Source organism: Martelella sp. HB161492 (genome assembly GCF_013184775.1).
In the GTDB taxonomy this organism is placed as follows: Bacteria; Pseudomonadota; Alphaproteobacteria; order Rhizobiales; family Rhizobiaceae; genus Martelella.
Genome location: NZ_JAATVV010000002.1, coordinates 263,129 through 377,922, shown reverse-complemented (window position 1 = coordinate 377,922; position 114,794 = coordinate 263,129). Strand labels below are relative to the sequence as shown.

Genomic DNA, 114,794 nt, shown 5'->3' with positions numbered 1-114,794 from the left:
CAAGGCGCGCGGCGAGGCCGAGCTTTCGACGCCGGACTTCATCCGCAAGGTCAAGGCCGGTGCCGCCGAACTGAAGATCGATTTCGACATGCTGAAGCGTCCGCTCAACGTCGGCTTTTCCGGCGGCGAGAAGAAGCGCGCCGAAATCCTGCAGATGGCGCTTCTGGAGCCGAAGCTCTGCGTGCTTGACGAAACCGATTCGGGCCTTGATATCGACGCGCTGAAGATCGTCGCTGACGGCGTGAATGCCCTGCGCTCGCCGACCCGCTCGACCATGGTGATCACCCACTATCAGCGCCTGCTCGATTACATCGTGCCGGACACGGTCCATGTTCTCTACAAGGGCCAGATCATCAAGACCGGCGACAAGAACCTGGCGCTGGAACTTGAAGCCAATGGCTATGCCGATATCATCGGCGCTGCGGCCTGAGCCGGGAGAGCGTGATGAACGTGCAAAAAAATATCGTACTGACAGCGGCCGAACAGGCGCTGATCGCCTCCTTCGGCGCAAAGCTTGGTGAATTGCCGGGCGATGCGGACGTGACAACTGCGCGTGACCGTCTTGTCAGTGCGCTTTCCACCACCGGTCTGCCGACACGCCGTGTCGAGGCCTGGCATTACACGGATCTCAAGAGCCTGCTGCGCGCCATCCCCGAAGCCGATGGCGAGAGCGTCGGCGGTGTTGCGCCGCTGCTGGAAGGGGCTTCCGTGCTGAAGCTCAATAACGGCGCCGCCCGCGACACAGCCCTTGAGGGCGGTGTCTCGGTGAGGACGCTTGCCCATGTTATCGGCGAGGGCGGCTATGCCGAGGCGCTTGCGGTGTCGCGTCGCGATGATGCGATTGCGGTGATCAACGGCGCGCTGGTCAGCGACGGCTATGTCGTCGACGTGCCGGCAGGCGCGGCGCTTTCCATGCCGGTGGAAATTCAGGCGGTGCACAGCGGCGGCCAGGCCCATACCCGCAATGCGGTGACCATTGGTGACGGCGCTTCTGCAACGCTGGTGGAACAGCATGTTGCACCAGGTGATGCGCCGGCGCTTGTGAGCGCCGTAACCGCGCTCACCCTCGGCAAGGACACCGAGGTGACCTATATCATCCTGCAGCGTCAGGGCGCTGCCGATACGCATCTTGGCAAGCTGACGATTTCGCTTGGCGAGAACGCGAAGCTGAAGCTTCTGGTGGTCAATGCCGGCGGCAAGCTGGTGCGCCAGGAGATTGATTGCGATGTGGTGGGCGAGGGTGCCGATCTGATGCTGCGCGGCGTCAATCTGCTCGGTGGCGATACCCACACCGACATCACCTTCACGCTCGGCCACAACGTGCCCAACACGACCTCGACAGAGACGATCCGCAATGTGGTGTTCGACCGCGCCCGCGGTGTGTTCCAGGGCATGATCCGGGTGGCGCCCGATGCGCAGAAAGTTGATGCCAAGATGGCCTGCAACACGCTGCTGATGACCGATGACGGTTCCTTCTCTGCCAAGCCGGAGCTGGAAATCTTTGCCGATGACGTGCAGTGCGGCCATGGGGCGACCGTCACCGATCTGGATCCCGTTCACCTCTATTACATGATGGCGCGCGGTATCCCGGAAAAGGTGGCCCGTGGCCTGCTGATCAATGCCTTCGTGGCTGAGATCGTCGAGGAACTGGAAAGCGAAGAGATCTCCGGCGCTGTCGAGGCGATCATCGCGGATTGGCTGGAGCGTCATGAATGAGGCTGTTTTAAAGACGGGGTCACCCGCCTATGATGTTGAGGCGATCCGGGCGGATTTTCCGATCCTTGCCCGCGAGGTCTATGGCAAGCCGCTGGTCTATCTCGACAATGGTGCATCCGCACAGAAGCCGCAGACTGTCATTGACGCGGTGTCCAATGCCTATGCCCACGAATATGCCAATGTGCATCGCGGCCTGCATTTTCTTTCCAATGCGGCAACCGATGCCTATGAGGCGGCGCGCGAGAAGGTGCGCCGTTTCCTCAATGCGCCATCCGTTGACGAGATCGTCTTCACCAAATCCTCCACCGAAGCGATCAACACGGTCGCCTATGGCTGGGCGATGGACAATATCGGAGAGGGCGACGAGATCGTCATCTCGATCATGGAGCATCACGCCAATATCGTGCCGTGGCATTTCGTGCGCGAGCGCAAGGGTGCCAAGCTCGTATGGGCGCCGGTCGATGATGACGGCGTGTTCCATATCGAGGACTTCGAGAAGTGCCTGACGGAGCGGACCAAGCTCGTCGCGCTGACGCATATGTCGAACGCGCTCGGTACGGTCGTCGATGTCAAGGAAGTCTGCCGTATTGCCCATGAACGCGGCATTCCGGTGCTGATCGACGGGTCGCAGGGCGCGGTTCACATGCCGGTCGATGTTCAGGATATCGACTGTGACTGGTATGCGGTCACCGGCCACAAGCTTTATGGTCCCTCCGGCATTGGCGTGCTTTACGGCAAGGCCGAGCGGCTGGCATCGATGCGTCCGTTTCAGGGCGGCGGCGAGATGATCGGTGAGGTCTCGCTTGAGCGGATCACCTATGCCGAGCCGCCGCATCGTTTCGAGGCCGGTACACCGCCGATCGTGCAGGCGATCGGGCTTGGCGTTGCGCTTGATTATATGGAAGGCGTTGGCCGGGCGGCGATCGCTGAACATGAGGCTTCGCTGACCGCCTATGCGCGCGAGCAGCTGTCGCATGTGAACGCGCTGAAGGTTTTCGGCAATGCGCCGGACAAGGGCAGCATCTTCTCTTTTGCCATTGAAGGCGTGCATGCGCACGACATTTCGACGATTATTGACCGGCGCGGCGTTGCTGTCAGGGCCGGTACCCATTGCGCCCAGCCGTTGCTCACCCGTTTCGGTGTGACCTCGACATGCCGCGCATCTTTCGGCATGTATAATACAAAGGCTGAAGTCGATGCATTGGTCGAGGCTCTCGACTATGCGCGATCCTTCTTCGCCTGAGGAGCATTTCATGGCACTTGAAGACCCCGATCATCGGGAAGAGCTAAAGCTTGAAGACAATGGATCGGCAATCCCGGCCGAGGAACTGGCCCGGCTTGGCGATGATATCGTCTCGGCGCTGAAGACGGTTTATGATCCGGAAATTCCGGCCGATATTTTCGAGCTCGGTCTGATCTACAAGATCGATATCGAAGATGACCGGATGGTGAAGATCGCCATGACGCTGACGGCGCCCGGCTGCCCGGTTGCAGGTGAAATGCCGGCCTGGGTGGAAAATGCTGTCGGCGCTGTTGAAGGCGTGTCCGGCGTCGAGGTCGAAATGACCTTTGATCCGCCGTGGACGCCCGACCGCATGTCGGAAGAAGCCAAGGTTGCCGTCGGCTGGTATTGACCGGCCGGCCTTCAGCACACACATTGAACCTGGGCGCCGGGCCTTGAACCCGGATGTTGAAGGAGAAGAAAATGGGCTTTCAGGTCATTACCCTTACCGATGCCGCCGCCGGTCGCGTGCGCGAAATCATTGCCGCCTCGGGCCCTGATGCAAAGGGCATCCGGGTTTCGATCAAGAAGGGCGGTTGTGCCGGGATGGAATATGAAGTCGGTCTTGTGAGCGAGCCGAACCCGCGCGATGACCTTACCGAGCGCGATGGCGCTTGCGTCTGGGTCGATCCGGCTGCCTCGCTCTATCTGCTCGGTACCGAAATGGATTTCGAAGTCACCAAGCTGAAAACCGGCTTTGTCTTCAACAATCCGAACCAGACATCTGCCTGCGGCTGCGGCGAATCCGTCGAACTCAAGGCCGCCGATCTGGCGGAACTGGCCAAGGCGCGCGAAGCGGCGCATTGAGCCTTCGGGCGCGCCTGACGTCTGCTCCGAAGCCAGTTTCTTTGATCATGCCGCAAATTCAGCGGTCAGACATGTGAAAGACCGCAAAATTTGCGGTCTTTTTGTATTCTGCCGGCTGAATTTCTTGTCATTGACGCTGGGGCGTGTCAGTGCTCGTGCTATTGGGTGGAACGGATCATCATGGACCGCACAGACCGCAAGATCATCAACCTGCTTGGCGCCGATGCGCGCCGTTCGCTTGCCGATATCGGGACGGCGGTCGGTCTGTCGCAATCGGCGGTCAACGAGCGTATTCGCAGGCTGCAGGCGACCGGCGTGATTCGGCGCTTTACCGTCGAGGTCAGCCATCGCGCGCTTGATGAAAGCGTATTGGTCTTCATCCAGCTCCTGCTGGCTGCTGATGCCGATGAGGAGGCGTTCCGCAGGGCGATGGCACGCCATTGCGATGTGCTGGAATGCCATCATGTGTCGGGTCGCTGGTCTTATCTTCTGAAACTGCGCTTCGCCGTGCTCGGCGATGTCGAGGCCTTTCTGGGCGAACTCAAAAGGGCTGGCTACATTGCCGCCAGCGAGACAATCATCACGCTCTCCACCGTACGAGAACGTTCATTTCGAGATGATGGAGATCCGTCATGATGCTGATGCCGCTGCTCATCAAATCCCTGGTCATCGGCCTTGCCATCGCCGCGCCGCTCGGGCCGATCGGCGCGCTCTGCATCAACCGGACGCTCAGGCGCGGATTTTTTGCGGGCTTTTCCGGCGGGTTCGGGACCGCTCTTGCGGATGCCACCTATGGTGCGCTGGCGGCCTTCGGCTTCTCGGCCTTTTCCTCCGTGCTGGCGGTGATTTCGATGCCGCTCGCGGTTGCAGGCGGGGCGTTTCTGATCTTTCTAGGCTGGCGCGACATGCGGCGCAGCGGCGCCGAGGCTGCACCGGAGACGGCGGGCAATGATCTCGTCAAGACCTTCGCCACCACCTATCTGCTGACCATCGCCAATCCGGCGACGATCCTGTCCTTTGCCGCGATCTTTGCCGGCTTCGGTCTTGCCGATGTCGGGCGCGGCCAGGCGGCACTGGTCGTCGTTTTCGGCATTTTCTGCGGTTCGCTCATGTGGTGGCTGTTCCTGTCCGGCCTCGTCGCCATCGTCCGGCACCGCCTGCCGGAAAGCTTCGCCCACTGGGTCGCGCGCGTCTCCGGAGGCATTCTGATCGGTTTCGGCATGGTCGCGGTGGCAGCGGCGCTGAAGGTGTGAGGGCATAAAAAATCCCGGCCGTTTCCGGCCGGGATCATCATGTCACAAAGAAAGCGTGGGCCGATCAGTGCGGCGCAATCATCAGCTCCGGACGGACCAGCTCGTCATAGTCAGCTTCGGTGACGAGTCCCGTTGCAAGGGCTTCCTCACGCAGCGTGGTGTTGTTCTTGTGCGCGGTCTTGGCGATCTTGGCGGCAGCGTCGTAGCCGATTTTCGGCGCGAGCGCGGTCACCAGCATCAGCGAGCGTTCCAGACCTGCCTTGATGTTGTCTTCGCGGGCCTTGATGCCAACGACGCAATTGTCGGTGAAGGAGAGGGCGGCGTCGCCCAAGAGCTGCACCGACTGCAGGAAGTTGTAGGCCATCATCGGATTGTAGACATTGAGCTCGAACTGGCCCTGGCTGCCGGCAAAGGTGAGTGCTGCCTGATTGCCGAAGATATGGGCGCAGACCTGGGTCATGGCTTCGTTCTGGGTCGGGTTGACCTTGCCCGGCATGATCGATGAGCCCGGCTCGTTTTCCGGCAGCGCCAGTTCGCCGAGGCCGGAACGCGGGCCGGAGGCGAGGTAGCGGATGTCGTTGGCGATCTTGAAGCAGGCGGCCGCCGCTGCATTGATGGCGCCGTGGGCAAAGACCATGGCGTCGTGAGCGGCAAGTGCCTCAAACTTGTTCGGTGCGGTGACGAAGGGCAGGCCGGTGATCTTGGCTGCTTCCTCGGCAACCTTTTCGGCAAAGCCGATCGGTGCGTTCAGGCCGGTGCCGACAGCGGTTCCGCCCTGGGCGAGCTCGTAAAGCCCGGTCATCGACAGCTCGATGCGCTTGATGGCGGAGGCAACCTGCGCGGCATAGCCGGAGAATTCCTGGCCGAGCGTCAGCGGCGTGGCGTCCTGGGTATGGGTGCGGCCGATCTTGATGATCGCGGCGAATTCCTTTTCCTTGGCAGCCAGGGCCTGCTGCAGGTGCTTCAGGTTCGGCAGCAGGTGGTGAACGATCTGCTCGGCGCAGGCAATATGCATGGCCGTCGGATAGGTATCGTTGGACGACTGGCTCATATTGACATGGTCATTGGGATGGACCGGCTTCTTCGATCCCATCTCGCCGCCAAGCATTTCAATCGCGCGGTTGGAAATGACTTCGTTGGCATTCATGTTCGACTGGGTGCCGGAACCGGTCTGCCACACAACGAGCGGGAAATGGTCGTTGAGCTTGCCGTCGATGACTTCCTGAGCGGCGGCAATGATGGCTTCGCCAATCTTCGGGTCGAGGCGGCCGAGTGCCATATTGGCGCGGGCGGCCGATTGCTTGACCACGCCAAGCGCACGCACGATCGACAGCGGCTGCTTTTCCCAGCCGATCTTGAAGTTGCCGAGCGAGCGCTGGGCCTGTGCACCCCAGTAGCGATCGCTTGCGACCTCGATCGGGCCAAAGGTGTCGGTTTCGATACGGGTTGAAGTCATGTTTCCTCTACCTCTCTCGGGAATGGCGGAATGCGCCATGCAGTTCTTCAGAAATCCGGTCAAATGACGTTGCAACATGCAATCGCGCGCCAATGTGTGATCTGTCAATAATCCTGCCGAACTTATTCGGTTTAAGGGGGAAGAAAGCCGGTCACGGCGGCGGCCGGTCTCGCAAATGTCGGCTTTTGGCGGCCGGGATCACGGTTTCTGGCGCTTTGCAACGTATGCCATGGCGCGATCGCCGATGTTTTTGTTGCATTTTGGCAGGCTGACGATCGTCAGTGACCCCGCCGGGCAGCGATGGACGATCATCGCATCGCCGGCATTGCGGACGACAGGCTGCGACCTTTTGTCCGCCGCTGATCGGTAATGGCGCATTGTGCGGCTTTTTTCCTGAGGCTGATGAGATTTCGCAGCGGAATTCGATTGAGATCAAAGTGAATTAGTGATGATGTACGTAAATCAAAAATCCGATCGGCACACCCCGTTCCGGTCAGGTCTTTGATCCATGTCCGGGGAGGGCGTGGCGTTTCGGGAGAGTAGAATGAATGAACGTGTGAGTCGCGCTGCGGCCGAATTCGTGGGGACTGCCGCGCTGCTGGCAACGGTGATCGGTTCCGGCATCATGGCCGACACATTGTCGGTTGGTGCTGCGGGTACGGCATTGTTCGGCAATGTCATCCCGACGGCGGCGATCCTCTACGTTCTCATTCTCGCATTGGGGCCGGTGTCTGGCGCCCATTTCAATCCCGTCGTGACCAGCGTTTTCCTCAAGCGCGGTGAGATCGGCTTTGTCGACGCCACCATCTATGTCGTCATGCAATGCGCCGGCGCCGTTTTCGGCGTCTGGATTGCCCATGCCATGTTCGACCTGCCTATCCTTCAGGTCTCCGATCACATCCGCAGCGGACCCGGGCAGTGGCTTGGCGAATGGGTGGCGACCTTCGGGCTGATGCTGACCATTCTCTGCGTGCGTGTCAGCAAGCCTGATTCGGTGGCGGCAGCCGTGGCTCTCTATATCGCCTCTGCCTGCTGGTTCACGGCGTCAACCTCCTTCGCAAATCCGGCAGTTACCTTTGCCAGAGCCTTTTCAGATACCTATGCGGGCATCCGTCTGCAGGATGTCCTGCCCTTCATTCTGTTTCAGTTTGTCGGTGGCTTTGCCGGTCATTACTGCAGCGCAATATTCCTGGCCGCGCGCAAGAGGTGATTAACAGGCTGTTAATTGCACTTGGTTAAAATCCGCTGAAATACCATATCGCCCATTCGCCCTCAGGTGTTGTCAAAGTTCAACACAACCCACGATATGATTGACAGGTAGCAGAAATGTTATTGGAGGCTATAGGGGCGACGGGGTAAGGTGACCTATCATTGTTTCCTTCAACTACGGGGAAGAAAATTGCGCATTCATCTGGCTACTCGCGTATCATCGCTCGCACTGGCGCTCGCTGTATCGGCCGCTTTCGTGCCGTCCAGCGCCAACGCATTGACGTTGATGGATATCATACGCGGGCGCAGCAAGGAGGCCGAACGGCCCGTGGTCAACCCGACTGTTCCGGTAATCACCGAAGAGAAAAAGCCGGTCTATGTTCCCAAGGTCCAGGCTCCCAAATACTTTACCTATAAGCCGGAACCGCTCACCCAGGTGGCGATCAAGGATATTCGCGATCCGGTGGTGACGGGATCCATCTCTGCTGATGACCAGATGATCGGCCCGCAGCCGCAGGCCGAAGTTGCGTCGATCTCGACCGATACGCCGGTTCAGAGCGATGCTGGCAATGCGGTGGAACAGACCGTTGCCATCCCTGCGGATGACCCGCGTCAGGCTCTGACCACCGCAAAGGTCCGGGCGACAAAGGATGTGGCCAGCGCCCTGGAAGACTATTACGGCAATGGTGGCGCGCTGCTCTGGGTCAAGGACGGCGCGGTCACGGATCAGGCGAAGGCTGTTCTCGATCTCTTTACGAAGGCGCAGGCGGTCGGTCTGGATCCTGCCGATTACGCTGTTGCCCTGCCGGAGCTTTCCGATCTGCCCGAGGATGGTGATGCCAACAATCAGGCGCTGATGCAGTTCGAGCTGGCCCTGTCGGCCCGCGCACTCGACTATGCCTCCGATGCCTATCGTGGCCGGATCATCCCGGACAATATTTCCGACTATCATGATATGGACCGCAAGAAGATCGATTTCGTTGCCAAGCTCGATGCGCTTTCGACGAGTGACGATCAGGCGGCTTTCCTGCTGGACCAGAATCCGCATGATGCCCAGTTTGCAGCGCTTCAGCGCGAACTGAAAAAGCTGCGTCATACCGAAGATGGTGTCGAGCCGATCGTTTTCGCACCGGGGACGATGATCTATCCGGGCAAGACCGATGATCAGGTATCCAAGCTGGTCAAGGCGATCTGGCGCAAGAGCCCGACCGAGTTCCGCAACGACCATGCCGATGTTTTCGCGCAATATGCCGATGAGCCGGTCTATTCCCCCGAGCTCGTTGCGTTGGTGAAGGATTTCCAGTCGGCCAATCATCTGTCGGCCGATGGCGTGGTTGGTCCGGCAACCATTCGCGCGCTTGATGTCGAAACCAATGTTGAAAAGATCGACAAGGTCGTCGATGCCATGGAGCGTCGCCGCTGGCTGCCCGACGATCTGGGTGCGCGTTATGTGTTCATCAACCAGCCGGCCTTCCGGGTCTACTATCATGATGATCACGGCCAGAATTTCGACATGGGCGTGGTTGTCGGCAGCCCGACTCATCAGACCAACTTCTTCATGGACAAGATCGAGACGGTCGAATTCAACCCTTACTGGGGGATTCCGCGGTCGATCATCATCAACGAATATCTGCCGAAGCTGCGGGCCAATCCGGCCTACTTCGATCAGATCGGCTATGAAGTCAGCATTGGCGGCAAGCGGATTTCCTCTGCCTCGGTCAACTGGGCTGCCGCGCCGATGGTCGATGTCCGCCAGCCGCCGGGCGAACGCAATGCACTCGGTGATCTGAAGATCCTGTTCCCCAACAGCCATGCGATCTACATGCATGATACGCCGCAGAAGGAATTCTTCTCGCGTGACATGCGTGCGCTCAGCCATGGCTGCGTGCGCTTGTCGGATCCGAACAAGATGGCCGCTGCCGTTCTGGGCGTTCCGGTGAGCGATATCGAGGCGAATATCGCCGGGGGCGAGAACCATCAGGTCGATGTTCCGCACCAGTTCCCGGTCTATCTGACCTATTTCACCGCCTGGCCGGATGCCAATGGCGAGGTTCAGTATTACAACGACGTCTATGACCGCGACATGTATCTCGGCCGCGCCATCTCGGCGACGACGGATGTGCGCGAGACCAGCTGATCCTTTGATCATCCTTTACTGTTAAAAAGGCGCGTTCCCTGCGGAGCGCGCCTTTTTTGTTGCTGATCAGGTTGCCCGGTCGCAGCGCCGAAAATGTGTCAGCCGACAAGGCTGGTGATCAGATCGGCGGTCAGTTCATCATAGTGATCGATGATCCGGTCGGGGCCATATTCGCTCACGGGCTTGTCGGTATAGCCGAAGCTGACCGCGATGGTGGCTACGCCTGCAGCCTTTGCCGCACCGATATCATTGGCGCTGTCGCCGATCATGACACTGTTGGCCTTTGCCGCACCGGCCTTTTCGATCGTTGCCAGGACATGGCGGGGATCGGGTTTTCGGTTGGGAAAATCGCCGCCGATAATGGTGCTGAAACGGTTTTTCAGCGCGAGGCCCGACAGCAGGCGGTCCGTCAACCCGTCGCGCTTGTTGGTGCAGACCGCGAGATCAAACCCGGCGGCATCAAGCCGGTCGAGCGCTGCCTCCAGGCCGGGATAGGGCCGGCTCTGACCTGGCATATTGGCAATGTAATGCTCGGTGAAGCGGTTGAAGCAGAGCTCGAACATTTCCGGATCGAGCTGTTTTTGATGAAAGGCAAAAGCGCGTTCAATCATCACGCGGACGCCGCGTCCGACAAGGATATTGACCTGTTCAAGGGAAAAGGGCGGCAGATCAGCGACTTCAATGGCGTGATTGAGACTTTCGATAAGATCCGGCGCTGTGTCGACCAGCGTCCCGTCGAGGTCGAATATGACCAGTGTCGATGGCATTGTATTTCCTTTTTGCTCCGGCTTTTCGGCGTGAATGCCGTTCAGGTCGTCTGATGGCCGAGGATATCGCCGGACACGCTGCTGAGGGAAGAGCGTTCGGCAGCGAATTTCGGCAAGAAAATTCCTCCCGCAGGGCGTACCGCCGACGGGTGCCTCCGCGACAGCATTCTCTCTAGCGTGGTCTCTGTTGTGACGTTGTGGCCTGGATCAAACGGCGCAGGCAAATCTACTTATCTCCGATAACTTTAGCAGGCGATTGCGCAAATGGGCGCCCCGGTCCGAGCGTTTCAGGTAACGCCCATCGACAAGAGGGTAAGTCTTGAAGATGCAATTCGGTCGCACCTGTGCGAATTGCGAGAGAAGTCGCCGGGTGTCACCGGCGAAACTGACTTCCGGAAAAATGAAATGTGATCGCGCAAGCTGCGCCGACAGGGCGGTGAGCTTGGGCAGCAGGGTCACAAGGGAATGCGCATAGTCGCGGGCCAGTCCGGCGATCACCTATTCCTGCGGTCTGTCCTGAGTGATCGGTGAGGTTTCCGGTGGCTCTTGCAAAGCTTGATTCGACAAGCCTGCTCTCCTTCATGGCTGACAAAATACGTTCTGTTCCGCGGCACAAAGGGGCCGGCGGGCGCATTTCAAAGTATAGTATGTTTTATTTTCATCAAACAAATTATAAGTAAGAATTATGTTTGTGTAAATTACACATGAAATATAAACGTAATATATATTGAAAATAATCGTATGGAAATATATTTCAAAATAAGTTAGGACTGTGTGTCCCGACTTTGTTTTGGATTTATGTTTCTATATTCAAGAGTATACTAGGGGGGCAGATTGCTCGAGAAAGTCTGTAAACAACGAGGGGGGCAGGATTCGATTCATGTTGGCAAGGGGCCGGAGCTTGTGATCGCCGGACTGGCCCGGGATTGCGCGCATTCGCTGACTTCACTCCTGCCAAAGCTCGCTGCGTTGGCCGCCCGGTTTGAGCGATCACACTTCATTTTTCTGGAAAACAGTTCTGTCGATGACACCAAGCGAATTCTCTCGCAATTCGCACAGGTGCAGCCGCATTGCATCTTCAAGAGCTTCCGTCTCATCGAGGTGCGGCATTGGAAACGATGTGACCGGCTTGCCTTTCTGCGCAATCACCTTGTTTCGCTGGCGGAAAAGGCTGTCGAGCTCCCGGAGAGTGCCTATTACCTGCTGCTTGATCTCGACGATGTGAATTCAGAAATCGACATTGACTACCTTACGCATCTGATCGAGACCGATGACGGCAGCTGGGCTGGCCTGTTTGCCAATCAGCCCGATGCCTATTACGATTTATGGGCTCTGAGGCATCCCACCATCTGCCCGACCGATGTCTGGAAGAATCGGGCTTCCGCGGTGCCGGGAAAAGGAAGCAAGCAGGCTGCCATGCCGAATATCGATAGCATCTGCTTTTCTCTGCCCCGTGATCATGGGCGTCTCGAAGTTGAAAGTGCTTTCGGTGGTCTGGCGTTGTATCGCTTTTCGGCAATCCGCGGCTGCCTATATATCGGCATGGATGAGGATAATGACCAGATCTGCGAGCATGTGGCCTTCAACAAAATGATCTGCGCAAATGGTGGCCGGCTGTTTATCGACAGCGCTTTGGTCAATCACAGCAGCCTGGCCGAGCATGCGCCACCGCACACAGAAAGGCAGCGCCGAACGCTGCGCTGGCGCAAGAAATATATGCGGTTATTGCGTTTATTCTACAGGCTGATGGCCTGATATCGGACGGTCTTTTTTCTGCAATCTGTGATCGGATTCCTGCCATTTTGAAAGAAGGCCTAAATCTCTTGCGATCAGGCGACCTATCCGGTCGCTCGCAGGTGGCGCTAAGCCGCCAGTGTGGCAGGCCAGCAGCACCTGTGCCCGGCCTGCGCAGCTGTTCGCAAGATAAGAGATCAATGGGAATTGGTGCAAAGGGTCTTTTGTTTGTCGTTCTTGGCGTGTACTAAGCCAGATACGAAAAAGAGGAGCACTGGACGCATGGACGCGCGTCAGTTGAAAGTGAAAGCTGCCGAAACGGCTCTTGGCTATGTTGAGAACGGAATGCGGCTTGGTATCGGGACGGGAAGTACCGCACGGGAATTCGTCGCCCTGCTTGGTGAAAAGGTTGCCGAAGGTTTCGAGATCATCGGCGTGCCGACATCGGAGAGTACGGCGCGGCAGTGCCTGGAACTCGGTATCCCGCTCAAATCACTCGACGAAGTGCTTGAGCTTGATCTGACCATTGACGGCGCTGACGAAATCGATCCGGCGCTGACGCTGATCAAAGGCGGCGGGGGCGCCCTTCTGCGCGAGAAGATCGTTGCCTCCTCTTCGCATCGCATGATTGTCATTGCCGATGAAACCAAGGTCGTTGAAACGCTCGGAGCCTTTCCGCTGCCGATCGAAATCAACCCGTTTGGCTCGGGCGCGACGCGCCTTGCCATCGAAAAGGCTGCCACGCGACTCGGACTTTCCGGGCATATGGACCTGCGGCGTTCGGGCGATGGAGCCTTCATGACCGATGGCGGACACTATATCCTCGATGCATCATTTGGCCGCATTCCCGATGCACAGGCATTGTCTGATGCCTTACACGCGATTCCGGGAGTCGTGGAGCATGGTCTATTTATCAATATTGCAACGCTGGCCATCGTCGCGGGAGCGGATGGCGTGCGCACACTCGAAGCAAGCCAGTAACAGGAGTTTTTGAATGCTTGTCAAAGCGAAGGTCGGTCGTTCCATCGCGGTTGCTGTTGCCGCGCTCGGCATTGGATTTTGCTCGGTCGCCTCCGCCCAGGAGGTTTCGCCCGAACAGCTGCAGGCCGCACGTGGCGCGCTTGATGCGCTCGGCATTACGGCTCAGTTCAACTCGATTTTGCCGGATCAGGCCGAGCTTGTGCAGTCGCAGCTGCTGCAGGTCTATCCGAATTACGCCGACGAGATTAACGATGTCGTGACCAGCGTGGCGATTTCGCTCGCCTCGCGCCGTAACGATCTGGAGCAGGAAGCCGCTCAGATCTACGCCAAGGTCTTCACGGTTGACGAGCTGAAGCAGTTGACGGCCTTCTACGCGTCCGACGTCGGAAAGAAGTTCATTCAGTATGGCCCGATTGCCTCGCGCGAGCTTTCCCAGGCCGGCGATACCTGGGCACAGGGCATTGCCCGCGATCTCAACCAGCAGGCCATGGCCGAGCTGACCAAGAAGATCGGCACTGCCGGTGGTGCTCCGGCGCCGCAGCCCGCCCAGTAAACTGTCCTCGGGCAGGGGGATTGTTATTTGTCATCTGAAGCCCGGCTCGCCGGGCTTTATTTTTATGCGTGCAATCGCCATATGGCGGAAGACCTACAGATTGATGCATTGCAGCAAGGAGCGGATGGATGGACACCTATGATTATGACCTGTTTGTGATTGGCGGCGGTTCCGGCGGTGTCAGAGCCGGCCGGCTTGCAGCCTCAATGGGCAAAAAGGTCGCCATCGCCGAGGAATATCGCTTCGGCGGCACCTGTGTCATCCGCGGCTGCGTGCCGAAAAAGCTGTTCGTCTATGCCTCGCAATATCCGGAGCATTTTGACGATGCCAAAGGCTATGGCTGGCATGTTGGCGAGAGCCGCTTTGACTGGTCGAGCCTGATGGCGGCCAAGGACAAGGAAATTGCCCGGCTTGAGGGGCTCTATCGCAAGGGCCTGGAAAACAACGGCGCCGACATTCTGGAGACGCGCGCGGTCCTGACAGGTCCGCACACGGTCAAGCTGATGTCGACCGGGCGCGAGGTCACGGCGGAGAAGATCCTGATTGCCGTTGGCGGTGCGCCGAACCATCACGGCGAATTGCCGGGTGCCGAGTTCGCCATCTCCTCCAATGAGGCCTTCCATCTCGCGCAGCTGCCGGAAAAGATCGTCATTGCCGGCGGTGGCTATATTGCCGTTGAATTTGCCAATATCTTTCATGGGCTGGGTGTCGAGACCACGCTGATCTATCGCGGGACGGAAATCCTGCGCGGCTTCGACATGGATCTGCGCACTGCGCTGCACGAGGCAATGGAAGAAAAGGGTATCCGCATCATCCTTGGAGATGTGATCACCGGTATCTCCAGGTCTGAGGACGGCACTTTGCATGCGCAGACAGGCAAGAACGGCACGCTTGAGGCCGGCCAGGTGATGCTGGCGCTGGGCCGTGTTCCCAATACGTCCGGTCTTGGCCTTGAAGCCGCCGGTGTCGCTGTCAACACCAAGGGCGCCATTCTGGTCGACGACTATTCGCGCACCAATGTGCCGGGTATTTTCGCGCTGGGCGACGTCACCGACCGGATCCAGCTGACTCCGGTGGCGATCCATGAGGCGATGTGCTTCATCGAGACCGAATACAAGAACAATCCGACCGTGCCCGATCATGACCTGATCGCAACGGCGGTGTTCTCTCAGCCGGAAATCGGCACTGTCGGTCTGCCGGAAGACGAGGCGGCGAAGAAATATGCGGAGCTGGAGGTCTACCTCGCCAAGTTCCGGCCGATGAAGGCGACGCTTTCGGGGCGCGCCGAACGTACGGTGATGAAGCTGATCGTCAATGCTGCAGACCGCACGGTCGTCGGCGCCCATATTCTGGGGCATGATGCCGGCGAGATGGCGCAGCTGCTCGGGATTGCGCTGAAGAGCGGCGCCACCAAGGATGATTTCGACCGCACCATGGCTGTTCATCCGACGGCTTCGGAAGAACTGGTGACGATGTACAGCCCGAGCTATCGGGTGAAGAACGGCGCACGCGTCTGAAGAGCGCCGCGCCGTCAAGACGCAGCAGCCGGGCGATCAGCTCGGCTGTGTGCGTGAGTTCGCGCCATTCCGGCGCTTCCAGCGGGTCGGCGAGGGGCGCGCAGCCGCGTTCCGGCCGCAGCGGGGTTGCGGCAAGCCAGTCGTGAAGCATAATGATTTCCTGACCTTGTCTTCGGGTGTGATCCAAAGCTAGGCGGCCTTGGCGCTGCGCTGTAGTGGTTGCCGATGAAAGGCGCTTTTCATTTTCGAACGTTCCGCCGTCGCGTTGCTGCGGTAAAACGGTGCCGGAGCGTTTTGCGGGAGTGGTGACTATGGCGGATGCAAGCTGGGACGATCTTCAGCTCTTTTTCGAGGTGGCTGAGACCGGTGGCCTGAGCGGTGCGTCGCAGCGCACGGGACAGAGCGCGCCGACCATCGGGCGCAAGATGCTGGCGCTGGAACGCACGCTCGGGCGCTCGCTGTTCTTCCGCTCGCAGCGCGGTTACCGGCTGGCCCATGACGGTGAGATCCTGTTTGAACGGGTCAAGATCATGCGCGCGGCGGCCAACGGCATAGCCGACTGGCACAAGGACGCATTTGCGCTTCCGATTGTCGCGGTTTCCATCGAGACTTGGATTTCGGGGCTGCTGACGGATCATGTCGGTCAGATCCGCAGTGCCGAGGACCCGTTCCGCATCTGCTGCAATTCCGTCCGCCAGGGGCTGGATCTCACCTTTCGCGGCGCCGATGTGGCAGTGCTGTTCTCCGCGCCGGAAAGCGGCAATCTGGCGGTCAGGCGCAGCGTCAGCATGGCTTATGCGGTCTATCGCGCGCGGGCCGAAAGCGGCAATAATGATCTGCCATGGATCTCGCTTGGCACCTCGATCGCCGAAACGGCGGCCGATCGCTACGTTTTCGAAAATCACGAGCCGGGCATCATGATCTGGACCGAGGATCGCCATCTCGTGCCGCGCCTGATCGAACAGGGGGCAGGGCGATCGATCCTGCCGGTGCATGAGGGAGACCGCAACGAGAAGCTTGTGCGTGAGAGCGACGTGATCGAAACGCTGACGCATCCGCTCTTTATCGTTGCCCATGATGACGACCGCCACCGGCCCGAAATCCGGCTTGTGATCGAGCGTCTCGCCACGCTGCTGAAGGCGCTGGAGCCGCGTCTGACGGGCGCTAAGAGGGCTTCCTAGCCGATTGCCCGTTTGGGTATACAAACCGGCCTGAAGCGTCTATAAGCCCTCGATCCAGGGAGAGAGGCCGGTTCGGGCGTTCCGGACCGTAAGGACAGGTAGAGAAGACAATGGATAGAGCAACAAACTGGACACCGGGAAGCTGGCGTAAAAAGCCGATCCTTCAGGTGCCGGACTACCCGGATAAGGCAAAGCTTGCCGAAGCAGAGGCATCGCTTGCGAAATATCCGCCGCTCGTCTTTGCCGGCGAGGCCCGCCGTCTGAAATCGGCGCTGGCCAAAGTCAGCGAGGGCAAGGGCTTTTTGCTGCAGGGCGGTGATTGCGCCGAGAGCTTTGCGGAGCATGGCGCGGACACGATCCGTGACTTTTTCCGCGCCTTTCTGCAGATGGCCGTTGTCCTGACCTTTGGTGCCCAGCAGCCGGTGGTCAAGGTTGGCCGCATTGCCGGCCAGTTCGCCAAGCCGCGTTCAAATCCCAACGAGACCATCAACGGTGTCACGCTGCCGAGCTATCGCGGTGACATCATCAATGGCATCGAATTCACCGAAGAGGCGCGTATCCCCGATCCGCAGCGCCAGCTGATGGCCTATCGCCAGTCGGCGGCGACGCTCAACCTGCTGCGTGCCTTTTCCATGGGTGGCTATGCCAATCTGGAAAATGTGCATCAGTGGATGCTCGGCTTCGTCAAGGACAGCCCTCAGGGCGAACGCTATCAGAAGCTGGCTGACCGTCTGTCGGAAACCATGTCCTTCATGCGGGCGATCGGCATTACCGCCGATTCCAACCATGCGCTGAGCGAAACCGATTTCTTCACCAGCCACGAGGCATTGCTGCTTGGCTATGAAGAAGCGCTGACACGCGTCGATTCGACCTCGGGTGACTGGTATGCCACGTCCGGCCACATGATCTGGATCGGCGACCGCACGCGTCAGGCCGATCACGCCCATGTCGAATATTGCCGCGGCATCAAGAACCCGATCGGGCTGAAATGCGGTCCTTCGCTGGCCGAGGACGATCTTCTGCGGCTGACGGATATTCTCAACCCCGACAATGAAGCCGGTCGGCTGACGCTGATCTGCCGCTTTGGCCATGACAAGGTTGCAGAACATCTGCCGCGCCTCATTCGCGCTGTCGAGCGTGAGGGCAAGAAGGTGGTCTGGTCCTGTGATCCGATGCATGGCAACACGATCACGCTCAACTCCTACAAGACGCGCCCCTTCGAGCGCATTTTGGCGGAGGTCGAGGCCTTCTTCCAGATCCACCGCGCCGAAGGCTCCTATCCGGGCGGCGTGCATGTGGAGATGACCGGCAAGGATGTGACGGAGTGCACAGGTGGCGCCTGGGCGCTGACGGGCGAGGATCTTCACGACCGCTATCACACCCATTGCGATCCGCGTCTCAATGCCGATCAGGCGCTGGAACTGGCCTTCCTGATGGCCGAGCGCATGAAGAGTGCTTTCGAGGAAAAGAAGCTGGCGATCAACGCATAACCGCCGCCGATCACGCTTTTTCAACGGGGCCCTTTGTGGCCCCGTTTTGCTTTCGCGGCTTGAGCTTGATTGCAAAACATGGTGTGCATGGTATCGGTTCGCCGAACCGCTTTTGAACAATTTGCATGATGGGCGACATTGCCATGATCACCGACCATATGAAAATCGCGCTTGCTCAGCTCAACCCGACCGTCGGGGATGTGACGGGCAATGTCGAAAAGCTGAAGGCTGCACGCGAAAAGGCCGCTGCGGCCGGCGCCGATCTTGTTGTTTCGACCGAGCTTTTCATTTCAGGCTATCAGCCTGAAGATCTGGTGATGAAGCCATCCTTCCTGGCAGCCTGCCAGAAGGCCGTTGAGACCCTTGCTGCCTTGACGGCTGATGGCGGCCCCGGCGTGATCGTCGGCTTCCCGCGGCAGGGCGAAGCAGGGCGGCATAATGCGGTTGCCGTGCTTGACGGCGGCGAGATCATTGCGATCCGTGACAAGGTTGATCTGCCGAATTACGGCGAGTTCGACGAAAAGCGCGTCTTCATTCCGGGCGACATGCCGGGCCCTGTCAATTTCCGCGGTGTCCGGATCGGCATTCCGATCTGCGAGGACATCTGGGGCGATCTCGGCGTCTGTGAAACGCTGGCCGAAAGCGGCGCCGAGCTGCTCCTGTCTCCCAATGGTTCTCCCTATTACCGCGGCAAGGTGGATATCCGCCATCAGGTCGTGCTGAAACAGGTGATCGAGACCGGACTGCCGCTGGTCTATCTCAATACGGTCGGCGGCCAGGATGAGCTTGTCTATGACGGTGCCAGCTTCGGCTTCAATCCTGACCGCACGCTTGCGTTTCAGGCCGGCGAGTTCGCCTCGGAGATCATCATGTCCGAATGGCAGCGCGGCGCGGATGGCTGGACGATCGTCAACGGCACCTTCGCGCCGATCCCGACGGGCGAGGAAGCGGATTACCGCGCCTGCGTGCTGGGGCTTGGCGACTATGTCAACAAGAATGGCTTCAAGGGCGTGGTTCTGGGGTTGTCGGGCGGCATTGACTCAGCGCTTTGCGCGGCCATGGCCGTGGATGCTCTGGGGCCTGAGCGGGTGCATTGCGTCATGCTGCCCTATCGCTACACCTCGGACGATTCGCTGAAAGATGCGGCTGACTGTGCGAAGGCGATCGGCTGCCGCTACGATATCGTGCCGATCGAGGAACCGGTCACCGGTTTCATGGCGACGCTTTCGGATTTGTTTGAAGGCACCGAAGAGGGAATCACCGAGGAGAACCTGCAGAGCCGCACGCGCGGCACGATCCTGATGGCGATCTCCAACAAGTTCGGATTCATGGTCGTTACCACCGGCAACAAATCTGAGATGTCGGTTGGATATGCCACGCTCTACGGCGATATGAATGGCGGCTTCAACCCGATCAAGGATCTGTACAAGATGCAGGTCTATGCCATTTCCGACTGGCGCAACAGGCACCAGCTGGAAGGCATGAAAGGTCCGGCGCTGAACCTTATCCCGCAGAATATCATCGACAAGAAACCCTCTGCCGAATTGCGGCCGAACCAGACGGATCAGGATTCGCTGCCGCCCTATCCGGCGCTGGATGATATGCTTGAATGCCTGGTGGAAAAGGAAATGGCGGTTGATGCCATTGTCGCGCGTGGCCATGATGCGGCGACCGTGCACCGGATCGAGCATCTGCTCTATATCGCCGAATACAAGCGCCGCCAGTCGGCGCCGGGCGTGAAGATCACCAAGAAGAATTTCGGACGCGACCGGCGTTACCCGATTACCAACCGGTTCCGGGATCGCTGAGAGCGAAAGAACGACCGTTTTACGCGAGGGAAATAGCGATGCGCAGTTCCGTTGAAATCTATGATCTGGCGGCCGGGCAATCGCGTGTCGTCTTTCAGTCGGAGGAACTGATCGAGGCGCCGAACTGGTCACCCGATGGGCGCTGGCTGATGCTCAACAGTGACGGGCGCCTGTTCTGCCTGTCGCTGGGCGAGGTCAAGCCGACGCTTCTGCCGATGGATACGGGCTTTGCCGTCAGGTGCAACAATGACCATGGCATTTCCCCGGATGGCCGCATGATCGCCATATCGGACAAATGCGAATTCGGAAAATCGGCAATCTATACGCTGCCGGTCGAAGGCGGTACGCCGAAACTGGTGACGAAAAACCTGCCCTCCTACTGGCATGGCTGGTCTCCGGATGGCAGCCGCTTTGCCTATTGCGGCATCCGCGATGATCTCTTCGATATCTATACGATCGCTGCCACGGGCGGTGATGAAACCCGGCTGACCCACGGCGAGGGGCGCAATGACGGCCCGGATTATTCCTTCGACGGCCAATGGATCTATTTCAACTCTTCGCGTACCGGGTTGATGCAGATCTGGCGTATTCATCCCGATGGCACGGGGCTGGAGCAGATCACATCCGACAATTACGGCAACTGGTTTGCCCATCCGTCTCCCGCCAATGACCGGGTTATCCTGATCTCCTATGCGCCGGATGTCTTTGATCACCCGCGCGACCAGGACGTCGAGATCCGGATGATGGATATGGATGGCGGCAATCTGACAAGCCTGTTCGGGCTTTTCGGCGGACAGGGAACAATGAACTCCCCCAACTGGGCGCCTGATGGTCACGCCTTCGCCTATGTGCGCTATTTTCCTGTCTGAGCCTGCCTATATCGGCATTTGACCGGGCTATTCGGCGTCTTGCGACGCTGAATGCCTCTGCGGAAGAGCCTGTGTCATCAAGGTGAAACACGACTCTGGTTTTACGTGGCTATCCTTTGAGCGATAGATGCCGCCATGATCATGCGGCCGGGGACAGGTCAATGGAAACCAGACAGTTCAGAACGCTTTTCATATCCGACGTCCATCTCGGATCGAAGGCCGCAAAGGCCGACTATCTGCTGGACTTCATGCGTCACCATGAGGCTGAGACGATCATTCTCGTCGGCGATATCGTCGACGGCTGGCGGCTCAAGCGCAGCTGGTACTGGCCGCAGCCTTTCAATGATGTGGTTCAGAAGCTTTTGCGCAAGGCGCGCAAGGGGGCACGCATCATCTATATTCCCGGCAATCACGACGAGTTTCTGCGCGATTTTCCCGGCATGCATTTCGGTGGCGTCGAGGTGGCGCAGAAGATGATCTTCGAGGCGGGGGATGGCCGGAAATATCTCGTCATTCATGGTGATGAATTTGACGTCGTCGTGCGCCATGCCCGTGTGCTGGCCTATCTCGGCGACTGGGCCTATGACGCTGCGATCGCCATCAATGTCGTGCTTGCCGCTGTGCGCCGCAAACTCGGCTTTTCCTATTGGTCGTTCTCGGCCTGGGCCAAGCAGCAGGTCAAGCATGCGGTCAATTTCATCGGCGAATTCCAGCGCGTCGTCGTCGAAGAGGCGCGCCGTCAGGAGGTCGATGGCGTGATCTGCGGTCATATCCATCATGCCGTGATGGAGGATATGGACGGTATTGCCTATATCAATACCGGCGACTGGGTTGAAAGCTGTACGGCGATTGCCGAGCATTTTGACGGAACATTTGAGCTGATCACCTGGAACGAGATTCGTGGCGAGGTCGGCGAAGCGGAGGATGAGCCGGCGGTGTTCGAGGGTGCCGAGGTCATCGAACACGCGCTCAAGGCGGCAGGCAAGGCGGCGTGATCGCCGTCGCGACATCGGCGCAACGTCCGAGAATTAAACAATGACAGGTTCCTAAAGGGGCTTGCATTCCTGCCTTCTCCATGAAAAGCCTATTCTTTATAGGCCGATAAGTGTTCGCGCTGACCGCGAAGCGAATATTGTGCCGCGTTTTTTCTGCCAGGTGCTCCTGATCGCCGGCAAAGATAAAGGCGGGCGACGGCCATGTATGAGGAATACTGGAGATTGCGGCGGGCCGCTGGCCAAGCCGTACCGGGCAGGGATGGAAGTTGCGATTGGCGGAAGAAGCGCAGGCTATATTCGAGATCGATACGGCTGCTCCTGGCGGGGACGTTTTACTCACCCTCAAGGGCGCATGGACGGTTCATGCCTCCAGGACATTTTTCGATCAGAGAAAGAAACGGGTCGCTGCGATCAAGGCGGCAGGCGCTGCGCGTGCCGTGATCGATCTTTCCGGCATCGAGCAGGTTGATACGGCAGGTGCCTGGCTGATCCGGCTGCTGCAGGATGATTGTCGGGATGCGGGGCTTGAGGCTGAACTCAGCCGGATGAACGACCGCATTGCGGAATTGATGGAAGCGATCCCGGATGAGCTTCCTGAGCCTGAAAAGCCACCGGTCGACAGCCGGTCGCTTGGGCACCGTATTGTCGAGCAGATCGGTCGCTCCACGGTCTCCGCCGGTCATGATCTTTATGATGGTCTGGGCTATTTCGGTGCGCTTTTCGTCGGCCTCTACAATATTTTCACCCGGCGCTCCGGCGTGAATTTTGCCTCGGTCACGGCGCAGCTTGATCATATGGGCGTGCGCGCCGTGCCGATCATAGCGCTGATGTCCTTTCTTGTCGGCGGCATCATTGCGCAGCAGGGCGCTTTCCAGCTGCGCTATTTCGGCGCGGAACTTTTCGTTGTCGATCTGGTCGGCATTCTGCAATTGCGCGAAATCGGCGTGCTTTTGACCGCAATCATGATTGCCGGGCGGTCCGGCAGTGCGATCACGGCCGAGATCGGCGCGATGAAGATGCGTGAGGAGATCGATGCCCTGCGTGTGATGGGCTTTGATGCGATCGCCGTGCTGGTCTTCCCGCGGATGCTGGCGCTGCTGATCGCGCTGCCGCTTCTGACGATTGTCGCCAATTTCAGCGCGCTCGCGGGCGCCGCCATCGTTGTCGATGTCTATTGCGGCATCACCTTTCAGACCTTCATGCAGCGTCTGCATGAGGCGGTGACGCTGTCGACCGTGATATCCGGCATGGCCAAAGCCCCCTTCATGGCGCTGATCATCGCCATCGTCGCCTCGATGGAGGGCATGAAAGTGGGCGGCAGTGCCGAATCGCTCGGCAAGAAGGTGACGGCAGCGGTGGTGAAGGCGATTTTCATCGTGATTGTGGTTGATGGCATTTTCGCCATGTTCTACGCGGCAATCAATTTTTGAGGGCTCAGTTGGATCAGAAGCAGGACGGCATAAGCGAAGAGACGCGGGAGACCATTCTGACGGTCCGGGGCCTGACTGTGGGCTTCGGAAATGCGTCGAATGTGCTCGAGAATCTCGATCTGGACGTCTATCGCGGCGAGATCCTCGGTTTTGTCGGCGGCTCGGGCACCGGCAAGTCCGTGCTGATGCGCACGATCTTGCGGCTTAACCGGCGCAAGGCGGGCAGCATCAAGATCTTCGGCGGTGATTTCGACGAGATCGGCCTTGATGAGCGTCTGGCCATCGAGATGCGGATTGGCGTTCTGTTTCAGCAGGGTGCGCTGTTCTCCGGCCTCACCGTGCTTGAAAATATCCAGGTGCCGATGCGCGAATATCTCGATCTGCCGAAGTCGCTGATGGATGATCTGGCGCGACTGAAGATCGAAATGGTCGGATTGCGCCCCGAAGCGGCGAGCCGTTACCCCTCGGAGCTTTCCGGCGGCATGATCAAGCGGGCGGCGCTGGCGCGGGCGCTGGCACTCGACCCCGATCTTGTGTTTCTCGATGAACCGACATCCGGCCTCGACCCGATCGGTGCCGCTGAATTTGACGAGCTGATCGCCCGCTTACGTGACACGCTCGGGTTGACGGTCTATATGGTGACCCATGATCTCGACAGTATCAGTGCTGTCTGTGACCGGATCGCCGTGCTTGGAAAGAAGCGGGTTCTCGTTGAGGGAACGCTGGACACCATGCTTCACTATGATGATCCATGGGTCAAAAGCTACTTCCGGGGCAAGCGCTCCCGGGCAATTTTCCAGAACGCGGCCAGTGGCCAGAACAGTTGACGGGTAAACATGGAAACCAAAGCTAACTATTCCATCGTCGGTATTTTCGTTCTGGTCGTGCTGGTGGCCGGCGCCGGCTTTATATACTGGATCGAGCAATATGGACGCCAGGGGCCGATGGCTGAACTGGTCGTGCGTATTCCCGGCTCTGCCAATGGGCTGACTGTCGGTTCGCCCGTCCGGTTCAATGGCATTCAGGTGGGGGCGATCAACAAGCTGCGCATTGATCCGCAGGATCCGCGCTTCACGATTGCCGAGACGACGGTAAAGGCCGATACGCCGGTTCACGAATCGACGGTGGCCAAGCTGGAACTGTCGGGTCTGACAGGCTCGGGCTATATCGAGCTGTCGGCCGGTGGCGAAAGCGGTCCGAATATCCTGCAGGAAGCGCTGGACAACGACACATATGCGACATTGACGGCCGATAAATCGAGCCTGGCCAACCTGTTGGCAACGGCCGATCAGATCATGAAACGGGTGGATGACACGATTACCCAGGTTCAAAGCATGATCACAACGGTCAACACGCCGCTCACCAAGACGGTCAGCAATATTCAGGATTTCACCGATGTCCTCAGCAAGAATTCCGACAATATCAATACCTTCCTGTCGACGGTGGGGGAACTGTCCGGCACGGTCAAGCAGCTCTCCGGCAAGCTCGACGAAACGCTGACCGGGCTTGATAAGGTGATTGCCGCCGTCAATCCGGATCAGGTGGGCAATATCGTTTCCAATGCCAACACGATCACCGAGAATGTCGCCGTTTCCTCGGAGCATCTGAACGAGGTGATCGACCAGTTCAGCAAGACGGTGGAAACCTATAAGGGCATGGCCTCGCAGGCCCAGTCGGCCTTCCAGCAGATCAATGATATCGTCGCGGCGATTGATCCGCAGAAAGTCGGCAGCTCGGTCGATGATCTGGCTTCAACCATGAACGACGCCAAGGCTGCGGTGAATTCGATCAAATCCGTGGCGGACAACGTCAATGCCCATAGCGACCAGATCGACAGTACGCTCACCAATCTCAGTGAACTGTCGAAGAAGCTGAACGACGCATCGACGCGGGTTGATACCATCCTGACCAAGGTTGACACGCTTCTCGGTTCGGACGACACGAAGTCGCTTTCCGTCGAAGCCCGCGAGACGCTGGAATCAGTCCGTCAGGTTGCCGAAACGCTGAACACCCGGATCGGACCGATTGCCGACAATCTCGACAGTTTCTCCGGCTCCGGTCTTCGCAATGTCAATGCTCTCGTCGAACAGTTGCGCACGACCATCAATTCGCTTGACCGGACGGTGTCCGGGATCGCGCGTGATCCGCAGCAGCTCATCTTCGGCGGCCAGACCGTAAAACCCTATGACGGACGCACCCGTTACTGATGGACGAATGGCAGTGATTGCGATTAATGTCGCAATTACATGTCAGGATCTTGTAATATTTTATAATTTTCGTTTGAGTACAAAGCTGGAAGGGTAACCGGAAAGCGGAACGGTAGGACTGATGAAAAACTTGAAGTCGACAGGGCAAGGGATGCATCATATGGCGCGGCCGGTGCTTGCCGCAGCGCTTGGTGCAGCGCTCCTATCCGGCTGTGCCGTTCGTCCGACCAATGATACTTTTGCGCTTTCGGCGACGCCTGAAATCGCAACGGCAAGTGCCACGACCACAGCCACAAAGAAGCTCCAGATTCTCGTGCCAACACCGGGCGCGATGCAGGCTCTGGCGGGGCAGGATATCGTCGTGCGGCTTCCGGGTTCGGAGATCCGCTATCTCTCGAAGGCCCAGTGGGGCGACAATCTGCCAAACCTCGTTCAGGCCAACCTTGTTGCCGGTCTTGAGCGGACGGGTGCTTTTGGCGGTGTCGGCATGCCGGGGCAGGGCCTGGCGATCGACTATCAGCTTGTCGTCGAGATCCGTGATTTCTCGATCGATGCTGCAGGTGGCGGCACGGCCAATGTCTCGCTTGCCGTCAAGCTGGTTGATGATCGCAGCGGCGTCGTCAAGGCGCAGAATGTTTTCGACACCAAGGTGGGCGTCAACCCGACGGCCAGCAACGGCGTGCTCGTCAGCGCACTTGATCAGGCCTCGGCTCAGGCTACGTCTGCAATCGTGGCATGGGCCGTGTCGACGCTTTAAGGCGTTTCGGCTTTTCCTGAAGGCGCGAAAGCGCTCTGTTGCGTGTCGGGCGGCATGTCCGGCCGGAAAACCGCTCTTCCCGGAAAATCTGCTGTCGCATGGCCGGTCGCGTGTTGCGGGGTTCGGCACGCGCGGATCCGCCGATGCAGGACATGGCATTTGCCTGACAGATGCGTTCCGCCATCGCCGCTTTCAGCTTGCCTGACGCATGTGCAGGGCCTGCCTGGATTGCGGGATCGCAACAAAAAGGCGATCTATCTTATTGAATCTAAGCATCGTTCTTTTCGCTGACGCCATGCCTGTGCTTGTCACAGGCTGGGTCTGCACGGCGAAAGAGCGTCCAGTGCCCTGAAGAGCCTTGATCCTCGTGACGAGCACGGGGATGACGACGGAGGGGCCCACCGCAAACGGGCAATCAGCATGACCTTGTCAGCAATAGAAAGGCGCCCTGAGGCGCCTTTCAAATTCTTTGACGGGGTCTGGCTGCCTCAGCGCAGGCGCCCTGAGGCGTGGGCGAGCATGGTGTAGACCTTGCCGGTATCCGAGGTCAGATAGGTCTGAACGACGGCGCGGTCACGATGCTTATCCATGACATCGGCGAGCAGCTTTTCAAAATCGGCGATGTAGCGGTCGACGGCGGTACGGAAGTCGCGATCGCTTTCATATTTCGACTTGATCTCGTCGAAGGTGTGCTGGCCCTTCAGCGTATAGAGGCGCCGGGTAAAGATGTCGCGTTCGCCCTGCTGATAGCGGCGCCACAACTCGACCGATGCATCGTGATCGATGGCGCGGGCGATGTCGACGGACAGCGAGTTCAGCGAATCGACCACCTGATTTGGCTTGCGGTCGGCGGCGGACTGGCGCGGGGCGGACTGGACGCCGCGCGGGGCGCTTTCCTCCCGCGCCGCTGCGCGCAGAAGATCGCTGATCCAGCCGTCGCCGCTTGGTGCTGCCGATGCCGATGTTGCCTGACGCGGCGCCGCGGCGGCCTGGCCAGAGGTGGACGACAGGGATGGCATTGCTGCCGGCGCGGTCGTCGCACTGCCACGCAGCTGCGGCATGTCGCTGACCTGCGGCATGGAGGGGCGCTGGGGCAGGGAACCGGCCGGCGGGCTCATGCTCGGCCGTTCACTGCGTGCAGGAGCGACGTTTACAGGTGCCGGCTGGGCCTCGGGGGCCGGAGCGATCTGCTGGCGCGAGGCACTGATCAGGCCGGAAATGTCCTTCAATGCCCGAATCTGATCCTCGACGGCGCGGCGCATGTTAGTCGCCGATTCGCGAGCCTCTTCCGGCAGGTCGTGGATGCCGCGCTTGACTGCCATGCGGGTCGTGTCGAGTTCATCACGGATCTCTGTCGAGATCTTGCGGATTTCTTCCGTCGCACCGGCAAAGCGGCGAGCCGCATCCTCAACGGAGCCCTTCAGCGTTTCGCGGATGGTCTTGGCGGAGAGTTCCGATGCCTTGCCAGCCTCTGTGACGGTGCGCCCGACATCTTCCATGGAGGCGGATATGCCGGAGCGCAGACGCGTTGCCATGGCTTCGCTGTTGCGCTGGGTGTCGCTGATCGACGCGGCGACGGCTTCGGCTGCAGCCTTGAGGGCATGCTCGATCTCGCCGGAGCGTGCGGCAAGTTCGTCGGACAGCGCGCTGAGCGCCGTCTGCCGTTCGGCCAGCGTCGAGGACAGGCCCGACTGCGCCTTCTCGATAAGCAGCGATGCCTGGCTGAGGATCGACGAATGGCTGTCGATCCGGCTGGCAATATCGGAAATGGCCGAAAGCGCGCCGCTGCTCGACTGATCGAGACGTGCGATCTTGTCGTCGAGCATCTGGCCGGAACGGGCCAGGTTTTCGGCGGTATTGGCAGATGTTCCCATCAGCTGCTGTGCGGTCGAAGCGAGGCGGCGATCGGCGACGGAGAGGTCGGCCGAGGCTTTCTCGATCATCTCGCTGAGCTGCGACTGGCTGATGCCGAGCGAGTTGATCAGTGCCTTCACATTTTCCGCCAGCGCATTGCTGTCATTGCGCAGGCTGTCACCTGCATCCGCAGCGGCGCGGCTGATTTCCTCGGCTGCCTGGCGGCCCGTGCCGGCATAGCTTGCAATCAGCGGCCGCGCCTTCTGCTCGATCAGAGTGTTGAGGTCGCTTGCATGACCGGCGAGCATGGAATTCATGTCACGGGCACGCTCGTCCAGGGTCGTGCTGATGGCTGCACTGCGGGCCTGCAGGGCGCGGTCGACGGCGCCCAGCGTTTCCTCAAGCGCCCTGGTCTGCTGGCTGAGATTGACGCGGATGGATTCGCTGCGTTCGGCGACCTTGCGCTCGGTGTTCTGCAGTTCCTCGGCCAGCTTGTCGGTAGAGGTGTTCATCATCGCATTCAGATCTTCGGTGCGAACAGCAAGCTGCTGTTCGGCGCCGTTGATCGTCTGGCGGATGGCACCGACCTGGCTGTCGATGCGCTGCATCGTTGCGGCGATGATCTCGGCAATGCGGCTGCTGTTCTCGCTGGCGCTTTCACCGGCAGCCTCGGCCTGTGCGGCAAGCCGGTTCTGCAGATCGCTGGCGCGGGCGAAGATGCCGCTTGTGCTGCTTTCGAGGTTCTGCATGAAGGATGCGCTGGTGGCCGAAAGCTGTTCGGCGAAATCACGGCCGGCCTCTTCAAGAAGCATGCGGGCCTGTTCCGCTCCGGCATTCATGCTGGCTGAGGTTTCGGCAAGCGTGCTGCGCAGATCGCCGGTCAGGCGGCCGACCTGATCCTGCATCACCTGATTGACATTGGTAAGTCCGGCATCAAGGGCACGCTCCAGCGTGGAGAAGCGCTCACCGATATGACCGGCGCCATTGTCGATGGTCCGTTCCAGTTGATCGCGCTGGTTTTCGAGGGTTTCTGAGATGCGGTCGCTCGCGGCCTGGCCGGCATTCTCCAGCCTGCGGGTCTTTTCATCCAGCATTCCGGAAAGCCGGGTGTCGATCTGCGCGCCGGATTCGGCCAGAGCACGGGCATGGTTCGACAGCGTGTCGGAAATCTGCAGGCTGGCATTTTCGCTGGCCTGTTCGAACATCCGCGTCTGCTCGCTCATCACGCCTGCAACCCGCTCTGCCGTGCCGCGGCTTGCCTCTTCGACCTTGCCTGCATGGTGGGTGAGGGTCTGGTCGAGACGGTTCTCCGCATTGGCGGTAGCGGCGTCAAAGCGATTGGCGTGGCCGCTGAGGATCTGATCGAGGCGGTTTGCCGATTGCTCGCTCGTCTCATCAATCTGGAAGGCATGGGCAGCATAGGCGCCGCTGAGCCGCTCTTCATGCGACGACAGAAGGTTTTCCATGCGCTGAGCCGACTGCTCACCGGTATCGCTGATGCGTGCGGTATGGGCGCTGAGCGTCGCATCGATCTGCTGGCGGGCAGAAGCGGTCGTCGCGTCAATGCGACCGACATGGCTCTCCAGCGTGTGGTTGAGCTGGTTGCGGGCTTCGTCGCCAGCGCCGTCGATCTGCTGGGCGTAGTCGGAAAGCGCCGATGTCAGTTTTTCCGAAGCGTTGCGCGCTGAAGAATCAACAGAGGCGGCGTGACGGTTCAGAGCCTCATCCAGTTTCTCGCCGGTGGCGGTGATTGTGCTCTCGACGCGCTTGGTGCCTTCGTTGACCAGCGTGTTCAGGCTTTCGATCCGTTCATCAAGGCGCCCGGTATTGTCTGTCAGCGTCTGGTTGATGCCCTGGAAGGAGTTCTCGACCCGGCTGGTCATGGCTTCCGCCGACTGGCCAATCAGTCTGGCAGCCGTGCCGACCTTGTCGGCAATGGCACCGGCCGAACCGCGCAGGCGCTGGTCGAGGGCCTCGCCGGACTTGTCGATCATCTCGCGCAGGGCCTCTTCACGGCCTTCGAGCGACATTTCGAGCAGGCTGGTGGTTGCCGCCAGCGTGGCGCTGATATTGGTGGTTTCCTCAGTCAGCGTGGATTCCAGCTGGGCGACCTGCTGGGACAGGGCCGTCTCCATCGCCTTGCTGCCGCGCGCCATGGTCGCGTCGATACGGGTGTCGGCGTCGGTAATCTGCGTGTCGAGGTGTTCCAGACGGGAATTGAGCGTCTGGTCGAAACGTCCGATCCGCTCGTCCAGACTGCCGTCGAGCTGACGGATGCGCCCGTCCATGTTCTCGCCGATCTGACCGATGCGGTTTTCAAGCGTTCCATCGAGCTGCTGCAGGCGGCCGTCGAAGCTGTCGCCGATCTGGTTGATCCGGCTGTCGAAGCTCTTGTCGAACTCGCCGATACGGCTGTCGAGCTGGCCGATGCGGCCATCGAAACTCTGTCCGATCTGGTCAATGCGGCTGTCGAGATTGCCGTCCAGCTTTTCGATGCGGCTGTCGAGGCTCTGGTTGAATTCACCAATGCGGCTGTCGATCTGGCCGATACGACCGTCAATGTTCTGGCCGATCTGGTCGATGCGGCCGTCGAGATTGCTGTCCAGCTTTTCGATGCGGCTGTCGAAGCTGCGGTCGAATTCGCCAATGCGGCTGTCGAGTTTCTCGATACGGCCGTCAAAGCCCTGGCCGATATGGTCGATGCGCTCGTCGAGATGGCTGTCGAGCCTGGTCAGGCGGTCGTCCAGTGTCTGCTCGATGCGGTCGGTCTTGGTGTCGAGGGTGAAGTCGAGTTCGATCAGGCGGTCGCCAAGGGCGGTATCGAGTTCGCGGACCCGGCCGTCGAGGCTCTTGTCGAACTGCTCAATACGGCCATCAAGGCTCTGTTCCATGCGCTCGGCGCCGTCGCGCAAACTGGTCTCCAGGCGGGTCTGCTGACCCTCATAGGCTTCACGCAGGGACCTGCCACCTTCCTCAAAGGTCGTGGCGATGCGGCTTTCGACAGCCTCGACATTCTTGCTGAAGCTGTCGGAACGTTCGAAAAGCGTGCTTTCGATGCGGCTCGATGCTGTATCAAGCGACGAGGCGATCTGCCGGTGGCCCTGACCGAGCGTTTCATCGATACGGCTGGCGCCCGAATCAAGCGTCTGGGCAATGGCATCTTCACTGGTGCCAAGCGTTGCGGCGAGTGCCAGGGATTGTTCGGCAAAGCGCTGCTCGAAATCGTCGCGTGCGTTCGACAGCAGCGAATCGAGTGAGGAATTGCCCTCGACGATCGCCTGGTTGAGGCGGCCGAGATTGCTGTCGAGCCTGCTTTCAAGAGCATTGCTCTGCTCGTCGATGCCATCGGAAAAGCTTGTGAGGCGGTTGCCGAGATTGGCCGAGAAGCGGGTGATCGAGGCTTCGAGGCGCTGGTCGACGAAGTTGCCGCGCTCTTCGATCTGGCGATCGATCTCGGCACTGGCTTCGCCGAGCTGCTGATTGAAGTTTGCCTGGGTCTGGCTGATCGTGGCGGAAAGGCCGCCCATGATGCGGTCAAGCGCCTCGCTCATCGACTTCTCGCCTGTTTCGGCGGCATCGAGAAGTGCGCGGGCACGATTGGTCAGAATGTCGTCAAGTTCGCGGCTGCGCTCGGCAAGGCTGGCATTCAGCCGCTCTGCGTCCTGACTGAACGAGGCCGCTCTGGTCTCGAATTCGCCGATCAGCGCGCGGCTGGTATCCGTCATCTGCGACGTCATGGTTTCGAAGCGGTTTTCGAACAGGTCAGACAGCGAGGAGTGGGCGCGATCAAAGCTTTCCTGCAGCGAGGCGGAACGCTGATCGAGGCTTTCCTCAATCTTGTGAGCCGCTGTGCTGGACCGTTCCTCGATCTGCGCAGCGCGCGTTTCAAGCATTTCGGCAACGCCGTCGCCCGCGGTGCTGACCGTGCGGGTCAGTTCGTCCATGGCGGCGGAGACATCCTTGCGCAGCTGATCATTGGTGCCAAGAATCGATGTGCGCAGCCGTGCGGCGTGGTTGATCACGGCTTCACGCTCGGCGGAAAGCTCCTGCACCAGATTGCGAACGCGGATCTCGTTATCCGCATAGGAGCGTTCCAGTGCGTTGACTTCCGAATGGACCAGGTTTTCCAGTTCTGTCGCCCGCGCGATCGTGCGTTCGATGCCTTCATTCATGGCATAGACTTCACGGCGGACGGCCTGACCGACACTGCGAACCTGCTGAACACCCGTTTCATCCGGCTCTGCCAGGCGCAGCGCCACTTCTGCCATCGAGCGAGCGGCTTCATGCATGTCGCGCGCACGCGCCATCATGATGGTGGAGGCAAACAGCAGGAAGATCGGAATGAAGGTCAGGACGAGCGCGATGCCCATGCCGTCAATGGCGAAAATCGCGCGCAGCGATGGCGCCGCGGAAATTTCTGAGCCGAAAATCAGCAACGTTGTGCCAAGGCCGAGGATCAGCCAGATCACGGCAGCAATCGAAACGTTCTTCAGAACCGGAAAGATCGAGCGGCTGTCAAAGGCGCGCAATATGTTGTGTGTCGAAAAGCGGCCCGGATCGTTGGCGGGCTTGAATTCTGGCGATTTGGGATGGGACGAGGTGGCGCGCTTCGTCGCCTCGTTCTTTGGCGGTCGTGCCGGAGCGTCCTGCTTGTGGTGGCTGTCGTCAGAAGCGGCTGGCGCGTCGCGCTCGACCGCGGCGTCGGCTTGCTTTTGCTGCGGTTCGTCGCCTTCGGTCAGGTCAAATTCGAGCGCATCTTCCAGTGCACTGATTGCCTTCTCGTCAAGCGAGGTTTCGCCGAGTTGTTTAGCCATGAATACGCCTCGTGACACGCGATCCGCAGCCAGCCAGCCCCATTGAAGGGCTGGATCGCGTTCGGATCATTTCCTCTACTGCTTCACGCCCGACCGGGGAGATTCCCCTTCCGATACGCGCCGGAACCTTTGAGAAGATGGCCTTCTGCCGTCTTCGCAGGAGCCCGGAGAACCTGCCTGGAACCTGTTGAAACGGCAAATGTCTGCTATTTCAAGGGATTACCCTGTTTTCTAATGACATATTCACAAAATCCATACAACAAGGATCCGGTGTTCAGGAGCAGGGGCTTGCGGGCTGGACGGCCCCAAACGGAATTCCAGTGTCCAAAAACCAATCAAATTCCGACGTTTAACAAATATTAACCATAATACGCCTTTTGTGAGGCCTTTGCTTCGTTCACGGTTCTGAGCTGTGGACGGGTCGAAAGCGGTCGCTGGACCACCCATATTATATTGACTGTTTCCCCGAATTCCCTGAATTAGGCGCATAAACATGTCTGCCACTAAAATAATGCGGAAGTCCTTAAAATGCTGAAACTGACAATCATCGCCAATGACGACACGCCTTATGAACTCGACGTGCAGGAAGGGTCTACCGTCATGGAAAACGCGGTTCGCAACAGCGTGCCGGGTATCGAGGCCGAATGCGGCGGCGCCTGCGCCTGCGCAACCTGTCACGTCTATGTTGACGAGGCCTGGATCGAGAAGGTCGGCGAGCCTGAGCCGATGGAAGAAGACATGCTCGATTTCGCCTTCGACGTCCGCCCGAACTCGCGGCTCTCCTGTCAGATCAAGATGACTGGCGCTTTCGATGGCCTGGTCGTGCGCGTTCCCGAACGTCAAGGCTGATTTCAGCACAAGACGGGGTCCGTTCCTGTAAATGGCGCATGAAAAAGCCTCGCTTTCCGATGGGGGAACGAAAAGCGAGGCAAAGACGCGCCGTTCTTCAGGGGCTGAAAATCCGTAGGATTTTCCGGCGCGTCAAAATAAACGATGCAGTGCATCGGGTTACTATTAGTAATAGGGCTCTTTGTGGCGATAGCAAGGTTATCTAAGAAAAAAAATTCGCAGTGCATGCGTCGGTAAAGTTGACGCAAAATATAATGTAATCCTCGATTGCTATTTTTACGGTTATGCTTGCGTTGTCTTTGTCAAAAATACGCATAACTGGCGAGAAATTTCAACGAATGGTTGTTTTTAATCTAGTCTGATTGTTTCAGGTATTTTGGTGCTTTTTTTGGGTTGTGAAAATTTTGTTGACGTTGATCTCTGGTTGTTTTTCTGGCCCTTACCTGATTGCGCCAACGGTATGAGAATCGAGCGTCCGTTCCATCGACAGTTCGATCACGGGGATGAGCCGGGAAGCGCCAAACAGTGAAATGGTGATGTTGAGTCTGTCATCACCGTCAAGTGTGGTGATCAGCGCGCCGTCGATATTCTCGCGGCTGATATCCAGGACGGCCTGACGGGGGGTGACGCTGCCGCCGGTGACGTCGAGACCTTCGCCATCGGCGCCATCGAGGAAGCGCCCGGTAAAGCCCTGATCGTCCTTTTCGAAGATCGCCTCGACATGCTTGCTGAACAGGCCCGATCTGCAGCTGCCGTTAAGCGAGAAGCCAGTCTGCTGGCCGGCAAGCGGAGTGCCATCGAGAAAACAGGAAAAGCGCTTTCCCTTCATCGTGCCTTCGATGATTTCGCCCTTGCCTGACCATGCACCGGCGACGGCGGTGAAAAAGCTGCTGCCTTCGGATTCCGCCCTGGCTGGAAGGCTGCTTATCAGCAGGGCAACGGCAGCAAGCCGGATCGTTCCGGACCTGAATGTCGGCATGGTCATCTCCCGCTCACAGTCAAGGCGTGGGCGACCGGTTTCGGCCGTTTCGGAGCTCAGAGCATGCCTGCGATTGGTTAAGACTTGGTGTTGCCCGGATCGGGCCGTCCTTCAAGGTCGCGTTTCGCACCGGGTGCCAGATCGCCGATGAAATCGCCGATACCGGGGCGCTTCAATGCGCGGAATGGCATGGGGCGGCAAAGATCCATGGCGGCAATGCCGATTCGCGCCGTCATCAACCCGTTGATGACGCCTTCGCCAAAGCGGGCGGAGAGTTTCGAGGCGATGCCGTGACCCAGTACCTGCTGCACAAGGCCGTCGCCGACCGCAATCGATCCGGTGACCGCGAGATGGGCCAGCACGTCACGCACCAGCCGGAACATGCCGAGTGAGCCCGGACGGCCACCATAAAGCTCGGCCATGGCCCGTACGAGGCGGATGGATTCATAGGCGACATAAGCAAGGTCAACGACCGCACGCGGGCTGACGGCGGTGACGACGGAGACGCGTTTGGAAGCGCCGACGATCAGGCTGCGGGCCTTGAGGTCGAGCGGGCTCATCAATTCGCGTTCGGCAAGCTCGATCAGTTGCGGTGCGTCGACAATCTCGTCTTCGGTCTGTTTCAGGCGCTCGCGGCCGCGCGCGGTCTCGGGCTTGTGAGACAGCAGCGCTTCGAGCTCATGAACGACGGTGCGGGCTTTCTTCGGCTCGGCGCCGCCATGGGCCTCTGCGGCCCTGAGCTTGATGTGCTGGATCGCGCCAAGGCGGAAGATGGCGATCGCCTCGCGCACCAGAACAACCAGAACGGCGGCAACACCGACGACCACTGCGCCAAGGGCCAGCCAGCCGAGCCAGGGGGCGCGCTCAAACAGACTGCGTACCAGATCATCGAGCGCCAGGCCGATCGCCAGGCTGAGCACGATCGAGAAGGCAAGGGCGGCGAGCTTGGTGAATGTGAAGCGCCGCTTCTGCATGGTGACGACGTCGTCTTGTTCCGCCGCCATCGCCTCGCGGATGAAGGGATCATCCTCATCCGGTGTCAGCCGCACCGATGGCGTTTCGAAATGCTGCGGCCGGCGCGGTTCTGCAGGTGCTGCCTCACTCTTCTTTTCGGCACCTTCAAGATCAAAGGCGGCCGGCCGGCGGCTGTCTTTCTGGTCGCTCATCGCAGCCGGTCTCCCAATAGAAACTGCAGTGCCCGGTCAAGCCGGATATGCGGGATCGTCACATCGCCGCCTTCGTCTGCCGGTTCCAGTTCCGGCGGGCGGAACCGGATGGCGTTGATTTCGGCCAGCGGCTTTTGCGGCGCGCCGCCCTTTTTCAGCATGCGGAAGAAGGCATCCGGATTGGCGGGCAGATCACCCGGAAAAATGGCGGTCTTGCGGGTACCGTCAAACAATTCTCCGCCTATCTTCTCACCTGCGATCGGGGTGCCGACGATCACGGGCAGGATCGTCGCGCCATTTTCCACCGTTGCCTCGCGGGTGGCGCGCACTGAAGCTAGCGCCATGACCTCGATACCGGCGCCAGTGGCACCGATCCGCTTTGCCGCATCGTCAACGAGCTTGCGGGTCAGCCGTTCCAGGCGGTCATGGCTCTCGTGATGCAGATGATCGGCCTTGGTCGCCGCGATCAGCACGCGGTCGATCCGCCGGGCGAGAAGGGCTGAGAGCCAGGAGTTGCGCCCGGGCCGGAAGCAGGCCAGCACATCGGACAGCGCCCGCTCGAGATCGCTGACCGCCTCATTGCCGCGGCTCAGCGCCTGAAGCGCGTCAATCAGAACGATCTGGCGATCCAGCCTTGCGAAATGATCGCGGAAGAAGGGTTTGACCACATGGGCCTTATAGGCCTCGAAGCGCTTTTCCATCATGGCAGCAAGCGAGCCGCGTCTGGTCCGGCCTTCCGGCAGATCGGGGAGTGGCGCAAAGGTCAGTGCCGGCGATCCCTCAAGATCGCCCGGCATCAGGAAGCGCCCCGGCGGCAATGTCGAAAGCGAGCGCTCATCGGCCCGGCATGCCGCCAGATAGGCCGAGAAGATCTCGAACAGACGGCGCGCGGTCTTCTCGTCCGCCGGGGCGTTGTAGTCGAGGCCTTTGGCAAAAGCGAACCAGTCCTTCGCCAGATCGGCGCGGATGCCTTCGCTGGCCAGCGCCTGCGTCTTGCGGGAAAATTCGAAGAAATCCTGGCCGAGCAGCGGCAGGTCAAGCAGCCATTCTCCAGGATAATCAACAATATCAATGGCGATCTTGCCACGGGACAATAGGCGGTTCCAGCGACTGGTGCTTTCGAATTCAATCGTCAGGCGCAATTCGGAAATGGCACGGGTGGATTCTGGCCAGACGCGCTCGTCAAGCAGCCTTTCGATATGGGTTTCGTAGTCGAAGCGGGCGATATGTTCGTCTGGCTGCTCTTCCAGCCGCGTTGCCGCAATCCGTCCGGCGCGCATCGCCTCGAACATCGGCATGCGTCCACCATGCAGAAGATTATGCACAAGGGCCGAGATGAACACGGTCTTGCCTGCGCGCGAAAGTCCGGTCACGCCGAGCCTCAGGGTGGGCTGAATCATGTCGCCGGCCCGGTCGGTAATGTTGTCGATCGCGATGCGGGCGCTGTCGCCAAGGGAAATGCTGAGGGGCGTCAAGGGCAGGCTTTCCTATATTGCTGGACACAATATAGGAAAATGCCGGGCCGGAAAAAAGGCTTCATCTCGCGCCGTGCATCAAAGGGCCAGTTCCGCCGCATCGAAGAAATGCAGATGCTGCGTGCGGAAGGAAAGACCGATCTCATGGCCGCGAATGCCGGGCTCGATTTCGGCAACCCGGACGATCAGCCGCCCTGCCGTGCCGCAGTCGACATAGAGAAAGGTGTCGGAGCCGAGATATTCGGCAATCTCCACCCGGCCTTGGACCATGCCGTCGCCGGGTGTGACCACATCAATATGTTCGGGCCTTATGCCGAGCATGGTGGCTTCACCCATCTTCTGGCCGGGAAGAGGGCCGCCGCCGTGATCCGGAATGGCAAAACGCCCCGCGGATGTGGTGCAGGGCAGGATGTTCATTTTCGGCGAGCCGATGAACTGGGCGACGAACAGATTGTCCGGCCGTTCATAGAGATCGCGTGGCGTGCCGACCTGCATGATCTGCCCGTCCTTCAGCACCACGATCCGGTCGGCAAGCGTCATTGCCTCAACCTGGTCATGGGTCACATAGATCATGGTCGTGCCCAGCGTTTCGTGCAGGCGGGCGATCTCGAAGCGCATTTCAACCCGCAGTGCGGCGTCCAGGTTGGACAGCGGTTCGTCAAACAGAAAGCCCTTCGGCTCGCGGACAATGGCACGGCCGATCGCCACGCGCTGACGCTGGCCGCCCGAAAGCGCCTTGGGGCGGCGCTCGAGATAGTCATCCAGCCGCAGGATATCGGCAGCGCGCGTGACCTTTTCGTCGATTTCGGCCTTCGGACTGCCGGCGGTTTTCAGCGCAAAGCCCATATTGTCGCGTACATTCATATGCGGATAGAGCGCATAGGACTGGAACACCATCGACAGGCCGCGTTCGGAGGGCAGGCGGTCGGTGACATCGTCGCCATCGAGCAGGATGCGGCCGCGGCTTGTCTCCTCAAGACCGGAGATCATGCGCAGGAGTGTTGACTTGCCGCAGCCGGACGGGCCGACAAAGATGACGAATTCACCATCGGCGATTTCAAGGTCAATGCCCTTGATCACCTGGAGCTCGCCAAACCATTTTTCGACATTTTCAAGCCGGATGGCACCCATGTCGTGTCTCCTCTCAAGCCTTGTCCGCCCAGGCAAGGTGAATGGCCGCCGTCCAGGTGAACAGCTTGCCTCCCAGTCCTTCGCCGGTCAGCGGATCGAAATATTCATAAAAACCGGATTGCTCGACCACGCGGCTTGTGTCGTCGCGCAGCCGGTCGGACAGCGCCGCATGTCCCTGTTCGGCAAGGCCGATCGCGATCATGTAATTGACGACCGACCAGATCGGGCCGCGCCAGTAGCGCCGCGATTCAAACCGGCTGTCGCGCGGGTCCCAGCTCGGGAAGCCGAAGACGCATTCGTCCAGAATGGCAGTGATTTCTGACAGCAGCCGGCGGCGCTGTTCATCCGTTCCGGCATCGGCGTAGAAAGCCATGGCTGAGGCATTTGTCAGCGCCGTTGAAAGCGTGCCGGACCGCAGATCCTTGGCGACAAAACCGCCTGCCTCCTCGCTCCAGAAGGATGAACACCCCGCTTTGGCGCGCTTGATCCAGGTCTCGGCCTCGTTGCGAATGCCCGGCGCACCGAATTCATCGGCGAGTTGTGCCAGATCGTGATCGGCCCGCATCAGCGCGAACTGGACACAGGGGTCAACCATGAAAAACGGGCCGTTGCGGGCGATCTCGAGGTGATCCCAGTGGCAGTCATGCCCGAATTTCACGATGGTGAGGTAGCGGTTATATTGCTCCGCCGTCGGTCGTTCCGAGGGATCGACATGGGTGATGTCGCGGCGCGGCAGATCGCCGAGATCATCAGGCACCGCGATGGCATTCATGCCGACATCCCAGTCCGGGCAGTTGTCGCGTCCCGATTCCCAGGGGTGAATAATGCCGACGACACCGGTGTCGTCCGGATCGCGGAAATGGTGGAACCAGCGGTGATAGCCGATCAGCTTTGGCAAAAGCGCCTTGGCCCGGGCCCGGTCCATCGCGCCGCCGGTCTGCATCAGGCTCAGGATTGCGCTTGCCGCGACCGGTGGCTGAGAATGGCCGGAGGTTGGCGGCACGGTATTGGACTGCCACAGTTCGGGGCCGGGAAAATAATCCGGATCGGTCTTGTGGAAGATGATATGCGGCAGCATGCCGTCATCCCACTGGCCGGAGAACAGCGTCTCGATCTCCTCCCATGCGCGATTGCGGTCGAAGGTGGCAAAGCCGAGCGCGGCAAAGACTGAATCCCAGTTCCACTGATAGGGATAGAGCCGGGCTGTCGGCACGGTGTATCCGCCGCGATCATTGTCGCGCAGGATCGCCTTCGCCTGCTCCTTGAGGTTTTTTGGCATGGTTTATCCCTTGACGCTGCCGGCAGTGAGGCCCGAAACCAGAAAGCGCTCGAACCACAGGAAGATGAACAGCACAGGCACCGTGGCAATCACGGCGCCGGCCATCAGATGCTGGCGCGGAACTTCGGAGGAATTGAGCGAGACGACGCCGCGCGAGAGCGTGAACATGTTGATGTCGTCCAGAAACATGAAGGCGAAGAGGAATTCGTTCCAGGCAATCATGAAAACGTAAAGCGCAACTGAGGCAAGCGCGGGAAGCGCAAGCGGCAGGGTGATCTTGAGGATCACGCCGGGGCGCTTCAGCCCGTCCATCAGGCCTGCTTCCTCCAGTTCCGAGGGCAGGCCGCGGAAATAGCCCTGCAGCATATAAAGTGCGACCGGGATCGTGGTCGCCGGATAGACGATCATCAGCCCGACCAGCGAGTTGCGCAGCCCCACTTGCGAGAAGACCGAATAGAGCGGGATCACCAGCACGATCGCCGGCACCATGTAGATCAGCAGAATCGAGCGTGACAGAAAGGCCTGGCCGGGAAATTTCAGCCGCGCCACCGAATAGGCGCCGGGAACGGCGAAGAGCAGGGTGATGATGACGGTCGCCACCGAGACGATGGCCGAATTCATCAGGAAGGTGCCGAAATGATAGTTGGTGAACAGTTCGACATAGGAACGAAACAGGCTGCCGACACCTTGCGAAAGATCGAGCGAGAAATCGAGCGGATTGGAGATCAGCGACTGCTGGCTTTTCAGGCTGGTCATCACCATGACGTAGAAGGGCAGGGCAACGACGATGGCAAACAGCGTCAGGCCTAAGCCTTTGGCGACCCGCAGCATCACGGTTTCAAGGTGATAGCGGTTGAGCCGGCCCGAGGGCTGATCAAAAATGGCGGCGTGAATGGTCCACCAGGTCGACAGAATGAAGAGCAGCATGCCGATCACCTGCAGAGCTGCGAACTGATCGAAGGAAATGCCGAAGGGACGGCCGAAGGTGAGCGCCAGAAGCACGGCGGCAATGGCGATTAGCACGGCAATCTGCAGTGATGCGCCGCGCCCGTCCGGATTGGACCGGCTTCTGACCGGCGAAAGCGACATGATCGCCGCGCCGATGGCGCCGGAAAGTGCGGCGACGCCGACTGGCGGAGCACTGGGCGCGCCGGTGATCAGGGTCAGCACAAGGCCGAATACAATCATCCAGACCGCGCCCCAGACGGCGCCGGCAACAAGGGCGGCGAGGAAACCTGTTCCGATACGCATCAGCCGTCATCCTGTGGCGAGAAGGTGAAGAAAAGCAGAGAGAAGGCGAGCAGAACCGCAAAGACGACAACGGCGACGGCCGCGCCCGCGCCGAGATTGGATATGGCAAAGGCCTGCTCATAGACGTCGACGGTCAAGGTGCGCGTGCCAGCCCCTCCGCCGGTCAGCAGGAAGATGTCGTCGAACTTGTTGAAGGTCCAGATGAAGCGCAGCAGGAACAGCACTGCCAGAATGCCGATCAGCTGCGGCAGCGATATGTACCAGAATTGCTGCAGCGGCGTCGCCCCGTCAATTTCGGCCGCTTCATAGACATCGCTGGAAAGCGCCTGCATGCGCGCCAGTATGAACAGGAAAGCGAGCGGGAAATAGCGCCAGGCCTCAAAGGCAATGACGGTGGTGAGCGCCACCGGAAAGCCGAAGGTGAAACCGAAGAGACTGATATCGACGGAGCGCTGGCCGAAGAAATCGATCGGGGTGCCGATCATACCCGCCTGCACCAGAAGCGCATTCAGCGTGCCGGAATAGGGATCGAGCAGGATGATCCAGGTAAAGGCGACCGCGATCACTGGCGCGACATAGGGAAACAGGAACAGGCCGCGCAGCATGGAACGGCCGCGAAAATGCTGGTTGAGAAGCTGTGCTGCGAACAGGCCGAGGACGAGGGCGCTGAGCGTGCCGAAAACCGTGTAATAGAAGGTCACCCGGAGCACATGCCAGAAGTCGGATGAGGAGAAGACCTTGCGGTAATTGTCCAGCGTAAAGGTCATGTTGGTCAATACGTTATCGGCATCGCCAAAGCTTGCTGCTTCGCTGTCACGCGGATTGACCGGCTTGGCAATATAGGCCTCACCAGCCGTGACCTTGATCTTGATGTCCTCACGGAACCGCGCCGGAACGTCGCCCAGTCTACAGGTCAGGTCCTGACCCGAAAGCGTGCAACGCGGATCAAGATCGGAGACCACCAGACCTTCGGGCAGTGTATCGGTGAAGCCCGCTTCGGCGATGACGGCCTTTTGCGATGTGTTGCGCAGCCGGTATTCGATCTCGGCCGTGTCCCCGGCCGTGTCCAGCTTGCCGCGCAGGCGCTCATTGACCGAGAGCGTTGGTGCGCGCAGGTCGGACAGCTGAACCGGCTTGAAGGAAATCCAGAAATTGGCGATCAGCGGCAGCAGAACCACGGCCAGCACGATCAGAAATGTCGGGGCAAGCATACCATAGGCAAAGCGCATCTCGCGCCGTGCCATCCGCCCGAGCCTGTTGGGCGGACCTGCGTTGGTGGCGCTTTTGGCCGGCGCATCGGACATGAAAATGCCTTTCACTGAAGATGATGGACCGGGCGCCTTGCGGCGCCCGGCGCTGTCCGATCAGTTGATCTGCGAAAGCTCGTCATTCAGCTTTGCCACGGCATCGGGGCCGTCGATTTCGCCATCGATATATTCGCGGACGACCTGATTGAAGATCTGGGCATTGATCATCTTCGAAGCCAATGCCAGCTGACCTTCCTTCACGCCCCAGCGATTGCCGGTCTCAAGGCCGGTGACGATCTTCTGAACCGTTTCCGGCGGATAGAGATCGGCAAGCGGCGCCTTGCGATCGACACCGACAGGCAGTTTGGCCCAGCCGTCAACGAATTTCGTCGGCTCGGCTGCGGTGCCGCGACGGACCGGGAACTTGCCTTCCGGCGCCATGGACAGCGTGTCGAGATAGCCCTGATCCATCGAGAACTTGACGAAATCGGCGGCGATATCTGTGTTGGCATCCGCCGTCACACCGAGAAAGCGCACATCCGCCCAGGCCGAGCCTTCCGGATTTGAGGGGCCGGACAGCGTGGTGACGACATCGGTCTTCTGCGCCAGTTCGGTCGAGGTCGGATCGTCATTGATGGTCGGCGGCGCGGAATCCCGCAGGCCGGCAAGTTCGTCCAGAATGAAGGGCGACCAGATGATCATGGCGGCCTTGCCATCGAAATAGAGCGCGCGTGATTGCTGCCAGTAAAGCTCGCCGGCCGGTGATGCGTCGGCAAGTGTCTTATAGAAATCAAGGACTTCTATCGTTTTCTTCTCGTCAAGCGGCTTGAAGCCATTGGCATCGACAGGTGTGACGCCATTGGCGAGGAACACATGTTCGAGCACCTGGCTCATGAAGTTCTCGTCAATCTTGGTCGCGGCGACAAAGCCATACATATCCGGCGGATTGTGCAGGGCCTTGATGGCGGCCTCGATATTGGCGTAGGAATTCGGCGGCGCCAGCCCCTTCTCGTCGAAAAGGTCCTTGCGGTAGATGATCATCTGCGTCCAGCCGTCGACGGGAACAGCAGCGGTCATGCCGTCAAACTGTGCCATTTCGATCGGCCCCGGCGCGAATGTATCGGCGCCAAGATCCTTGACGATCTCGTCATCGGTCTCGACATCGAGAATGCCGGCTTCCGACCAGGGCAGCACATATTGCAGTGTGAGATAGATGACATCGGGCAGATCACCGGCGGCAAAGGCGGCGGTGGCGCGTGTGCCAAGTTCGCTTTCGGTGACCGGGATCACCTGAACGTCATTACCGGTCGCCTCCTTGAAGGCATCGGCAATCTGCTGCTGCTTGGCCAGTCGCTCCGGCTGTTCCTCGGTCGTCCAGAAGCGAATTGTGTCAGCATGAGCCAACGTAATACCACTTGCCGACAGCACGAGTGCTGCCGCCAACGGAGCAAGGATCCTCATCGTGTTCCTCCCACATTCCTCAAGGTGTCGCGGCCGGAGGATACCGGTCCGCTTGGCTACCGGAGCGAATGATGTCCCGAAATGCAGGTGGCTTTGCATTACTCCCCGCGCTTGGCCGCCTGCGCCAGTCGGTTGTATCCCAATTTGGATCCGGGACCGCTGCCGACGCAAAAACTTTACCGCGCATTGACGGTGAGTCAAGGCGAAGTGGTGTCAATTCAAGGGGCGGAATAAAGTGTCGAGGAAAATGATTTCAGAAAATGCCCGGAACGGGCAAAAGTTACGGGGTCAGGAATTCTGTCAGTTTCCACTGTGGGCTGTCGTCGGGCTTGCCCTCGGAAAGGCCGGTGAAGTCCAGAACCGCGACACCGGCGGTCGGGTAGCCATAAGGGCAGGCCCGGTTGAAGGCTTCATATCCGATCAGCATCAGAAGAATTTCCTCGATACCCGGATTGTGGCCAACCACCATAATGCTCTCATAGGAATCAATCTCCTCGATCATCTCGATATAGGTGATCGGGGCGGCCTGATAGAGATCATCGGAAAACTGCACACGCGGCGTTCTGCCGAGCGCACGGTAGGCGGCATCGGCGGTCTGCCGGCAGCGCATGGCGGATGACGACAGAATCAGATCCGGCTTGTACCCCGCCGCAGCCAGTCGCCCGGCAATATGCCCGGCGTCGATTTCACCGCGGGCCGAGAGCAGCCGGTCGTAATCGCGCATTGTCGGTTCCGGCCAGACGGCCTGTGCATGGCGTACGAGGAAGAGCCTGTGGGGAGGGGGCGTGATGGGCGTCATCGTCAATCTCAAAGAAGCAAAACGCTTCTGGGCTGGCCTGTTTTATCGAGGCGTCACGGGGTCGGGTCTTGTGTCGCATAGCTCAATGCGCCCAATGCCGAAAGATGGCAAGCGTCATTTCAGCAGGCGGGGCACGCTTCGGCGGTGTCACTGCCTTGCTGCGTCCTGTGGCGGTGGGCGGGCGCAGGATGACGTGAGAAAGGCGACGGCGCAATCCCCTTGTTGGCGCTCACATAAATATCAGTGCACCGTCAGACGATTCGCTGATTAGGTTGCGCTTCATACGGGAGAGAAATGCACGAAACCTGTGAAAAAAACGAATTTTGTGATGCCCATCAATGCAGCAGAATTGCATCGGAAATCAGGCTTTCTTTATGCGGGACACCGGGAGAAAACCGAAAAACTGAATTTTTTTCGCGCAAAACGACTGTAATTGACAAAAATATAGCATGGAAGCCTATTTTTTTGACAGTTTTGTAAATGCCCAAATCGAAAGCAAAGGCTTGAATGACGCGCCAGCTTTGACTATACACTCGCGGCGTGGGGTATTGTTCAGGAGAATGGCTTTGAACAAGAGCATTGACCTTAGTCGCTATGTTCTCTCCGATGACGAAGAGTTCATGAATCCCAATCAGCGAGCCTATTTTCGCGCCAAACTGATCGCCTGGAAAAATGACATCCTGCGCGAGGCCCGGGAAACGCTCGAAAATCTTGCCACGGAAAGTGCCAATCACCCTGACCTGGCGGACCGTGCTTCCTCCGAAACCGATCGTTCCATCGAACTTCGCGCCAGAGACAGGCAGCGCAAGCTCATTTCCAAGATTGATGCGGCATTGCGGCGTATTGATGATGGAACCTATGGCTTTTGTGAGGAAACCGGCGAGCCTATCGGTCTGAAACGTTTGGACGCCCGGCCGATCGCAACCTTGTCGATCGAGGCACAGGAACGTCACGAGAGACGCGAAAAAGTCTATCGGGACGAGTAGCATCACCCTCAAATAGCCGCGCTGATCAGGCGCGGCTATTTGCTTCTGGCGGCGCCTTTGGTCCGCCTGGCTGTCGATCGCGCGATCAGTTCGGATATCGGGCGGCGTATTCATCCGACGCCGTTTTCGCTGGGGGCGGCCTTTCCTTTTCTACAATGCGCATTTTCCCGAGCAGGCGAGATCTCAACGCGTGAATAGATGATTTGCGCGTGACGGGAAGCGGCGCGCGGCGCCGCCCCTTATGCCTATTGGGGTGGCACCTCGTTGATACTGACGTCGCCATTGCCTGACTTGCGTGCCTGATCGTCGCTATGGCGCGTGCCGATCGGGGCGGGAATGCGGGTTTCAAGCAGAATGTCGTTAGGGCCGCCGATCATCACCAGATGTTCGACATTGTCGCGGCGGATCAGCACAACCCGTCGCTTGGCATCGACGGCGGCAGCGTCAACCACCAGCAGCCGCGGACGCCTGTTTCGTCCACCGCGGATAAAGGGCGCCGGCGGACGATGGCGCAGCAAGAGCCAGATGCAGGCAATCGCCAGAACAATCACGACGATAGCGATCGCCGGATAATTGAAGATTGTCTCGTCAAACAGAGACTGCAGCATTTGCCCCCATGCTCCTTTCCAATTGTCACATTTCCGCTCAGATCGCCTTTGCGGCCCGGATCCCAGCAGCGAAGATTGATTGCCTCAATCCTGAGATGGATACCCTTTGGCTGATTCGACCTTTGAGGGTAATGATATGCTTCTTAATATATGGCCAAAAACTCAATTTGAGGCAATTGCCCGGAGATGACTTCCTGGCCGATTTGCCAAACTATTGCGGCAGGTGTTTGTCACCAATATGTGCGTGTTCTGGCGGCGGGACCTGGATCGGCGGAAGCGCATTTGCAGCCTCGATGCGGGGCGTGCGGCGACAAAACCCAAAATTAAGCTTTTTCGCCCATTTTCACCCCGACAATACTGTTGTTTCGCTCTGTCGGATTGGCTTATCTCCTCTGCAGGGCTGTTCCCCGTAAGATGGGGTTGCAAGTGTCGGCGCTCAGCTGTCGACAAGGAATGAGGACATCATGAAGGCGGTGAAGCCTGAGAAAGACGGATATGAACCGGTCGTGGTCAGCGGACGGTGGACGGGGTTTGCCCTGCGTGTTTTGTTGCTGATTCTTGGCTTGGCTGTTCTGGGTGGGCTCTATTTTCAGTATCGCACCTTTTTCACAGCGGAGACCTATCTGATCGCGCTGGCGGTACTGGCGGTGATTGGTGTGTTCTTTATCGTCTCGCTTGTCCTCGGCCTTGTGCGCATGTTCCCTTCCGACGGCAATCGGCTGGTTGCGAAGGGCTTTCTTGACCAGTATCCCGAAGCGGTGATCATCACCGATCATCGGGACCGGACTATCTATACCAATTCGGCCTATGGGGCACTGATTGGCGAAGCGGGCGCTGTGCAGAGCCTGGATACGCTGTTTTCGGCGGAGGCCGAAAGCGCTGAAAGCCTCTATCGCCTGAGCCATATCGTGCGCGGCGGGCAGAATGGTCAGGAAGAGTTTCGCCTTTCGCGCCCGATTTCCGCCCATCAGGGTAGTGCCGAAGATCCGCATTGGTATCGCCTGTCGGCCCGCTTCATGGCGGTCGAAAATGATCAGGGCCGGCTGCGCAATCATCACGTCTGGCAGGTGCGCGATATCACCGCGGAACGTCAGGATCAGGAACGCTATTTCCGCGAGTTGCAGAAGGCGATTGATTATCTCGATCATGCGCCGGTCGGCTTTTTCACCGCAAGCGGCGATGGAGCCGTCCAATATATCAATGCGACCTTTGCCGAATGGCTGGATATCGATCTCGCCGCTTTCGAGCCGGGCGCCCTGAGCCTCAGCGATATTCTGACCGGCGAGGATATGATGTTGCTGCGTTCGGTCTATGCGGCCCCCGGCGAGCGACGCAGCGAGAGCCTGGAAGTTTCGCTGCGCCTGCCAAGCGGGCGTCATATGCCGGTGCGGCTGCTGCATGATGTTACGACTGCGCGTGAAGGCAATATTGTCGAAAGCCGAACCGTCGTGCTCAAGCGGCATGACAATGAAAGCCTGGCGGGCGCCGGGGCCGAGCGCTTCTTCAATGATACGCCGATGGCGATTGCGACCGTGGCGCGCAATGGTGCGCTGATCGCAACGAATGGCCGATTCCTGTCGATGTTCAAGGATCTGATCCGGCGCGAGGATGTCGGCGCCAAGGCGCAGATCGCTTCGGTTATCGATGAAGCCGATCGTTCGAAAATGCAGGACGCACTTCTGGCCGCCGCCGACGGGCAGGGCGAGATCGTGCCCTTCGAAGCACGTTATGCGCTCGATGATGGTCGCCATTTCCGCTTTTTCGTGCATGCCAGCAATGGCGCCGATGATGCGGTCGCGCTTGTCTATGTGATCGACATTTCCGAGCAGAAAGCGCTTGAGGCGCAGATGGCCCGAACCCAGAAGCTGAATGCCGTTGGCACGCTTGCTGGCGGAATTGCACATGATTTCAATAATGTGCTGACGGCAATTCTTCTGTCGGCTGATCATCTTCTGCTGCAGTCACGTCCGGCAGATCCCGACTTTGCCGATCTTATCGAAATCAAGCGCAATGCCAATCGCGCCTCCCAGCTTGTGCGCCAGCTCCTGGCCTTTTCGCGGCAGCAGACCATGCGGCCTCAGGTGGTCGACCTGACCGATGTCATCGACGACATGCGCATGATGATCGAGCGGCTGACCGGTGGTGCCGACATCAAGCTGAAGATCGATTTCGGGCGTGATCTCTGGTCGGTAAAGACTGATCCGGGGCAGTTCGGTCAGGTCGTGACCAATCTTTGCGTCAATGCGCGCGATGCGATGCCTGAGGGGGGGACGCTGACGGTCAGAACCCGCAATGTTCCGGCTTCCGAGGTCGCTGCACTCGGCGCACGCGAGGTACCGGAGCGCGATTTTGTCATGGTCGAGGTGTCCGACACCGGAACCGGCATTGCGCCCGACGTACTCGACAAGATTTTCGAGCCGTTTTTCACCACCAAGGATGTCGGCAAGGGCACTGGCCTTGGTCTTGCCATGGTCTATGGCATCGTCACACAGTCAGGCGGTTTCATTCATCCGGTCTCCGAGATCGGCAAGGGGACCAGGTTTCTCATCCTGCTGCCGCGGCATCAGCGCGATGCGGCCGCTGCTGCCACGCATCAGCATCAGCCAACCGATCACAAGGGGGTTCCGATCAACGCGGCTTTCTCCGAAGCTGCCGCCGATGACGATGAGGCACCGGTTCGCGAAGCGGACATGGACATGACCGGCCAGTCGGCCGTTGTGCTGCTGGTCGAGGATGAAGACGCCGTACGCCGCTCCGGAAAGCGGATGCTGGAAATGCGGGGCTTTACCGTCCACGAAGCCGATACCGGCGTTCATGCGCTGAAGATTCTCGGGGAGCTGGGGGGCAAGGTCGATATCGTCGTGTCGGACGTCGTCATGCCGGAAATGGATGGTCCGACGCTGCTGCGCGAGGCGCGCAAGGATTATCCGGAGCTGAAGTTCATTTTCGTTTCGGGTTATGCCGATGATGCCTTCGCCAAGAACCTGCCCGAGGACGCCAAGTTCGGCTTCCTTCCCAAGCCCTATAATCTGAAGCAGCTCGTCGCATCCGTCTGGGAAATGCTGCGAGAGGGGTGAGGGACCGCCTCAGATATGCATGGTCGAGAGCATGAACGGCGATGATTCTGCCGGGAAGGGACCGCGCACCATGTGGCCGCGATGAACCGGGGCCAGAGGGGTTGCATCGGGGGCGATCAGATCCGCTGTCATGCGCAGTTCGAAGGTGCTGCCGGCGATCCCGAGTGCGGCCGCGATGTCCTGAAGCGGGGGCGGGGCAGGTGAGAGCACATCGAGAAGGACCACCGGGGCGGCGGCCGGGCGTTTCAGCGCCACCACGGTTTCAAGGTGCTGCAGGTGGACGAGTTCGATCGTCCCGTCCGTAAACGCCTTGAGCAGGAAGAGGGCCGGATGATCCGTGGCCGATGCCCGAAGCGATGTCGGGGCGCGGCGTCTGAAGAGATCGACCACGAGGCGGAGATCCGCATCATCGGCAAGCGAGAGCGCGCGTGCGTCCCTGAGACCAGGAACAGGATCAGGCGTGGCGATGCAGGCGTGTTCCTGAAGCGGACGAAAGCCGAAGCGCGCATAGAGTGCCGGACTGTCGGTCATCAGGATCACCAGGCCGACCCGTTCATCGGCAAAGGCGAGCGCCCGGGTCATCAGGTCGAAAAACAGGCCGCGGCGGCGGAATTCAGGGCGCACGGCGACCGACTGCACGCCGAAGGCCTCGGTCCTTTGCCCGCAAAGCCAGAGCACCCGCCTGAAAAGGCTCACATTGGCAATCAGCCGGTCGCCCTGCCACCAGCCGAAGGCGATGACGTCCGGATTGTGGCCGAGCCGGTCGAGCGGGGTGATGTCGAGCCCGAAGATATCGCCGATCAGGCTCTTCAGTGCTGCGCGCCCTTCCGGCGTGCGGCCGTAGTCATTGCGGAAGATGAGTTCATGCATTCAAAGGCTCCGGACGGAAGGCGCGAGGGGTCGGGCGAGATTAGATGACGATGCTGGCGATGCAAACAGCGAATGTGCCGCCTCTTGTCAGAATACCGCAAATCGCCTATCTACCCGTCATCGCGAAAAACGATTGCCTCCGCATCGATGCCGGGGCCTTCGCGCACAAGCCGGGCCCCGATGGACCGGCCAGCGTTTCCTGACAACCAGGCCCGACAGGATCGGGCATTGCCGCGCGCATGGAGCCCCCATGCCTGACGCGGCGCGAGCGCTTTGATGAAGACACCTCTTGCCATCCTGCTATCAACCGTCGTTCTCGATGCCATGGGCATCGGGCTCATTTTCCCCATTCTGCCCTCGCTCATCCAGTCGGTGACGCATCGAAGCGATATCGCACTTTCGATCGGCGCTCTGGCCGCACTTTATGCCGCGATGCAGTTCATCTTCGCCCCGGTGCTCGGAGCGCTCAGCGATCGCTTCGGGCGAAGACCCGTGCTCATGGTTTCGCTTGGTGGTGCGGTGGTGAACTACCTCTTTCTCGCGTTCGCCCCTTCGCTGCCGCTCATCTTTCTCGGGCGCGCGATTGCCGGGCTGACGGCGGCAACGGTCGCCGTTGCATCTGCCGCATTAACCGACATTTCGGACGAGGGCGCACGCGCCGGCCGTTTCGGCCTCCTCAACGCGATGTTCGGCATCGGCTTCATCGCCGGGCCGGTGCTGGGCGGGATGCTCGGAGACCATTGGCTGCGCCTGCCGTTTCTGGCCGCCGCCGGCCTCAACGCCGCCAACCTCCTGCTCGCGGTTTTCGTGCTGCCGGAGACGCGGAAAGGTCAGTCTGCGCCGATCACGCTCACCGCGTTCAACCCGCTCCGCCCGCTTGTCCGGCTGGTGCGCGCTCCGGCGCTCCTGCCGATGGTGCTGGTTTTCTTCGTCTTCAGTGCGGCCGGTGAGGCCTATGGCGTCTGCTGGGCGCTCTGGGGCGCGGATGCCTTCGGCTGGAGTGGCTTCATGATCGGCGTCTCGCTCGGTATGTTCGGGCTCTGCCAGATGCTGGTGCAGGCGCTTCTGCCGGGACGGGCAACCCGCCTCCTCGGCGCCCGCGGTGCCGTCCTTTCCGGCATTGCTGCCTTTGCGCTGGCGCTCATCGGGCTTGCTTTTGTCCCTCGCGGCTTCCTCGTCTTCCTTCTCATGCCGCTCGTCGCGCTCGGCAGTGTCGGGGTGCCGGCGCTGCAGGCGCTGGCGACTGAGAAGGTCTCCGCCGAACGACAGGGGGAACTGCAGGGCGTGCTCGCCTCCGCCGTCAGCCTTGCCTCGGTCATCGCGCCGCTCGCCTTCGCTCGCGTTTACGCGTTTCTCCGCCCGGAATGGCCGGGCGCCATCTGGCTTGCCGTTGCCACCGTCTATGTCGCTGCCATCCCGGTCGTCTTCTTTGCCACTGCCCGTTCATCGCGCAGCGACGCCTGATCAGTTGCTCTTTGGAGACGTTCCCGTGAAAGCGGTTCAATATGATCGCTATGGCGGTCCCGAAGTCATGAGGGTGTTGATGTCGAAACGCCGCATGCTCGGCTGATTGGGGGGGCATATTCACCGGAACGGAGAAGGGCGGCCTGAGCCGCCCCGTCCCGTTCCGGCGTTGCGTTTACAGCACGACGCGGTAGAGCGCGAAACCGTTCTGGCCGTCGCCGGCAGCTTCGATTTTTGCGCCCTTGACGTCGGCGATATAGTTGGTTGCGCGCGGGCCGGTCTCGAAGGTCGCCGTGGTGCCCGGCATCGGCTTGAAGGTCCAGTTGAAATCGGCCGACGGATTGATCGTGCCCTTGTCGACGATGTAGCGGACGATGACGTCGCGGTTGGTGTCGGGGCCGACGAAGACGATCACATCGGAGTTGATGTCGGGGAAATTGCCACCGCCACCGGCGCGGTAATTGTTGGTAGCGACGACGAATTTCTGCGTTTCGTCGATCGGCTTGCCGTCAAAGGCAAGGTCGGCGATGCGGTGCGCATCCGCATTGGCGAGATCGCCGTTCTTGGCGTAGCGGGCCGGCTGCGACAGGTCGATCTGATAGGTGACGCCGTCGATGACATCGAAATTGTAAGACGGGAAGTCAGGGTTGAGGAGCGGCGCGTCCTGCGATCCTTCGGCAACCTGGTTGAACATGCCGGCCGACATTTCCAGCCATTCGCGCACCTGCGCGCCGTTGATGACGACCGCGCGGGTGGTGTTGGGATAGAGATAGAGGTCGGCGACGTTCTTGATCGCGACATCGCCGGCGGGCACTTCGGTGTAGTAGTCCGGGCCGCCACGGCCGCCGCATTTGAAGGGGGCTGCGGCCGACAGGATCGGCAGATCCTTGTAGGGCCCGTCCTTCAGCATGTCCTTGGTGTACCAGGTCTGCGCCTGCGAAACGATCTGCACCGACGGATCATCGGCAACCAGCGCGAAATAGGACTGTAGTGGCGCCGAGGTCTTGCCGACGGGGGTGCGGACATAGGTCAGCGTTGCCTCATGATCGGTTTCAGCGGCATCGACGACGCGCTGGTCCGAGGCAACATCGGCGATCACCTTGCGGTCGGCATCACGGTGATAGATCGGGCGGGCTTCACTGGTGAAGTCGACGATCTTCCAGCTGTTGCCATCCTTCTCCAGAAGCAGGTCGATCAGACCCATATGCGAGCCCCAGAAGCCGGCCATGACGGCGGGCTTGCCCATCAGCGTGCCCTTGGTGGTGTCGGCGCCAGCGATATCCTGGAAGTCCGTCGGGCCGGGGAAAACCAGATGCTGGTGGCCGGTGAAGATCGCATCAATGCCTTCAACGCCGGCGAGATAGAGCGAGGCATTTTCCATCAGGTCGGCGGGGCCGGTGCCGTCAATGCCGGAATGGGACAGTGCGATGACGATATCGGCGCCGTCTTCCTTCATGACCGGCACCCATGCCTTGGCGGCCTCGACGATATCGCGGGTCTGCGCCTTGCCGGACAGGTTCTTCTCGTCCCAGGTCATGATCTGCGGCGGCACAAAGCCGATGAAGCCGATCTTGACCGGGCTGGTATTGCCGGCGCCGTCGGTGATCATCTTTTCCTTGATCATGTAAGGCTTGAAGAACAACTGGTCATCCTTCGGGTTGGCGGCAAGCGCACCCTTGGTCAGATTGGCGCAGACATAGGGGAAATTGGCGCCGTTACAGACCTTGAACATGAAGTCGAGGCCGTAATTGAATTCGTGATTGCCGAGCGTGCCGACTTCATAGCCGAGCACGTTCATCGCCTTGATGACCGGGTGGACATCGCCGTCATTCATGCCGCGCTCATAGGCGATATAGTCGCCCATCGGATTGCCCTGCAGGAAGTCGCCATTGTCGATCAGCAGCGAGTTGGTCGACTCCGCGCGGATCGCATCGATGATTGATGCGGTACGGGCAAGGCCCATCGTGTCATTGGGCTTGTCGGAATAGTAGTCATAAGGGAAGACATTGACATGGATATCGGTGGTTTCCATCAGTCGGAGATGGGCCTGATTATCCGCCGCGCGCGCCGAAAAGGGGTGCAGCGTGATCAGGGTGGCACTGGCGGCAAGGCCTTTGAGAAGGCTGCGTCGCGAAATGGATTGCAGGTCAATCAAGGACATCGAGGTCTCCCACAGTCGAAATGGATGTTTGGCAATGTTGATCTGAGAACGTGCTTCACTCTCTGGCACCGGCGCATGACATGCCGGTGACAGCCTGTGCGCCCCGACCGAAGCAAGGTATCGGCACCGGCGGCAGGTCAAACCGTAGCATGACAGATGACAATGTGAAGATTATTTTCCGTCTGGACAAAATTTTACGCAAAATGCCGCAGTCGGTCCGAAAACGTGGTGGGAAAATCGCCGGGAAAGGGCCGGGCAACAGCACCCGGCCGGGACACGGCGTCAGTCGATGCCGACATTCACCCGTTCGATGACGGGGCGCAGCGCGAAGGACGAGTTGATCTGCGCCACATGGGGAAGGGCCGACAGCCAGTCGCGGTGGATGCGCTCGTAATCTTTCAGATCCTTGGCGGCGACGCGCAGGATATAGTCATACTGGCCCGATACCATGTAGCAAGCCAGCACATTGGGGCAGCTGATCACCGCATCCTCGAATTCGGCCAGTGTGCGGGCAAATTGCCCGGACAGCGAAATGTGGACGATCGCCACCATCTTGTAACCGAGCGCATCGGCGGATATCTTCGCCGTGTAGCTCTCGATGACGCTGTTCTTCTCCAATATGTCGAGACGGCGGGAACAGGCGGAGGGTGACAGTCCGACCGTTTCGGCAAGTTCCGCATTCGTGATCCGACCATTGCGCTGAAGCGCTTTCAGGATCGCATGATCTATTTCATCCAGCTCCAAAACTCGACATTCCTTCGAAAAAATCAATTCTGACGCAATAATATACGATTTTCTCTTCAGGGCAAGCTGCAAGCCAGGGATTGTTCTGATCGTCGCGTCAATCCCGGACAATGCGGCACTGATAGCAATTGTTGCGGGCCGAGCGCACATGGACATAGGCAATATCGTCGCGTGACAGCAATTCGGCTGCTCTTGCCGTGATGTGCGGGGTCGGGATGACGCGGCCGGTCCCGTAGACAATTCTGTGCTCGTCATCGTAGCCACGCAGAATAAAATCGGGGCTGTCTTGCAGGACCTGTGGCAGATCGCCGTCAGCCAGATAGCGCTGGCAGGCCCGTTCATGCAGAAAGATCGGCCCGGTTTCTGCATAGGGCTGCAACGCCGGGAAGGGGCAGTGTGCCAGAACAAGATAGGGCGTGCCCGCGGCGATGATGCGCAGACAATGGCGGCAGGGCACGCCATCACCATCGGAAATGCGCCGCTCCGGCACCATATCATAGGCATCATGACCGCCCTGCCAGATCGTGTCGCAGGTCTCGGTCGCAAGGGCTTCAAACCGGATCGTCATATCGGGTTCCTCGTTGGTTGCCGGGTTTGGTGCCAGAATTGCCCTGCCGTCCGCCCCGGCGCCACCCGTTTCCTGCCATTTCAAAAAAGATATATTTCGATATATCGAACTATTGCAATTTGGTGATTTCGGATTATTTTTAGATATATCGAAAACATAACGAAAAGGAATTCTGTCATGCGTGGCATGTATGATGAAGAGGAAATGGCCCGCTTCGGCGAGAAGCTGCGTGGGCGCGGCGAGCGGATGCGAGCGATGTTCGCCGCCGGTTTTGAAGGACGCGGTCACGGCCGTCACGGTCGTCATGGTGGTCCTGACGGTTTTGGTGATGATGACGGTGAGGGCTTCGGCCGTGGCGGGCGTTTTCTGCGTCAGGGCAATATCCGCATTCTGGTGCTGAAGCTGATTGCCGATGAGCCGCGCCACGGCTACGAGATCATCAAGGCGATTGAGGATATGAGCGGTGGTGCCTATGCGCCGAGCCCGGGCGTGATCTATCCGACGCTGTCTTTCCTTGAAGAAGGCGGTTTCGTGCTGGCCGAGGCTGAAGGCAACAAGAAGCGCTATCGCATTACCGAGGAGGGGCGTGCCCATCTCGATGAAAATGAGGCGATCGCGAAAATGGCCATCAAGGCGCTCGAATTGATTGCGGCGCGCACGGCCAGCCGCGACGAGCGGCATGGCAGGTCCGGCGGTCGCGATGGACTGCCGCGCAGCGTCGATGCGGCATTGCTCAATCTGCGCGAGGTCATTGCCCGGCGCCTCGCGCTGGACCCGGCCAATGCAAGCGAGATTGTCCGTGAGCTGCTGAAGGTCGCTGACAGTCTGGAGTGATGTCAGTCCTGATCGTTTCCGCTGAGCGCCCACGTGCCGATATCCTCGGGACGCGGGCGTTTTTTCGTGGCATGCGCATCCTGCCACTCGTCGAGCAGGGCAATGCGCTCGGCTGACAGGATGTCAGCGATCGTGCTGATCCGGGCAGCGCCGGTCTTGCGGATATGATCCAGCAGGCGATGCGAATGGATGATTGTCGCGGCCGCATCGAGCGGCTCCCAGGCATCAAGCACGGTCACGCGCCGAAGATTGAATTCTGGCGGCAGGACATAGAAGCGCAAATCCGACGACCACAACATGTCCTTGAGGAAAACCTGATCGCGGCCAATCTCGGGAGTGGCGTGATAGCGCCGTGCCCATTCAGCAAAGAAGGCCAGCATGACTGCCGACTTGCGATAGACCATGACGCCGGAATTGAGCTGCGGAAAGGCGTAGGGCGTTTCCTGTTCAAGCCCCTGCTGTACCAGAGCGGACCTGCGTCTGACGTCATGGGCGAGAGACAGATCGAAACGGTCGGCAAGATTGAAGAGGTCGCCGAAGGGCCGCAGAACAAGCGTATCGCAATCAAGATAAAGTGTTTTATCGAAACGGCTTAGAGGAAAACACTCAAGTTTCGCACGATCATGGTTGATTGGAACCTCATGGACGGCATCGAAGGTCTGGCGGTCTGCACATGCGACATCGTCGGTGAAGAGATCCACCGGAAGACCGGGATTATGCGCCTTCATCGTGATCGCCGACTGGCGGGCGAGATCGCGATATTGATCGCCCGTTGCGACATAGATCACGCCGCAGACTGATCGCCGGGAGGCCGGTGCACCGGCGTTGCCTTCATCGGTCATGGGCGACTTTCCGGTGCTGTTGTCGGTTACATCAGAGCCCGCGGGCAATCGCCAGCAGTTCCTTGTCCGTCAGCGGCTCAATCTCACCTTCATAGGTGGAAACGGGTGAAAAGCCGAAGCGCTGATAGAGCTGGAGTGCGCGGGGGTGGTCGAGATTATTCGTCGTCGTCACCACTTTTTCCGGCTTGTCACCCCAGATGGCATAAAGCCCCTGCAGCAGGAACCACTTGCCGACGCCAAGGCCGAGCGCGCGTTCGAACAGACCGAAATGAACGAGTTCGGTGACGCCGTCACTGCGGCGCTGATATTCATAAAAGCCGGCTGGCGCCCCCTCGATATAGAGCACCGTCACCGTCGTCATGTCGTTGTGAATGGTTTCTGACAGCTTTTCGTCGCTCAGTCGCATGCGGTCCACCCACTGCCAGCGCGAGCCGACCTGGCGGTAGAGGAAGCGATAATAGGGCAACGGAATTTCCGGCACCCGCATCAGCGCGATATGGAGATTGGCCGGAGACGGCATATGCGCGCGCGGCGGCGCGGTCATTTCCAGCGCGGTGATGTGAACCGTGACTGGGCTCGCTTTTTTGGTCATGTCTGTCAGGCCTTCCCGGTGACAATCGGCGTATCGGCGAGGCTGCCCCATTCCGACCATGACCCGTCATAAAGGCTGTTGTCGTCATGGCCGAGCGATTCGAGTGCAAGCGTGATAATGGCAGCGGTTACACCCGAACCGCAACTGGTCACAACCGGTTTCGACAGATCAATGCCTGCTTCTTCGAACATCGACGCCAGTGTGCCGAGATCGCGGAAATGGCCGCCTTCGGAAAAACCAGTGGCTGGCAGGTTTCTCGCACCCGGCATATGGCCGCCGCGCATGCCCGGGCGCGGCTCGGGTTCTGACGCTTCGAAGCGGCCGGCGCCGCGGGCATCGGCAATCTGGGTCGCGCCAGAGGCCACGAGCTGGCGCATCTCGGCAAGCGAAGTGACACGTTCGGAGCGGAAATCGGTCTTGAAGCGCACATGTCTCGCTTCGCGTGTCTTGGTTTCGACCGGCCGGCTGGCAGCTTTCCAGCCGTCGAAGCCGCCATCCATCAGAAACACGGCGTCAGCGCCCATGATGCGCAGCATCCACCACAGGCGCGGTGCCGAGAAAAAGCCGGGGCCGTCATAAACGACGATCAGGTCGCGGTTGGAAACGCCGAGCCGTTCCATCTCCGCAGCGAACTGTTCCGGTGACGGCAGCGAATGCGGCAGGCCGGTGGACTGGTCGGCAACCCTGTCATGGTCGAAGAAGACAGCGCTCGGCACATGGGCTGCAGCATATTCAGCCGCGCCATCACGGCCATGGGCCGGAAGGTACCAGGAGGCATCGATGATGGAGAAGCCCGGAGAGGCGATGCGCTCCTCAACCCATTGCGGTGTTACGATGAACCGGCTCTTGCCCGTGCCCATGAGGATCTCCCTGTCATTCTGGATTGTCAGGCCATGTCGGTGAAGCGGAGGCGGAACCGACGGTTCTCGCGCCCCTTCTTCTCGATCTTGCCGACTTCGATATTTCCGACTTCGCCGGTCGTGCGGACATGTGTGCCGCCGCAGGGCTGGCTGTCAACGGCGGCGTTTTCGCCGATCACCACCAGTGAAATGCGCCCCATGCCCATCGGTGGACGGACATTCTTGGACTTGACGATGTCGGGATTGGCTGCAAGCTCTTCATCCGTGATCCACTGGACATAGACCGGATGATCGTCCCCGACAAGCTGCATCAGCCGGGCGCTGACCTCTGCCTTGTCGATGGTTTCGCTCATGTCGAAATCGACGCGGGCCTCGTTCTCGCCGACCGATGCGCCGGTGATCGGGAAGGGACAGACGACCGACAGAAGATGGCAGGCCGTATGCATGCGCATCAGCCTGTGGCGGCGTTCCCAGTCTATTTCGAGCATGAGTTCTTCGCCGGGGGCGGGACTTGCCTCACCCTCGGCGGGAATGTGAAGAATGACGTCCTTGGCGTCTCCGTGGCGCGTCACATCCAGCCGGATGGCACTGCCATCTGCTCGCCGCGCCAGACCGGTATCGCCTGGCTGGCCGCCGGAGGTGGCGTAAAACACCGTCTGGTCCGTCTCGAAGCTGCCATCCTCATGCACCGCTGTCACGACCGACCGGCAACTGGCTGAATAGAAGTCGTCTCGGTAGAGGGCTGTGACGGGCATGGATTTCTGACACTTCTTATGCGAACGGAACGGCAATCTCCGTCTTGTTCGTCATCCATTCGGGCTGCGGCAGCCCTTTCTCCGCGAGGAATGAAGGGTTGAACAGCTTCGACTGATACCGGTTTCCATAATCACAAAGCACCGTGACAATGGTGTGGCCGGGGCCGAGGGTGCGGGCAAGACGGATAGCACCGGCTATATTGATGCCCGATGATCCACCAAGGCACAAGCCCTCATTCCTGACAAGTTCGAAGATAATCGGCAGGGCTTCCCGATCGGGAATATTATAGGCAAAATCCGGTTCAAACCCTTCCAGATTGGCGGTGATCCTGCCCTGGCCAATGCCTTCGGTGATCGAATTGCCCGCACTTTTCAGCTCGCCGGTGGTGTAATAGGAAAAAAGCGCGGCCCCGTCGGGGTCGGCGAGCGCGACCTTGATATCGGGGTTCTTTTCCTTCAGCCCGATGCCCGTGCCAGCGAAGGTGCCGCCGGAACCGACCGCCGAGACAAAACCATCGACCTTGCCATCAAGATCGCGCCAGATTTCCTGCGCGGTGGTTTCGACATGGGCCTGACGGTTGGCGACATTATCAAACTGATTGGCCCAGATGGCGCCATTCGCATCGGTGCGGGCCAGCTGTTCGGCAAGCCGTCCGGACAATTTCACGTAATTGTTCGGATCCTTGTAAGGCTTGGCCGGAACCTCGATCAGCTCGGCGCCAAGAAGCCTGAGCGCATCCTTTTTCTCCTGAGCCTGTGTCTCGGGAATGACGATCACGGTGCGATAGCCGAGCGCCTTGGCCACCAGCGTCAGGCCGATCCCGGTGTTGCCGGCCGTGCCTTCGACAATGGTGCCGCCAGGGCGCAGCAGGCCACGGCGTTCGGCATCGCGGATGATGTAAAGGGCAGCGCGATCCTTGACGGACTGGCCGGGATTGAGGAATTCGGCCTTGCCGAGAATTTCGCAGCCGGTCGCCTCGGATGCCGCGCGAAGACGGACAAGCGGGGTGTTGCCGATCAGATCGAGGACCGAAGGAGAGGCGGGCATGTCATGAAATCCTTGTTGCTTTAAACGGTGACTTTTCCGGCGCGGCGGCGCGAAAAACAAGAAATGATTTTGCGCGGATTTGCCAGTTGTGAGGATGTGGTTTCAACCGTTCAGATTCTTATACGCTGCGAGCGCCCGGTCCCGTGCCTGTTTGTGATTGACGATCGGTGCCGGGTAGCTGTCGCCGAGGACGATGCCCGCCTTCTCCAGAACCGGATCCGGCGCCTCGAGGGGAGCGTGGATATATTTTGCCGGCAATGCCGCGAGTTCGGGAACATAGTGGCGCACATAATCGCCCTCAGGATCGAATTTCTGACCCTGAAGGATCGGGTTGAAGATCCGGAAGAATGGTGCGGCATCCGCCCCGCAACCGGCAACCCATTGCCAGCTGGCCGGATTGGAGGCGGGATCTGCATCCACCAGCGTGTCGCGGAACCAGGTTTCGCCGCGCCGCCAGTCGATCATCAGATCCTTGATCAGAAACGAGGCGGCAATCATGCGCACCCGGTTATGCATGTAGCCTTCGCGCCAAAGCTGCCGCATGCCGGCGTCGACGATCGGGTAGCCGGTCATGCCACGGGTCCAGGCCGAGAAACCGGTTTCGTTATCGTCCCAGTCAAGACCGTCGAATTTTGCGTTCCAGTTTTTCGTCGCAAGATCGGGCGCGTGAAACAGGAGGTGGTAGCAGAAATCACGCCAGACCAGTTCCTGCAGGAATTTCCTTGTGTCCTCCGCCGGCGCATCCTGCCTGTCAGCCGTTGCGTGCCAGATCATGGCTGGACTGATTTCGCCCAGCGCCAGATGCGGTGACAGCATGGAGGTTGCGGCGTCGGCGGGAATGTCGCGAGCGGCGCCATAGCCCTTGATCCGTTCGGAGAGAAAGCCTTCGAGGCGCTTCAGGGCGCCGTCTTCGCCCGGCGTCCAGACATCGTCAAAGCCTGCAGCCCAATCCGGCCGGGCGTCATAGAGGCGCCAGTCTGCCAGCGCCTCGCTGTCCGCAGATGATTCCGGGCTGTTCAGCAGCTTTGGCGGGTCAGCGGGCGGCGGCACATGAAGGCTCGCCTGCAGCGCCTTCCAGAACGGCGTGTAGACCTTGTAGGGGCCGCCGACGCCTGTTTTCAGCCGGGTCGGCTCATGCAGGATCTGTCCGCCGAAGCTTTTCATGGTGAAACCGTCGTCGCGAAGGGCCTGCTTGATCCTGCCATCGGTGGCAATGCCGGGCGGATCGTAGCGGCGGTTCCAGAAGATGGCATCCGCGCCAGTCGTGGCGATGAGATCGCGCAGCACATCCAGCGCATCGCCGCTTTTCAAGATAAGCGGCGTGCCGCGGTCTGCCAGCGCCTGGCCAAGGGCCTGAAGCGATTTTTCCAGCCACCAGGCCTGCGCCTGCCCGAGCGGAAAATTGCCGTCCCTCTCGCGGATATAGACGGCAACAACCGGTCTTCCGCCCTCAGCTGCAGCCAGAAGGGCGTGATTGTCGGCAAGGCGCAGATCCTTGCGGAACCAGATGATGGCGGGTCTTGGCGGCATGTCACGCTCCGGCAGTCTCTTTTCACTGCGCAGCATGTAGAGCGGCAGGCCGCCGGCGACCAGTGCCCTGGCGCGATTACTGCAGCGAATCCCGCATGGCCGAGATGATCAGGACAGCAGAGGCGGCGCCTGCATTCATCACCTTGTTCGGATTGCCGAACGGGAGATCGGCGGTCGGCTCACCCTTGCCGGGTTCAGCCCCCGTCAGTGCCGCGTCGGAGGCTGCCGAAAGGCAGTCAAACAATGTTCCCCCTCCAGCTCTGGCAGCCTGATAGGCGTCAATTGCCGGTTGCCAGGCGTCGACCATGTTCTTGTCCGGCGCATGCGACTGGCCATGGGTGATGATGCCCTTTGCCATGGCGGAAAAGGCGAGGTCGAACTGTTCTGCCGTGACGACCGCCTTGCCCGGCAAGGCGCTGCCCGCGCGCCGGAAAGCCGATGCATAAAGACGCGCCGAGCGGGAATCGACCGTCAGAAAGGTCTCGGCGGCCATGTCGAAGACGCCGGCTGGCGTGACCTTGGACGGATTTAGCGCCGCCAGCTGGTTTTCCATGGCGGTGAAACCCGCCAGCATGACCTCACCGTGATCTCCGTCACCGTTGATGGTATCGAGCCGGCTCAGCCAGAGGCTGTTGCGAGAAATCGAAACGGCAATCTCTGAAAACATTCCGATAATATCAAATGAAGTAATGTCGCTCATATGTCCCCGTGATCATCAGTCTGAAGGGGGTTCGCTGCGACTGCTCCCCCTCCGGCCCGTAGCCTGGTTGCTGTTCAGGTCATTTAATCACGATGATTGTACATGGAAACGATGTAAAGCGAGACATTGATTTGAACATTCGTCAGATTTTACCGCAGCTGCGAAGACTTTTTCTGATGTCTCCACAGATCGGGCGCCGATCAGTCGGTGAATGTCACCGTAACGCCGGGCGATACCATGTGGGCGAGCTCGGTTGCATCCCAGTTGGTCAACCGGACGCAGCCGTGGGACGATGTTTTGCCGATCTTTTCCGGATCAGGTGTGCCGTGAATGCCATAGGTCGGTTTTGAAAGCGCGATCCAGACATCGCCGACCGGGCCGTTCGGGCCGGGATTGATGGTCAGCACCTTGTCATTGTCGCCCTGCTTGAAGTTTTTCGATGGATTATAGGTATAGCTCGGGTCAATGGCGATGCGCTCGACCGTTACGGTGCCGGAGGGCGAAGGCGTGTCCGATGAGCCAATCGTTGCAGGGTAGGCGACGATCAGCGCGCCATCGGCATCATAGGCGCGCACCTGTTTGCGTCCCTTGTCGGCAATGATGGTGGCGACCTTGCCGCTCTTTGGCGCGCCGGGATTGATCACCTTGATGACGGTTCCGGGGCGGGTGAAGTCCGCATCGGGGTTGAGGCTGCGCAGGAAGTTCTGGTCCATGTGAAACTTCTCGGCCAGCATTTCGGCGACCGATGTGTAGGACATGGCCGGCAATTGCGCTTTCTCGCTGTAATCGCTGGGAATGGCGGCAACATAGGGTCCGGCGGCATCCTTGGCGGTGATCGTATAGCTTTGGAAGGGCAGGCCGCCGCCGAGCGACAGATCCGACATGATGGTCTCACTGTCATTCGGATCCAGTGTCAGGCCTGTGGCCTCCTCATAGGCCGCAAGTGCCTTGCGGACATTGTCGCCCATGCGGCCGTCAATGACGCCAGGCGAAAAGCCTTCCCGATCCAGCAGAACCTGAAGGGCAACGACTTTCATGTCAGGCTTCGACGAGATCGCAGCCTTCGGTGCGGCGGTCGTATCCGGTCCCTGGCGCTGATAGGAGCCGGGCTCGCTCGCGCGCGGCGGTGCAAGGTCGCGGCTGTCGATCTGCCCGCCATAATCGTCGAAATTGTCACCCCTGCGGTCAAAAGCCGTCCCGAAAGCACGGCCATTGCCATTCTGGGGGCTGCCGCCGTTGCGCGTGGCATAGCTGTCATATTCCCGCGCAGTCAGTTCGGTCGCGACGAGATTGCCGTTATAATCGAGCAGTATCCTGTGGCCGAAGGTGTCCTCGCCCATGATGACCGTTCCTGCCTCGGGGACATAATCCAGCATTGTGCCATTCGGCGCGACGAGGAAAATCTGCTGACCGTTGCGATATAGAGGCTGATGGGCGTCCGCGATGGCAGGCAGCGCCAAGAGCGCCGAAAAGAACAGGCTGGGGATGAGGACTCTGAGGTGCATGAACCGACTAACTTTGCGTTGAGATAAGGGGCAGCTTTGGACTATTCTCGACAATAAGGCAGGCGGTGACCTGTTATAGCAAAATCCACAAAGCGAAACACCCTGGTAACGATCATGATAGAATTTGCAGCGGGAATCGGGCCGAATTTGGCCCTTGATCCAACTTCCGTCCTTGATATTGGTACCCTCGTGGTTGCTGGTGTCGATATCGCTCCGAAAAGAGCCATTCCCGATGATGGCGATCCGCGAATCGATCATTCGCTTGAAGGCTTTCTGTTTACCTGCGGCCCGGATCATATCCGCCATCCGGAACCGATTGATGCTCTGGGGAAAACGTCCTTCCCGCTGCATGGTTCCGCATCTGCCAGCGCGGCAATCATCAAATCACTGGAACAGACCGGTGCAGGATCCGAGTGTCAGGCCTCCATCCCGGTGAAAAATGCCGATGGCAGCGAAGCGCTGATCGAGCGCGTCTGGACCATGGATGGCGCAACCGGGCAGGTGACGCTGAAGGACCGCGTCGTCAATGTCGGCACCAGGCCGTTTCCAGTGATGATGATGTATCATATCAATTTCGGCGCCAAGCATTTCGATGATGGTGTGGCGCTGGAAGATGCGGCGCTGGCCCGGAGCGGGCAAGGTCTTGAAGGCATTCTTCCCTGGCATTTTGGTGAAGGCGAGCACGGTATTTTCTGCGTGCCGGCTGTTGCAGTCGCCGATGGCTGGTCGAAGACCGTGCTGGGGCCGATTGCGGCACTGGGCGGCCTGTCCTTCATTCTGGAAGTCGATACGTCGACGCTGCCCTTTCTGCAGATCTGGCGCAATCAGGAAAGGCCGGCCCATATTCTCGGGATCGAGCCGGCCTCGCATCGCTGGGCATCACGGCGCGAATTGGCCGATGCCGGCGAACTCGATGCCGTGGAACCGGGTGCGGAAAAGACCTTCTCGCTGCGATTCCGCTTTGCCTGACGGCATCGGCGACGGCAAAAGAAGGATGCATCGCCGCAGGATCCGCCCTTGCATCGGGGCGCATTTCACAGCATGGATGGCAAAACACAATTTCTGGAAAGTGCCATGGATATCCGCAAGATTGATGACGACTATTCCGTAAGCGGCCAGATCACGGTCGCCGATATCGAAACCCTGAAGTCGCTCGGCTTTCGCTCGATCGTCTGCAACAGGCCCGATGGCGAAGAGCCGGGGCAGCCGGCCTTTGACGATGTCGCAGCGGCAGCCGAGGCCGCCGGAATCGAGATCGCTCATGTGCCCGTCGGCGGCATGGGGCTGACGGAACAGGCTGTCGTCGGCATGGTTGATGCACTGGACGAGCTGCCACGGCCAATGCTCGGCTACTGCCGCTCGGGCGCACGGTCCACACGAATTTATGAAGCAGCCGAGCATATGCGCGGTTAATTCATATAAATCAGATCCTTGGCGCTCCATATTGATGTCTTTTATCATTGTGGAGCGTTTTGTTGATGCATAACATGAGAAAGACGATCTAAATGACTGTAAAACGTATCAATGTCGGACCCATCATGAGCGGCGCCGTAATTCATGGCAACACCGTTTATCTATCCGGCCAGACCGGCGAAGGCGCGACCGTAACCGAGCAGGCCAAGGATTGCCTCGCCAAGGTTGATGCACTTCTGGCGGAAGCCGGGACTGACAAGTCCAAGATCCTGCAGACGCTCATCTACCTTAAGGACATTCGCAATTTCGCCGAGATGAACGACGTCTGGAAGGCCTGGGTTGATCCGGCCAATACTCCGGCGCGTGCGACCAGCGAAGCCAGCCTTGCTGCACCGAACATCCTCGTCGAGTTCACCGTCATCGCTGCACTCGACTGATCGGGGCCCGGCAGTGCATCGGCTGATGTGCTGCGCCTTTGATGAAATGATGCCCGGACGACGGCACTGTCGATCCGGGCATTTTTCTGCCAGCCCGCCATTTTTGTGTCTGACAGGTGCGGCAGTCTGGAAACAACACCAACGACGAAGCGGAGCTTGGGGAATGAGAATCTGGATAGCGAGCCTTGCGATTCTGGCCAGTATCGCCAGCGGAGCGCCGGCAATGGCGAAGTCCACAGCAGCGATTCTGGCGATCAGCTGGCAGCCGGCCTTTTGCGAGGGCAATGGCAGCAAGCCCGAATGCGGGACACAGACAAAGGACCGTTTTGATGCCGATCATTTCGCCCTGCATGGACTTTGGCCGGTCAAGGGCGATTATTGCGGTGTGTCTGCGGATCTTCAGGCGCTGGACAAGGCCGGTGACTGGATGAAGCTGCCGGCGCTCGATCTGAGCGGCGACCTGAAAACCGCACTGGCAACGGCCATGCCGGGCATGCAGTCAGGTCTTGACCGTCATGAATGGATCAAGCATGGCACCTGCACCCGCTTCACGCCGGAGAATTATTTCCAGACGGCGATCGATCTGCTTCAGCAGGTCAACGGCTCAGCCGTGCAGAAGGTTTTTGCAGGCAGTATCGGCAAGCAACTGACGTCTGCCGAGATCGGCAAGGCCTTTGACGATGCCTTCGGCAATGGGGCCAGCAAGCGCATCAAGATCAGCTGTGTCGCGGATGGCAGCCGCCAGCTGATCGACGAGATCACCATCGGCCTTTCAGACCAGTATGCGCCAGGCAGTTCGATGGAAACGCTGATCGACGGCGCCGGCAGCACGGATATCGGCTGTGATGGCGGGATCGTTGATGCCGTCGGCAACCAGTGACAGCAAGATGAGCCGGGCTACAGGGTCCGGCTTCTGACTTCATCGTCGATGCTGATGGACTTGAGGCCGATGGCATTGCGCACATGATCGATGCCGGGGACGGACAGCGCGATTTCCGCGGCCCGTTCCTTCTCGCCCTGTGAGGCGATTTCTCCGGTGAGCATGGCGATATTGCTGATCACCGTCACCTCGACTTCCGTCGCGTCGACGTCGCCGGCGGTTGCCAGCGCCGCAGCGATGGCGCGTTCGAGACGCGCGACGGCTGACAGTTCGTCAGTCTTTTCGATGGGCCGGCCGAAGGCCGATGCAGGTTTGTGAACCATGGTCTGCTCCCTGGCTTGATTTGGCGTATGGGAATGCAACGCATGGAACGGACGAAGGTTCACTCATGAAGGCGAGATGCAATAGCCGTGCTGCTGCGACTTAACGGGGTGGCGCGCGCGGAAAAACAAGCGGGTCGCATTGTAGGTTGCTTCGCTTTAGCCTAAATAGCGGCTCAAGACCCCCACGCGAGCGGAGCAGGAAACGTTTAGCCCATGGCACGTCAGTTTATCTATCACATGGCCGGCCTCAACAAGGCCTATGGCGCCAAGAAGGTGCTTGAGAATATCCATCTGTCCTTCTATCCCGATGCCAAGATCGGCATTCTCGGCCCCAACGGCGCCGGTAAGTCGACCATTCTGAAGATCATGGCCGGTCTGGACAAGGAATTCACCGGCGAGGCCTGGCTGGCCGAAGGGGCGACGCTTGGCTATCTGCCGCAGGAGCCGCAGCTTGATCCGAACAAGACCGTCATGGAAAACGCCATGGAAGGCGTTGCCAAGAAGCAGGCCGTTCTGGATCGCTACAATGAGCTGATGATGAATTATTCTGACGAGACTGCCGATGAGGCGGCCCAGTTGCAGGATGTCATCGACAGCCAGAATCTGTGGGATCTGGAAAGTCAGGTCGAAATGGCGATGGATGCGCTGCGCTGCCCGCCCGGCGACAGTGCGGTCGATAATCTCTCCGGTGGTGAGCGCCGCCGTGTCGCGCTGTGCAAGCTGCTGCTGTCGCAGCCCGACCTGCTGCTGCTTGACGAACCGACCAACCATCTCGATGCCGAGACCATTGCCTGGCTCGAAAAGCATCTGCGCGAATATCCCGGCGCCGTGCTGATGATCACCCATGACCGTTACTTCCTTGACAATGTCACGGGCTGGATCCTTGAGCTCGACCGCGGCCGCGGCATTCCCTATGAAGGCAATTATTCCGCCTATCTCGCCGCCAAGGCCAAGCGTATGGCCCAGGAAGGCCGTGAAGAGGCCTCGCGCCAGAAGGCGCTGTCGCGCGAACAGCAGTGGATTTCCTCGAGCCCGAAGGCCCGTCAGGCGAAATCCAAGGCCCGTATCCGCGCCTATGACGATCTGGTGGCTGCCGCTGCCGACCGTCGCCCCGGCGATGCACAGATCGTCATTCCCGCTGGCGAGCGTCTCGGTCAGGTGGTCATCGAGGCAGAAGGCCTGGCAAAGGGTTATGGTGATCGCCTGTTGATCGATGACCTGGAATTCAAGCTGCCGCCGGGCGGTATTGTCGGCGTCATCGGCCCCAATGGTGCGGGTAAGTCGACATTGTTCCGCATGATCACCGGTCAGGAAACGCCGGATGCCGGCGAGATCCGTGTTGGTGACACGGTCGAGCTTTCCTATGTCGACCAGAGCCGCGATGCGCTTGATGGCAACAAGACGGTCTGGGAAGAAATTTCCGGCGGCAACGACATCATCAAGCTTGGCCCCCATGAGGTGAACAGCCGTGCCTATTGCGGCGCCTTCAACTTCAAGGGCGGCGATCAGCAGCAGAAGGTCGGCACGCTTTCCGGCGGCCAGCGCAACCGCGTTCACCTCGCCAAGATGCTGAAATCCGGCGGCAACGTGCTGCTGCTCGACGAACCGACCAACGACCTTGATACCGAGACGCTCTCGGCGCTTGAAGATGCGCTGGAAAGCTATGCCGGCTGCGCTGTCATCATCAGCCATGACCGCATGTTCCTCGACCGGCTGGCAACGCATATCCTCGCTTTTGAAGGCGACAGCCATGTGGAGTGGTTCGAGGGCAACTTCGAGGATTATGAGGCCGACAAGATCCGCCGCCTCGGTCCCGAAAGTGTCAATCCGAAGCGCGTCACCTACAAGCGACTGACCCGCTGAGTTATTCGCCATCCGGAACTTTGGGAGAGGTCGCCTTCGGGCGGCCTTTTCTGTATGATGAGAAGACGGCTTGCAATATTTTTCGCAATCACATAAAGACATGTTTATGTCTTGATGGAGTGATGCTGCTGGTCGCGATGGATTCGCCTGTGCCGGGCGGTGTCGCGGAATGGAAGAAGAATGGCAAGCTTCGGACTGGATGAGCTGGTAGAGGTGCTGAAGGCAGCGGGAGAGCCGAGCCGGTTGCGCTTGCTGTCATTGCTGGCCAGCGCCGATCTGACCGTTTCCGATCTGACGGATATTCTCGGCCAGTCCCAGCCGCGTATCTCGCGCCATCTGAAGCTTTTGGGTGAGGCAGGGCTGGTGGATCGCTATCAGGAAGGTGCCTGGGCCTATTTCCGTCTGCGTGAGGATGGCAGCGCCGTCAGCCTGGCGCGTCAGCTTCTGGCCAATGCTGCCAGCGATGATCCGACGCTTCTGCGCGATACCGCGCGGCTTGCCGCAGTGCGCCAGCAGCGTTCGGAGCGGGCGCAGGCCTATTTTGCCCGCCATGCCGGTGAATGGGATGAAATGCGGCGTCTGCATGTTGCCGAAGCGGAGGTGGAGCGTTGCCTCGTCGATCTGGTCGGCAGGAAGCCGGTTCAGGCGCTGCTTGATCTCGGCACCGGCACCGGACGGATGCTTCTCCTCTTGAAGGATATCTATCGCCGTGCCGTTGGTGTGGATGCCAGCCGCGACATGCTCGCGGTGGCACGCGCTAATCTGGATGCCGAAGGGCTCAACCGGGCAGTGGTGCGTCTGGGCGATATCCTGAACCTGCCGCTGGAGCGGGAGGATTTCGATCTGGTGATCGTGCACCAGGTCCTGCATTTTCTTGACCACCCGGATCAGGCGATTGCCGAAGCCGCGCGGGTGCTGCGCCCTGAAGGGCGTCTTCTGGTGGTCGATTTCGCCCCGCATGATCTTGAATATCTGAGGCAGGAGCACGCCCATCTGCGGCTTGGCTTCTCGCATCAGGCCATGGAGGACTGGATGACGCGCGCTGGCCTCAAGGTCGAACGTGTTGTCGACCTGCCGTCGGGCCATGAGGGCAGGCAAGCGCTCACGGTTTCCGTCTGGCTTGCGCGTGATCCGCGTCTGCTCATTGCCGAACAAAAAGACACCCATTCAGTGAGGAGTGCCTGAACCCATGTCCCTTAACGCGACAGCAACGGATGATCTGCCCCGGATCTCCTTCGAGTTTTTCCCGCCGAAAAACCCGGATGCGGAAGAGCAGCTCTTCAAGGCCGTCAAGGTTCTTGCTGCCTATCGGCCGGATTTCGTTTCGGTCACCTATGGCGCCGGCGCGTCCAGCCGCACGCCGACCTTCGCCACTGTCAGGCGCATGCTGGCGGAGACCGATCTGGTCGTCGCCTCGCATCTCACCGTGGTGAAATCGACGCGTGCGGAAGTGGATGAGGTCATTGGCCAGTTTCGGGAAATGGGCGTGTCGCGTTTCGTGGCGCTGCGCGGTGATCCGCCCGGCGGCATCGGCACGGCCTATACGCCCTTTCCGGGCGGCTACGCCAATGCGGCGGCACTGGTGCAGGGCCTGCGCGGTATCGATGACTTTGACATTTCCGTTTCTGCCTATCCGGAAAAACATCCCGAAAGCGCTGATCGGGCGGCCGATATCGCCATGCTGAAGCTGAAGGCGGATAATGGTGCGAACCGGGCGCTGACGCAGTTCTTCTTCGACAATGATGTCTTTGAGGACTATCTCAACGCGGTGCGCGCCGCCGGAGTCAGCATTCCTGTCGTTCCGGGCATCATGCCGATCCAGAACATCAAGCAGCTGAAGAATTTCGCCGCGCTGTGCGGCGCATCCATTCCGGCCGCGGTCGAAGCGCGTTTTGCGGGGCTGGACGATGATCCGGCCGGTCGCTTCGAGGTGGCCGCCGATATCGCTGCCGAGCAGGTGATGGACCTGAGGCGGCGCGGGCTGACCGACTTTCATTTCTACACCATGAACCGCTCGAAGCTGATGAGCGCTGTTCTGGAACGGATCGGCTTTTCGGCGCTTTCTTCGGTGTCCTGATGCTGATTCCTGGCATTAAGATCTACATGTAATGCATTGATTGAATGTATCTATTTATCACAATTGCTTGCGTGTAAGATTGAAGTCATGTCTTCTTGCCGCCATCATCGCCCTGTGCCGATGATGGAGGTAAACCTGGATGATCATGGCAACAGGACAGCCGGGACGTGGCGTTGAGGAAAGTGTGGCGAAGAGACTCGAGCGTCTCTGGGCAGACTATAAGCAGGCAGAAAGGACCGGTGATTTCCAGTCTGCCCTTGCCTGTGCCCTTGCTGCCGTACATCTCGCGCCGGACAAGCCGGCCGTCTGGCATACCATCGGCTATTGCTATCTCAAGCTAGGCCAGTGGCTGAATGCGGTGGCGTGCGCCGAGCGCGCCGTTGCCCTGGCTTCGGATGATTTCATGGTCTACGATATCCTGTCTCATGCCTGTGGCGAACTCGGACAGTCGGAAAATGTTGCCCGCTATGGCCGCAAGGCGCTGGAACTGCGTGACCTGCACTTCTCCAGGGCGGTGGATTTCGATCCGGAACAGAAGGCGCTGCCGCCACCGCCATCACCTGAAACCCGGCATCACAACATCATCTCCTTTTCGCTCTTCGGAGATGCGCCGCGCTATTGCGAAGTGGCGCTGATGAATGCGGATGCGGTGGACAGCATCTATCCCGGCTGGAGCTGCCGTTTCTACGTCGATCATTCCGTGCCGAAGCATTATGTTCAGCGTTTGCAGCAAATGGGGTCTGACATTGTTCATGTGGATGCTGCACTCGCCCGCTGGGCCGGGCCGATGTGGCGCTTTGCCGCCTGCGATCTGCCGGATGTCCATCGCGTGATTTTCCGCGATGTCGATTCGCTGATTACCGAGCGCGAAGCACGCGTCGTCGGCGAATGGGTTGAGAGCGGAAAGCGATTTCATCATATCCGCGACTGGTACACCCAGACTGAGCTGCTGCATGCGGGGCTCTGGGGCGTCGTCGGCGGAGCACTGCCGGCCATGGAGGGGCTGGTGTCACGCTTCAGGCGATCCCATCCCGATGCTCATCACTTTTCCGACCAGCATTTTCTGCGCGAATATGTCTGGCCCTATGCGAAAAAGAGCCTGTTCATGCATGATTCATGGTTCGGTTTCGGCAATTCACGGCCGATTGATGCGGAAAAATGGATGGGGGTTCATATCGGCGCCAATATCAGCCATGGCGGATTTGCGATAAAAGTCCGGCTACCCGATGGCGCTCGCGCGCACTGGGCGCTTCAGGAAAAAGCGGACCGGTCTGATGAGTGGCGAACGGTTTTTTCCTATTCCACAATTGTGCGCAAAGGTGAGGTTCGGGATTATCTTCCTTCGCCTTATCTGGAGCGCATTGAACGCGACATGCGCATTCAGCCTCTGCATTATGAACTGCCGCAATGACCTGTTCGAAGTGGTGGTTGCTTTCCGATGAAACATCGTAAAAACAATATATTGGGTAATTTTGTTCTAGTCCTGCATGGCTTCTTCATATTCGGCTGAAAGCATCAGCCATTCCTCTTCGATCCGGGTGAGCTCGGCGGCGGCGTTGGCGCGTGCCTGCGCCATGACGGCAGCCTTTTCCGGCGATTTGGCGTAGAGCTGAGGGTCGGCAAGATCGCTGTCCAGCTTGGCGATGATCTTTTCAATCTTGCCGGTTTTCTTCTCCGCTTCGTCAATCTTCTTCTTCAGCGGCGCAAGCGCTGCCCGCTTTCCGGCAGCTTCGCGCCGCTGGTCCGATTTGGAGCTGGTTTCGGCGCCTTGCTCCGATTTTCTGGCCTTGGCCTTGCCGCCGGAGACGATCAGTGTCCGGTAGTCCTCAAGGTCCCCGTCATAGCTCTTCACGGTGCCCTCATGCACCAGCCACAGCCGGTCGACGGTTGCCTCGATCAGATGCCGGTCATGCGAGATCAGGATGACGGCGCCGGGAAAATCGTTGAGCGCCGTGATCAACGCGTTGCGGCTGTCGATGTCGAGATGGTTGGTCGGCTCGTCAAGGATCATCAGGTTGGGTGCATCAAAGGCGGCGAGCCCCATCAGCAGCCGTGCCTTCTCGCCGCCGGAAAGATCCCTGGCCTTGGTATCCATCTTCTCGGTCGCAAGCCCCATCTGGGCCACGCGGGCGCGCACCTTGGCCTCCGGGGTCTCCGGCATCAGCTTGCGCACGTGGTCGACGGCGGATTGCTCCGGCACGAGGTCATCGATCTGGTGCTGGGCAAAAAAGCCGATCTTCAGGTTCGGCGCGACTTTCAGCACGCCGTCCTGTGGGGCAAGTCTGCCGGAGATGAACTTGGCGAAGGTCGATTTGCCGTTGCCGTTGGCGCCAAGCAGCGCAATCCGGTCGTCATTGTCGATCCTGAGATCGAGCTTCGACAGGATCGGGCGGTCGGGCTCATAGCCGACAATACCGTTCTCGATGGCGATGATCGGCGAGGCGGGCTGCCTTTCCGGTTCCGGGAAGGAAAAGCCCTGAACGTGATCCTCAATCACGGCTGCAATCGTGCCCATGCGCTCCAGTGCCTTGACGCGGCTCTGCGCCTGTCTGGCTTTCGTCGCTTTGGCCTTGAAGCGGGTGATGAAGCTTTCCAGATGCTTGCGCGCCGCCTCGTTCTTGGCGCGCGCCTTCATCTGCAATTCGTCTGCTTCTGCCTTCTGCCGCTCAAACTGGTCATAGGAGCCACGATAAAAGGTCAGCTTCTTCTGATCGAGATGGATGATGGCGTTGGCGGCGGTGTTCAGGAGATCACGGTCATGGCTGATGATCAGCACACTATAGGGGTAGTGGCGGATATAGTCCTCAAGCCAGAGCGTGCCTTCGAGGTCAAGGTAGTTGGTCGGCTCGTCGAGCAGCAGCAGGTCCGGTTCGGAAAACAGAATGGCTGCAAGGGCAACGCGCATGCGCCAGCCACCGGAAAAGGCCGCCGCCGGGCGGAGCTGTGCCGCCGCGTCGAAACCGAGGCCGGAGAGAATGCTGGCGGCGCGCGCTTCGGCTGAATGGGCGCCGATATCGGTCAGCCGCGTCTGGATTTCGGCAATCCGGTGCGGATCCGTTGCCGTTTCGGCTTCGGCCAGAAGCGCCGTCCGCTCCTTGTCCGCCTTCAGCACGATTTCGATCAGCGGCTCCTGCGTCCCCGGCGCTTCCTGGGCGACCTGACCGACACGGGCACGTTTCGGCAGCGAGACAAAGCCGCTCTCGGGCGCGAGATCGCCGGTAATCACCTTGAAGAGCGTGGATTTCCCCGCACCATTGCGCCCGACAATGCCGGCCTTCATGCCATCGGGAATGGACACGGAAGCGTTTTCAATCAGCAGGCGCCCGGCGATACGGACGGAAAGGTCGGAAATCGTGATCATGGAGGCGGTTTTGTCCGAAATCGTCTGGCTTGGCAAGATACCTGCCGCGTTGTTTGCACCGCGTGTAATTCCAGCGATGTGGCGCAGGGGCTTCAAATCGTCGCGGGACAGCCGCCATCACGCCGTCAGTCAGTCTTATTCCGATGCGCATTCTCTGTTCTTGTCATTGAAATGAAAGGGGGAATCGCAATGAAAAACAGTCTTTCCAAGTCGTCTGCTGCCGGTCTTCTTGTGGTGGCGATGTTGTCGGTCGCCAGCCCGAGCAGAGCGGCGGAGGCAGAACCCGCGGTCGCGCCGGCACATGATGCGCGGATCATCCTGCTGGGCACCGGCGGTGGACCGCTGGCCAGTGCCGGGCGCGCGGGTATCGCCACACTGCTGATCGTCAACGGCACCTCCTACCTGTTCGATGCCGGGATCGGGACCGATCGGCAGCTCGCCAAGGCAGGATTTGAGGTGACCGATCTTTCGGCGATCTTCATCACCCACCAGCATCTGGATCACACCGCAGGCATTCCGTCACTGATCATGACGGACTGGTTCGCCAAGGCCAATCAGGCCGATCCACCACCGCTTGTGCTTTATGGTCCGCCGGCAACGCAATTGCTGCTGGAAGACAGCCTGCAGATGCTTTCGACGTCGGAGCGGATTTTCAGGGCCGGCATTCCGATGCTGAAACCCGATACGGGCATGTTTGCCGCCCATGATATCGATCATGACGGGCTGGTCTATCGCGACGCCAATATCAGCGTGAGGGCGGCTGAAAATACCCATTTCCGCCATCAATCCGAAGGTCCGGCCGGACGCGACATTTCCTTTTCCTACCGGGTTGATACGCCGTATGGCGCAATCGTCTTCACCGGGGATACCGGCAAGAGCGATGCCGTCACCGCGCTGGCAAAGGGGGCTGACGTGCTGGTGAGCGAGGTGCGGCTTCCCTTTGTCGATGCCAGCGGCCAGATTCTGACCGTGCCGAGCAACTTGGTTGCGGGCGGCGCACATGCCGAGGCCTATCGCGCTCACATGGAGCATGAGCATCTCGCACCGGAAGAGGTGGGACAGATGGCGCATGATGCAGGCGTCGGTCTGGTGATCCTGTCGCATTTTGCCGGCGGGCCGGAAACGACGGTGAGCGATGACTTCACCGCCGGTGTCGCCAGCCGCTTTGCCGGCCCGGTGATCGCGGGCCAGGACCTGATGGAATATGACCTCTTCGCCAAGCCGGATGCATCGGCAGAAAAGCCGGACTGACCCGGCATATGTCCGTCGCATTTGCTCCAGATCAAGGAATACATACGTAAATGCGTATATGCGCATGAGCGGGAATAATGATCTGGGACAGCGGATATGGCGACGGTTCTTGATGTTCTTGCGGCTCTTGCCGAACCGACACGGCTTTCGGCAATGGATGTGCTTGGCGATGGCAGGGAGCATTGTGTCTGCGAACTGATGCGCCACTGCCAGGCCACCCAGTCGCGCATGTCGCGGCATATGGGCGTACTCAAATCTGCAGGCCTTGTGGTTGACCGCCGCGATGCGCAATGGGTGCGATACCGCCTCAATCCGGATCTGGACCCCATGCTTGACGATGTCCTCAAGGCGGCCATCGCCTGCGTGGCGCGGGATCAGAGGAGGGTCGCATGAGCCTGTCGACACCGCATATGGCGCATCGTGGGCCAGAATGGCTCTGGCACGTCGTCCTGATCCTGGCTCTGGTGGCGTGGTGGAATGTCTACCGGGTGCTGCAGCCGTTTTCGGATTTTCTCGTCGGTCTGTTGCCGGTCGATCCTGCGAGTCATACCGGGGAGGCGCTGGCCTTCTTCTTCTACGACGTGCCGAAAGTCTTCATGCTGCTGGTGCTCGTGGTTTTCGCCATGGGGGTGGTGCGCAGTTTCTTCAGCCCCGAGCGCACGCGCGCGCTTCTGGCCGGGCGGGCGCTCGGCATTGGCAATGTGCTTGCCGCCTGTCTCGGCGTGCTGACGCCGTTCTGTTCCTGCTCGGCAGTGCCGCTCTTCATCGGTTTTGTCTCGGCTGGCGTTCCGCTTGGGGTCACCTTCTCGTTTCTGATCGCCGCGCCGATGGTCAATGAGGTGGCGCTGATCCTGCTTTTCGGCCTCGTCGGCTGGCCGGTGGCGCTGGCCTATCTCGGCTTCGGGCTGGCTATTGCGATTTTTGCCGGTCTGGTGATCGGGCGGCTGCATCTTGAGGGCTGGCTGCAGGACTGGGTGCGCGAGATCAGCATGAATGCCGGGGCCGGGGCGCTGGATGAGGAGCGTCCGACAATGCGCGAACGCTACCGTGCCGCCCTTGTCGGGGTCCGGGAAATCGTCGGCAAGATCTGGCTCTATATCCTGCTCGGCATCGGTCTCGGCGCGTTGATCCATGGCTATGTGCCGGAGACGCTGATGGCGACGATCATGGGGGCTGACGCCTGGTGGAGCGTGCCGGCGGCCGTGCTGATCGGCATACCGATGTATTCCAATGCCGCCGGTGTGATCCCGATTGTCGAGGCGCTGATCGGCAAGGGGGCGGCGCTTGGAACGGTGCTCGCCTTCATGATGTCGGTGATCGCGCTCAGCCTGCCGGAAATGATCATCCTGCGTCAGGTGCTGACGCTGCGCCTGATCGCCGTTTTCATCGCGGTGGTCGGCTGCGGCATCCTGATGGTCGGATTTATGTTCAACCTGATGTTTTGAAGGAGAAGACCCATGAAAACGGTCAAGGTCTACGGTCCGGGATGCAAGCGCTGCGAGGCAACCGCCAAGCTGATCGCCGATGCCGCTGCCCGTCATGGCACACAGATCAGCCTCGAAAAGGTCTCGGACCCGAAGGCGATCGCCATGGCCGGCGTCATGTCGACGCCGGGTGTTTCGATTGACGGCAAGCTGGTCCATGCCGGCGGCCTGCCGGAGGAAGCCAAGGTCGAAGGCTGGTTCGCCTGACCGGCGGCAACGGCCGGTTCATGCGAATGGCCGGCCCGCAGCGGAGCGCAGGAAATAGATCAGATCCATTTCCAGTGACGGCCGGCCAAGCGTTGTCAGCATCATGTGGATCTGGCCGCGATGGTGTGTCTGATGGTTGAAGAGATGCGCCAAAGCCTTTGAAAGACTGTCATTATGCTGTTCCGGAGGATTGCCGCGCAGATAGCTGAAACGCCCGGCAAGCTGGTCTTCCGAGAGGCTGTCGATATAGGCGATGATGGCCTGATCCTCTGCCTCGCGGGCAAGCCGCAGATCTTCGAAATCATCGCTGATGATGCTGTTCAGCTTGACGGAGCCGGTATATTCGCCGGCAAAGCGTTTCATCCAGATCCGATCGGTGTACAGCAGATGATTGAGCGTGCCATGCACCGAGTGAAAGAAGGCGCCGAGGTCGCGGGTATAATCATCATAAGCGAGGTGGGACGCGCTCGAATAGACCAGGCTGTTGGCCCAGTTGTTATAGGCAGCGAACATGCGAAAATGCGGCAGCATCGGGCTCTCCATCATGGTTGCCCCGATCATAGTCGAAATCGCTATGGTCGTTTGTGAAACTATTTTATAGCCGCCATCGTCCTGGCTTATGCATGCAGGGCAGCAGCGGCCCGGCGGCGTTCCCGTTCCAGGATGGCGCGGGCATCGAGCCCGGAAATGGCCCGTTCGGGCGGAATGTCACCGTCGGCCTGAAGTGCCAGAAAGCGCCCGCAACAGACCCTGAGGAATGAGGTGAAGTTGCCGAGATCATGCCCGGCATCGATCGATTCGCGATAGAGCCGGCTGATCAGCTGGGTGACGCTGAGCCCGTCACGTTCGGCAATCGCGCCGAGCTTATCCCAGAAGAAACGTTCCAGCCGCACGCTTGTCACCACCCCGTCAATCCTGACGGAGCGGCTGACGCTTTCCCAAAGGGCCGGATCGGCCCCGATAAACAATCTGCACATGGTTTCCTCCCGGTTCTCCCGGGGTCACTATAAACGGTCAGGGGCCGCGACGAAAGCGCGCCCCCTGATCCGGATGATCAGGCAAGCAGTGCCATGAACTGGCTGAGCCAGGCCGGATGGGCGGGCCATGCCGGGGCGGTCACCAGATTGCCGTCAGTCACGGCATCGGTGACAGCGATATCGGCATAGCTGCCGCCGGCGAGCTTTACCTCCGGCGCGCAGGCCGGGTAGGCCGAGCAGGTGCGGCCGGACAGCACGCCGGCTGCTGCCAGGATCTGGGCGCCATGGCAGATTGCTGCCACCGGCTTGTCCGCTTCGAAGAAGTGGCGCACCATGGCGATCACGGCGCCGTTGAGGCGCAGATATTCCGGCGCGCGGCCGCCCGGAATGACCAGCGCATCGTAATCGGCGGCGTTGATGGCCTCGAAGTCCGCCGTCAGTGCGAAGCGGTGGCCGGGTTTTTCCGAATAGGTCTGGTCGCCTTCAAAATCGTGAATGGCGGTCGCAACCGTGTCACCGGCCTTCTTGTCCGGGCAGACCGCATCGACATCGTGGCCGACGGCCAGAAGCGTCTGGAACGGAACCATGGTTTCGTAGTCCTCGGTGAAATCACCGGTAATCATCAGGATCTTCCTGGCTGCCATAGTCTCCTCCCGTGTTCATGGTGCCGGATTGAAACTAGCAAAAGACAATTCCGCGCGGGTAGCATCGGCATACTACCGTTCGCGCTACGGAACCGGCGCGCATCGCTGGCCGTTGTCCGTCTTGCAATTTGCGCGCGTCTGGTCAAACCTGCCTGCCCAACAGAGGAGTTCATCAATGACACGGGTTCTCTACACGCTTTGCGGCGCTGACAGTGCTGCGCCTTTTTCGCCCCATTGCTGGAAAGTGGTTCTGGCGCTCAGGCACAAGGGGCTTGATTTCGAAGAAAGGCCGACGCCCTTCACCGAGATCCCGAAGCTGGAGAACGGCTTTTCGAAGACGGTGCCGATCCTGCTCGACGGCGACAAGCGGATTTCCGACAGTTTCGCCATCGCGCTCTATCTCGAACAGGCCTATCCGGACGCACCGTCGCTGTTCAAGGGGGAAGGCGGTATGGCCATGGCCCGCTTTGTCGAGGGCTGGTCGCTGACAACGCTGCATCCGGCTGTCACCAAGATTGCGGTCAAGGACATTCACGACATGCTCGGCCCGGTCGATCAGGCCTATTTCCGCGAAAGCCGCGAGAAAAGGCTCGGCATGACGCTGGAGGAGGTGGCGACGGGCCGCGAAGCCGAGGCCGAACAGTTCGGCGGCAAGCTGCAGCCGCTGCGCCAGATGCTGAAGAGCCAGCCCTTTATCGGCGGCGCGACCCCGCTGTTTGCCGACTATATCGTCTTCGGTGCGCTGCATTGGCTGGCCATGACCGCCAGGATCAAGGTCATGGACCCGAATGATCCGGTCACCGCCTGGTATGAGCGCTGCCTCGGCGCGGCCGATCTTTGAAGCGACATCGTGACGCTTCGGTGAAAATATCCGTGCCACCTTGTTTTCAGGGGCTTTGCCGGGTAAACACCGGCTCAATTTCTTGAAGAACACTCTGTCAGAGGACGAATGACATGGCGATTGAACGCACCTTTTCGATGATCAAGCCTGATGCCACCAAGCGCAACCTGACCGGCGCCATTATCAAGATGCTGGAAGAAAACGGCTTGGCCGTTGTCGCTTCCAAGCGCGTCTGGATGTCGCGTCGCGAAGCGGAAGCTTTCTATGCCGAGCACAAGGAACGCCCCTTCTTCGGCGAACTGGTTGAGTTCATGAGCTCGGGCCCGACCGTTGTCCAGGTTCTCGAAGGTGAAAACGCCGTTCTCAAGAACCGCGAAATCATGGGCGCCACCAACCCGGAAAAGGCTGACGAGGGCACGATCCGCAAGACCTTCGCGCTGTCCATGGGCGAAAACTCCGTTCACGGCTCCGACGCCGTCGAAACCGCCAAGCGCGAAATCGGCTTCTGGTTCTCCGAAACCGAGATTGTTGGCTGATTTCAATAGTCTGACGGACTTTTGTGAAGCAATGAAAAAAGCCGCCCGGAGTGATCCGGGCGGCTTTTTCAATGTCGGAAAAACGCGGCCTTGCGGTGCCGTCAGTCCTTCAGTTCCTTCAGTCGCTCGGCAGCACGTTCGCTTGCCGTGCGTCTCGTGGACAGGAACATGTGCAGGCGCGCGCGGACGCTGTCGACGATCTCTTCCGGTGCGGTGCGCGGCGATCCGCAGTTATAGGGCGGCTGCGGGTCATATTCCATCTGCAGCTGGATCTGCTGCGCCGTACGCTTGTCGGTGAGCGATTCGACGACCTTGAGCGCGAAGTCGATGCCGGAGGTGACGCCCGCACCGGTGATGCGGTTGCGGTCCGTCACGACCCGCTCTGCCACCGCCTTGGCACCGAAGATTGAGAGCTGGTCGAGGCATGTCCAGTGGCAGGTGGCATTGTAGCCGCGCAGAAGGCCGGCGGCGCCAAGGATCAGCGAGCCGGTGCATACCGAGGTGACGAGCTTGCAGCCCGGTGCGATGCGCCGGAGAAAGGCAAGCGTTTCCTCATCATCCATCATCGCGATCTGTCCTGGCCCACCGGGCACGCAGATCATGTCGAGCGAGCGACACTGATTATAGGTGGTATTTGGAATGATCCTGAGGCCGCGATCGACGATCACCGGATCGGTATTGCGCCAGAGATATTTGATTTCGGTTCCCTGCATCCTGCTGAGCACGTCAGCCGGACCGAACAGGTCGAGCTGAGTGAGCCCCGGATACATGATGAACCCGATGGTAAGCTGAGAATTGTTCTCTGCCATGGCTTCCCTCGAAAAACCGCATCAGCGCGCGTTCAGACTCAATCGATTTGAACCGCTCCATAAGACAAGAGCATAGCGCCGACATATGACGGGACAAGGGCGGCGTGAAAAAGAATTTTAGTCCCAGCGTCTGGCTGCACTGTCGTCGCTGTCTTTCGCCTCGACCCAGCCACCGCTGCTTCCGTCAGTCAGATGTTCCTTTTTCCAGAACGGCGCGGCGGTCTTGAGGAAATCCATCACGAAGGAGGCGCCGTCAAAGGCGGCCTGACGGTGCGGTGCTGCGGCAATGACCACAACAATGTTCTCGCCGGGCGCGATCCTGCCGAAGCGATGGATTGCCGTCAGCCCGAGAAGCGAGAAGCGGTCCATGGCTTCACTGGCAATGCGGGTCATCTCCGCCTCTGCCATGCCCGGATAGTGTTCCAGTTCGAGTGCGGCGAGCGTGCCGGATTCATCCCTGCAAAGGCCGGTAAAGGTAACCGTTGCTCCGATATCCTTCCGTCCTTCACTCAGTGCACGCATTTCGGCGGTGATGTCGAAATCTTCGGCCTGAACGCGGATTGTCGGTTTTGCCGTCATGGCGTCAGCCGCCCGTCATCGGCGGGAAGAGGGCGATCTCCGATGCACCGGCGATCGGCATGTCGTGTTCAGCATGCATCTTGTCGAGCGCGACGCGGATGAAGCGTTCCTGTTCGAGCGCATGGGCGTAGTTGTCGCCGCGCTGCTTGAGGAAGCCGAGCAGGTCTGCCACCGTCGATATCGATGCGGGCAGGGCGATGTCTTCCTCGGGCTGGCCGATGCGTTCCCGCACCCAGGCAAAATAGACGAGCTTGGTCATTTTTCTGCATCCACCACATGTTTCAGTCCGGCACGGAAATAGTCGTAGCCGGTATAGATGGTCAGCACTGCCGCGATCCACAGAAGGGCGATGCCAAGATTGGTGGTATAGGGGAAGATCTTGTCGCCGGCCGGCCCCGCCAGCAGCATGCCGATGGCGATCATCTGAAAGGTCGTTTTCCATTTGGCGATCCGGGTGACCGGAACGGAAACCGAGAGCGTCGCGAGATATTCGCGCAGACCGGAAACCAGCACTTCGCGGCAGAGGATGATGATTGCCGCCCAAAGGGTCCAGCCGGCGATGACGCGCTCGACATCTGCGGCCAGCAGCAGCAGGCAGGTGGACACAAGCAGCTTGTCGGCGATCGGATCGAGCATGCGGCCGATATTGGATTGCTGATTCCAGGCGCGCGCCAGATAGCCGTCAAAGAAATCCGTCACCGAGGCGAGGATGAAGATGGCCAGCGCCGTCCAGCGCGCCGGGTCCGAGCTCGACAGCTCGCCCTGGACGAAAAAGCACAGCACAATCAGCGGAACCGCGAGAATGCGGCCATAAGTCAGGAGATTCGGGATATTCAGCGCTTTAGAGGCCATGACTTCATTCCATCATTTCGCCCCTTACGCGTGGGGGCGCCTTGTGCGCCGGCTGGGAGAGGCCGGTTTTGCAATCAATTCGAACGTTACTGCCGAGTTTACCAGAATTGGGAGCGTCGGCCACGCCGGTCAATCATGATTTTGTTAAACTTTGTCTCTGAGGCGGCAAAGCCACATTTCGCTCACTCACCGCCACTATCGTTGAAATGATTATAGATCAGCTTCGCCATGGCTTCGGAAATGCCGTCAACGGCCGTCAGATCGCTTATGCCCGCGCGCGAGACCGCCTTGGCCGTGCCGAAATGCTGCAAGAGCGCCCGCTTTCTGGACGGGCCGATTCCGGCGATCTCATCGAGCGGGTTCTTGACCAGTGCCTTCTTGCGTCTGGCCCGGTGCGAGCCGATGGCAAAGCGGTGGGCCTCGTCGCGCAGACGCTGGATGAAATAGAGCACCGGATCACGCGGCGGCAGCGAGAAGTCGGCGCGACCATCCATGAAGAAGCGCTCGCGGCCGGCCTCGCGGTCAGCGCCCTTGGCGATGCCGATGGCGGTGACGGCGCCGCGAATGCCAAGCTCGTCGAGGATGGCGCGCACGGCCGTCATCTGGCCCTGGCCGCCATCAATGAGGATCACATCCGGCCAGGCCGGGAAGGCGGCATCGTCCTCGCTGTCGGCGACAGGCGGCGCGGAGCGGTCGGGTATGCCATGTTCCTTGATCAGCCGGGCGAAGCGGCGGGTCATGACTTCGCGCATCATGCCGAAGTCATCGCCCGGAGTGATATCGGTCGAGCGGATGTTGAACTTGCGGTACTGACCTTTGACGAAGCCGTCCGGTCCAGCGACCACCATGCCGCCCACGGCATTGGTGCCCATGATGTGGGAGTTGTCATAGACCTCGATCCGGCGTGGCACCTCGTCGAGGCCAAAGGTCTCGGCAAAACCGGAGAGCAGCCGGGTCTGGGTCGCCGTTTCGGCGAGCTTTCGTCCATGCGCCTCGCGGGCATTGGCCTCGACCTGAGCAACGACATCGCGCTTTTCACCGCGTTTCGGCACGCTGATCTGGATCCGGCGGCCAGCGCGTTCCGACAGCGCCTCCTCCAGCAGTTCCATTTCCTCGATCTCCTCGGAGAGCAGGATCTGCCGCGGAACCGGCTTATCGTCATAGAACTGGGCGAGGAAGGCGTTGAGGATTTCCGCGCCACTGAGAGTCGGGTCGGCTTTCGGGAAATAGGAGCGGTTGCCCCAGTTCTGGCCGGTGCGGAAAAAGAAGACCTGAATGCAGCACAGACCGCCTTCGTGGTGGATCGCAAACACATCCGCCTCTTCGATCCCGCTCGGATTGACGCCCTGATGGCCGAGCACATGGGAGAGGGCCGCGAGGCGGTCGCGATAGACGGCCGCACGTTCGAAATCGAGATCCTCTGCCGCCGCATTCATGGCGGTGGCAAGCTGTCCCTGAACGCTCTGGCTCTTGCCGGACAGGAAGGCGCGGGCCTCGTCAATCAGCAGGTCGTATTCGTCCGGCGAGATTTCATTGGTGCACGGGCCGGCGCATCGCTTGATCTGAAACAGCAGGCAGGGCCGGGTGCGGCTTTCGAAAATACTGTCGGTGCAGGAGCGGATCAGAAAGGCGCGCTGCATTGCATTGATGGTGCGCCCGACTGCGCTGGCCGAGGCGAAGGGGCCGAAATAATCGCCTTTTCGTGCCCGCGCGCCGCGATGCTTGTAGAGCGCCGGAGCCCTGTGGTCGCCCGTGATCAGAATATAGGGGAAGGATTTGTCATCGCGAAGCAGGACATTAAAACGAGGCCTCAACCTCTTGATAAGATTTGCTTCTAGAAGGAGCGCTTCCGTCTCTGTCCGCGTCGTGACAAATTCCATATGCGCGGTCTGGGTGATCATCCGGGTGATGCGGTTGGAGTGCCCGCGTCCCTGCGCATAATTGGTGACGCGCTTCTTCAGTGAGCGGGCCTTGCCCACATAGAGCACGTCGCCATTGGCGTTCATCATCCGGTAGACGCCGGGGCTGTTCGGCAGATGTTTGACGAATTCGCCGATGAGTTCGGCACCCTTCAGCCCATGCTCGATGATTTTGCCATCATTCCAGGAAATTGCAGCCGCTGCCCCGGCAGGCGGTGCCTCTGCCGTGGCGATGTCATCGTCGTCGTCTTCATAAAGGATGCCGCCATCGGACGGTGATTTGCGCGTCATTCCGGTATTCCTGTCACATCAGGCGTCTCCCACGCAAGATGCTGGCCGCCATCAAGCGCGATCATCTGGCCGGTAATGGATGGCGTGTCAAAAAGAAAGCGAATGGTCCGTCCGAATTCATCAAGGCCAGGGCCGCGCTTCAGGATGAGGCCGTCGATCTGCCGGTCAAAATCCTCTTGCTCCTGCCGTTCGCTCTTCATGCTGGGGCCGGGGCCGATGGCATTGACTCGAATGCGCGGCGCGAAAGCCTGCGCCATGGTCTGGGTCGCTGTCCACAAGGCGGCTTTGGAAAGCGTGTAGCTGAAGAAGCGCGGATTGAGCGCGAAGACCCGCTGGTCGATCATGTTGACGATCAGGCCGTCCTGATCATCCGGAAGCTGGCGCTGCATTGCGGCGGCAAGAATCAGGGGAGCCTTGAGGTGGATGGCGAAATGCGCGTCGAAACGGGAAGCGTCGAAAGCCTGAGCGCTGTCATCCATGAAGATCGAGGCATTGTTGACGAGAAGCCGTACCGGCCCGAGCTTTTCAGCGACGGCATCGACAAGCCGGTCGGTCTGTGCGGCATCGCTCAGGTCCGCCTGAAAGAATGCGGCTCGCCCGCCGCTCTGCACGATTGCCTCAACAAGGGTTGCGGCATCGTCCTGCGAGCGGTTCGCATGCACAGCCACATTGTAGCCTGAATTTGCCAGATCGGTCGCGATCGCCCGCCCCAGTCGGCGGGCTGATCCGGTAACCAGAACGGTGCGGTTCAAAGCGGCTGCCATTGTCTTTCTCCACATCGTTAACGCATTGCAGACCCTTCATATAGGTGAATCTGCTTCAGGGGGAAGGCTTACACTTCTGCGATTTTGCTCCGTTTCAGAATGTTGTTTCGCGATAGTTTCACGTTATTGTGATGTTTTCCGAGATGTATTGATCACTTTTACTTAGTATTAACTATAATCTAGAAAGGTATGGGTATGTCTTAAATATTGTGTTAACTATAATTCACCACAAAAAATTCGCAATGTTGCTATTTTCATGGCGCAATCCTATTTGATTTATACAAGCAGAGCCGGTTGGCGGGTTGATGGATCGCAGTATAGTGGTCACCCGGCCGGTCTGAATTGATCAAGGAGATTTAAGATGCGGATCTGGACAAAGACTCTTCTCGCCGCTGCCGCCACCACCGCAATGGGCGCCGGCGCAGCATCGGCTGCAGACGCAGTCGTCAACACCCAGTCCTACGAGCCGACCCCGACGATGACCTACAGCGCCCCCAAGGCGAATAACTGGAGCGGTGCATATGTCGGTGGCGCCCTCAACTATGACTGGGGCACGTTCAAGAGCGGTGATTTCAACGCTTCCGGTTACGGCGGAACGCTGTTCGGCGGCTACAACCTTCAGGACGGTTCGGTCGTCTACGGTGTTGAAGGCGACCTCTCCAACTCCAGTCAGGAGCAGAGCGTTGGCAATGCTCATTTCGAGCAGGGCTGGAATGGATCGCTGCGCGGCCGCGTCGGCTATTCGTTTGACCCGATCCTGCTCTACGGCACGGCTGGTGTCGCAGCCACGGACACCAAGGCTGTCGATTATGCCTCCAGCGAAAACCAGGGTGCCTTCGGTTACACCGTCGGTGCCGGTGCTGAAGCCATGATCACCGACAACCTGTCGGCCCGTCTCGAATACCGTTACACCGACTACGGTGATCAGAAGTACAACCTCGCCTCTGGCAACTACAAGCAGGGCTTCGAGGAAAACACCGTCAAGGCCGGTCTCGCCTTCCACTTCTGATCTGATGCAGATCATTGTCGCGACAGCGACGCAAAAGCCCGCCGGGAAACCGGCGGGCTTTCTGCTGTTTCAGAGCTTTTCCGTGTTTCCGGATGGAAACCCGGATCCGGTTTTGCTGAAAACGCCCTAAACCTTCGGCCGGGTGTCGGCAAAGGCGGGAAAGCGTTCCTGAAAGGCGGCGGGCCATTCCGTCAGCCTGACATGGGCCTCTTCCCACTGGCCGGGAAAGCGGAGCATCAGATAGGCAAGCAGGCTCGCGAGGGCGAAGTGGCCGGCATTGAGCTTGTTGCCGATTTTCGGCGGATCTGCTTCGAGCACATCGAGGCCGCGCCGAACCTTTTCCCACTGACGCTCGACCCAGGGGCCATGCCAGGTTTCCGGCGTGCGGAAACGGGTTTCATAGACCACAAGCAGCGCCGCATCGGTAATGCCGTCGCAAAGGGCTTCCATCCGGTCCACCCGGGCGCGTTTGTCCGGTGCGTGCGGATAGATGTGAGCGTCGTCGCTGAGACAGTCCATGTAACGCATGATGACGCGACTGTCGAAAAAGGCCTCACCTTCTTCATTCGTCAGTGTCGGGATTTTACCAAGCGGATTGACTGCCAGCAGTTCAGGCGGGTTCTCAGGCGTGGCGACATGCACTTCCTCGATCGGCAGTGCAAGATATCGGGCGGCCATGCGAACCTTGGCCGAATATGGCGAGGCGGGCGCACAATAGAGTTTCATCATTTCAGTCTTCCTCAGTGGTGTGTTCACCCCTGATCCAGAAGCAGCGCTGGCCGGCGAAGCGGTCCTGGGCCAGAATGTCCTTCATTTCCGGCAGCATCGCATGCAGTTCCTGTTTCAGTGTGAATGGCGGGTTGACGATGATCATGCCGGTTCCGGTCAGGCCGGTCGTGTTGCGGTCGCTTTTGACCGACATTTCGGCGCAGAGGATTTTCGGGATTTTCAGCGCTTCGAGCGCACCATGAAATTCCTTGACCGGCGCGCCCTTTTTCAGCGGATACCAGAAGCAGTAGGTGCCGGTGGCAAAGCGGCGCCAGGCCCGGGCAAGGCCGACAACCATCCGGTCGAACTCGCCGTCGCGTTCGAAGGGCGGATCGACCAGAATCAGACCACGCCGTTCCTTTGGCGGCAGATGGCTGCCGAGCGACAGCCAGCCGTCAAGCTCGGTCACCCGGACCTGATGGTCGCCGGAGAACAGCGCCTGAAGGTGCCCGGCATCTTCCGGGTGAAGTTCGATGGCCGAAAGCCGGTCCTGTGGCCGCATCAGATGGCGGGCAAGCATGGGCGAACCTGGATAGCGGTTGATGCCGCCCTCGGGGTTCAGCGTTCTGACGCTTTGCAGGAAGGGGGCGAGCAGATCGGCAGTGACCGGCGTAAGCTCCGCTTCAAGCAGGCGGGCAATGCCGTCATGCCATTCGCCCGTCTTCTGTGCTTCCTCGGAGGTCAGATCATAAAGCCCGATGCCGGCATGGGTGTCGAGAATGCGGAATGCGGCCTCCTTGCGCTGAAAATAGCTGATCAACCGCGCAAAAATGGCGTGCTTGAAGACATCGGCGAAGTTTCCGGCGTGGTAGATGTGGCGATAATTCATGGATGGCTCGCTTCTCGCATCGCGCGACGCCGAAACGGCCCGTCGCGCCTCCGCTTCGTTCATAGGTGTGTGTCTGATGAAACACAAGTGGAGCCGCGGCGGGCCGTGACAGAGCGCCGCGGCATTGATATGAGCAGATGGACTGCAGTTTCGCAGCGCAGCACGGGAACCGGGCGCCAAATTGGCGTCAGAAACAGGACAGGACATGAGCGAAAAGACATCAGATCGCGTCACCATTCTAGAGACGACGCAGATTTATAGCGGCTGGACGACGCTCAATGCCTACCGGTTCTCCTATCTGAAGGCCGATGGCGGGACCTATGAGCTGACCTGGGAGGTCTGCATACGGCCTGAAGCCGCCGCCGTTCTGGTGTTCGACCGCGATCTTGGGAAATTCGTCTTTGTCCGCCAGTTCCGGATTCCAGTCTATCTGAGTACTGAGGGTGCCGGTTTTCTGCTTGAGGTCGCTGCCGGTCTCATCGACAAGGGTGAAGTGCCGGTCGAGGCCGCCCGGCGCGAGGTGATGGAAGAGACGGGCTATCGTGTTGACGATCTTCGCCATGTTGTCACCACCATAACCGCGCCCGGCGTGATGACCGAACATATCCACTGCTATGTTGCAATCGTTGATTCCAGCATGCGCGTGGCCGAAGGCGGCGGGCTGGATGATGAAAATGAGGATCTTGAGATCGTCACATTCGGCTTCGACGAGGCCATTGCCATGATCGAATCGGGTGAGATCACCGATGCGAAGACCGTCATCCTGCTGCAATGGGCGCAGCTCAACCGAAGCTTCTTCGAGGGGTGATCCGGATCGAACTCGGCAATAGGATTTAGTTAATTTTCTATCAAAAAGACATGGTTCATCTTTCACCTCCGCCTATGGGGCAATTTGAGTTGGAGATGACATGAAAGCCAACAATGATCGCGCCGGTACGTCAGGCACGTCCTCGTCTTCGGGGCCTGACGCGCCGCCCAAGCCGCCACGCTCAAGATTCTCGGCTGAGGAGACCAAAAAAAGGAACGAGGAGTTTCACAAGATGATGCGCGAGAAACCGGAGCAATGGAAGTCGTATTGGGAGGCCCGGAAATCGCATGACATGGATCGGCAAGAGCGGGCTGTGGCGGCTCTGAAACAGGCGTACCCTGAACCGAGCGCCATTCTTCAGGCGGACCAGCAGAAGGAGGCTGCCCGAAAGGCTGCCGAGGAAGCAAAGCGGGAAGCGGAACGCGAGGCGGCGAAGCTTGCTGCTTTGAAACTAGGCGATAAAACGTCAAAGTAAGGCCATGTGCCTGCAGCGCAGGGCGCAACGGCGATGCGCAGACAGGATGCCCCGTTAGCGGGGCATCGGAACCATTACGAGACGTAATCTATAGCGCGTTCCAAACCAGCCGTGCAGCACGGCCAAGCGCCAGCGGCCGGTCCATCTCAGTCGGAAAATTGCTCGGCCAGGATACGTTCGGACCAGGATCTGTTCGGATCCGACAGGACCTTGGCACGTGCATGGGTATCCTGTTCGATGCGGACATGCAGCACGCTTTTGACTTCCGTGTGATCCGCGACGGCATTGACCGGCCGCTTCTGCGGTTCCAGAACGTGAATATCGACGACCGAATTGTCGGGCAGGAGCGCGCCGCGCCAGCGCCGCGGCCTGAAGGCACTGATCGGCGTGATCGCCAGAAGCGGCGCCTCCAGCGGAATGATCGGGCCGTGGACGGACAGGTTATAGGCGGTCGATCCGGCCGGCGTTGCGACCAGGATGCCGTCGCAGGCCAGTTCCCCGAGCCGCTCCTTGCCGTCGATCTCGACCTTCAGCTTGGCGGCCTGATACGACTGGCGGATCATGGAGACTTCATTGATGGCCAGCGCGATGGAGGTCGTGCCATCGGCATTGGTGGTTGTCATCCGCAGCGGGCAGAGCGTGTTGATGTCGGCAACCGACAGGCGCTCGAGCAGATTGTCGGTGGCATAGTCATTCATCAGAAAGCCGACCGAACCGCGATTCATGCCATAGACCAGCTTGCCGGAATTCATGGTATCGTGCAGCACCTGCAGCATGAAACCATCACCGCCCAGAGCGACAATATAGTCTGCCTGCTGGACCGGCACGTTGCCATAAAGGGCTTCAAGCTCGCTCAGCGCCTTCTGGGCGTCTTCGGCATGGGAGGCGAGGAAACAGAGCGCGGGGCTGTGATCGGGCATGTATCTCTCTTCGCGTCGCGTATCGGCAAGGCCTGAACAGGTGTCTTCAATGCCATCCTTCGGTCATATAGCGAAGGGATATTGCCGTTTCATACGAAAATACAGGCGAAAGGATTAATTTTTTCGTTTTACAGCAGCGGCAAATCTGCTAGTGGGCTTGGCCAATGCCCTTGTAGCTCAGTTGGTAGAGCATCTGATTTGTAATCAGAGGGTCGCGGGTTCGAATCCTGCCGGGGGCACCAAAGCCGCGACTGGGCGCTCTTTTTACGCGTTTGCCGCGCTTCGAAGTGATCCGCCCGTGCGCCATTTTGACCAAGCGCAGCTGCTTGCCAAAATGCCGAGACAATTGCATGAAGTCACGCCCGGCTGGCGCCGACGCTTGTACGCATTAAACCCAACGGCCTGTGAAGAACGGCCGAGATGAATTGAAGGTATGAATATGCAGGTAACCGAAACGCTCGCTGAAGGGCTGAAGCGCGAAATCAAGGTCGTCGTTCCGGCTGATGATCTGAAGGCGCGGATGAACGAGCGTCTGGCCGAGGCTAAGGACAAGGTTCGCATCAATGGCTTTCGTCCGGGTAAAGTGCCGGTCGCGCATCTGAAGAAGCTGTATGGCAAGTCGATCATGGCAGAGCTCGTCAACGAGCTGTTGAACCAGAAGCCGCAGGAAGTCATCAGTGAGCGCGGCGAACGCGCTGCCGGTCAGCCGAAGATTGACATGACCGAAGATGAAGCTGAAGCCGAAAAGGTTCTCGCTGGCGAGGCCGATTTCGAATTCACTGTCGCTTACGAAGTTCTGCCGAGCTTTGAAGTTCAGTCGACCGAAGGCTTCAAGGTCACCCGTCAGGTGGTCGAGATTTCCGAAGAGGAAGTCGAAGAGCAGGTCAAGGCTGTTGCCGAGAGCGCCCGTTCCTATGAGACCAAGGACGGTGCTGCCGAAGACGGCGACCGTGTCACCATGGACTATGTCGGCAAGATCGACGGTGAAGCCTTTGAAGGCGGCACTGACAGCGACAGCCAGCTGGTTCTCGGCTCGAACCGCTTCATTCCGGGCTTTGAAGAACAGCTCGTTGGCGCCAAGGCTGGCGACGAAAAGCAGGTCAAGGTTACGTTCCCGGAAGAATATCCGGCAGCACACCTGGCCGGCAAGGAAGCCACTTTCGACGTGACCGTCAAGGACGTCGCAAGCGCTGGCGAACTTGAAATCAATGACGAGCTTGCTGAAAAGCTTGGCCTGGAAAGTGCTGAACGTCTGCGCGAAATCGTTCGTGAGCAGATCCAGGGCCAGTACACCCAGTTCACCCGCCAGAAGGTCAAGCGTCAGCTTCTCGACCTGCTGGACGGCCAGTATTCCTTCGAAGCTCCGGCTTCGCTGGTTGAGGCTGAATTCGAGAACATCTGGCGTCAGGTCAATACCGATCTCGAACAGTCCGGCAAGACCTTCGAAGACGAAGACACGACCGAAGAGGAAGCCCGTGCGGAATACCGCAAGCTTGCCGAACGTCGCGTTCGTCTCGGCCTGGTTCTTTCCGAAATCGGTGAGAAGGCTGGCGTCGAAGTGAAGGACGAAGAGCTGCAGCGTGCCCTTTATGACCAGATGCGTCAGTATCCCGGTCAGGAACAGGAAATTCTGAAGTTCTTCCGTGAAACGCCCGGTGCTGCCGCTTCGCTGCGCGCGCCGATCTTCGAAGAAAAGGTCGTCGACCACCTCCTCGAATCCATCGAAGTCACCGATGTCGTCGTCTCCAAGGAAGAGCTGATGGCCGACGACGAGGACGAGGCTTCCGACGCCAAGACCGAAGAAAAGCCTGCTGCGAAGAAGAAGGCACCGGCCAAGAAGAAGGCTGCTCCGAAGGCGGAAGCTGAAGCTGAAGAAGCACCCGCTGCCGAAGCTGCAGAAAAGAAGCCGGCCGCCAAGAAGAAGGCGCCGGCCAAGAAGAAGAAGGCTGACGAAGCCGCTTCTGAAGAATAAGGCTCATACAAACGGGTCTGGAAAAGCCGCCTTCGGGCGGCTTTTCGCGTCTCTGGCTCCTGTAAGCCGTGTCATTTGTATTTGCAGCGATCGGCGCTTCACAAGGGGAAACTCTGTTTGTCTGGGGCGGTTGAAGCCGATCGACAGGTCGATCTCAAGATTGTCATCAAGGCAGTTTTCCCGCGTTTGAAACACCAAATCGGCTTTGACCGTCATTCTCCCTTCGGCGAAAAGATATCTTCCATGGATGCGTTGACGGGTCTGGCAATATATTCTCCGTCTTTGAAATAGACGTGCAGGATCTTGCCGGCGTTGCCGTTCGATCCTGCTGACCAAACCCGGAAATGGGGTGCGTTGAATCTATCGTAATTCGGGATTCTGTTTTTCGGCTGAATGAGGTATGATTTGGCAGCATTTTTTGACATGCTATCGACCAGTTTCTTCAGCGCGGGTTCATAGGTGTAGTGCCAGCCCGATGTCTTCGCACACAGCACGGCATTAGGCGGTAGATCCTTGATCTCGTCCTTGTGGGGGAAGGGCGTTTTCTCCGGGACAAGAAAATTGAAATCTTTCGGTATGAAGCGCGCTATGTTGCGTCCGGCATGCGTTTCGAAGGTTGACGTGGAACCAGTCTGGCTCGCTTCGAGCAGATTCTCGGCCACGGTGCCGAGTGTGCGCGATTGCCAGCCGGCCTCTATCAGCTTTGCTGTGAGTTTTTCTATCTTTTCTTCGTGGGATAAACGCACGGAATTCTGGCGAAGATTTTCAGAACGTTGTTGCGCTTTGTTGGCTCTCTCGAGCATGAGTTTCCGGATTTTCAGCTCACGCTCGCTCCCTGAACTCTCGAGCCCTAGCCGTTTTCTGCCCAGATTGCTGGCGGTTCCTCCAGGCTTGCGGGAAGCATCGGGGCCGGCTGTTCCCATCTCATTGGCGGTTTTGCTGTACAGGGCGCTCAGGGATTGACCTTGTTGCGCAGTCGAAGCGGCTTGCTTGGCCCTGTTGACGGAATCTTCGACTGCGACTTCGCTCCAGGTAGAGTGTGGCCATTGATTGCTATTCGGTATTGATGCGAGCGGGGTAGATCCGCTTTGCGAAGGGATATTGGTGAGCATAACTTTTTTACCTTCAGATTTTATAGTGAGTAAAATATAGACGACTCGATTTAAGATTAAAGTTAATATTGACCCATTTTTACTTGTGTAAATATGCAGATGAATGGCTGATCTATACCTTTCTGCAGGTCGCAGCGCGGACCTCGGAGAGGGCGCAGTTGGGCTGCGTCCTCAGGAACGACTTCACTTTTGGCTGTCAGGCTGATGTCGAGAAAGGGCACAGGCGTTAAAGACGCTGGTGCGGGTTGCCACGCCCTTCCGGGGGGCAGTTGTGCGGAAACATGGTGGAAGCGGCTTCAGCGTTTCGCGCAGGCCACGGGCCGGGGCAAGGCTATCGGGCTTGCCCTCGTTCCCCGGTTCGGTGGTGCGAGTGAAGCCGCTGTCGGCGGAGCGGCAGGGCACGGAGTGCCGTGCTTCCGACTGGACGCACAAGATCTCTCCGGCCGGTAGAGATGACGCGTTGGTGGTGCGGATGAGTGGGTCTAGAAAAGGCCGTTTCGCAAGATCGATGAAGCGATTGCGGGCACTGGAACAGGCGCAGGCAGGTGAGCTCTGCCCCTGTCATGTCTCATGGCGCTTGGTGCGCAGCTATTGTCGACCCCTGAGGCCTGTCAGCCGTCTTCGCCCTTCAGCTGAACCATGCGGTTCCAGGCATCGAGGCCGGCGATCTTGTATGCTTCGGCGAGTGTCGGGTAGTTGAAGGTATTTTCAACGAAATATTCGACGGTGCCCTTCAGGTTCAGCACGGCCTGGCCGATGTGAATCAGCTCGGTAGCGCCTTCGCCGACGATGTGAATGCCGAGCAGACGATGGGTCTTCAGCGAGAAGATCATCTTCAGCAGGCCGTTCTGAAGGCCCATAATGTGCCCGCGCGAGGTCTCGCGGAAAAAGGCGACGCCGCATTCATAAGGGATGCCGCGCTGCTGCACTTCTTCTTCGGTCATGCCGCAGGTCGACATTTCCGGAACCGCATAAATGCCATAGGGGAAATATTGCGGCGGTTCTTCCGCCGGTGCGCCAACGGCATGGCGGGCGGCGATGCGGCCCTGTTCCATCGAGGTCGAGGCAAGGGCTGGGAAGCCGATCACATCTCCGGCGGCATAGATGTTGGGAACCGCTGTCTGGAAGGTAATCGGATCAACCTTGAGGCGGCCGCGATGGTCTGCCTCAAGGCCGACCGCCGAAAGGTTTAGCGTGTCGGTGGCGCCCTGGCGGCCGGCGGCGAACAGCACGGATTCGGCCAGCAGCGTCCGTCCGCCCTGCAGCGTCACGCGGCATTTGCCCGAGGGGTCGATCTCGACCCCTTCGGCCCCCTGACCGAACAGCAGCTTGATATTGCGGTCACGCAACTGCGCTGTGAAATTGAAGCGGATCTCGCTGTCGATGAAATCAAGCATGGTGTCGCGCGGCTCGACCACCGTCACCAGCGTGTCGAGCGCGGAGAAGATGGTGGCATATTCGATGCCGATAACGCCCGCACCGACGACCACCATCGAACGCGGAATCTGCTGGATGTTGAGCAGCTCGTCGCTGTCGAGCACTTTCTGGCCGTCAAAGGGAATATGCGGCGGACGGTAGGGGCGGGTACCGACGGCAACCAGCACCGACTTGGCGTGGACACGCTGGATCTCGCCGGTATCCTTTTCAATCTCGATGGTGTTGGCATCGATGAAATGGGCAAAGCCGCGAACCTGATCAACGCGATTGCGCTCGAACTGCCATTCAAGCACGTCGATTTCGTAATCGAGTGTCTTGAGCAGGCGTGCGCGCAGATCGTCGGCGGTAATGTTGTGCTTGACGCGATAGGAACGGCCATAAAAGCCGCGTTCACGCCAGCCGGTCAGGTTCAGCACCGTTTCGCGCATCGTCTTCGACGGGATTGTTCCGGTATGTACCGAAACCCCGCCGATCTGCGTACCCTTGTCGATGACAAGCGTCTTCTTGCCAAGCTTGGAAGCCTGGATGGCGCCGCGACGGCCAGCAGGTCCGCTGCCAATCACGACCAGATCGTAAGAATCCATAAAACTACCCCGATGAATTTGAAAAGGAATGGAATAGGTTTGCCCCGGTTTTGATTATTGCACAGATATTCCTCTAATCTAACGGTTTCATTAAAGGTTCGGGCTGGCGCAAGGGCTGGTTCTAGATCAGCCGCAGTCCTCTAAAGCTGACATGACCATCCTTGCCGATGATGATGTGGTCGTGAACGGTGATCCCGAGCGGCTTGGCACTGTTGATGATGGTCTGTGTCATGTCGATATCGGCGCGCGAGGGCGTCGGGTCGCCGGATGGGTGGTTGTGGACGAGGATGATGGCGGTGGCCGAAAGGTCGAGGGCGCGCTTGACCACCTCACGCGGATAGACCGGCGTATGATCGACCGTGCCGATGCCCTGGATCTCGTCGGCGATGAGCTTGTTGCGCTTGTCGAGAAACAGGATGCGGAATTGCTCGCGGGTCTCATGCGCCATGGCGGCCGTGCAATAGTCGATCACCGATGACCAGGAGGCGAGGATCGGCCGCTCCTTCAATGTGCTCTTCAGCGAGCGCTGGGCGAGCGCCGAGATCAGCTTCAGGTCGGTGGCAACCGCTTCGCCAATGCCGCTGACCTCCTGAAGCAGTTCTGCCGGTGCGCCGAAAACACCGGCGAGTGAGCCGAACCGATCAAGAAGAGCCTTGGCGATCGGCTTGGTGTCGCGGCGCGGGATCAGACGGAACAGCATCAGTTCCAGGATCTCGTAATCGGCCAGTGAATCGGCGCCGCGTTCGCGGAAGCGGTTGCGCAGCCGGTCGCGGTGGCCGTGGTAGTGGCTTCCGGCAGCCGCCTGCAGGGCGGCCGTCGCTCTTTGCTGTGCATGCGGTTTTTCGGCCGGCTGCTCGGCGAAAAAGTGGCGCTCATCCTGCTCCTCCTGTTCGACCGAGGAGGGCTCCGAAAATGCTCCGCCATGCTGTGTCTCTGGCCGTTTGACCATCAAAGGCAATCCCTCAGGATAGCGGCGGCAGACCCGGCCGGTCCTGGCCTGCAGCGGAAAGGGTGAATATTTCACAGCCGTCGGCAGTGACGCCGACACAATGCTCATACTGGGCGGTCAGCGAGCGGTCCCGCGTCACCGCCGTCCAGCCATCATTGAGAACTTTCACATGCGGCTTGCCGAGGTTGAGCATCGGCTCGATGGTGAAGATCATGCCTTCCTTCAGAACCGGCCCGTCTTCAGGATGGCCATAATGCAGGATGTTGGGCGTGTCGTGGAACAGTCTGCCGACCCCGTGGCCACAGAAATCGCGGACCACCGAGCAGCGTTCGGCCTCCGCATAGGTCTGGATCGCCGCGCCGATTGCGCCGGTCCGTGCCCCGGGTTTGACCGCAGCAATACCGCGCAGCAGCGATTCATATGTGACTTCGAGCAGCCGTTCCGCATTGCGCTTGATCGTGCCGACCGGATACATGCGGCTCGAATCGCCGTGCCAGCCGTCTTTGTAGTAGGTGACATCGACATTGACGATATCGCCTTCGCGCAGCGGCTTGTCGTTGGGCATGCCATGGCAGACGACATGGTTGATGGATGTGCAGCTGGAGTATTTGTAGCCACGGTAATTGAGCGTGGCCGGCACGACGCCGTGGTCGAGGCCGAATTCCAGAACGAAACGATCGATTTCTGCCGTTGATACGCCGGGCTTTACCAGATCTGCCAGGCCATCAAGGCAGGCCGATGTGATGGCGCAGATCGCGCGCATCGCTGCAAATGCTTCCTCGTTGTAAAGCCGGATCGAGCCGTCATTCCTCAGCGGCGCTGTCGCCGCGTCAACATAAGTCACCATTTCACTATCCAATCACGCGGCTTGGCGCCGCATTCCATTCCAGCCCGACTGTATCATGCGCTGTGATGCTGTCACGTCTTACGCGGCATTTAATGGCATAGGCCTCAACGCCAGCGTCAAGCGCGGCCGCGAAAGCCCGAGCATAGGCCGGGTCCATGTCGGTTGCAATTTTGAACATGCTGCAATCGTCTCTCTGGATGAGATACAGCATAGCTGCACGTTTTCCCGATGCCACCATAGCCGAAAGTTCAGTGAGATGGCGGGTGCCGCGCTCTGTCGGCGTGTCGGGAAATTCGGCCAGACCTTTCTGCCGGATGAAATGGACATTCTTCACCTCGACGTAAAGATCCGGGCGATCCGGATCACTCAACAAAAGGTCAATCCGGCTTCTGAGGCCATATTTCTGTTCGCGCCGCAGGCTCGGATAGGACGCAAAGTCCGAGACGAGCCCGGCCGCGATGGCTTCCTCGGCAAGGCGGTTCGGCATGCCGGTATTGATGCCGACAATGGTGCCGTCCGCCTCGACCAGTTCAAGACGGAAGGGATATTTGCGCTTTGCCACGTCATCGCGCGAAAGCCAGATGCGTGACCCTGGCTCCGTCAGTCCGGCCATCGAGCCGGTATTGGGACAGGAACCGGTTATCGCGCTGCCATCCGCTTCAAGAACGGCATCAAACAGAAAGCGCTTGTAGCGTCGCACCAGGCGGGCAGGGATCAGGGGCGGGTCAAAGATCATGTCTGAGCCTTAGCTTTTTCCCGACGGGACGAAAAGTGCAAGATCACGGAAATGTAACTTGTTTTCGAAGATACGAATATTAGTATATAAATGATCCAGCCGATGTTGCTGGCCGGTTTTGGAGGAAACGACCATGTACCAGATTGCGAAGACGCTGTCCGTAACCCTTGGCTGTGGCCTGCTGGCGCTTTCGGCCCTGACCGCTGCGCCCGTGACGGCCTCAGCCGAAACCCTGACGCCGGCTGCGGCCGACGCGCTCAATCGCGCACTGGCCGATGAGTATCACGCTGAAGCCTTCTATGCGGCGGTGATTGATGCCTATGGGCCCGTCCGCCCCTTCACCAATATCATTGAGGCTGAGCGCACCCATTCCGCCGAGGTTTCCGCGCTGATGGAAGCCTATGGCATTCCGGTCCCTGCAAATGAACAGCTCGGTGCTGAAGAGATTGTCTCGGCCGTTCCGGCGAGCCTTGCGGCCGCCTGTGCCATTGGCGTCCAGGCCGAGATCGACAATGCCGCCCTTTATGACAATGAGCTTCTGCCAGCTGTTGCCAGCTATCCTGATATCACGACGGTGCTGACTGCGCTGCGCGACGCGTCAGAGACGAAGCATTTGCCGGCATTTTCACGCTGCGCCCAGCGGTAAGGGTTCTTGCCTAACGCTGCCAAAAAAGGCACTCTCCGGCGCGGAAGCGGATTTGCTGCCGTTTCCGCACCGGATCTGCAAGGAGCGACAAGCATGATGCCTGATAAGTGGCGTAAACTGGCCATGGCCCCGGTTTGGGCCCTTGTTCTGGTGATGCCTTTCGGGCTTGCCTCCTGCGCAACACCGCCATGCGATCAGCCGGATATCTGTGACACGCCCAATGGCGCGCTTCCGCAGCTGACTGAAGAGCAGATCACCCAGATGCAGAGCGATCTCGGCGCGCTTGCCGGGGACAAGGCGCAATAGTGCCTTTCATCCGTCAGTTTCCGCTTTGCTAAAGAAAACTTGCGCATTGTCATCGGTGAGGCGTAAAGAGAAACGGAATTTTTGGATTTTTGCCCCAAAATTGACGCAAGTGCGAAGAATTCTTGCGTCAGGACATGCCAGAATGCTCCGCTTTCGATGATCCTGCGAAAAGGATCGCAACATAGCTCTCATGAGGACGACGATGGAAGAGTTTCATAAGGTTCGGCGTTTGCCGCCCTACGTTTTCGAACAGGTTAACCGTTTGAAAGCGAGCGCGCGAGCCGCCGGGGCCGACATCATCGACCTTGGCATGGGCAATCCCGATCTACCCACTCCGCAGTCGATCGTCGACAAGCTCTGCGAGGTCGTGCGCGATCCGCGTACCCACCGCTATTCATCTTCGAAAGGCATTCCGGGCCTGCGCAAGGCCCAGGCGAATTACTACGCCCGCCGTTTCGGTGTGAAGCTCAATCCCGACACCGAGGTCGTGGCGACGCTCGGCTCGAAGGAAGGCTTTGCCAATATGGCGCAGGCGATCACCGCGCCGGGCGATGTGGTTCTGTGTCCCAATCCGACCTATCCGATCCATGCTTTCGGCTTTCTGATGGCGGGCGGCGTGATCCGCTCCATGTCGGTGGAACCGGATGACAGTTTCTTTCCGCCGCTGGAACGCGCCGTGCGCCACTCGATCCCCAAGCCGCTGGCGCTGATCATCAACTATCCGTCGAACCCGACGGCCCATGTTGCATCGCTCGACTTCTACAAGGAAGTGATCGCCTTTGCCCGCAAGCACGAGATCATCGTGCTGTCTGATCTTGCCTATGCAGAGATCTATTTCGGCAATGAGCCGCCGCCATCGGTTCTGCAGGTCAATGGTGCAAAGGATGTGGCGGTGGAGTTCACCTCCATGTCCAAGACCTTCTCCATGCCGGGCTGGCGGATCGGTTTTGCCGTTGGCAATGAGCGGCTGATTTCGGCGCTCACCCGGGTGAAGTCCTATCTCGATTACGGTGCCTTTACGCCGATCCAGGTGGCCGCGACCCAGGCGCTCAACGGTGATGGCTCGGATATTGCCGAAGTGCGTTCGATCTACAAGAATCGCCGCGATGTCATGCTGGACAGTTTTTCCAAGGCTGGCTGGGATGTCACCGCACCGGAGGCAACGATGTTTGCCTGGGCGAAGATCCCGGAGGCCTTTGCCCATCTCGGATCGCTCGAATTCTCTAAGCTTCTGGTGGAAAAGGCCGATATTGCGGTCGCGCCGGGTGTTGGCTTTGGCGAGCAGGGCGATGATTATGTCCGCATCGCCCTTGTGGAGAACGAGCATCGCATCCGTCAGGCGGCCCGCAACCTGAAACGTTTCCTGGCTTCTAACGATAGCGACACACATAATATTGTGTCTCTCGGCGCACATCGCTAAAAGAGTGGCGGTCGCATAAGCGGCCGCCATGAAATTTCGGCCAGTAGGATTGACTGATGGCAGATGCCTTGAAAATCGGCGTCGCCGGTCTGGGGACCGTCGGCGCCTCGCTTGTGCGTATTATCCATGAACGGCAGAACAGCCTTGCCGTTGCCTGCGGACGCCCGATCAAGGTCGTGGCTGTCTCGGCTCGCGACCGAACAAAGGATCGCGGTGTCGATCTTTCCGGCATGACCTGGTTTGACAGTGCCGCTGAAATGGCACGTGTTGCCGATATCGACGTGCTGGTGGAACTGGTTGGCGGCGCGTCCGGCATTGCCCGCGAAGCGGTCGAGGCGGCGCTGGAACGCGGTCTGCATGTGGTGACTGCCAACAAGGCGCTGCTTGCCGATTGCGGGGTCGAATTGGCAACGCTGGCGGAAGACAAGGGCGTGCTTCTGAACTTCGAAGCCGCCGTTGCCGGTGGTATTCCGGTGATCAAAGCCATTCGCGAATCGCTGACCGGCAACAATATTTCACGCGTTTACGGCATCATGAACGGCACTTGCAATTACATCCTGACGCGGATGGAACGCGAGGGCCTGTCTTTCGATGCCTGCCTGAAGGAAGCGCAGCGTCTCGGTTATGCCGAGGCTGATCCGACCTTCGATATCGAGGGCAATGACACCGCGCATAAGCTGGCGATCCTGACGTCACTTGCCTTTGGCTGCCAGATCTCTGCCGATGATATCTATCTCGAGGGGATCTCCAATATCACGCTCGAGGATATTCAGGCGGCGTCCGAGCTTGGTTACCGCATCAAGCTTCTGGGTGTCGCCCAGCGCACCGAAGGCGGTATCGAGCAGCGTGTGCATCCGACCATGGTGCCGCATGACACGGTCATTGCCCAGGTGGATGGCGTTACCAATGCCGTGGCACTCGAATCAGATGTTCTCGGTGATCTGCTGATGGTCGGCCCCGGCGCTGGCGGTAATGCCACGGCGTCTGCCGTGCTTGGCGATATCGCTGATATCGCCAAAAGCCGGCCCGGCGAACAGCGTGTTCCTGCCCTTGGGCGTCCGGCACGGTCGCTGGAACCCTATCGGCGTGCACGGATGCGCAGCCATGAGGGCGGCTATTTCATCCGCCTCCGCGTGGTTGATCGCATCGGCGTAATTGCCGCCATTGCGCGGCAGATGGCCGAGAACCAGATCTCGCTCGAATCGATTGTCCAGCACTCGACCAATGGCAATCTCGATCAGCCGACCAAGACAATCATCCTTGTGACCCATGCCACGACCGAACAGTCGGTGCGTCAGGCCGTCAGCGCGATCGAGGGTGAGGGTTATACGGTGGCTCAGCCGCAGGTCATCCGGATTGAGAAGCCCTGACGGCAAAGCCAGGCCCTGCATCACCAGCGGGCAGATAAGGGGCCGGCGCAGGCCCTCATGCCAGATGGGCAGTGCCCATCTGGCCCGACCATAAGCAGATGTTCCAGGCGCAGCCTTCCGGGGTGCAAAGGCTGTTCACATGGCGTTCATGGAACATGTTTAATTCTTTGCGTCAATATAGTTGACAGTAAGGAATGGTCATGTGGGATTTTATCTCGTTCGGCGCGATAATCAGGATCGAAACGCGAAATCGTACAGGGCGTCAGGCAGGGGGGCGTGGGTTTCTTGATCGGAACTGGACGCTGCTGCTGATCTTTCTCGGCAGCCCGGCGTTTTTCATCTTCGCGATTATTGAATTTATCCGGTGGCTATGAAGCGATTATGCACCGTGAAGCGAGTTGGCGCTGCCTGGCTGACTATTCGCTTGAAAGTCGCCGGACTTGTGATATGGGAATGTTAGCAAATGTGAATGTATCACAGATGTCGAGCGGAGCAGACTAAATTGGTCGGAATATATGCGATGGTTGCGCTAACATTGCGATTTCTATCGGCGTGCTGCCGGCGGATATGTGGCGCCGCAAGTCTGCTTGACAGGAACTGGGCGATCATCCTGACCATCGCCGGCAATCTGTTGTTTTTTACCGCAATCGCCTTGCTGCTGATTTAGCTGCTTGCGGCAAAGCGGGTTACTTTTGCCGCGAAATGACGCTAAACCATCGCTTTATGTCCCTATTCGGGAAGCGGGGAGCGATCGTGACGGACAGCAGCGACCGAAACGTGAAGAAACAGCGGGCATTCCTGGGTGTCGAGCAATCGGCGGCCGGGTTCCGCTGGGTTGCGCGTCTTGATGCCGCTGGCGAGAACCGCGCATTGGCGATAGCACAGCATCAGGGTATTTCGGAGCTCATCGCCCGGGTTCTTGCCGGACGGGATGTGGCGATCGAGGCAGCCAAGGATTTTCTCAATCCGACGCTGCGCCAGCTGATGCCGGATCCATTGACCCTGACGGATTGTGATGCGGCCGTCGAGCGGCTGGTGGCGGCCGTACGCAAGCATGAGAAGGTGGCGATCTTCGGTGACTATGACGTGGATGGCGCCTGCTCATCGGCGCTGCTGTACCGGTTTCTGCGGCATTTCGATCTCGAGGCGGAAATCTACATCCCTGACCGTATTTTCGAAGGCTATGGACCGAATCCGGCCGCCATCGAAAAGCTTATCGAGGGCGGCGCGCAGCTGATTGTGACGGTTGATTGCGGCTCGACGAGCCATGATTCTCTGGCGCGAGCGGCAGAGCTCGGTGTCGATGTTGTGGTTATCGATCACCACCAGGTTGGTACCGCGCTTCCCGAATGCCGCGCGCTCGTCAATCCAAATCGCGATGATGATCTTTCAGGGCAGGGGCATCTCTGTGCGGCTGGCGTCGTCTATCTGGTCATGGTTGCCACATTGCGTGCGCTCAGGCAGGCGGGCGACCGGCGGGCGCAGACGCTTGACCTGCTCGCCTGGCTGGATCTGGTCGCACTCGCCACGGTTTGCGATGTCGTGCCGCTGAAAGGGCTGAACCGTGCCTATGTGGTCAAGGGCCTGATCGTGGCGCGCAGCCTTTCCAATACCGGCCTTGCCGCGCTGTTCCGGGTCGCCGGGCTGAGCGGTCCGGTAACGCCCTATCATTTCGGTTTTCTGGTCGGGCCGCGAATCAATGCGGGCGGGCGGATCGGCGATGCGGCGCTCGGCAGCCGGCTTCTGACCATCAGTTCCGAGGATGAGGCGGGCCAGATAGCCGCACAGCTCGATGATCTCAATCGCCAGCGCCAGGCGATCGAGGCGGCCATGCTGGCTGAGGCGGAAGCCGAAGCGATTGCCGAGTTCGGCACAGGTGAGGGGGCCGGCGTGATCATTACCGCGCGGCAGGGCTGGCATCCGGGTGTGGTTGGCCTTCTGGCGTCGCGCCTCAAGGACCGGTTCCAGCGCCCGGCCTTTGCGATCGCCTTTGACGCATTTGGCCGCGGAACCGGCTCCGGGCGCTCCATTGCCGGCTTTGATCTCGGCAGGATGGTGCGCAAGGCGGTGGAGGCGGGCCTGCTGGTCAAGGGCGGCGGCCATGCCATGGCGGCCGGGCTGACGGTCGACAAGGCCAAGCTCGGGGCTCTCAGGGGCTTTTTCGAGGCCGAGGCCCATGATCAGGTTCTCAAACTGGCTTCCAATGCAACGCTGAAGCTTGATGGCGCGGTAAGCGCATCAGGGGCGACGCTGGAACTGGTTGACCGGCTGGAGCAGGCTGGCCCCTTCGGCGCCGGCCATCCGCAGCCTGTCTTCGCCGTTCCCGACCACAAGCTCCGTGATGCCCGCGTCATCGGCGCTGGTGGCCATGTGAAAATCACACTTGAATCGCTGGATGGCCGTCATCTTGATGGCATTGCCTTTCGCGCTGCGGAAAAGCCGCTCGGTCAACTGCTCCTGTCATCGCGGGGGCAGCGGCTTCACGTTGCTGGCTCATTTTCCGGCGATTACTGGCAGGGCTCGCGCCGGGTTCAGTTGCGCGTGACGGACGCGGCGGAGCCGCGCTAGAGCGCCGTGCGCCCGTTTGGACGCGCCAGGACGCCCAATCTTATTGAATCGACGCACGTTCTTTTCGAAAATCGATTTCGATTTTCGAGCCGATTCACAAAGGCGCAAAGCGCGAAATATTGTTTTGAAATTTGCTGCGCTGGTACGCCCTAGGGGAATCGAACCCCTCTTTCCAGAATGAGAATCTGGCGTCCTAACCGATAGACGAAGGGCGCATCGCGGGATCCGCGCTGCGGTGTGGCGTCAGCCGCCTCGATGATCGAGGGAGGTGGTTGGCGTCAGGAGACAAGTGGCACGCCCTAGGGGAGTCGAACCCCTCTTTCCAGAATGAAAATCTGGCGTCCTAACCGATAGACGAAGGGCGCATGCCTTGTGCAGGGCGGCTTATAGTGAACCTTAAGCCGTCCAGCAAGCGAAAACTTCACTTTGAAGGAAATCCTTCAAGCCATTTTTCCCGGTACCGAAATACCAGTCGAAATGGCACGCCCTAGGGGAGTCGAACCCCTCTTTCCAGAATGAAAATCTGGCGTCCTAACCGATAGACGAAGGGCGCGTGCGTCTCGCTGGGCGCCCTTATAATCAGGCCTGCGCAGTGCTGCAAGCGCAAAAAGCCACTTTCTTCAAAAAAATGACAAGTGTGAAGAAAAACTTTCAGCCCGACGTAATCGGTTGATTTGAAAAAGAAAATGGCGCGCGACGCCAGACGGTACCGCGCGCTTGTGCCGATGTTTTACCAGCTTCCGGTGTTGCCCATCGAAATCCAGGGCTCTTTCGGCTCCATATCGCCGCCTTTCTGGATCAGCTCGATGGAGATTCCGTCCGGTGAACGGACAAAGGCCATGTGGCCGTCACGCGGTGGCCGGTTGATGATGACGCCATTGTCGGAGAGTTTCTGGCACAGCGCATAGATATCCTGCGTGCCGAAGGCGAGATGGCCGAAATTACGGCCGCCGCTATAGTCTTCCGGATCCCAGTTATAGGTAAGTTCGATCTTGGGCACGCGGTCACCTTCTGCAGCCTCCATATCGGCAGGTGCCGCAAGAAAGATCAGCGTATAGCGGCCCTTTTCATTTTCGATACGGCGGACTTCCTTCAGTCCGAGAAGTTCGCAATAGAAGTGAAGCGAAGCGTCGATATCCGTGATTCGGACCATGGTGTGGAGATATTGCATAGGGTCTTCCAGTTGTGGTCTGCTGCGTTGAACGGTGTTGATGTCGCGATGCGATGCAGTCTTGCATCAACGATGCCGGGTGCTAGATGTTTTCCTAGCAAAGGGAATCAGCTAACCTCATCGTGATCTTTTTCAAGGAGCGGGGCAAGAATGGCCGAGCGGTCTTCATCAGATAAAGGCTTTGAAGCCTGCGAAGAAGCTTTCGAGCCGACTGATCTGGTTGAGATCACAGGCGTCGTCAAATGGTTCGATGTCGGCAAGGGCTTCGGCTTTATCGTCCCAGACAATGGCAGGGGAGACGTGCTTCTTCATATCACCTGCCTCAGGCGCGATGGCTATCAGACCATTCTTGAAGGGACCCGTGTGGTCGCGCTGATTCACCGTCGCGAGCGCGGTTTTCAGGCCTTCCGCATTCTGTCGATGGATCAGTCAACCGCTGTGCACCCATCGCAGCTTCCGCCTGTAAAGACCCATGTCCAGGTGGAGGCGACCAGCGGGCTTGAGCGCGTTATCGTCAAGTGGTTTAACCGCGAGAAGGGCTTCGGCTTTCTGACGCGCGGTGAGGGCACGGAAGATATCTTTATCCACATGGAAACGCTGCGCCGCTTTGGCATTACCGAGCTTCGCCAGGGACAGAGTGTGCTGGTGCGTTTCGGCGACGGTGCGAAAGGTTTGATGGCTGCCGAGATCCATCCCGACGATCCGACGGGCAGAGGGCGTGCGCATTAACGTCTGATGATGGTGGTTCCGGTTTCGCGCTGATCTGACCGATCACCCGTTCTCTCTTCACCTGAAGCGATTTTTTCCGATCGCCTGTCTTCATCTTTTGCCTGAAAGGTTGCCGGATGTTGCGTTTTCTTGCGGTCTCGCTGATTGCATTTCTGCCGTTCTGGGCCGTCGCATCGGCGCAGGAGCCTGTGAGCTTCAAACAATCGACCCTGGTGCTGCACACCGCCAGTGGTGACCACGATCTGAAGATCGAGGTTGCCAGGACCGCGAAGCAGCGCGAACGCGGGCTGATGTATCGCGACACGCTGGACGCCGATTATGGCATGCTGTTCGTTTTCGGTGATACCCAGCTGGTTTCGATGTGGATGGCCAATACGCGCATACCGCTCGACATGCTCTTCATCGACAAGGATGGGGCGGTCGCGTCCATCTATGCCGGGGCTGAACCCTATTCCGAACGGATCATTTCATCGGGCGGGCCGGTCGCCTATGTGCTGGAACTGCCTGGTGGCGATGCCCACGCCTATGGCGTCGCCGCTGGCGACACGGTCAGCGGGCCCGATATCGGCGGCAAATGAACGGGCCTCAATTGGCTTGGATCATTTTTCCTGTTGCGATCATCGTTCGTTCAGTGTATCCGGGCCACGTCTTTGGCGGAGTGTAGCGCAGTCTGGTAGCGCATCTGGTTTGGGACCAGAGGGTCGGGAGTTCGAATCTCTCCACTCCGACCATTTATCCTTTTGAAATTACGGTTTTTTCGATTTCTGTTGCTGGCAAGCGCTTTTCGCGCGAGTGCATCGCGGGTGCGCGGAGCCTTTTGTGCGTGTGGCTTTGTAGCCTCTCCACGATCAGTTCTGTGGCGCGCATCGGTTCTTCGAGATAGTCAGGATCGAATTTTTCATACCAATCCGTGGTTCTGGAGCCGATCAGAAGCATTCCGCCCGCAGAGGCCGAAGAACGATACTATGCCACGCTGGACGCACCAGCGTTGGCCGCATGACCTAAACCAGACGGTCTCCGGCAAACCCGGCGCGGTTCGATTCGTCACTGAAACTCGATGTGCTCATGGTCGCCTGCTTACCTCATTGTTAGGCAGCAAGGCGTCTACAATTCGCGGGGCTATTCATCAGGCCATGCTGGGTCATTTCTCCGTGGCAATCAACAATATGCCTCTGCAAGATTACGAATTGTTATAACGTTTCATTTTGATGCTGTTTCCGCAATTTCTCGCCGCATTTCTGTTCCACATCCAAGGCCAGTTTCAGGCATGCGGTCGGAAGGACGGAAATGCGGCGATTGAGAGCAGACCGGCATCTGAGGATCGTGGTGGCGACGGTGTTGTTTGCCGGTTTGTCGGTGATCATGGTTGGTGGCATGCTCGGCGCAATCCACACCCGGTTCAGGAGCGGTGGCAAAGCGGTCAGCCGCGGTGTGGATACAGCGGAGCTTGCGGCGATGCGTGGCAACCGGTTGCCGCCGCCGCCGGATGGAGCGACCTGGCCGGGTGCGGTCAACATCGCCCTGCAATCGTCGGATGGCCGGACAGCGCTTTACGACTATCGACTCGTCGAGATCGACCTCGATCCTTCGGGTTCCGGAACGCCCTTTCGGCGCTCGCTTCCGTTGCTTTTGCCAGGCGATGGCGCGCAGAAAGGCAGCGGAGAATTTCTCGCAAATCTCTTTCTCCGTCATGCCAAGGCGCCTAATGTGCTTTCCGACCGGCCGGTTAACGCCATCCGTGCCTATCCGTCGCCACCCGCCGCAGCGGTGCGCGAGATCGATTCCTTTCCCCAGCAACCCGCTTCGCTGATGTCCTATCTCCGCAAGGCGGGGGTGACACCCGGTGATCTCCTTAATCTCTCCAGCGCGCTTGAGAACTGGCAACTGCTGCCGGGCGATACGCTTGAACTCTTCGTTGATCCGGCGAATGGCGATCTCCTGCTGGCGCGACGCAGTCACGACGGGGCGCCGATCTGGAGCATGGTCCGGACCGACGACGGTGAATTCGTAGCGAGCGCCGATCCGGGGCTGCTCGCCATGTTCAGGCGCTCGGCCCGGCTCTCGGCGCCACCGGATGGCGTGAGCTCCGTCGTGATGGCCGAACCCGAGAGCGGCAGTCTGAAGGACGGGATCGGAAAAAGCGTCGCGGACACCGGCCTACCGGATAATGTCGCCAGTGCATTTTTTGAACTTGCTTCAGAAAACGGCATCGCCTTCGACGGCAAGGGCAAGGCCGGCGATCGTATTGATCTGCTTTATCGAAGCCTTGCCGGCAACGACGGCGCAGCGGAACTCGTCTATGCGGCGGCAACGCTCGACGGGGCTACCCACCGTTTTTTCCATTTTCGTCATGCTGCCGAGAGAACGGATGATTATTTCGATGAGGGAGGCCAGTCGGCCACCGTGTTCCTGACGAAAAAGCCGGTTCCCGCCGGTCGCAAGGGTGATGGCTTCGGCTGGCGCATGCATCCCGTGCTGCATGTCCGCAAATTTCACGAGGGAAATGATTTTCCCGCGCCCATGGGCTCACCTATTCTTGCCGGCGGTGATGGCACTGTCGAGCGTATTTCCCGCGAGGTGGGGTATGGGAAATATGTCCGTATCCGCCATGACCAGGGCTATGAAACGACCTATGCGCATCTCTCTGAGGCGGCGCCGTCGCTTAAGGTCGGCGACCGTGTGCATCAGGGGGATGTGATCGCCTATGTCGGTTCGACCGGCTATTCCACCGGACCACATCTCTATTACGAGCTGAAGGTCGACGGGCACTATGTTGATCCCAGCAAGCAGCATCTGCATGCGGGAACGATCCTTCATGACGATGCACGGCTTGCCTTCGACAAAACGGTCTCGCGCGATGCCGAGATTCTCGACCGCTTCCGTCGCCCCGATCTCTGCGACGATGTGCTGACCGCTGCCGATGTGAGCAGGGCGGTGCCTGCCTGCGCACCGCCGGACCTGCCGTCATCGCCCATAGCCGCAATCGCTTCCTCCGCTCTTGCCTTTGACAGCAATGATGACGGGGCGCGGCAAAACTGAACGGTTGAGATCAGTGGCTTTCGGCTTTCGAATATCTGAACAGCCCGGTTGCGGGCTTCTGGCAGATATTTATTCGTCGAGCTTACGTCTCACGAGTCGAGGTCTCCGGCAAATCCGATGCGCTCCAGTTTACGGGAGATGACAACTGGCAATAGCACGCCTTACTGCAGGGATGCTGCTCTGCGGCGTTTGGACCCCGGCTGCATTCATTGCGTCCCAGGCCCACGACGATATGCGACCTGAGGAAGCCAAATGGAGGCGGTCCAGGCACCTGCAAGAATCCCTATTGCGACCGGCTCACTGCCACAGAAACCAAAAAGAATAATGATTGCTCTATTCATAATACATATTATGTATTATATTTAAAAAACTGGCGCTGTAATGGAGGAGCAGCCAGCGAAACAGGTGAAGCGTTCGGCCGGAAAGCTTTCTCCGAGAGGCTCCACCTTGATGACCGACATATCGGCAACGACCGGACATGCGGCACGATGAGGAAGGATCAAAATCTCACCAAACGCAGGTCTGGCAAAACATCCCGGATAGACATGCAAAAGCATGGAGGAACGCAGCAGACGCCCCGTTGGCTGTGGCTTGATTGCTGTTGCCCGCCGGTCTTCCGGGACAAGACAATGGAGGACTAACAATTCGCATGCATTATTCAACGTTCCCCCGCCGCCCATCACTGGCAAAGGCATTCGTCCGGCGACAGTCGGCACTTCATCGAAGTGTTGCCATGTTAATCGCTCTCATTCCGTTCACACTGCCGGCAGTCGTCGCCGCGCAGGATGGCCCTTACAGAATCTTCGTATCCGCTGTCGGAGACGACAGCAGCGCCGGAACAGAGGCCGCACCGGTTCGCACGCTCCAAAAGGCTCAGGAGCTAGTACGTGCGAGAGCCCCGGCAGCGGAACAATCCACTCAAGATATCGAGGTCATTCTCGCCGGCGGCACCTATCTGCTCGATCAGCCGCTACAGTTTCGTCCGGCAGATGGCGGGCACGGCTATTTGGTGACATGGAAGGCAAAGGAGGGAGACCATCCGATCATTTCCGGAGGCATGACCATCGACGGCTGGAAACCAAGCGCCGTCGGGAACGGCATCTGGGAAGCGCCCGCACCGGCTGGTCGCAACAGCAGACAGCTATGGGTCAACGGTCAGATGGCCCAGATGGCCGAAACCGAACTCCCGCGTGACCAGATCGTTTTTTCTGAAACAGGCATAACGATCGAGAAGAGCGCACTTCCGCAATTAACTGAAATACAAGGTAAATCAGGGCTTGAAATTGAAGGGACCGGCTATTTTACCGATCGCTTCTCGCCGGTTCAGGACGTCCAGAACAACCTCTTCATCATGGCCCAGCCCGCCTGGGGCAACAACAACTGGGGTTACGATACGCTTGCTGTTCCGCTGGAAGACAGCCATGCGCGACTCTATCTGAGAAACGCATTGGCTTTGCTCGACGAGCCGAATGAATGGTACCTCGATAGAGCAGCAGGCAAACTCTATTACAAGCCGGCGGATGGAACAGACATGAGTACCGCCGATGTCGTGCTACCGCAGATCGATCACCTGATATCGATCTCAGGCACCTATGACAATCCGGTGCGAGATCTGCGTTTCGAGGGCCTGCAATTCTCTTATACAAGCTGGCTTGGCCCATCCTCCGCGGAAGGCTACGCCAACCAGCAGAGCGGCTCATTTCTGGCCGGGCCGCTGGACGCACGCCCCGACGGAGCAATCAAGACCTGCGGCTGGGGGTGCCGTGGCTTTGAGACACGGCGAAACGAATGGTCGCAGATGCCAGCAGCTGTCCAGGTTTCAGCCGCCGAGCGGGTCAGTTTCGACAGAGATATTTTTGCCCATCTCGGTCAGATCGCTCTTGGTATCGGCAATAATGACGACGCTACGGAAAGCGGTATCGGGCTCGGTACTGCCAATATCGAAGTCAGTGAAAATGTGTTCACCGACCTCGCTGGAGGGGCGATTATGGCCGGCGGCATTCAGCGGGAGGCACACCATCCGGCCATTCCGGCTCAGGCTAACCGTGCTTTGCTGATCGAAAACAATCGCATTCACAAGGTCAGCCAGGATTACATGGACAATGGAGCAGTCCTCGTAACCTACATTGATCGCGCCCTCATCCTGCACAATGACATCAGCGATGCCCCCTATGACGGGATCGACACCGGCTGGGGCTGGGGACTGAATGATCCAGGTGGTAATCCCACCTACAGGACACTTCAGCGCGGCTATTACGATTTCCCCGAGAATCTAAGTTATACAACACCAACAACGCTCCGCGATGTCGTGGTTGCCTATAACCGTATCCATGACGTCAAGAAGCATTATCAGGATGGCGGAGCGATTTACAATCTGTCAGCCAGCCCGAACAGCATGATCGCCGAGAACTACGTCTACAATATTCCGGCGCGTATCGGTCTCTATCTCGATGAAGGGTCTCGCTACATCACCGTGCGCAACAATGTCGTCGACAGTGACACGCGTTGGTGGCTGAACGCCAATACGATCGATGTAGCCTTTCCGCAACGCATCACCACCGACAACCGGGCCGTGGGCAACTGGCACAGTGCCGAAATCTACAGCGGTCAGTGGACCCCATATCAGAATAATCTGATTCTGGACGATCACCTTGTGACGGACGGCAACTGGCCACCGGAAGCACGCAAGGTCATGGAAAATTCCGGCATTGAGGCAGATGCCAAGCTACCGGAGATCCAGCTGAACTGACGACCAGAACGTGTCCGGGGCATTTGAAGCACCGGACACGTTCGCCTGTCTCGATCACTGACGTGGCTCGGATTGTTTGAACAGGCCTCTGGTCGTTCCTAAACGGTTTCCGACCGCGTTTATGCCGCCGACGATATTCCGGGCAACGTGTTGGCGGGGACCTGATCCGATGCTCGCGGTCAAGCGATGAATGCGGACGGCGGCTGTTGTAGAACGTCTGATGCCGTCCAATATCGGTCCGGCTTCGCAGACCGGCACGGGAACGCTGTACGAGCTGAGCTCCCAGCGCTACGACCGGTGCCCGGCTGAACCGCATTACCCACCATGTCAACATTCTCGAAGTGAACGGCGACAGCTACCGTCTCGGCCAAAGCCGCGCCAAAAAAAAGCCCCGCTGAAGCCAACCGTAATATCGCCAAGCCGGCTTACAACCCCCGCTCGGACTACGCCCTTCCGGCGATCGCATGCCGGCGTCACGAGTGGCCGATCTTTACGCCGCCGCTGACACAAGCTGTGCGGAGCTCCGCTTCGCTGGACGGAACTTCAGAAATGACGATTGACCATTGTGGGACGGATGCGTGTGCCTATAGGGCGCAACTGATGTGGTTTTGTAATGTTATACCATAACTTTTTGTTGACGGGTTTAGTCACATTTCATACACGACACCTATTCCACCGATGAGGACGTGATGAATATGGGTTGCGTGTCAGAAAAAGCAGACGCTGGCTGCGCGAATGGAGGAAGTTTGAACGCTCAAAAGGCGTTCGTGCCGAAAGTTGCAGTCCTGCTTCTGGCGAAGGCTGCCTTCGCTCAGGCACCACATTCGGAGATGCGGGCGCTTGCGGAGCAGGTTCGCGGTTTCGAAGGCGTCGGGCAGGCCTTATGGGCCTTTTCCGAGCAGGGGCAGCCTTCGCTGAAGGAGGCACTCGAGACGCTCCTTCAGCAAGCGCCCGACGAAATCCGCATCCTGCCGGTGTTGCTGCCGCTGGAGCCAAGCTTTCCGGCCTGGATCCGGCGTTCGGTTGCACGATGGCAGAGCGAGAGCGATCGACCTTGGCCAGCTGTGAGCATTGCGCCGGCAATCGGTTCCAGCCCGGAGATTGCATCGATACTCGGTGCGCTGCTGAAGCAGCCTTCAGATCCGATTGCTGCACGACCTCAGTCGGCACCACCGGAAGGCTCCATCGTGCCTGCCCAGAAATACCGTGTGCTGGTCTGCGAGGGCGGAGCCTGCAATGCGGCCGGCGCTGATGTGCTCTGGGGGCACCTGCGCAACCATCAGCACTGCCGCAAGCTGAAGGACACGGGCGACGGCATGATGAGCGCCAGGACCACATGCCTCGGCCCCTGCAATCTTGCGCCGGTGCTGCAGGTCTATCCCGACGGAACCTATTACGGCGGCGTCACCGAGGCCGCTATCGATCGGATCATCGATGAACATGTGCTTGAGGGGCGCATTGTCGAAGACTTCGCCTATCGTCCGAACGGGCGAAAGCAGAGGCTGCGACAATCCGACTAACATTCTGTTTTGGTTAAAGGAAAGGGAATTCATGAAGATCATGAAAATCTTGGCAGGGGTGATTGTTCTCCTGTCAGCGACGGCAGCAAGCGCGGAGACTTTCGTCGATGACGCCGGCCGGACCGTGGAGTTGCAGCTTCCGATCAAGCGTGCGGTGATCTTCAATCGCTACGCCGTCGAATTCGCCCGCGCGATCGGCGCGATCGATCAGGTCGTCGGCGTCGATGCGAGCACCATGCGCGACAAGGCATACTGGCCGCAATTCAATGACAGCGACATTGTCGGGCAGGGGCAGTCCGATCCGAATTACGAGGCTATTGTCGCGCTCGATCCGGACGTGGTCATCATGCCGCGCAACGGTGTCTATGAAGAGGCCGCCCGCCAGCTGGCACCGTTCGGTATTCCGGTCATGGTGGTCACGGCCTGGGACACGCTGGAGCATGTCGACAATGTCACGACGTTCGGTAAGCTCTTCGGCAAGGAACAGCGCGCGGCAGATCTGGTTGCCTATTACACCGGCTATATGGATCTTCTCCACAAGCGGCTGGAGGGCGTCGAACCCAAGCGCGTCTATTTCGAAGAAGTCCGCAATTATGTGACTGTCACGCCCGGCTCCGGCTGGCACGACATGATCGAAGCCGGCGGCGGGGTCAATATCTTCGGCGATATCGACATCAGCAAGGAACCATCCTCGCGCGGCAATGAGAACAGCTTCACCATTGACCCGGAGGAAATCATTGCCCGCAAGCCCGATGTCGTGATCAAGCTTCAGCCGGGCGCCTATCAGACCATTCCCGTCGAGAAATTTGAAACGGCCTGGGACGGGCTTGTCGAGCGACAGGACATTCAGGGCACGCCAGCCTATCGGAACAGTCAGCTGCATCTGATCAACTACTATCTGGCCGGCGGTTCCTCGAAGATTACCGGCGCGCTGCAGATCGCCAAATGGCTTTATCCCGCACGTTTTGAAGATATCGATCCCGAAGCCGCCATGAAGCAATGGATCGAGGACTTTCAGGGGCTGCCGTTTCAGGCTGGCATGACCTATCAGCAGCCTACGCCCTGAGCCCGTTGCCGCTCCGGCCGCCGCCGGAGCGGTCTTTCAAGACGAAGAGGATATCCCCGTGAGTGCCGAGACAGGACTTGCCGAAGCCTTTGGCGACAGCAATCTCGCAGACCGTTATGTGAGCGCCACGCGCCGGCGAAGCGTGATGATCATCGCCGGCATTGCCATTCTGCTGCTCATTGCCGGAACCGTGGCGGTGCTCGGCATTGCCGACACGGGCCTCGGTGCGCTCGTGAGCATTCTTCTCTCCAAACTCTCTTTCGGTCATGTCATGACTGACGTCGATCCGCAGCAGGCGCGCGTCATCCTGTTTCTCCGGCTGCCCCGCGTGGTGATGGCGATGATTGCCGGTGCCGCACTTTCGGTTGCGGGTGTGCTGATGCAGGCAATCACCCGCAATCCGCTCGTCAGTCCCTACACGATCGGCGTTTCATCCGCTGCCGCCTTCGGCGCATCGATTGCGATCATGTTCGGTGTCGGTTTCACGGCTGCCGGTTTCTATTTCGTACCGATCACGGCCTTTCTTTGCGCGCTTGGCTGCGCGCTTGCTGTCTTTTCCATGGCATGGCTGCGCAATATGGGCTCCCAGACCATGATCCTCACCGGCATCGCCCTCATGTATCTGTTCAGCGCGATGACGGCCGCCGTTCAGTTCATT

General features: G+C 59.3%; 106 protein-coding genes, 5 tRNA genes and 1 pseudogene (2 of these 112 running past the window's edge). 62 read left to right on the top strand and 50 right to left on the bottom strand.

Translation table 11 applies throughout. The annotated features are described in order from the left end of the window. From sufC to HCK86_RS04600, 7 genes are all read left to right on the top strand, one after another. Positions 1-430 carry the 3' portion of a Fe-S cluster assembly ATPase SufC gene (gene sufC / locus HCK86_RS04630; RefSeq protein WP_176083292.1) on the top strand. Its footprint begins 326 nt before the window's first position, so 430 of the gene's 756 nt are visible here — the last part of the coding sequence; its start codon lies off the left edge, out of view; its stop codon occupies positions 428-430. 14 nt (positions 431-444) lie between these two features. Next, positions 445-1,716, top strand: coding sequence for a Fe-S cluster assembly protein SufD (sufD, locus tag HCK86_RS04625; protein WP_176083291.1), 1,272 nt, complete (start codon positions 445-447; stop codon positions 1,714-1,716). Further along, positions 1,709-2,959 (top strand): cysteine desulfurase, encoded by a 1,251-nt coding sequence (locus tag HCK86_RS04620; RefSeq protein WP_176083290.1) that lies wholly within the window; start codon positions 1,709-1,711, stop codon positions 2,957-2,959. Before sufD ends, HCK86_RS04620 begins: the two co-directional genes overlap by 8 nt. Positions 2,960-2,969: 10 nt before the next feature. Beyond that, on the top strand, positions 2,970-3,350 hold the full coding sequence (locus HCK86_RS04615) for an SUF system Fe-S cluster assembly protein (RefSeq protein WP_176083289.1): 381 nt from the start codon (positions 2,970-2,972) through the stop codon (positions 3,348-3,350). A 71-nt stretch (positions 3,351-3,421) separates the two neighbouring features. Further along, complete coding sequence (gene sufA, locus HCK86_RS04610) at positions 3,422-3,805, top strand: Fe-S cluster assembly scaffold SufA (protein ID WP_176083288.1); 384 nt, start codon at positions 3,422-3,424, stop codon at positions 3,803-3,805. A 180-nt stretch (positions 3,806-3,985) separates the two neighbouring features. Next, positions 3,986-4,441, top strand: a complete 456-nt coding sequence (locus tag HCK86_RS04605) for an Lrp/AsnC family transcriptional regulator (RefSeq protein ID WP_176083287.1) — start codon at positions 3,986-3,988, stop codon at positions 4,439-4,441. Then, positions 4,438-5,058, top strand: a complete 621-nt coding sequence (locus HCK86_RS04600; RefSeq protein WP_348641040.1) for a LysE family transporter — start codon at positions 4,438-4,440, stop codon at positions 5,056-5,058. Before HCK86_RS04605 ends, HCK86_RS04600 begins: the two co-directional genes overlap by 4 nt. Positions 5,059-5,122: 64 nt before the next feature. Here the strand turns inward: HCK86_RS04600 and fumC are convergent, their stop codons facing one another. Further along, a complete protein-coding gene (gene fumC, locus HCK86_RS04595) occupies positions 5,123-6,514 on the bottom strand; it encodes a class II fumarate hydratase (RefSeq protein WP_176083286.1) in 1,392 nt (463 codons plus the stop codon). A gap of 544 nt (positions 6,515-7,058) precedes the next feature. On the opposite strand from fumC, the gene HCK86_RS04590 reads away from it, so the two are divergent. Both HCK86_RS04590 and HCK86_RS04585 read left to right on the top strand, forming a co-directional pair. Further along, the gene (locus tag HCK86_RS04590; RefSeq protein ID WP_176083285.1) at positions 7,059-7,724 is read left to right on the top strand and encodes an MIP/aquaporin family protein; all 666 of its coding nucleotides are present in this window, start codon (positions 7,059-7,061) and stop codon (positions 7,722-7,724) included. Between the two features lie 189 nt (positions 7,725-7,913). Beyond that, complete coding sequence (locus HCK86_RS04585) at positions 7,914-9,860, top strand: L,D-transpeptidase family protein (RefSeq protein ID WP_246739450.1); 1,947 nt, start codon at positions 7,914-7,916, stop codon at positions 9,858-9,860. Between the two features lie 98 nt (positions 9,861-9,958). Here HCK86_RS04585 and gph read toward each other — a convergent pair whose 3' ends face one another. After that, positions 9,959-10,627, bottom strand: coding sequence for a phosphoglycolate phosphatase (gph, locus tag HCK86_RS04580; RefSeq protein ID WP_176083284.1), 669 nt, complete (start codon positions 10,625-10,627; stop codon positions 9,959-9,961). A gap of 834 nt (positions 10,628-11,461) precedes the next feature. Here gph and HCK86_RS04575 point away from each other — a divergent pair. The 13 genes from HCK86_RS04575 to HCK86_RS04515 all read left to right on the top strand — a co-directional run bounded on the left by HCK86_RS04575 (position 11,462) and on the right by HCK86_RS04515 (position 26,149). After that, a complete protein-coding gene (locus HCK86_RS04575) occupies positions 11,462-12,382 on the top strand; it encodes a hypothetical protein (protein ID WP_176083283.1) in 921 nt (306 codons plus the stop codon). A gap of 261 nt (positions 12,383-12,643) precedes the next feature. Further along, positions 12,644-13,342: a ribose-5-phosphate isomerase RpiA gene (rpiA, locus tag HCK86_RS04570; protein ID WP_176083282.1), complete on the top strand. Its 699-nt coding sequence runs from the start codon at positions 12,644-12,646 to the stop codon at positions 13,340-13,342. Positions 13,343-13,355: 13 nt separating this feature from the next. Continuing rightward, a complete protein-coding gene (locus HCK86_RS04565; RefSeq protein ID WP_176083281.1) occupies positions 13,356-13,895 on the top strand; it encodes a DUF2059 domain-containing protein in 540 nt (179 codons plus the stop codon). Positions 13,896-14,023: 128 nt separating this feature from the next. Then, positions 14,024-15,412 carry a glutathione-disulfide reductase gene (gor, locus tag HCK86_RS04560; RefSeq protein ID WP_176083280.1) on the top strand — a complete coding sequence of 463 codons (1,389 nt, stop codon included), beginning with the start codon at positions 14,024-14,026 and terminating at the stop codon, positions 15,410-15,412. 311 nt (positions 15,413-15,723) lie between these two features. Next, positions 15,724-16,593 carry a LysR family transcriptional regulator gene (locus HCK86_RS04555; protein WP_176083279.1) on the top strand — a complete coding sequence of 290 codons (870 nt, stop codon included), beginning with the start codon at positions 15,724-15,726 and terminating at the stop codon, positions 16,591-16,593. A 110-nt stretch (positions 16,594-16,703) separates the two neighbouring features. Beyond that, positions 16,704-18,083 carry a 3-deoxy-7-phosphoheptulonate synthase class II gene (locus tag HCK86_RS04550; protein WP_176083278.1) on the top strand — a complete coding sequence of 460 codons (1,380 nt, stop codon included), beginning with the start codon at positions 16,704-16,706 and terminating at the stop codon, positions 18,081-18,083. A 128-nt stretch (positions 18,084-18,211) separates the two neighbouring features. Beyond that, positions 18,212-19,891, top strand: coding sequence for an NAD+ synthase (locus HCK86_RS04545; RefSeq protein WP_176083503.1), 1,680 nt, complete (start codon positions 18,212-18,214; stop codon positions 19,889-19,891). Between the two features lie 38 nt (positions 19,892-19,929). Further along, positions 19,930-20,760: a PD40 domain-containing protein gene (locus HCK86_RS04540; protein ID WP_176083277.1), complete on the top strand. Its 831-nt coding sequence runs from the start codon at positions 19,930-19,932 to the stop codon at positions 20,758-20,760. 161 nt (positions 20,761-20,921) lie between these two features. Then, the gene (locus HCK86_RS04535; protein ID WP_176083276.1) at positions 20,922-21,755 is read left to right on the top strand and encodes a UDP-2,3-diacylglucosamine diphosphatase; all 834 of its coding nucleotides are present in this window, start codon (positions 20,922-20,924) and stop codon (positions 21,753-21,755) included. Between the two features lie 272 nt (positions 21,756-22,027). Further along, entirely contained in the window at positions 22,028-23,185 is a 1,158-nt protein-coding gene (locus HCK86_RS04530) for an MlaE family lipid ABC transporter permease subunit (RefSeq protein WP_210259811.1), read from the top strand. Next, positions 23,182-24,012 carry an ABC transporter ATP-binding protein gene (locus HCK86_RS04525; protein ID WP_176083275.1) on the top strand — a complete coding sequence of 277 codons (831 nt, stop codon included), beginning with the start codon at positions 23,182-23,184 and terminating at the stop codon, positions 24,010-24,012. Before HCK86_RS04530 ends, HCK86_RS04525 begins: the two co-directional genes overlap by 4 nt. Positions 24,013-24,021: 9 nt before the next feature. Then, positions 24,022-25,392, top strand: coding sequence for an MlaD family protein (locus tag HCK86_RS04520; RefSeq protein ID WP_176083274.1), 1,371 nt, complete (start codon positions 24,022-24,024; stop codon positions 25,390-25,392). Positions 25,393-25,552: 160 nt separating this feature from the next. Beyond that, complete coding sequence (locus tag HCK86_RS04515; protein ID WP_246739449.1) at positions 25,553-26,149, top strand: ABC-type transport auxiliary lipoprotein family protein; 597 nt, start codon at positions 25,553-25,555, stop codon at positions 26,147-26,149. Between the two features lie 488 nt (positions 26,150-26,637). On the opposite strand, the gene HCK86_RS04510 is transcribed toward HCK86_RS04515, so the two are convergent. Continuing rightward, positions 26,638-32,817: a hypothetical protein gene (locus HCK86_RS04510; RefSeq protein WP_176083273.1), complete on the bottom strand. Its 6,180-nt coding sequence runs from the start codon at positions 32,815-32,817 to the stop codon at positions 26,638-26,640. A gap of 528 nt (positions 32,818-33,345) precedes the next feature. On the opposite strand from HCK86_RS04510, the gene HCK86_RS04505 reads away from it, so the two are divergent. Then, the gene (locus HCK86_RS04505; RefSeq protein WP_176083272.1) at positions 33,346-33,666 is read left to right on the top strand and encodes a 2Fe-2S iron-sulfur cluster-binding protein; all 321 of its coding nucleotides are present in this window, start codon (positions 33,346-33,348) and stop codon (positions 33,664-33,666) included. Between the two features lie 439 nt (positions 33,667-34,105). Here the strand turns inward: HCK86_RS04505 and HCK86_RS04500 are convergent, their stop codons facing one another. The 9 genes from HCK86_RS04500 to HCK86_RS04460 form a co-directional block, all read right to left on the bottom strand. After that, positions 34,106-34,645 (bottom strand): hypothetical protein, encoded by a 540-nt coding sequence (locus tag HCK86_RS04500; protein ID WP_176083271.1) that lies wholly within the window; start codon positions 34,643-34,645, stop codon positions 34,106-34,108. 77 nt (positions 34,646-34,722) lie between these two features. Beyond that, positions 34,723-35,811, bottom strand: coding sequence for a TIGR01620 family protein (locus tag HCK86_RS04495; protein WP_176083270.1), 1,089 nt, complete (start codon positions 35,809-35,811; stop codon positions 34,723-34,725). Further along, the gene (locus HCK86_RS04490) at positions 35,808-37,286 is read right to left on the bottom strand and encodes a YcjX family protein (RefSeq protein ID WP_246739448.1); all 1,479 of its coding nucleotides are present in this window, start codon (positions 37,284-37,286) and stop codon (positions 35,808-35,810) included. Before HCK86_RS04490 ends, HCK86_RS04495 begins: the two co-directional genes overlap by 4 nt. A gap of 78 nt (positions 37,287-37,364) precedes the next feature. Next, the gene (locus tag HCK86_RS04485) at positions 37,365-38,417 is read right to left on the bottom strand and encodes an ABC transporter ATP-binding protein (protein WP_176083269.1); all 1,053 of its coding nucleotides are present in this window, start codon (positions 38,415-38,417) and stop codon (positions 37,365-37,367) included. 13 nt (positions 38,418-38,430) lie between these two features. Then, complete coding sequence (locus tag HCK86_RS04480; protein ID WP_176083268.1) at positions 38,431-39,696, bottom strand: hypothetical protein; 1,266 nt, start codon at positions 39,694-39,696, stop codon at positions 38,431-38,433. A gap of 3 nt (positions 39,697-39,699) precedes the next feature. Beyond that, positions 39,700-40,947, bottom strand: a complete 1,248-nt coding sequence (locus HCK86_RS04475; protein WP_176083267.1) for a carbohydrate ABC transporter permease — start codon at positions 40,945-40,947, stop codon at positions 39,700-39,702. Then, positions 40,947-42,251, bottom strand: coding sequence for a sugar ABC transporter permease (locus HCK86_RS04470; RefSeq protein ID WP_210259810.1), 1,305 nt, complete (start codon positions 42,249-42,251; stop codon positions 40,947-40,949). Before HCK86_RS04470 ends, HCK86_RS04475 begins: the two co-directional genes overlap by 1 nt. Before the next feature lie 60 nt (positions 42,252-42,311). Further along, positions 42,312-43,655, bottom strand: coding sequence for an extracellular solute-binding protein (locus tag HCK86_RS04465; RefSeq protein WP_176083266.1), 1,344 nt, complete (start codon positions 43,653-43,655; stop codon positions 42,312-42,314). Between the two features lie 280 nt (positions 43,656-43,935). Then, positions 43,936-44,454: a histidine phosphatase family protein gene (locus HCK86_RS04460; RefSeq protein WP_176083265.1), complete on the bottom strand. Its 519-nt coding sequence runs from the start codon at positions 44,452-44,454 to the stop codon at positions 43,936-43,938. A 566-nt stretch (positions 44,455-45,020) separates the two neighbouring features. On the opposite strand from HCK86_RS04460, the gene dksA reads away from it, so the two are divergent. Then, a complete protein-coding gene (gene dksA / locus HCK86_RS04455) occupies positions 45,021-45,440 on the top strand; it encodes an RNA polymerase-binding protein DksA (RefSeq protein WP_141149558.1) in 420 nt (139 codons plus the stop codon). A 245-nt stretch (positions 45,441-45,685) separates the two neighbouring features. Here the strand turns inward: dksA and HCK86_RS04450 are convergent, their stop codons facing one another. Next, positions 45,686-46,048: a flagellar biosynthetic protein FliO gene (locus tag HCK86_RS04450; RefSeq protein WP_176083264.1), complete on the bottom strand. Its 363-nt coding sequence runs from the start codon at positions 46,046-46,048 to the stop codon at positions 45,686-45,688. A gap of 464 nt (positions 46,049-46,512) precedes the next feature. Between HCK86_RS04450 and HCK86_RS04445 the strand changes: the two genes are divergently transcribed. Then, positions 46,513-49,125 carry an ATP-binding protein gene (locus tag HCK86_RS04445; RefSeq protein WP_176083263.1) on the top strand — a complete coding sequence of 871 codons (2,613 nt, stop codon included), beginning with the start codon at positions 46,513-46,515 and terminating at the stop codon, positions 49,123-49,125. 9 nt (positions 49,126-49,134) lie between these two features. On the opposite strand, the gene HCK86_RS04440 is transcribed toward HCK86_RS04445, so the two are convergent. After that, positions 49,135-49,995 (bottom strand): GNAT family N-acetyltransferase, encoded by an 861-nt coding sequence (locus HCK86_RS04440; protein ID WP_176083262.1) that lies wholly within the window; start codon positions 49,993-49,995, stop codon positions 49,135-49,137. Positions 49,996-50,039: 44 nt separating this feature from the next. Here HCK86_RS04440 and HCK86_RS04435 point away from each other — a divergent pair, with 44 nt between their 5' ends. Beyond that, complete coding sequence (locus HCK86_RS04435; protein WP_176083261.1) at positions 50,040-50,198, top strand: hypothetical protein; 159 nt, start codon at positions 50,040-50,042, stop codon at positions 50,196-50,198. A gap of 73 nt (positions 50,199-50,271) precedes the next feature. Further along, a complete protein-coding gene (locus tag HCK86_RS04430) occupies positions 50,272-51,459 on the top strand; it encodes a TCR/Tet family MFS transporter (protein WP_176083260.1) in 1,188 nt (395 codons plus the stop codon). Between the two features lie 175 nt (positions 51,460-51,634). Here the strand turns inward: HCK86_RS04430 and HCK86_RS04425 are convergent, their stop codons facing one another. From HCK86_RS04425 to HCK86_RS04415, 3 genes are all read right to left on the bottom strand, one after another. Beyond that, positions 51,635-53,620 (bottom strand): bifunctional 2',3'-cyclic-nucleotide 2'-phosphodiesterase/3'-nucleotidase, encoded by a 1,986-nt coding sequence (locus tag HCK86_RS04425; RefSeq protein WP_176083259.1) that lies wholly within the window; start codon positions 53,618-53,620, stop codon positions 51,635-51,637. Positions 53,621-53,902: 282 nt separating this feature from the next. Further along, entirely contained in the window at positions 53,903-54,364 is a 462-nt protein-coding gene (locus tag HCK86_RS04420; RefSeq protein WP_235890687.1) for an Lrp/AsnC family transcriptional regulator, read from the bottom strand. A gap of 97 nt (positions 54,365-54,461) precedes the next feature. After that, a complete protein-coding gene (locus HCK86_RS04415) occupies positions 54,462-54,932 on the bottom strand; it encodes a DUF1203 domain-containing protein (RefSeq protein ID WP_176083258.1) in 471 nt (156 codons plus the stop codon). 177 nt (positions 54,933-55,109) lie between these two features. On the opposite strand from HCK86_RS04415, the gene HCK86_RS04410 reads away from it, so the two are divergent. Continuing rightward, positions 55,110-55,766 carry a PadR family transcriptional regulator gene (locus tag HCK86_RS04410; RefSeq protein WP_246739447.1) on the top strand — a complete coding sequence of 219 codons (657 nt, stop codon included), beginning with the start codon at positions 55,110-55,112 and terminating at the stop codon, positions 55,764-55,766. A gap of 2 nt (positions 55,767-55,768) precedes the next feature. Here HCK86_RS04410 and HCK86_RS04405 read toward each other — a convergent pair whose 3' ends face one another. The 8 genes from HCK86_RS04405 to HCK86_RS04370 all read right to left on the bottom strand — a co-directional run bounded on the left by HCK86_RS04405 (position 55,769) and on the right by HCK86_RS04370 (position 63,598). After that, positions 55,769-56,608: a putative nucleotide-diphospho-sugar transferase gene (locus HCK86_RS04405; protein WP_176083257.1), complete on the bottom strand. Its 840-nt coding sequence runs from the start codon at positions 56,606-56,608 to the stop codon at positions 55,769-55,771. 31 nt (positions 56,609-56,639) lie between these two features. Continuing rightward, positions 56,640-57,200: a GNAT family N-acetyltransferase gene (locus tag HCK86_RS04400; RefSeq protein WP_176083256.1), complete on the bottom strand. Its 561-nt coding sequence runs from the start codon at positions 57,198-57,200 to the stop codon at positions 56,640-56,642. Between the two features lie 5 nt (positions 57,201-57,205). Then, on the bottom strand, positions 57,206-58,060 hold the full coding sequence (sseA, locus tag HCK86_RS04395) for a 3-mercaptopyruvate sulfurtransferase (protein WP_176083255.1): 855 nt from the start codon (positions 58,058-58,060) through the stop codon (positions 57,206-57,208). A 26-nt stretch (positions 58,061-58,086) separates the two neighbouring features. Further along, positions 58,087-58,815, bottom strand: a complete 729-nt coding sequence (locus tag HCK86_RS04390) for an alanyl-tRNA editing protein (RefSeq protein WP_176083254.1) — start codon at positions 58,813-58,815, stop codon at positions 58,087-58,089. A 16-nt stretch (positions 58,816-58,831) separates the two neighbouring features. Continuing rightward, positions 58,832-59,863: a cysteine synthase A gene (locus HCK86_RS04385; protein ID WP_176083253.1), complete on the bottom strand. Its 1,032-nt coding sequence runs from the start codon at positions 59,861-59,863 to the stop codon at positions 58,832-58,834. Positions 59,864-59,965: 102 nt separating this feature from the next. Beyond that, complete coding sequence (locus tag HCK86_RS04380; RefSeq protein WP_176083252.1) at positions 59,966-61,393, bottom strand: deoxyribodipyrimidine photo-lyase; 1,428 nt, start codon at positions 61,391-61,393, stop codon at positions 59,966-59,968. A 76-nt stretch (positions 61,394-61,469) separates the two neighbouring features. Then, entirely contained in the window at positions 61,470-62,093 is a 624-nt protein-coding gene (locus tag HCK86_RS04375) for a DAK2 domain-containing protein (RefSeq protein ID WP_176083251.1), read from the bottom strand. A gap of 200 nt (positions 62,094-62,293) precedes the next feature. After that, a complete protein-coding gene (locus HCK86_RS04370) occupies positions 62,294-63,598 on the bottom strand; it encodes a L,D-transpeptidase (protein WP_176083250.1) in 1,305 nt (434 codons plus the stop codon). Positions 63,599-63,712: 114 nt separating this feature from the next. Between HCK86_RS04370 and HCK86_RS04365 the strand changes: the two genes are divergently transcribed. The 4 genes from HCK86_RS04365 to HCK86_RS04350 all read left to right on the top strand — a co-directional run bounded on the left by HCK86_RS04365 (position 63,713) and on the right by HCK86_RS04350 (position 66,328). Beyond that, positions 63,713-64,567: a DUF4432 family protein gene (locus HCK86_RS04365; RefSeq protein WP_176083249.1), complete on the top strand. Its 855-nt coding sequence runs from the start codon at positions 63,713-63,715 to the stop codon at positions 64,565-64,567. 105 nt (positions 64,568-64,672) lie between these two features. Next, positions 64,673-65,011, top strand: coding sequence for a TIGR01244 family sulfur transferase (locus HCK86_RS04360; protein ID WP_176083248.1), 339 nt, complete (start codon positions 64,673-64,675; stop codon positions 65,009-65,011). A 92-nt stretch (positions 65,012-65,103) separates the two neighbouring features. Continuing rightward, entirely contained in the window at positions 65,104-65,448 is a 345-nt protein-coding gene (locus HCK86_RS04355; protein ID WP_176083247.1) for a RidA family protein, read from the top strand. Positions 65,449-65,611: 163 nt separating this feature from the next. Continuing rightward, a complete protein-coding gene (locus HCK86_RS04350) occupies positions 65,612-66,328 on the top strand; it encodes a ribonuclease (RefSeq protein WP_176083246.1) in 717 nt (238 codons plus the stop codon). A 17-nt stretch (positions 66,329-66,345) separates the two neighbouring features. Here HCK86_RS04350 and HCK86_RS04345 read toward each other — a convergent pair whose 3' ends face one another. Beyond that, entirely contained in the window at positions 66,346-66,651 is a 306-nt protein-coding gene (locus tag HCK86_RS04345; RefSeq protein ID WP_176083245.1) for a BON domain-containing protein, read from the bottom strand. Positions 66,652-66,864: 213 nt separating this feature from the next. Here HCK86_RS04345 and ettA point away from each other — a divergent pair, with 213 nt between their 5' ends. The 4 genes from ettA (at position 66,865) to HCK86_RS04325 (ending at position 72,002) form a co-directional block, all read left to right on the top strand. After that, entirely contained in the window at positions 66,865-68,514 is a 1,650-nt protein-coding gene (gene ettA, locus HCK86_RS04340) for an energy-dependent translational throttle protein EttA (protein ID WP_176083244.1), read from the top strand. A gap of 180 nt (positions 68,515-68,694) precedes the next feature. After that, a complete protein-coding gene (locus tag HCK86_RS04335) occupies positions 68,695-69,699 on the top strand; it encodes a metalloregulator ArsR/SmtB family transcription factor (protein WP_176083243.1) in 1,005 nt (334 codons plus the stop codon). 4 nt (positions 69,700-69,703) lie between these two features. After that, positions 69,704-70,591 carry a methylenetetrahydrofolate reductase [NAD(P)H] gene (metF, locus tag HCK86_RS04330; RefSeq protein ID WP_176083242.1) on the top strand — a complete coding sequence of 296 codons (888 nt, stop codon included), beginning with the start codon at positions 69,704-69,706 and terminating at the stop codon, positions 70,589-70,591. A gap of 139 nt (positions 70,592-70,730) precedes the next feature. Continuing rightward, positions 70,731-72,002: a tetratricopeptide repeat protein gene (locus HCK86_RS04325; protein ID WP_176083241.1), complete on the top strand. Its 1,272-nt coding sequence runs from the start codon at positions 70,731-70,733 to the stop codon at positions 72,000-72,002. 66 nt (positions 72,003-72,068) lie between these two features. Here HCK86_RS04325 and HCK86_RS04320 read toward each other — a convergent pair whose 3' ends face one another. Then, positions 72,069-73,952, bottom strand: coding sequence for an ABC-F family ATP-binding cassette domain-containing protein (locus HCK86_RS04320; protein WP_176083240.1), 1,884 nt, complete (start codon positions 73,950-73,952; stop codon positions 72,069-72,071). Positions 73,953-74,141: 189 nt separating this feature from the next. Between HCK86_RS04320 and HCK86_RS04315 the strand changes: the two genes are divergently transcribed. The 4 genes from HCK86_RS04315 (at position 74,142) to HCK86_RS04300 (ending at position 76,894) form a co-directional block, all read left to right on the top strand. Continuing rightward, positions 74,142-75,203: an MBL fold metallo-hydrolase gene (locus tag HCK86_RS04315; RefSeq protein WP_176083239.1), complete on the top strand. Its 1,062-nt coding sequence runs from the start codon at positions 74,142-74,144 to the stop codon at positions 75,201-75,203. 96 nt (positions 75,204-75,299) lie between these two features. Then, positions 75,300-75,596 carry a metalloregulator ArsR/SmtB family transcription factor gene (locus tag HCK86_RS04310; protein ID WP_176083238.1) on the top strand — a complete coding sequence of 99 codons (297 nt, stop codon included), beginning with the start codon at positions 75,300-75,302 and terminating at the stop codon, positions 75,594-75,596. A gap of 17 nt (positions 75,597-75,613) precedes the next feature. Beyond that, positions 75,614-76,648: a permease gene (locus tag HCK86_RS04305; protein ID WP_246739468.1), complete on the top strand. Its 1,035-nt coding sequence runs from the start codon at positions 75,614-75,616 to the stop codon at positions 76,646-76,648. Between the two features lie 12 nt (positions 76,649-76,660). Further along, positions 76,661-76,894, top strand: a complete 234-nt coding sequence (locus HCK86_RS04300; protein WP_176083236.1) for a thioredoxin family protein — start codon at positions 76,661-76,663, stop codon at positions 76,892-76,894. 18 nt (positions 76,895-76,912) lie between these two features. On the opposite strand, the gene HCK86_RS04295 is transcribed toward HCK86_RS04300, so the two are convergent. The 3 genes from HCK86_RS04295 to HCK86_RS04285 all read right to left on the bottom strand — a co-directional run bounded on the left by HCK86_RS04295 (position 76,913) and on the right by HCK86_RS04285 (position 78,515). Then, positions 76,913-77,425, bottom strand: coding sequence for a DinB family protein (locus tag HCK86_RS04295; protein WP_176083496.1), 513 nt, complete (start codon positions 77,423-77,425; stop codon positions 76,913-76,915). An 86-nt stretch (positions 77,426-77,511) separates the two neighbouring features. Then, positions 77,512-77,871: a ribbon-helix-helix domain-containing protein gene (locus HCK86_RS04290; RefSeq protein WP_176083235.1), complete on the bottom strand. Its 360-nt coding sequence runs from the start codon at positions 77,869-77,871 to the stop codon at positions 77,512-77,514. Between the two features lie 77 nt (positions 77,872-77,948). Further along, complete coding sequence (locus HCK86_RS04285; protein WP_176083234.1) at positions 77,949-78,515, bottom strand: DJ-1/PfpI family protein; 567 nt, start codon at positions 78,513-78,515, stop codon at positions 77,949-77,951. 175 nt (positions 78,516-78,690) lie between these two features. Between HCK86_RS04285 and HCK86_RS04280 the strand changes: the two genes are divergently transcribed. Together HCK86_RS04280 and ndk are read left to right on the top strand one after the other, a co-directional pair. Then, positions 78,691-79,356: a glutathione S-transferase family protein gene (locus HCK86_RS04280; protein WP_176083233.1), complete on the top strand. Its 666-nt coding sequence runs from the start codon at positions 78,691-78,693 to the stop codon at positions 79,354-79,356. Between the two features lie 113 nt (positions 79,357-79,469). Further along, complete coding sequence (ndk, locus tag HCK86_RS04275; RefSeq protein ID WP_141149460.1) at positions 79,470-79,892, top strand: nucleoside-diphosphate kinase; 423 nt, start codon at positions 79,470-79,472, stop codon at positions 79,890-79,892. Between the two features lie 101 nt (positions 79,893-79,993). Here ndk and HCK86_RS04270 read toward each other — a convergent pair whose 3' ends face one another. From HCK86_RS04270 to HCK86_RS04245, 6 genes are all read right to left on the bottom strand, one after another. Further along, positions 79,994-80,701 carry a DJ-1/PfpI family protein gene (locus HCK86_RS04270; protein WP_176083232.1) on the bottom strand — a complete coding sequence of 236 codons (708 nt, stop codon included), beginning with the start codon at positions 80,699-80,701 and terminating at the stop codon, positions 79,994-79,996. A 117-nt stretch (positions 80,702-80,818) separates the two neighbouring features. Then, positions 80,819-81,280, bottom strand: coding sequence for a molybdenum cofactor biosynthesis protein MoaE (locus HCK86_RS04265; protein ID WP_176083231.1), 462 nt, complete (start codon positions 81,278-81,280; stop codon positions 80,819-80,821). Positions 81,281-81,284: 4 nt separating this feature from the next. Beyond that, on the bottom strand, positions 81,285-81,539 hold the full coding sequence (gene moaD / locus HCK86_RS04260) for a molybdopterin converting factor subunit 1 (RefSeq protein WP_176083230.1): 255 nt from the start codon (positions 81,537-81,539) through the stop codon (positions 81,285-81,287). Further along, positions 81,536-82,132, bottom strand: a complete 597-nt coding sequence (gene pgsA, locus HCK86_RS04255; RefSeq protein WP_176083229.1) for a CDP-diacylglycerol--glycerol-3-phosphate 3-phosphatidyltransferase — start codon at positions 82,130-82,132, stop codon at positions 81,536-81,538. Before pgsA ends, moaD begins: the two co-directional genes overlap by 4 nt. 182 nt (positions 82,133-82,314) lie before the next feature. Beyond that, on the bottom strand, positions 82,315-84,342 hold the full coding sequence (uvrC, locus tag HCK86_RS04250) for an excinuclease ABC subunit UvrC (RefSeq protein WP_176083228.1): 2,028 nt from the start codon (positions 84,340-84,342) through the stop codon (positions 82,315-82,317). Continuing rightward, positions 84,339-85,106, bottom strand: a complete 768-nt coding sequence (locus tag HCK86_RS04245; protein ID WP_176083227.1) for an SDR family oxidoreductase — start codon at positions 85,104-85,106, stop codon at positions 84,339-84,341. The genes uvrC and HCK86_RS04245 overlap by 4 nt, the downstream gene beginning before the upstream one ends. Before the next feature lie 361 nt (positions 85,107-85,467). Here HCK86_RS04245 and HCK86_RS04240 point away from each other — a divergent pair, with 361 nt between their 5' ends. Beyond that, positions 85,468-86,115 carry an outer membrane protein gene (locus tag HCK86_RS04240; protein WP_176083226.1) on the top strand — a complete coding sequence of 216 codons (648 nt, stop codon included), beginning with the start codon at positions 85,468-85,470 and terminating at the stop codon, positions 86,113-86,115. A gap of 126 nt (positions 86,116-86,241) precedes the next feature. On the opposite strand, the gene HCK86_RS04235 is transcribed toward HCK86_RS04240, so the two are convergent. Together HCK86_RS04235 and HCK86_RS04230 are read right to left on the bottom strand one after the other, a co-directional pair. Beyond that, the gene (locus HCK86_RS04235; protein ID WP_176083495.1) at positions 86,242-86,841 is read right to left on the bottom strand and encodes a glutathione S-transferase; all 600 of its coding nucleotides are present in this window, start codon (positions 86,839-86,841) and stop codon (positions 86,242-86,244) included. A 4-nt stretch (positions 86,842-86,845) separates the two neighbouring features. Beyond that, positions 86,846-87,712 carry a 23S rRNA (adenine(2030)-N(6))-methyltransferase RlmJ gene (locus HCK86_RS04230; RefSeq protein WP_176083225.1) on the bottom strand — a complete coding sequence of 289 codons (867 nt, stop codon included), beginning with the start codon at positions 87,710-87,712 and terminating at the stop codon, positions 86,846-86,848. A 205-nt stretch (positions 87,713-87,917) separates the two neighbouring features. Between HCK86_RS04230 and HCK86_RS04225 the strand changes: the two genes are divergently transcribed. Further along, positions 87,918-88,520 carry an NUDIX hydrolase gene (locus tag HCK86_RS04225; protein WP_176083224.1) on the top strand — a complete coding sequence of 201 codons (603 nt, stop codon included), beginning with the start codon at positions 87,918-87,920 and terminating at the stop codon, positions 88,518-88,520. A 100-nt stretch (positions 88,521-88,620) separates the two neighbouring features. After that, entirely contained in the window at positions 88,621-88,995 is a 375-nt protein-coding gene (locus HCK86_RS04220; protein WP_176083223.1) for a hypothetical protein, read from the top strand. Positions 88,996-89,141: 146 nt separating this feature from the next. Here the strand turns inward: HCK86_RS04220 and HCK86_RS04215 are convergent, their stop codons facing one another. After that, positions 89,142-89,915, bottom strand: a complete 774-nt coding sequence (locus HCK86_RS04215; protein WP_176083222.1) for an NAD kinase — start codon at positions 89,913-89,915, stop codon at positions 89,142-89,144. Between the two features lie 166 nt (positions 89,916-90,081). Between HCK86_RS04215 and HCK86_RS04210 the strand changes: the two genes are divergently transcribed. Beyond that, positions 90,082-90,157 (top strand) — tRNA-Thr (locus HCK86_RS04210). Positions 90,158-90,354: 197 nt separating this feature from the next. Continuing rightward, the gene (gene tig, locus HCK86_RS04205) at positions 90,355-91,887 is read left to right on the top strand and encodes a trigger factor (protein WP_176083221.1); all 1,533 of its coding nucleotides are present in this window, start codon (positions 90,355-90,357) and stop codon (positions 91,885-91,887) included. 3 nt (positions 91,888-91,890) lie between these two features. On the opposite strand, the gene HCK86_RS04200 is transcribed toward tig, so the two are convergent. The 6 genes from HCK86_RS04200 to sfsA all read right to left on the bottom strand — a co-directional run bounded on the left by HCK86_RS04200 (position 91,891) and on the right by sfsA (position 97,552). Then, the gene (locus HCK86_RS04200) at positions 91,891-92,103 is read right to left on the bottom strand and encodes a hypothetical protein (RefSeq protein WP_176083220.1); all 213 of its coding nucleotides are present in this window, start codon (positions 92,101-92,103) and stop codon (positions 91,891-91,893) included. Then, the gene (locus tag HCK86_RS04195) at positions 92,100-92,999 is read right to left on the bottom strand and encodes a hypothetical protein (protein WP_176083219.1); all 900 of its coding nucleotides are present in this window, start codon (positions 92,997-92,999) and stop codon (positions 92,100-92,102) included. Before HCK86_RS04195 ends, HCK86_RS04200 begins: the two co-directional genes overlap by 4 nt. 611 nt (positions 93,000-93,610) lie before the next feature. Beyond that, positions 93,611-95,020: a Si-specific NAD(P)(+) transhydrogenase gene (gene sthA / locus HCK86_RS04190; RefSeq protein WP_176083218.1), complete on the bottom strand. Its 1,410-nt coding sequence runs from the start codon at positions 95,018-95,020 to the stop codon at positions 93,611-93,613. Between the two features lie 121 nt (positions 95,021-95,141). Further along, positions 95,142-95,969 (bottom strand): DNA repair protein RadC, encoded by an 828-nt coding sequence (gene radC / locus HCK86_RS04185; RefSeq protein ID WP_176083217.1) that lies wholly within the window; start codon positions 95,967-95,969, stop codon positions 95,142-95,144. A 13-nt stretch (positions 95,970-95,982) separates the two neighbouring features. Then, positions 95,983-96,816, bottom strand: a complete 834-nt coding sequence (map, locus tag HCK86_RS04180) for a type I methionyl aminopeptidase (RefSeq protein WP_176083216.1) — start codon at positions 96,814-96,816, stop codon at positions 95,983-95,985. Positions 96,817-96,820: 4 nt separating this feature from the next. Continuing rightward, positions 96,821-97,552, bottom strand: coding sequence for a DNA/RNA nuclease SfsA (gene sfsA, locus HCK86_RS04175; protein WP_176083215.1), 732 nt, complete (start codon positions 97,550-97,552; stop codon positions 96,821-96,823). A 133-nt stretch (positions 97,553-97,685) separates the two neighbouring features. Between sfsA and HCK86_RS04170 the strand changes: the two genes are divergently transcribed. From HCK86_RS04170 to recJ, 6 genes are all read left to right on the top strand, one after another. Next, a complete protein-coding gene (locus tag HCK86_RS04170) occupies positions 97,686-98,198 on the top strand; it encodes a DUF2202 domain-containing protein (protein WP_176083214.1) in 513 nt (170 codons plus the stop codon). Between the two features lie 93 nt (positions 98,199-98,291). Continuing rightward, positions 98,292-98,504: a hypothetical protein gene (locus HCK86_RS04165; protein ID WP_176083213.1), complete on the top strand. Its 213-nt coding sequence runs from the start codon at positions 98,292-98,294 to the stop codon at positions 98,502-98,504. Between the two features lie 202 nt (positions 98,505-98,706). After that, entirely contained in the window at positions 98,707-99,924 is a 1,218-nt protein-coding gene (locus HCK86_RS04160) for an LL-diaminopimelate aminotransferase (protein WP_176083212.1), read from the top strand. A gap of 56 nt (positions 99,925-99,980) precedes the next feature. Then, a complete protein-coding gene (locus HCK86_RS04155) occupies positions 99,981-101,294 on the top strand; it encodes a homoserine dehydrogenase (protein ID WP_176083211.1) in 1,314 nt (437 codons plus the stop codon). A gap of 200 nt (positions 101,295-101,494) precedes the next feature. After that, positions 101,495-101,668, top strand: a complete 174-nt coding sequence (locus HCK86_RS04150; RefSeq protein ID WP_176083210.1) for a hypothetical protein — start codon at positions 101,495-101,497, stop codon at positions 101,666-101,668. 379 nt (positions 101,669-102,047) lie between these two features. Then, positions 102,048-103,862, top strand: coding sequence for a single-stranded-DNA-specific exonuclease RecJ (gene recJ / locus HCK86_RS04145; RefSeq protein ID WP_348641039.1), 1,815 nt, complete (start codon positions 102,048-102,050; stop codon positions 103,860-103,862). Between the two features lie 140 nt (positions 103,863-104,002). Here recJ and HCK86_RS04140 read toward each other — a convergent pair. The 4 genes from HCK86_RS04140 to HCK86_RS04125 all read right to left on the bottom strand — a co-directional run bounded on the left by HCK86_RS04140 (position 104,003) and on the right by HCK86_RS04125 (position 105,033). Then, positions 104,003-104,077 (bottom strand) — tRNA-Glu (locus HCK86_RS04140). A gap of 75 nt (positions 104,078-104,152) precedes the next feature. After that, positions 104,153-104,227 (bottom strand) — tRNA-Glu (locus HCK86_RS04135). Positions 104,228-104,340: 113 nt separating this feature from the next. After that, positions 104,341-104,415, bottom strand: a tRNA-Glu gene (locus tag HCK86_RS04130). A 177-nt stretch (positions 104,416-104,592) separates the two neighbouring features. Further along, complete coding sequence (locus HCK86_RS04125) at positions 104,593-105,033, bottom strand: VOC family protein (protein ID WP_176083208.1); 441 nt, start codon at positions 105,031-105,033, stop codon at positions 104,593-104,595. Between the two features lie 150 nt (positions 105,034-105,183). On the opposite strand from HCK86_RS04125, the gene HCK86_RS04120 reads away from it, so the two are divergent. From HCK86_RS04120 to HCK86_RS04110, 3 genes are all read left to right on the top strand, one after another. Continuing rightward, complete coding sequence (locus HCK86_RS04120; protein WP_176083207.1) at positions 105,184-105,762, top strand: cold-shock protein; 579 nt, start codon at positions 105,184-105,186, stop codon at positions 105,760-105,762. A 116-nt stretch (positions 105,763-105,878) separates the two neighbouring features. Further along, complete coding sequence (locus HCK86_RS04115; protein WP_176083206.1) at positions 105,879-106,340, top strand: DUF192 domain-containing protein; 462 nt, start codon at positions 105,879-105,881, stop codon at positions 106,338-106,340. Positions 106,341-106,416: 76 nt separating this feature from the next. Beyond that, positions 106,417-106,493, top strand: a tRNA-Pro gene (locus tag HCK86_RS04110). Between the two features lies 1 nt (position 106,494). On the opposite strand, the gene HCK86_RS04105 is transcribed toward HCK86_RS04110, so the two are convergent. Continuing rightward, a complete protein-coding gene (locus HCK86_RS04105) occupies positions 106,495-106,698 on the bottom strand; it encodes a hypothetical protein (RefSeq protein WP_176082968.1) in 204 nt (67 codons plus the stop codon). A gap of 351 nt (positions 106,699-107,049) precedes the next feature. On the opposite strand from HCK86_RS04105, the gene HCK86_RS04100 reads away from it, so the two are divergent. The 6 genes and pseudogenes from HCK86_RS04100 to HCK86_RS04080 form a co-directional block, all read left to right on the top strand. Further along, positions 107,050-108,801: a M23 family metallopeptidase gene (locus HCK86_RS04100; protein WP_176083205.1), complete on the top strand. Its 1,752-nt coding sequence runs from the start codon at positions 107,050-107,052 to the stop codon at positions 108,799-108,801. Positions 108,802-109,534: 733 nt separating this feature from the next. After that, a complete protein-coding gene (locus HCK86_RS04095; protein ID WP_176083204.1) occupies positions 109,535-111,550 on the top strand; it encodes a right-handed parallel beta-helix repeat-containing protein in 2,016 nt (671 codons plus the stop codon). Between the two features lie 232 nt (positions 111,551-111,782). Continuing rightward, positions 111,783-111,948, top strand: a pseudogene (locus HCK86_RS24280) (ATP-binding protein); the annotation flags it as partial. Between the two features lie 369 nt (positions 111,949-112,317). Further along, positions 112,318-113,070, top strand: a complete 753-nt coding sequence (locus HCK86_RS04090) for a (2Fe-2S) ferredoxin domain-containing protein (protein ID WP_348641038.1) — start codon at positions 112,318-112,320, stop codon at positions 113,068-113,070. A 31-nt stretch (positions 113,071-113,101) separates the two neighbouring features. Next, entirely contained in the window at positions 113,102-114,136 is a 1,035-nt protein-coding gene (locus HCK86_RS04085; protein ID WP_210259809.1) for an ABC transporter substrate-binding protein, read from the top strand. Between the two features lie 58 nt (positions 114,137-114,194). Next, positions 114,195-114,794 carry the 5' portion of an iron ABC transporter permease gene (locus HCK86_RS04080; RefSeq protein WP_348641037.1) on the top strand. 501 nt of this gene lie beyond the right edge of the window, so only the first 600 of its 1,101 coding nucleotides appear in the window; its start codon is at positions 114,195-114,197; the stop codon falls past the right edge of the window.

Coding starts and splice junctions, on each gene's coding strand:
- sufD (WP_176083291.1), top strand. CDS start 445: ATGAACGTGCAAAAAAATATCGTACTGACAGCGGCCGAACAGGCGCTG.
- HCK86_RS04620 (WP_176083290.1), top strand. CDS start 1,709: ATGAATGAGGCTGTTTTAAAGACGGGGTCACCCGCCTATGATGTTGAG.
- HCK86_RS04615 (WP_176083289.1), top strand. CDS start 2,970: ATGGCACTTGAAGACCCCGATCATCGGGAAGAGCTAAAGCTTGAAGAC.
- sufA (WP_176083288.1), top strand. CDS start 3,422: ATGGGCTTTCAGGTCATTACCCTTACCGATGCCGCCGCCGGTCGCGTG.
- HCK86_RS04605 (WP_176083287.1), top strand. CDS start 3,986: ATGGACCGCACAGACCGCAAGATCATCAACCTGCTTGGCGCCGATGCG.
- HCK86_RS04600 (WP_348641040.1), top strand. CDS start 4,438: ATGATGCTGATGCCGCTGCTCATCAAATCCCTGGTCATCGGCCTTGCC.
- fumC (WP_176083286.1), bottom strand. CDS start 6,514: ATGACTTCAACCCGTATCGAAACCGACACCTTTGGCCCGATCGAGGTC.
- HCK86_RS04590 (WP_176083285.1), top strand. CDS start 7,059: ATGAATGAACGTGTGAGTCGCGCTGCGGCCGAATTCGTGGGGACTGCC.
- gph (WP_176083284.1), bottom strand. CDS start 10,627: ATGCCATCGACACTGGTCATATTCGACCTCGACGGGACGCTGGTCGAC.
- rpiA (WP_176083282.1), top strand. CDS start 12,644: ATGGACGCGCGTCAGTTGAAAGTGAAAGCTGCCGAAACGGCTCTTGGC.
- HCK86_RS04565 (WP_176083281.1), top strand. CDS start 13,356: ATGCTTGTCAAAGCGAAGGTCGGTCGTTCCATCGCGGTTGCTGTTGCC.
- gor (WP_176083280.1), top strand. CDS start 14,024: ATGGACACCTATGATTATGACCTGTTTGTGATTGGCGGCGGTTCCGGC.
- HCK86_RS04555 (WP_176083279.1), top strand. CDS start 15,724: ATGGCGGATGCAAGCTGGGACGATCTTCAGCTCTTTTTCGAGGTGGCT.
- HCK86_RS04550 (WP_176083278.1), top strand. CDS start 16,704: ATGGATAGAGCAACAAACTGGACACCGGGAAGCTGGCGTAAAAAGCCG.
- HCK86_RS04545 (WP_176083503.1), top strand. CDS start 18,212: ATGGGCGACATTGCCATGATCACCGACCATATGAAAATCGCGCTTGCT.
- HCK86_RS04540 (WP_176083277.1), top strand. CDS start 19,930: ATGCGCAGTTCCGTTGAAATCTATGATCTGGCGGCCGGGCAATCGCGT.
- HCK86_RS04535 (WP_176083276.1), top strand. CDS start 20,922: ATGGAAACCAGACAGTTCAGAACGCTTTTCATATCCGACGTCCATCTC.
- HCK86_RS04520 (WP_176083274.1), top strand. CDS start 24,022: ATGGAAACCAAAGCTAACTATTCCATCGTCGGTATTTTCGTTCTGGTC.
- HCK86_RS04515 (WP_246739449.1), top strand. CDS start 25,553: ATGGCGCGGCCGGTGCTTGCCGCAGCGCTTGGTGCAGCGCTCCTATCC.
- HCK86_RS04510 (WP_176083273.1), bottom strand. CDS start 32,817: ATGGCTAAACAACTCGGCGAAACCTCGCTTGACGAGAAGGCAATCAGT.
- HCK86_RS04505 (WP_176083272.1), top strand. CDS start 33,346: ATGCTGAAACTGACAATCATCGCCAATGACGACACGCCTTATGAACTC.
- HCK86_RS04500 (WP_176083271.1), bottom strand. CDS start 34,645: ATGCCGACATTCAGGTCCGGAACGATCCGGCTTGCTGCCGTTGCCCTG.
- HCK86_RS04495 (WP_176083270.1), bottom strand. CDS start 35,811: ATGAGCGACCAGAAAGACAGCCGCCGGCCGGCCGCCTTTGATCTTGAA.
- HCK86_RS04485 (WP_176083269.1), bottom strand. CDS start 38,417: ATGGGTGCCATCCGGCTTGAAAATGTCGAAAAATGGTTTGGCGAGCTC.
- HCK86_RS04480 (WP_176083268.1), bottom strand. CDS start 39,696: ATGCCAAAAAACCTCAAGGAGCAGGCGAAGGCGATCCTGCGCGACAAT.
- HCK86_RS04475 (WP_176083267.1), bottom strand. CDS start 40,947: ATGCGTATCGGAACAGGTTTCCTCGCCGCCCTTGTTGCCGGCGCCGTC.
- HCK86_RS04470 (WP_210259810.1), bottom strand. CDS start 42,251: ATGTCCGATGCGCCGGCCAAAAGCGCCACCAACGCAGGTCCGCCCAAC.
- HCK86_RS04465 (WP_176083266.1), bottom strand. CDS start 43,655: ATGAGGATCCTTGCTCCGTTGGCGGCAGCACTCGTGCTGTCGGCAAGT.
- HCK86_RS04460 (WP_176083265.1), bottom strand. CDS start 44,454: ATGACGCCCATCACGCCCCCTCCCCACAGGCTCTTCCTCGTACGCCAT.
- HCK86_RS04450 (WP_176083264.1), bottom strand. CDS start 46,048: ATGCTGCAGTCTCTGTTTGACGAGACAATCTTCAATTATCCGGCGATC.
- HCK86_RS04445 (WP_176083263.1), top strand. CDS start 46,513: ATGAAGGCGGTGAAGCCTGAGAAAGACGGATATGAACCGGTCGTGGTC.
- HCK86_RS04440 (WP_176083262.1), bottom strand. CDS start 49,995: ATGCATGAACTCATCTTCCGCAATGACTACGGCCGCACGCCGGAAGGG.
- HCK86_RS04435 (WP_176083261.1), top strand. CDS start 50,040: ATGACGATGCTGGCGATGCAAACAGCGAATGTGCCGCCTCTTGTCAGA.
- HCK86_RS04430 (WP_176083260.1), top strand. CDS start 50,272: ATGAAGACACCTCTTGCCATCCTGCTATCAACCGTCGTTCTCGATGCC.
- HCK86_RS04425 (WP_176083259.1), bottom strand. CDS start 53,620: ATGTCCTTGATTGACCTGCAATCCATTTCGCGACGCAGCCTTCTCAAA.
- HCK86_RS04415 (WP_176083258.1), bottom strand. CDS start 54,932: ATGACGATCCGGTTTGAAGCCCTTGCGACCGAGACCTGCGACACGATC.
- HCK86_RS04410 (WP_246739447.1), top strand. CDS start 55,110: ATGCGTGGCATGTATGATGAAGAGGAAATGGCCCGCTTCGGCGAGAAG.
- HCK86_RS04405 (WP_176083257.1), bottom strand. CDS start 56,608: ATGACCGATGAAGGCAACGCCGGTGCACCGGCCTCCCGGCGATCAGTC.
- HCK86_RS04400 (WP_176083256.1), bottom strand. CDS start 57,200: ATGACCAAAAAAGCGAGCCCAGTCACGGTTCACATCACCGCGCTGGAA.
- sseA (WP_176083255.1), bottom strand. CDS start 58,060: ATGGGCACGGGCAAGAGCCGGTTCATCGTAACACCGCAATGGGTTGAG.
- HCK86_RS04390 (WP_176083254.1), bottom strand. CDS start 58,815: ATGCCCGTCACAGCCCTCTACCGAGACGACTTCTATTCAGCCAGTTGC.
- HCK86_RS04385 (WP_176083253.1), bottom strand. CDS start 59,863: ATGCCCGCCTCTCCTTCGGTCCTCGATCTGATCGGCAACACCCCGCTT.
- HCK86_RS04380 (WP_176083252.1), bottom strand. CDS start 61,393: ATGCCGCCAAGACCCGCCATCATCTGGTTCCGCAAGGATCTGCGCCTT.
- HCK86_RS04375 (WP_176083251.1), bottom strand. CDS start 62,093: ATGAGCGACATTACTTCATTTGATATTATCGGAATGTTTTCAGAGATT.
- HCK86_RS04370 (WP_176083250.1), bottom strand. CDS start 63,598: ATGCACCTCAGAGTCCTCATCCCCAGCCTGTTCTTTTCGGCGCTCTTG.
- HCK86_RS04365 (WP_176083249.1), top strand. CDS start 63,713: ATGATAGAATTTGCAGCGGGAATCGGGCCGAATTTGGCCCTTGATCCA.
- HCK86_RS04360 (WP_176083248.1), top strand. CDS start 64,673: ATGGATATCCGCAAGATTGATGACGACTATTCCGTAAGCGGCCAGATC.
- HCK86_RS04355 (WP_176083247.1), top strand. CDS start 65,104: ATGACTGTAAAACGTATCAATGTCGGACCCATCATGAGCGGCGCCGTA.
- HCK86_RS04350 (WP_176083246.1), top strand. CDS start 65,612: ATGAGAATCTGGATAGCGAGCCTTGCGATTCTGGCCAGTATCGCCAGC.
- HCK86_RS04345 (WP_176083245.1), bottom strand. CDS start 66,651: ATGGTTCACAAACCTGCATCGGCCTTCGGCCGGCCCATCGAAAAGACT.
- ettA (WP_176083244.1), top strand. CDS start 66,865: ATGGCACGTCAGTTTATCTATCACATGGCCGGCCTCAACAAGGCCTAT.
- HCK86_RS04335 (WP_176083243.1), top strand. CDS start 68,695: ATGGCAAGCTTCGGACTGGATGAGCTGGTAGAGGTGCTGAAGGCAGCG.
- metF (WP_176083242.1), top strand. CDS start 69,704: ATGTCCCTTAACGCGACAGCAACGGATGATCTGCCCCGGATCTCCTTC.
- HCK86_RS04325 (WP_176083241.1), top strand. CDS start 70,731: ATGATCATGGCAACAGGACAGCCGGGACGTGGCGTTGAGGAAAGTGTG.
- HCK86_RS04320 (WP_176083240.1), bottom strand. CDS start 73,952: ATGATCACGATTTCCGACCTTTCCGTCCGTATCGCCGGGCGCCTGCTG.
- HCK86_RS04315 (WP_176083239.1), top strand. CDS start 74,142: ATGAAAAACAGTCTTTCCAAGTCGTCTGCTGCCGGTCTTCTTGTGGTG.
- HCK86_RS04310 (WP_176083238.1), top strand. CDS start 75,300: ATGGCGACGGTTCTTGATGTTCTTGCGGCTCTTGCCGAACCGACACGG.
- HCK86_RS04305 (WP_246739468.1), top strand. CDS start 75,614: ATGGCGCATCGTGGGCCAGAATGGCTCTGGCACGTCGTCCTGATCCTG.
- HCK86_RS04300 (WP_176083236.1), top strand. CDS start 76,661: ATGAAAACGGTCAAGGTCTACGGTCCGGGATGCAAGCGCTGCGAGGCA.
- HCK86_RS04295 (WP_176083496.1), bottom strand. CDS start 77,425: ATGCTGCCGCATTTTCGCATGTTCGCTGCCTATAACAACTGGGCCAAC.
- HCK86_RS04290 (WP_176083235.1), bottom strand. CDS start 77,871: ATGTGCAGATTGTTTATCGGGGCCGATCCGGCCCTTTGGGAAAGCGTC.
- HCK86_RS04285 (WP_176083234.1), bottom strand. CDS start 78,515: ATGGCAGCCAGGAAGATCCTGATGATTACCGGTGATTTCACCGAGGAC.
- HCK86_RS04280 (WP_176083233.1), top strand. CDS start 78,691: ATGACACGGGTTCTCTACACGCTTTGCGGCGCTGACAGTGCTGCGCCT.
- ndk (WP_141149460.1), top strand. CDS start 79,470: ATGGCGATTGAACGCACCTTTTCGATGATCAAGCCTGATGCCACCAAG.
- HCK86_RS04270 (WP_176083232.1), bottom strand. CDS start 80,701: ATGGCAGAGAACAATTCTCAGCTTACCATCGGGTTCATCATGTATCCG.
- HCK86_RS04265 (WP_176083231.1), bottom strand. CDS start 81,280: ATGACGGCAAAACCGACAATCCGCGTTCAGGCCGAAGATTTCGACATC.
- moaD (WP_176083230.1), bottom strand. CDS start 81,539: ATGACCAAGCTCGTCTATTTTGCCTGGGTGCGGGAACGCATCGGCCAG.
- pgsA (WP_176083229.1), bottom strand. CDS start 82,132: ATGGCCTCTAAAGCGCTGAATATCCCGAATCTCCTGACTTATGGCCGC.
- uvrC (WP_176083228.1), bottom strand. CDS start 84,342: ATGACGCGCAAATCACCGTCCGATGGCGGCATCCTTTATGAAGACGAC.
- HCK86_RS04245 (WP_176083227.1), bottom strand. CDS start 85,106: ATGGCAGCCGCTTTGAACCGCACCGTTCTGGTTACCGGATCAGCCCGC.
- HCK86_RS04240 (WP_176083226.1), top strand. CDS start 85,468: ATGCGGATCTGGACAAAGACTCTTCTCGCCGCTGCCGCCACCACCGCA.
- HCK86_RS04235 (WP_176083495.1), bottom strand. CDS start 86,841: ATGAAACTCTATTGTGCGCCCGCCTCGCCATATTCGGCCAAGGTTCGC.
- HCK86_RS04230 (WP_176083225.1), bottom strand. CDS start 87,712: ATGAATTATCGCCACATCTACCACGCCGGAAACTTCGCCGATGTCTTC.
- HCK86_RS04225 (WP_176083224.1), top strand. CDS start 87,918: ATGAGCGAAAAGACATCAGATCGCGTCACCATTCTAGAGACGACGCAG.
- HCK86_RS04220 (WP_176083223.1), top strand. CDS start 88,621: ATGAAAGCCAACAATGATCGCGCCGGTACGTCAGGCACGTCCTCGTCT.
- HCK86_RS04215 (WP_176083222.1), bottom strand. CDS start 89,915: ATGCCCGATCACAGCCCCGCGCTCTGTTTCCTCGCCTCCCATGCCGAA.
- tig (WP_176083221.1), top strand. CDS start 90,355: ATGCAGGTAACCGAAACGCTCGCTGAAGGGCTGAAGCGCGAAATCAAG.
- HCK86_RS04200 (WP_176083220.1), bottom strand. CDS start 92,103: ATGACGGTCAAAGCCGATTTGGTGTTTCAAACGCGGGAAAACTGCCTT.
- HCK86_RS04195 (WP_176083219.1), bottom strand. CDS start 92,999: ATGCTCACCAATATCCCTTCGCAAAGCGGATCTACCCCGCTCGCATCA.
- sthA (WP_176083218.1), bottom strand. CDS start 95,020: ATGGATTCTTACGATCTGGTCGTGATTGGCAGCGGACCTGCTGGCCGT.
- radC (WP_176083217.1), bottom strand. CDS start 95,969: ATGGTCAAACGGCCAGAGACACAGCATGGCGGAGCATTTTCGGAGCCC.
- map (WP_176083216.1), bottom strand. CDS start 96,816: ATGGTGACTTATGTTGACGCGGCGACAGCGCCGCTGAGGAATGACGGC.
- sfsA (WP_176083215.1), bottom strand. CDS start 97,552: ATGATCTTTGACCCGCCCCTGATCCCTGCCCGCCTGGTGCGACGCTAC.
- HCK86_RS04170 (WP_176083214.1), top strand. CDS start 97,686: ATGTACCAGATTGCGAAGACGCTGTCCGTAACCCTTGGCTGTGGCCTG.
- HCK86_RS04165 (WP_176083213.1), top strand. CDS start 98,292: ATGATGCCTGATAAGTGGCGTAAACTGGCCATGGCCCCGGTTTGGGCC.
- HCK86_RS04160 (WP_176083212.1), top strand. CDS start 98,707: ATGGAAGAGTTTCATAAGGTTCGGCGTTTGCCGCCCTACGTTTTCGAA.
- HCK86_RS04155 (WP_176083211.1), top strand. CDS start 99,981: ATGGCAGATGCCTTGAAAATCGGCGTCGCCGGTCTGGGGACCGTCGGC.
- HCK86_RS04150 (WP_176083210.1), top strand. CDS start 101,495: ATGTGGGATTTTATCTCGTTCGGCGCGATAATCAGGATCGAAACGCGA.
- HCK86_RS04125 (WP_176083208.1), bottom strand. CDS start 105,033: ATGCAATATCTCCACACCATGGTCCGAATCACGGATATCGACGCTTCG.
- HCK86_RS04120 (WP_176083207.1), top strand. CDS start 105,184: ATGGCCGAGCGGTCTTCATCAGATAAAGGCTTTGAAGCCTGCGAAGAA.
- HCK86_RS04115 (WP_176083206.1), top strand. CDS start 105,879: ATGTTGCGTTTTCTTGCGGTCTCGCTGATTGCATTTCTGCCGTTCTGG.
- HCK86_RS04105 (WP_176082968.1), bottom strand. CDS start 106,698: ATGCTTCTGATCGGCTCCAGAACCACGGATTGGTATGAAAAATTCGAT.
- HCK86_RS04100 (WP_176083205.1), top strand. CDS start 107,050: ATGCGGCGATTGAGAGCAGACCGGCATCTGAGGATCGTGGTGGCGACG.
- HCK86_RS04095 (WP_176083204.1), top strand. CDS start 109,535: ATGTTAATCGCTCTCATTCCGTTCACACTGCCGGCAGTCGTCGCCGCG.
- HCK86_RS04085 (WP_210259809.1), top strand. CDS start 113,102: ATGAAGATCATGAAAATCTTGGCAGGGGTGATTGTTCTCCTGTCAGCG.